This window comes from Anditalea andensis (genome assembly GCF_000714815.1).
Taxonomy (GTDB): domain Bacteria; phylum Bacteroidota; class Bacteroidia; order Cytophagales; family Cyclobacteriaceae; genus Anditalea; species Anditalea andensis.
Genome location: NZ_JMIH01000016.1, coordinates 230,687 through 346,029, shown reverse-complemented (window position 1 = coordinate 346,029; position 115,343 = coordinate 230,687). Strand labels below are relative to the sequence as shown.

At 38.3% G+C, this 115,343-nt stretch carries 101 protein-coding genes, 3 tRNA genes, 1 pseudogene and 1 riboswitch (2 of these 106 running past the window's edge); of the genes and pseudogenes, 40 read left to right on the top strand and 65 right to left on the bottom strand.

Features of this window, described 5'->3' with window-relative positions; all coding sequences use genetic code 11:
* The 6 genes from EL17_RS09885 to EL17_RS09860 form a co-directional block, all read right to left on the bottom strand.
* Positions 1-2,124, bottom strand: partial view of an efflux RND transporter permease subunit gene (locus EL17_RS09885; protein ID WP_035073171.1) — the 5' portion only. It extends 975 nt beyond the left edge of the window; the window shows 2,124 of its 3,099 coding nt (coding positions 1-2,124); it begins with the start codon at positions 2,122-2,124; the stop codon falls past the left edge of the window.
* A 5-nt stretch (positions 2,125-2,129) separates the two neighbouring features.
* Entirely contained in the window at positions 2,130-3,245 is a 1,116-nt protein-coding gene (locus EL17_RS09880; protein WP_035073169.1) for an efflux RND transporter periplasmic adaptor subunit, read from the bottom strand.
* 10 nt (positions 3,246-3,255) lie between these two features.
* The gene (locus EL17_RS09875) at positions 3,256-4,485 is read right to left on the bottom strand and encodes a TolC family protein (RefSeq protein ID WP_051719913.1); all 1,230 of its coding nucleotides are present in this window, start codon (positions 4,483-4,485) and stop codon (positions 3,256-3,258) included.
* A 150-nt stretch (positions 4,486-4,635) separates the two neighbouring features.
* Complete coding sequence (locus EL17_RS09870; protein WP_035073161.1) at positions 4,636-6,006, bottom strand: sensor histidine kinase; 1,371 nt, start codon at positions 6,004-6,006, stop codon at positions 4,636-4,638.
* The gene (locus EL17_RS09865; protein WP_035073158.1) at positions 5,990-6,685 is read right to left on the bottom strand and encodes a response regulator transcription factor; all 696 of its coding nucleotides are present in this window, start codon (positions 6,683-6,685) and stop codon (positions 5,990-5,992) included. Before EL17_RS09865 ends, EL17_RS09870 begins: the two co-directional genes overlap by 17 nt.
* 106 nt (positions 6,686-6,791) lie before the next feature.
* Positions 6,792-7,622 carry a DUF5694 domain-containing protein gene (locus tag EL17_RS09860; protein ID WP_035073155.1) on the bottom strand — a complete coding sequence of 277 codons (831 nt, stop codon included), beginning with the start codon at positions 7,620-7,622 and terminating at the stop codon, positions 6,792-6,794.
* Positions 7,623-7,763: 141 nt separating this feature from the next.
* Between EL17_RS09860 and EL17_RS09855 the strand changes: the two genes are divergently transcribed.
* Positions 7,764-8,804: a sensor histidine kinase gene (locus tag EL17_RS09855; protein WP_035073152.1), complete on the top strand. Its 1,041-nt coding sequence runs from the start codon at positions 7,764-7,766 to the stop codon at positions 8,802-8,804.
* On the top strand, positions 8,801-9,496 hold the full coding sequence (locus tag EL17_RS09850) for a LytR/AlgR family response regulator transcription factor (protein WP_035073149.1): 696 nt from the start codon (positions 8,801-8,803) through the stop codon (positions 9,494-9,496). The genes EL17_RS09855 and EL17_RS09850 overlap by 4 nt, the downstream gene beginning before the upstream one ends.
* Positions 9,497-9,710: 214 nt before the next feature.
* Here EL17_RS09850 and EL17_RS09845 read toward each other — a convergent pair.
* A tRNA-Arg gene (locus EL17_RS09845) sits at positions 9,711-9,784 on the bottom strand.
* Positions 9,785-9,836: 52 nt separating this feature from the next.
* Entirely contained in the window at positions 9,837-11,054 is a 1,218-nt protein-coding gene (gene sucC, locus EL17_RS09840; RefSeq protein WP_035073146.1) for an ADP-forming succinate--CoA ligase subunit beta, read from the bottom strand.
* Between the two features lie 138 nt (positions 11,055-11,192).
* On the opposite strand from sucC, the gene EL17_RS09835 reads away from it, so the two are divergent.
* The 6 genes from EL17_RS09835 (at position 11,193) to EL17_RS09810 (ending at position 16,670) form a co-directional block, all read left to right on the top strand.
* A complete protein-coding gene (locus EL17_RS09835; RefSeq protein WP_035073143.1) occupies positions 11,193-11,849 on the top strand; it encodes an ABC transporter ATP-binding protein in 657 nt (218 codons plus the stop codon).
* 110 nt (positions 11,850-11,959) lie between these two features.
* The gene (locus EL17_RS09830; protein ID WP_035073140.1) at positions 11,960-12,763 is read left to right on the top strand and encodes a DMT family transporter; all 804 of its coding nucleotides are present in this window, start codon (positions 11,960-11,962) and stop codon (positions 12,761-12,763) included.
* An 82-nt stretch (positions 12,764-12,845) separates the two neighbouring features.
* Entirely contained in the window at positions 12,846-14,315 is a 1,470-nt protein-coding gene (locus EL17_RS09825; protein WP_035073138.1) for a nicotinate phosphoribosyltransferase, read from the top strand.
* Complete coding sequence (prs, locus tag EL17_RS09820; protein ID WP_035073135.1) at positions 14,312-15,235, top strand: ribose-phosphate diphosphokinase; 924 nt, start codon at positions 14,312-14,314, stop codon at positions 15,233-15,235. Before EL17_RS09825 ends, prs begins: the two co-directional genes overlap by 4 nt.
* Positions 15,236-15,239: 4 nt before the next feature.
* A complete protein-coding gene (pncA, locus tag EL17_RS09815) occupies positions 15,240-15,860 on the top strand; it encodes a bifunctional nicotinamidase/pyrazinamidase (RefSeq protein WP_035073133.1) in 621 nt (206 codons plus the stop codon).
* Positions 15,861-15,878: 18 nt separating this feature from the next.
* Positions 15,879-16,670 carry a PhzF family phenazine biosynthesis protein gene (locus EL17_RS09810; RefSeq protein ID WP_035073132.1) on the top strand — a complete coding sequence of 264 codons (792 nt, stop codon included), beginning with the start codon at positions 15,879-15,881 and terminating at the stop codon, positions 16,668-16,670.
* Positions 16,671-17,221: 551 nt separating this feature from the next.
* Here EL17_RS09810 and EL17_RS09800 read toward each other — a convergent pair.
* Entirely contained in the window at positions 17,222-18,265 is a 1,044-nt protein-coding gene (locus EL17_RS09800) for a saccharopine dehydrogenase family protein (protein WP_035073128.1), read from the bottom strand.
* Between the two features lie 185 nt (positions 18,266-18,450).
* Here EL17_RS09800 and EL17_RS09795 point away from each other — a divergent pair, with 185 nt between their 5' ends.
* Together EL17_RS09795 and EL17_RS09790 are read left to right on the top strand one after the other, a co-directional pair.
* Positions 18,451-19,014: a LemA family protein gene (locus EL17_RS09795; RefSeq protein ID WP_035073127.1), complete on the top strand. Its 564-nt coding sequence runs from the start codon at positions 18,451-18,453 to the stop codon at positions 19,012-19,014.
* 5 nt (positions 19,015-19,019) lie between these two features.
* Positions 19,020-19,964 (top strand): M48 family metallopeptidase, encoded by a 945-nt coding sequence (locus EL17_RS09790; RefSeq protein ID WP_035073125.1) that lies wholly within the window; start codon positions 19,020-19,022, stop codon positions 19,962-19,964.
* Positions 19,965-20,086: 122 nt separating this feature from the next.
* Here EL17_RS09790 and EL17_RS09785 read toward each other — a convergent pair whose 3' ends face one another.
* Entirely contained in the window at positions 20,087-20,722 is a 636-nt protein-coding gene (locus EL17_RS09785; RefSeq protein WP_035073123.1) for a peroxiredoxin, read from the bottom strand.
* Between the two features lie 181 nt (positions 20,723-20,903).
* Positions 20,904-21,899 carry a type I glyceraldehyde-3-phosphate dehydrogenase gene (gene gap / locus EL17_RS09780; RefSeq protein ID WP_035073121.1) on the bottom strand — a complete coding sequence of 332 codons (996 nt, stop codon included), beginning with the start codon at positions 21,897-21,899 and terminating at the stop codon, positions 20,904-20,906.
* 202 nt (positions 21,900-22,101) lie between these two features.
* On the opposite strand from gap, the gene EL17_RS09775 reads away from it, so the two are divergent.
* Together EL17_RS09775 and EL17_RS09770 are read left to right on the top strand one after the other, a co-directional pair.
* Positions 22,102-22,173: transfer RNA gene (locus EL17_RS09775), tRNA-Glu, on the top strand.
* 27 nt (positions 22,174-22,200) lie between these two features.
* Positions 22,201-22,272: transfer RNA gene (locus EL17_RS09770), tRNA-Glu, on the top strand.
* Between the two features lie 188 nt (positions 22,273-22,460).
* Here EL17_RS09770 and EL17_RS23095 read toward each other — a convergent pair.
* Positions 22,461-23,027, bottom strand: a pseudogene (locus EL17_RS23095) (ISAon1 family transposase); the annotation flags it as partial.
* 598 nt (positions 23,028-23,625) lie between these two features.
* On the opposite strand from EL17_RS23095, the gene EL17_RS24245 reads away from it, so the two are divergent.
* Entirely contained in the window at positions 23,626-25,851 is a 2,226-nt protein-coding gene (locus tag EL17_RS24245; protein ID WP_035073120.1) for a helix-turn-helix domain-containing protein, read from the top strand.
* Positions 25,852-25,995: 144 nt separating this feature from the next.
* Here EL17_RS24245 and EL17_RS09755 read toward each other — a convergent pair whose 3' ends face one another.
* From EL17_RS09755 to pdeM, 12 genes are all read right to left on the bottom strand, one after another.
* Positions 25,996-26,664 carry a TIGR02117 family protein gene (locus EL17_RS09755; protein ID WP_084166169.1) on the bottom strand — a complete coding sequence of 223 codons (669 nt, stop codon included), beginning with the start codon at positions 26,662-26,664 and terminating at the stop codon, positions 25,996-25,998.
* A gap of 105 nt (positions 26,665-26,769) precedes the next feature.
* Complete coding sequence (locus EL17_RS09750; protein ID WP_035073117.1) at positions 26,770-28,236, bottom strand: hypothetical protein; 1,467 nt, start codon at positions 28,234-28,236, stop codon at positions 26,770-26,772.
* Between the two features lie 13 nt (positions 28,237-28,249).
* On the bottom strand, positions 28,250-31,141 hold the full coding sequence (locus EL17_RS09745) for a TonB-dependent receptor (RefSeq protein WP_035073488.1): 2,892 nt from the start codon (positions 31,139-31,141) through the stop codon (positions 28,250-28,252).
* A gap of 268 nt (positions 31,142-31,409) precedes the next feature.
* Positions 31,410-31,754 (bottom strand): gliding motility protein GldC, encoded by a 345-nt coding sequence (gene gldC / locus EL17_RS09740; protein ID WP_035073115.1) that lies wholly within the window; start codon positions 31,752-31,754, stop codon positions 31,410-31,412.
* A 213-nt stretch (positions 31,755-31,967) separates the two neighbouring features.
* A complete protein-coding gene (locus EL17_RS09735) occupies positions 31,968-32,627 on the bottom strand; it encodes a 3-oxoacid CoA-transferase subunit B (RefSeq protein WP_035073113.1) in 660 nt (219 codons plus the stop codon).
* A gap of 19 nt (positions 32,628-32,646) precedes the next feature.
* Positions 32,647-33,342, bottom strand: a complete 696-nt coding sequence (locus tag EL17_RS09730; protein WP_035073110.1) for a CoA transferase subunit A — start codon at positions 33,340-33,342, stop codon at positions 32,647-32,649.
* Positions 33,339-34,292 (bottom strand): bifunctional riboflavin kinase/FAD synthetase, encoded by a 954-nt coding sequence (locus EL17_RS09725; protein WP_035073107.1) that lies wholly within the window; start codon positions 34,290-34,292, stop codon positions 33,339-33,341. The genes EL17_RS09730 and EL17_RS09725 overlap by 4 nt, the downstream gene beginning before the upstream one ends.
* The gene (gene truB / locus EL17_RS09720) at positions 34,279-34,965 is read right to left on the bottom strand and encodes a tRNA pseudouridine(55) synthase TruB (RefSeq protein WP_035073103.1); all 687 of its coding nucleotides are present in this window, start codon (positions 34,963-34,965) and stop codon (positions 34,279-34,281) included. The genes EL17_RS09725 and truB overlap by 14 nt, the downstream gene beginning before the upstream one ends.
* Position 34,966: 1 nt before the next feature.
* Positions 34,967-35,764: an undecaprenyl-diphosphate phosphatase gene (locus EL17_RS09715; protein ID WP_035073100.1), complete on the bottom strand. Its 798-nt coding sequence runs from the start codon at positions 35,762-35,764 to the stop codon at positions 34,967-34,969.
* Positions 35,765-35,977 carry a DUF3098 domain-containing protein gene (locus EL17_RS09710; RefSeq protein WP_035073097.1) on the bottom strand — a complete coding sequence of 71 codons (213 nt, stop codon included), beginning with the start codon at positions 35,975-35,977 and terminating at the stop codon, positions 35,765-35,767.
* Between the two features lies 1 nt (position 35,978).
* The gene (locus EL17_RS09705) at positions 35,979-36,869 is read right to left on the bottom strand and encodes a cell division protein FtsX (RefSeq protein WP_035073094.1); all 891 of its coding nucleotides are present in this window, start codon (positions 36,867-36,869) and stop codon (positions 35,979-35,981) included.
* Positions 36,870-36,927: 58 nt separating this feature from the next.
* The gene (gene pdeM, locus EL17_RS09700; protein WP_240485963.1) at positions 36,928-37,605 is read right to left on the bottom strand and encodes a ligase-associated DNA damage response endonuclease PdeM; all 678 of its coding nucleotides are present in this window, start codon (positions 37,603-37,605) and stop codon (positions 36,928-36,930) included.
* A 310-nt stretch (positions 37,606-37,915) separates the two neighbouring features.
* On the opposite strand from pdeM, the gene EL17_RS09695 reads away from it, so the two are divergent.
* The 4 genes from EL17_RS09695 to EL17_RS09680 all read left to right on the top strand — a co-directional run bounded on the left by EL17_RS09695 (position 37,916) and on the right by EL17_RS09680 (position 41,349).
* Positions 37,916-38,392 carry a DUF6508 domain-containing protein gene (locus EL17_RS09695; protein WP_035073092.1) on the top strand — a complete coding sequence of 159 codons (477 nt, stop codon included), beginning with the start codon at positions 37,916-37,918 and terminating at the stop codon, positions 38,390-38,392.
* 301 nt (positions 38,393-38,693) lie between these two features.
* A complete protein-coding gene (locus EL17_RS09690) occupies positions 38,694-39,836 on the top strand; it encodes a glycosyltransferase 87 family protein (protein ID WP_164675029.1) in 1,143 nt (380 codons plus the stop codon).
* Positions 39,833-40,591: a DUF6503 family protein gene (locus EL17_RS09685; RefSeq protein ID WP_035073086.1), complete on the top strand. Its 759-nt coding sequence runs from the start codon at positions 39,833-39,835 to the stop codon at positions 40,589-40,591. The genes EL17_RS09690 and EL17_RS09685 overlap by 4 nt, the downstream gene beginning before the upstream one ends.
* 338 nt (positions 40,592-40,929) lie before the next feature.
* Positions 40,930-41,349 (top strand): LytR/AlgR family response regulator transcription factor, encoded by a 420-nt coding sequence (locus EL17_RS09680; RefSeq protein ID WP_035073082.1) that lies wholly within the window; start codon positions 40,930-40,932, stop codon positions 41,347-41,349.
* A gap of 1 nt (position 41,350) precedes the next feature.
* Here EL17_RS09680 and EL17_RS09675 read toward each other — a convergent pair whose 3' ends face one another.
* Complete coding sequence (locus EL17_RS09675; RefSeq protein ID WP_035073079.1) at positions 41,351-42,571, bottom strand: S-adenosylmethionine:tRNA ribosyltransferase-isomerase; 1,221 nt, start codon at positions 42,569-42,571, stop codon at positions 41,351-41,353.
* A gap of 285 nt (positions 42,572-42,856) precedes the next feature.
* Here EL17_RS09675 and EL17_RS09670 point away from each other — a divergent pair, with 285 nt between their 5' ends.
* Positions 42,857-43,960 (top strand): o-succinylbenzoate synthase, encoded by a 1,104-nt coding sequence (locus EL17_RS09670; protein ID WP_035073076.1) that lies wholly within the window; start codon positions 42,857-42,859, stop codon positions 43,958-43,960.
* Between the two features lie 57 nt (positions 43,961-44,017).
* Here EL17_RS09670 and EL17_RS09665 read toward each other — a convergent pair whose 3' ends face one another.
* From EL17_RS09665 to EL17_RS09620, 10 genes are all read right to left on the bottom strand, one after another.
* Complete coding sequence (locus EL17_RS09665; protein ID WP_019598506.1) at positions 44,018-44,209, bottom strand: cold-shock protein; 192 nt, start codon at positions 44,207-44,209, stop codon at positions 44,018-44,020.
* A gap of 105 nt (positions 44,210-44,314) precedes the next feature.
* Positions 44,315-45,349 (bottom strand): aspartate--ammonia ligase, encoded by a 1,035-nt coding sequence (asnA, locus tag EL17_RS09660; protein WP_051719910.1) that lies wholly within the window; start codon positions 45,347-45,349, stop codon positions 44,315-44,317.
* Between the two features lie 145 nt (positions 45,350-45,494).
* Entirely contained in the window at positions 45,495-46,628 is a 1,134-nt protein-coding gene (locus tag EL17_RS09655; RefSeq protein ID WP_035073482.1) for a lactonase family protein, read from the bottom strand.
* Between the two features lie 88 nt (positions 46,629-46,716).
* Positions 46,717-47,082 (bottom strand): monovalent cation/H(+) antiporter subunit G, encoded by a 366-nt coding sequence (gene mnhG / locus EL17_RS09650; RefSeq protein ID WP_035073071.1) that lies wholly within the window; start codon positions 47,080-47,082, stop codon positions 46,717-46,719.
* Positions 47,075-47,350: a cation:proton antiporter gene (locus EL17_RS09645; RefSeq protein WP_035073068.1), complete on the bottom strand. Its 276-nt coding sequence runs from the start codon at positions 47,348-47,350 to the stop codon at positions 47,075-47,077. Before EL17_RS09645 ends, mnhG begins: the two co-directional genes overlap by 8 nt.
* Positions 47,347-47,826, bottom strand: a complete 480-nt coding sequence (locus EL17_RS09640) for a Na+/H+ antiporter subunit E (RefSeq protein WP_205623552.1) — start codon at positions 47,824-47,826, stop codon at positions 47,347-47,349. The genes EL17_RS09645 and EL17_RS09640 overlap by 4 nt, the downstream gene beginning before the upstream one ends.
* A complete protein-coding gene (locus EL17_RS09635) occupies positions 47,823-49,349 on the bottom strand; it encodes a proton-conducting transporter transmembrane domain-containing protein (protein WP_035073065.1) in 1,527 nt (508 codons plus the stop codon). The genes EL17_RS09640 and EL17_RS09635 overlap by 4 nt, the downstream gene beginning before the upstream one ends.
* Positions 49,346-49,699, bottom strand: coding sequence for a Na+/H+ antiporter subunit C (locus EL17_RS09630; RefSeq protein WP_035073062.1), 354 nt, complete (start codon positions 49,697-49,699; stop codon positions 49,346-49,348). The genes EL17_RS09635 and EL17_RS09630 overlap by 4 nt, the downstream gene beginning before the upstream one ends.
* 1 nt (position 49,700) lies before the next feature.
* Positions 49,701-50,111 carry a Na+/H+ antiporter subunit B gene (locus tag EL17_RS09625; protein WP_035073059.1) on the bottom strand — a complete coding sequence of 137 codons (411 nt, stop codon included), beginning with the start codon at positions 50,109-50,111 and terminating at the stop codon, positions 49,701-49,703.
* 18 nt (positions 50,112-50,129) lie between these two features.
* Positions 50,130-52,439: a putative monovalent cation/H+ antiporter subunit A gene (locus EL17_RS09620; RefSeq protein WP_035073057.1), complete on the bottom strand. Its 2,310-nt coding sequence runs from the start codon at positions 52,437-52,439 to the stop codon at positions 50,130-50,132.
* A 332-nt stretch (positions 52,440-52,771) separates the two neighbouring features.
* Between EL17_RS09620 and EL17_RS09615 the strand changes: the two genes are divergently transcribed.
* Complete coding sequence (locus tag EL17_RS09615; protein WP_035073054.1) at positions 52,772-55,321, top strand: phosphoenolpyruvate carboxylase; 2,550 nt, start codon at positions 52,772-52,774, stop codon at positions 55,319-55,321.
* Between the two features lie 78 nt (positions 55,322-55,399).
* On the opposite strand, the gene EL17_RS09610 is transcribed toward EL17_RS09615, so the two are convergent.
* Both EL17_RS09610 and EL17_RS09605 read right to left on the bottom strand, forming a co-directional pair.
* Complete coding sequence (locus tag EL17_RS09610) at positions 55,400-55,945, bottom strand: ferritin (RefSeq protein ID WP_035073478.1); 546 nt, start codon at positions 55,943-55,945, stop codon at positions 55,400-55,402.
* Between the two features lie 216 nt (positions 55,946-56,161).
* Positions 56,162-58,027 (bottom strand): CocE/NonD family hydrolase, encoded by a 1,866-nt coding sequence (locus tag EL17_RS09605; protein WP_035073051.1) that lies wholly within the window; start codon positions 58,025-58,027, stop codon positions 56,162-56,164.
* A gap of 219 nt (positions 58,028-58,246) precedes the next feature.
* Here EL17_RS09605 and kdsB point away from each other — a divergent pair, with 219 nt between their 5' ends.
* Positions 58,247-58,978 (top strand): 3-deoxy-manno-octulosonate cytidylyltransferase, encoded by a 732-nt coding sequence (kdsB, locus tag EL17_RS09600; RefSeq protein ID WP_035073048.1) that lies wholly within the window; start codon positions 58,247-58,249, stop codon positions 58,976-58,978.
* Between the two features lie 8 nt (positions 58,979-58,986).
* Here the strand turns inward: kdsB and EL17_RS09595 are convergent, their stop codons facing one another.
* The 3 genes from EL17_RS09595 to EL17_RS09580 all read right to left on the bottom strand — a co-directional run bounded on the left by EL17_RS09595 (position 58,987) and on the right by EL17_RS09580 (position 60,854).
* Entirely contained in the window at positions 58,987-59,322 is a 336-nt protein-coding gene (locus EL17_RS09595; protein ID WP_164675028.1) for a hypothetical protein, read from the bottom strand.
* Between the two features lie 132 nt (positions 59,323-59,454).
* Entirely contained in the window at positions 59,455-59,943 is a 489-nt protein-coding gene (locus EL17_RS09590) for a hypothetical protein (protein ID WP_035073044.1), read from the bottom strand.
* 206 nt (positions 59,944-60,149) lie between these two features.
* Positions 60,150-60,854 carry a 16S rRNA (uracil(1498)-N(3))-methyltransferase gene (locus EL17_RS09580; RefSeq protein ID WP_035073038.1) on the bottom strand — a complete coding sequence of 235 codons (705 nt, stop codon included), beginning with the start codon at positions 60,852-60,854 and terminating at the stop codon, positions 60,150-60,152.
* 287 nt (positions 60,855-61,141) lie between these two features.
* On the opposite strand from EL17_RS09580, the gene EL17_RS09575 reads away from it, so the two are divergent.
* Positions 61,142-62,398 (top strand): S8 family serine peptidase, encoded by a 1,257-nt coding sequence (locus EL17_RS09575; RefSeq protein ID WP_035073476.1) that lies wholly within the window; start codon positions 61,142-61,144, stop codon positions 62,396-62,398.
* A 118-nt stretch (positions 62,399-62,516) separates the two neighbouring features.
* Here EL17_RS09575 and EL17_RS09570 read toward each other — a convergent pair whose 3' ends face one another.
* From EL17_RS09570 to EL17_RS09520, 11 genes are all read right to left on the bottom strand, one after another.
* Positions 62,517-64,253, bottom strand: coding sequence for a DEAD/DEAH box helicase (locus EL17_RS09570; RefSeq protein ID WP_035073035.1), 1,737 nt, complete (start codon positions 64,251-64,253; stop codon positions 62,517-62,519).
* 217 nt (positions 64,254-64,470) lie between these two features.
* On the bottom strand, positions 64,471-64,731 hold the full coding sequence (locus EL17_RS09565; protein WP_035073032.1) for an acyl-CoA-binding protein: 261 nt from the start codon (positions 64,729-64,731) through the stop codon (positions 64,471-64,473).
* Between the two features lie 137 nt (positions 64,732-64,868).
* Positions 64,869-66,158 (bottom strand): citrate synthase, encoded by a 1,290-nt coding sequence (locus EL17_RS09560; protein WP_035073029.1) that lies wholly within the window; start codon positions 66,156-66,158, stop codon positions 64,869-64,871.
* A gap of 285 nt (positions 66,159-66,443) precedes the next feature.
* Positions 66,444-66,863 (bottom strand): BrxA/BrxB family bacilliredoxin, encoded by a 420-nt coding sequence (locus EL17_RS09555; protein WP_035073026.1) that lies wholly within the window; start codon positions 66,861-66,863, stop codon positions 66,444-66,446.
* Between the two features lie 14 nt (positions 66,864-66,877).
* Complete coding sequence (locus EL17_RS09550) at positions 66,878-67,210, bottom strand: DUF59 domain-containing protein (protein ID WP_035073023.1); 333 nt, start codon at positions 67,208-67,210, stop codon at positions 66,878-66,880.
* Positions 67,207-67,641 (bottom strand): SufE family protein, encoded by a 435-nt coding sequence (locus EL17_RS09545; RefSeq protein WP_035073020.1) that lies wholly within the window; start codon positions 67,639-67,641, stop codon positions 67,207-67,209. The genes EL17_RS09550 and EL17_RS09545 overlap by 4 nt, the downstream gene beginning before the upstream one ends.
* Positions 67,638-68,861 (bottom strand): cysteine desulfurase, encoded by a 1,224-nt coding sequence (locus EL17_RS09540; protein ID WP_035073017.1) that lies wholly within the window; start codon positions 68,859-68,861, stop codon positions 67,638-67,640. Before EL17_RS09540 ends, EL17_RS09545 begins: the two co-directional genes overlap by 4 nt.
* Positions 68,862-68,871: 10 nt before the next feature.
* Positions 68,872-70,131: a Fe-S cluster assembly protein SufD gene (gene sufD, locus EL17_RS09535; RefSeq protein WP_035073015.1), complete on the bottom strand. Its 1,260-nt coding sequence runs from the start codon at positions 70,129-70,131 to the stop codon at positions 68,872-68,874.
* Between the two features lie 32 nt (positions 70,132-70,163).
* On the bottom strand, positions 70,164-70,925 hold the full coding sequence (sufC, locus tag EL17_RS09530; RefSeq protein WP_035073013.1) for a Fe-S cluster assembly ATPase SufC: 762 nt from the start codon (positions 70,923-70,925) through the stop codon (positions 70,164-70,166).
* A gap of 25 nt (positions 70,926-70,950) precedes the next feature.
* A complete protein-coding gene (gene sufB, locus EL17_RS09525; protein ID WP_035073011.1) occupies positions 70,951-72,396 on the bottom strand; it encodes a Fe-S cluster assembly protein SufB in 1,446 nt (481 codons plus the stop codon).
* A gap of 247 nt (positions 72,397-72,643) precedes the next feature.
* Positions 72,644-73,111: an Lrp/AsnC ligand binding domain-containing protein gene (locus EL17_RS09520; protein WP_035073008.1), complete on the bottom strand. Its 468-nt coding sequence runs from the start codon at positions 73,109-73,111 to the stop codon at positions 72,644-72,646.
* Between the two features lie 471 nt (positions 73,112-73,582).
* Between EL17_RS09520 and EL17_RS22620 the strand changes: the two genes are divergently transcribed.
* Positions 73,583-74,206 carry a toxin-antitoxin system YwqK family antitoxin gene (locus EL17_RS22620; protein ID WP_051719907.1) on the top strand — a complete coding sequence of 208 codons (624 nt, stop codon included), beginning with the start codon at positions 73,583-73,585 and terminating at the stop codon, positions 74,204-74,206.
* Between the two features lie 179 nt (positions 74,207-74,385).
* Positions 74,386-77,196, top strand: coding sequence for a S9 family peptidase (locus EL17_RS09510; protein ID WP_035073006.1), 2,811 nt, complete (start codon positions 74,386-74,388; stop codon positions 77,194-77,196).
* Positions 77,197-77,254: 58 nt separating this feature from the next.
* On the opposite strand, the gene EL17_RS09505 is transcribed toward EL17_RS09510, so the two are convergent.
* Genes EL17_RS09505 through EL17_RS09490 form a run of 4 tightly spaced genes read right to left on the bottom strand, consistent with a single transcriptional unit; the run spans position 77,255 to position 81,292 of the window.
* The gene (locus tag EL17_RS09505; RefSeq protein ID WP_035073002.1) at positions 77,255-77,644 is read right to left on the bottom strand and encodes a VOC family protein; all 390 of its coding nucleotides are present in this window, start codon (positions 77,642-77,644) and stop codon (positions 77,255-77,257) included.
* Positions 77,645-77,696: 52 nt separating this feature from the next.
* Entirely contained in the window at positions 77,697-78,932 is a 1,236-nt protein-coding gene (locus EL17_RS09500; RefSeq protein ID WP_035072999.1) for a homoserine dehydrogenase, read from the bottom strand.
* A complete protein-coding gene (locus EL17_RS09495) occupies positions 78,922-79,980 on the bottom strand; it encodes a homoserine O-acetyltransferase family protein (protein WP_035072997.1) in 1,059 nt (352 codons plus the stop codon). Before EL17_RS09495 ends, EL17_RS09500 begins: the two co-directional genes overlap by 11 nt.
* Entirely contained in the window at positions 79,949-81,292 is a 1,344-nt protein-coding gene (locus EL17_RS09490) for an O-acetylhomoserine aminocarboxypropyltransferase/cysteine synthase family protein (protein ID WP_035072994.1), read from the bottom strand. The genes EL17_RS09495 and EL17_RS09490 overlap by 32 nt, the downstream gene beginning before the upstream one ends.
* Before the next feature lie 194 nt (positions 81,293-81,486).
* Positions 81,487-81,596: riboswitch (SAM riboswitch) on the bottom strand.
* Positions 81,597-81,685: 89 nt separating this feature from the next.
* On the opposite strand from EL17_RS09490, the gene EL17_RS09485 reads away from it, so the two are divergent.
* Both EL17_RS09485 and EL17_RS09480 read left to right on the top strand, forming a co-directional pair.
* Positions 81,686-82,747, top strand: coding sequence for an acyloxyacyl hydrolase (locus EL17_RS09485; protein WP_240485962.1), 1,062 nt, complete (start codon positions 81,686-81,688; stop codon positions 82,745-82,747).
* 91 nt (positions 82,748-82,838) lie between these two features.
* Positions 82,839-86,048 carry a S41 family peptidase gene (locus EL17_RS09480; RefSeq protein WP_394332160.1) on the top strand — a complete coding sequence of 1,070 codons (3,210 nt, stop codon included), beginning with the start codon at positions 82,839-82,841 and terminating at the stop codon, positions 86,046-86,048.
* A gap of 146 nt (positions 86,049-86,194) precedes the next feature.
* On the opposite strand, the gene EL17_RS09475 is transcribed toward EL17_RS09480, so the two are convergent.
* Positions 86,195-86,848: a Rossmann-fold NAD(P)-binding domain-containing protein gene (locus EL17_RS09475; RefSeq protein WP_035072988.1), complete on the bottom strand. Its 654-nt coding sequence runs from the start codon at positions 86,846-86,848 to the stop codon at positions 86,195-86,197.
* Between the two features lie 436 nt (positions 86,849-87,284).
* Between EL17_RS09475 and EL17_RS09465 the strand changes: the two genes are divergently transcribed.
* Together EL17_RS09465 and EL17_RS09460 are read left to right on the top strand one after the other, a co-directional pair.
* Positions 87,285-89,744: an ABC transporter permease gene (locus EL17_RS09465; RefSeq protein ID WP_035072984.1), complete on the top strand. Its 2,460-nt coding sequence runs from the start codon at positions 87,285-87,287 to the stop codon at positions 89,742-89,744.
* A gap of 269 nt (positions 89,745-90,013) precedes the next feature.
* Entirely contained in the window at positions 90,014-91,048 is a 1,035-nt protein-coding gene (locus tag EL17_RS09460; RefSeq protein WP_035072981.1) for a ferredoxin--NADP reductase, read from the top strand.
* Positions 91,049-91,155: 107 nt separating this feature from the next.
* On the opposite strand, the gene EL17_RS23475 is transcribed toward EL17_RS09460, so the two are convergent.
* Together EL17_RS23475 and EL17_RS09450 are read right to left on the bottom strand one after the other, a co-directional pair.
* The gene (locus EL17_RS23475) at positions 91,156-91,386 is read right to left on the bottom strand and encodes a DUF4334 domain-containing protein (RefSeq protein ID WP_262482680.1); all 231 of its coding nucleotides are present in this window, start codon (positions 91,384-91,386) and stop codon (positions 91,156-91,158) included.
* Between the two features lie 321 nt (positions 91,387-91,707).
* Complete coding sequence (locus tag EL17_RS09450; protein WP_035072979.1) at positions 91,708-92,184, bottom strand: GbsR/MarR family transcriptional regulator; 477 nt, start codon at positions 92,182-92,184, stop codon at positions 91,708-91,710.
* Between the two features lie 230 nt (positions 92,185-92,414).
* Between EL17_RS09450 and EL17_RS09445 the strand changes: the two genes are divergently transcribed.
* The 5 genes from EL17_RS09445 to EL17_RS09425 all read left to right on the top strand — a co-directional run bounded on the left by EL17_RS09445 (position 92,415) and on the right by EL17_RS09425 (position 98,980).
* Entirely contained in the window at positions 92,415-93,788 is a 1,374-nt protein-coding gene (locus tag EL17_RS09445; protein WP_240485961.1) for a TolC family protein, read from the top strand.
* A gap of 47 nt (positions 93,789-93,835) precedes the next feature.
* Entirely contained in the window at positions 93,836-94,882 is a 1,047-nt protein-coding gene (locus EL17_RS09440) for an efflux RND transporter periplasmic adaptor subunit (RefSeq protein ID WP_035072976.1), read from the top strand.
* Positions 94,883-94,977: 95 nt separating this feature from the next.
* Positions 94,978-98,130: an efflux RND transporter permease subunit gene (locus EL17_RS09435; protein ID WP_035072974.1), complete on the top strand. Its 3,153-nt coding sequence runs from the start codon at positions 94,978-94,980 to the stop codon at positions 98,128-98,130.
* Between the two features lie 75 nt (positions 98,131-98,205).
* Positions 98,206-98,463, top strand: a complete 258-nt coding sequence (locus EL17_RS09430) for a hypothetical protein (RefSeq protein WP_035072973.1) — start codon at positions 98,206-98,208, stop codon at positions 98,461-98,463.
* A gap of 76 nt (positions 98,464-98,539) precedes the next feature.
* Positions 98,540-98,980 (top strand): DUF2141 domain-containing protein, encoded by a 441-nt coding sequence (locus EL17_RS09425; RefSeq protein WP_164675025.1) that lies wholly within the window; start codon positions 98,540-98,542, stop codon positions 98,978-98,980.
* Between the two features lie 76 nt (positions 98,981-99,056).
* Here EL17_RS09425 and EL17_RS09420 read toward each other — a convergent pair whose 3' ends face one another.
* Positions 99,057-99,533, bottom strand: coding sequence for a GbsR/MarR family transcriptional regulator (locus tag EL17_RS09420; protein WP_035072969.1), 477 nt, complete (start codon positions 99,531-99,533; stop codon positions 99,057-99,059).
* A gap of 43 nt (positions 99,534-99,576) precedes the next feature.
* Entirely contained in the window at positions 99,577-100,152 is a 576-nt protein-coding gene (locus tag EL17_RS09415; protein WP_164675024.1) for a TetR/AcrR family transcriptional regulator, read from the bottom strand.
* Positions 100,153-100,280: 128 nt separating this feature from the next.
* Here EL17_RS09415 and EL17_RS09410 point away from each other — a divergent pair, with 128 nt between their 5' ends.
* The 6 genes from EL17_RS09410 (at position 100,281) to EL17_RS09385 (ending at position 109,280) form a co-directional block, all read left to right on the top strand.
* Positions 100,281-101,681: a TolC family protein gene (locus EL17_RS09410; RefSeq protein WP_035072965.1), complete on the top strand. Its 1,401-nt coding sequence runs from the start codon at positions 100,281-100,283 to the stop codon at positions 101,679-101,681.
* Positions 101,681-102,724, top strand: coding sequence for an efflux RND transporter periplasmic adaptor subunit (locus EL17_RS09405; RefSeq protein WP_035072963.1), 1,044 nt, complete (start codon positions 101,681-101,683; stop codon positions 102,722-102,724). The genes EL17_RS09410 and EL17_RS09405 overlap by 1 nt, the downstream gene beginning before the upstream one ends.
* Positions 102,725-102,733: 9 nt before the next feature.
* Complete coding sequence (locus tag EL17_RS09400; RefSeq protein ID WP_035072959.1) at positions 102,734-105,844, top strand: efflux RND transporter permease subunit; 3,111 nt, start codon at positions 102,734-102,736, stop codon at positions 105,842-105,844.
* A gap of 131 nt (positions 105,845-105,975) precedes the next feature.
* Positions 105,976-106,275: a PG0541 family transporter-associated protein gene (locus tag EL17_RS09395; protein WP_164675023.1), complete on the top strand. Its 300-nt coding sequence runs from the start codon at positions 105,976-105,978 to the stop codon at positions 106,273-106,275.
* A gap of 694 nt (positions 106,276-106,969) precedes the next feature.
* Entirely contained in the window at positions 106,970-108,061 is a 1,092-nt protein-coding gene (locus EL17_RS09390) for an acyloxyacyl hydrolase (protein WP_035072955.1), read from the top strand.
* Between the two features lie 280 nt (positions 108,062-108,341).
* Positions 108,342-109,280 (top strand): NAD(P)-dependent alcohol dehydrogenase, encoded by a 939-nt coding sequence (locus tag EL17_RS09385; protein WP_035072952.1) that lies wholly within the window; start codon positions 108,342-108,344, stop codon positions 109,278-109,280.
* A 153-nt stretch (positions 109,281-109,433) separates the two neighbouring features.
* Here the strand turns inward: EL17_RS09385 and gloA2 are convergent, their stop codons facing one another.
* On the bottom strand, positions 109,434-109,817 hold the full coding sequence (gene gloA2 / locus EL17_RS09380) for an SMU1112c/YaeR family gloxylase I-like metalloprotein (RefSeq protein ID WP_035072950.1): 384 nt from the start codon (positions 109,815-109,817) through the stop codon (positions 109,434-109,436).
* A gap of 212 nt (positions 109,818-110,029) precedes the next feature.
* On the opposite strand from gloA2, the gene EL17_RS22615 reads away from it, so the two are divergent.
* Entirely contained in the window at positions 110,030-111,964 is a 1,935-nt protein-coding gene (locus EL17_RS22615; protein WP_084166166.1) for a family 43 glycosylhydrolase, read from the top strand.
* A gap of 13 nt (positions 111,965-111,977) precedes the next feature.
* Positions 111,978-112,949, top strand: coding sequence for a glycoside hydrolase family 43 protein (locus tag EL17_RS09370; RefSeq protein WP_035072947.1), 972 nt, complete (start codon positions 111,978-111,980; stop codon positions 112,947-112,949).
* 511 nt (positions 112,950-113,460) lie between these two features.
* On the opposite strand, the gene EL17_RS23875 is transcribed toward EL17_RS09370, so the two are convergent.
* The 4 genes from EL17_RS23875 to EL17_RS09350 form a co-directional block, all read right to left on the bottom strand.
* Positions 113,461-113,577, bottom strand: coding sequence for a type II toxin-antitoxin system PemK/MazF family toxin (locus tag EL17_RS23875; protein ID WP_205623551.1), 117 nt, complete (start codon positions 113,575-113,577; stop codon positions 113,461-113,463).
* Positions 113,578-113,589: 12 nt separating this feature from the next.
* Entirely contained in the window at positions 113,590-113,748 is a 159-nt protein-coding gene (locus EL17_RS23085; RefSeq protein ID WP_240485960.1) for a hypothetical protein, read from the bottom strand.
* Positions 113,749-113,985: 237 nt separating this feature from the next.
* Positions 113,986-114,789 (bottom strand): 3-keto-disaccharide hydrolase, encoded by an 804-nt coding sequence (locus tag EL17_RS09355; protein WP_035072945.1) that lies wholly within the window; start codon positions 114,787-114,789, stop codon positions 113,986-113,988.
* Between the two features lie 45 nt (positions 114,790-114,834).
* Positions 114,835-115,343: the 3' portion of a glycoside hydrolase family 16 protein gene (locus EL17_RS09350; RefSeq protein WP_035072943.1), read on the bottom strand. 355 nt of this gene lie beyond the right edge of the window; 509 of the gene's 864 nt are visible here — the last part of the coding sequence; its start codon lies beyond the right edge, outside the window; the stop codon is at positions 114,835-114,837.

The window sequence follows — 115,343 nt, the reverse complement described above, 5'->3', positions numbered from 1 at the left end:
ATCTTCTATGCCTTTTACATCTTTGATACTGTTCGCTACCTGATCCGCATATTCTTCCAATTTAAAAAGGTCATCACCAAATATTTTTATGACCAAGGAACTCTTCACCCCTGCTACATATTCTTCCACATTATCCTGTATAGGTTGGCTGAACCCAAATACTATACCCGGATAAGTCTGCAAGACTTCCCGCATTTCTTCTATCAGCTGCTCTTTTGTGATCTTTCTTCTCCATTCCTTTTCATGGTGCAGTTGGATATGAAATTCTATATTAAAAAATCCAGTAGGATCTGTTCCATCATTAGGTCTGCCAACCTGATTCAATACAAATTTAACTTCTTCAAACTGTCGCAGTTTGGTTTTCATTTCTATAGCAGTCCGGTTGGACTCTTCCAGGTTTACGCTGTTTGGTAAGGTGGCCCTTACATATATGGCCCCTTCATTTAGTTTGGGTAAGAATTCTGTTCCATGATTAAGAAAACCAATGATGCTAAAAGCCAACAAAATTAAAAAGGAGACCAATGTCAATTTTTTGTACTGGGATGACTTGAGATATAACTTATATATCCCATTTCTCATGCTTCTGGTTATGATGTTGTCTTTATCTATGATATTTTTGGATAGCAAAACCTTACACATTGCCGGGACATAAGTGAGGCTAAGTATAAGTGAACCCAGCAGTGCAAAACCCAATGTATATGCCAGAGGGGTAAACATTTTCCCTTCAACTTTCTGAAAGGAAAAAATGGGTATGAGTGCTACAATTAATATAGTTAACGCAAAGAAAATATAGGTGGCAACACTACCCGCACTTTTTTTGATAATTCCTAATTTGGATATTTTGTTAAACCTATCCATACCCAGTTGATGGGCTTTTTTTTCCAATGCCACAAAAACCGTTTCAGCAATCACTAAAGTGCCTTCCAGCAATAAGCCAAAATCTAATGCTCCCATCGAAATTAAGTTGGCAGGCATACCCATGATCTGTAGCATGCAGATGGCGAAAAGAAAGCTCAATGGAATAACTGATGCCACTATGATCGTCATACGCCAATTATACAAAAACACAAAAACAATAACAGCAACCAATACAATACCTTCCACGAGATTTTTGGTGACTGTATTGACCGTGTTATCCACCAGTTCGGTACGGTCCAGGAATGCTTCTACTTGAACATCTTCTGGTAGTATCCTTTCGTTGAGTTCTGCTATTTTCAGCTTTACATCCTCGATTACCACAGCAGGATTTTGTCCCCTTAGCATTACTACTATACCCTGTACCAGATCATCTTCGTCTTGCAGTCCTACTGTTCCAAATCTAGGTTTAGCAGATATCTGTACTTCTGCCACATGTTTTACTAGAATGGGGGATGTACCCCTTACTTCTATCAATATATTCTCTATGTCCTCAATGTTATCTAAAAGTCCAATGCCTCGTACCACATAAGCCTGTGATCCTCGTTCTATTACATCCCCACCTACGTTTATATTGCTTTTAGAAACTGCCTCATACACCTCTAATGGTGACAGATCGTAGTTGGCTAATTCTGTAGGATTGATTTTAATTTCATAGATCTTTTCTTCCCCTCCAAAACTGACCACATCAGCCACTCCTGGAACAGATACCAGTTCACGTTCTATCACCCAGTCCTGGATGGCAGTAAGTTCTTTGATAGGTCTGCTACTTTTTATTACATATCGGAATATTTCACCCGTAGCACCATAAGGCGGTTCGATTTCTGCATCAGCACCAGAAGGCAGGTCTATTCCCTGTATACGGTTGGCTGCATACTGCTGCGCATAGAAATCATCGACATCATCCTCAAATAATACAGTGACTACTGATAATCCAAACAGAGAAATAGACCTAACACTCGATTTTTTTGGAATAGTATTGACCGCTTTCATAACGGGGAGTGTTACAAATTTTTCCACCTCTTCAGCGCTTCTACCAGGCCATTGGGTAATGATTCTGGCACGGGTATTTGTTACATCTGGAAATGCTTCTATAGGAGTATAGATATAGCTGATAATCCCTGCTACCAATAATGATGTGGTAAGAAAGAAGACAATGTTTGAATTTCGTAATGAAAACCCGACTATACTTTGTATCAATTTGGCCATCGGATTCAGTATTGATAGTTTTTAATTTGTTCAAAAACCAGTAACTGGTTTTTTGAAATCACTTTATCGTCTTCATTCAATCCACTGGATATATAGGCCATTCCATTGTTTTTTAATATAACTTCCACTTCACGCACTTCTATGCTACAGGCGTCGTGATATATTACTACATAATTCCTGTTGTTGTCAAAAACGATTGCCGATATGGGTATGCTTAACGACTCGGTATTTCCCTGTTTTTGTGCTATGACATCTACCAGCATGCCCGGCTTTAATTTTAGCTGAGGGTTTGGTAGCACCACACGTGCTTTTAAAACTTTGGCCTCTGCATCAAGCACTTGAGATATGGCTGATATTTTTCCTTCAAAAAGTTCATCTGGGTAGGAGAGTGTTTTTATACTTATATCCATTTTACTTTTAATGTCCTGTACATTGCTGGCATAAATGTTTACCATTATCCAGACCTCTTCCAGATCAGAGATGACAAATAATGCATCCCCTCCTGCAGCTATCTGGGCTCCTGTTGATATGGATTTTGAAGTAATGATGCCTGAATGTGGCGCTTTAATTTGAAAGATGCCCTTGTCAGGACTAGCACTATATAGACTTAAGTTGGCATTAATTTTTTCCTGTTCTGCTTTTAATATCTCCAGTTCACTTTCAACTTCCATTAATTCCTTTTGAGAGGATATTTCATCATCATACATGGATTGTGCAGATGCTAATCTTTTGTCCGCTACTTTGATTTGGGAAGCTATGGTTTTGGATTGGGCATACAGATCAGAGAGTTCTGTGCTTCTTAGCTCTGCCAATAACTGGCCTTTATCTACATAATCACCTAAAGAAAAATAGGTGTTGGAGATGATACCTCCAGCCAGACTTATGAAAGTAATGACCTTATCGGGATTAGGTTCTACAGATCCTGTCAAGGATATTTCTTCAACTAGGCGCGTCTTTGTCGGTACTATAAAATCAAGATTTGAAAGGAAAGCATCACTTACGCAGTATTTTTCTATCCTATTAGATGCCGTATCGGTGCCAGTATTTTCGCAACTTGATAAAATTAATACAGCTATTAGTATGCAAAATAATTTGGCTAATAATTTTAATTTAAGTGTCATGTTTTTAAGATCAATGAATAGATAGGATGTCTGAACCGATGACATAATTCAGTTCTTCAGCTTTATGGTTTATTTCTTTGCCTGCTTGAAGGATGATGTTCTTGTTCTCCAGATAGGCATCTAAAAAGTCTAGAAATTCTAAGAGGCTGATGTTTCGGTTAATAAAATTCTTATTATAACTTTTCAGTAGATCGTCTAAGGTGGATGCATACCCTGGATCAATGCTTTCATAAAACTGTATGGAAGCTATCAGATTTTGATAGGCAAGAGAGATTTCATTTTGAATTGCTAGATCTTTTTGACTATATAGGATGTTGGACTGTTCAATCCCTGCTTTTGCATACTTTATATTTCCTTTGTTACGGTTGAAGACAGGTAGGTCCATGGCAATGCCAAAGCCTACAAAATTGTACATAAAGTTTCCGCCTCGGTCATAGCCTACTTTTATAGAAAAATCAGGAATCCTTTGGGCTCTTTCATAAGTATGAAGGAGACTGAAAAATCTTTGGTTGTATGCTGCTATTTTTAAATCAGGCCTATTTTCCTTAGATTCATTTACGAGAAATTCCAATGTTACCCCCTTTATCTTCCGAATAACACTTGGGTAATCTTCATCTGAAATAACCAGGTGTATATTTGCTGGCAAACGCATCCATGTTTTTAATTCCATTTGGGATTCGTTTATATCTTTTGTCAGATCATTTATGTTTCTGGCAAACTCTAGTTCAAGTGCCTTTAACCTGATGTATTCACCTTTAGGGACATTTCCTTGATCTACTTGCCTTTGGTATGCTTTGGTAAGTTGCCGTAAAACGGAGATCTCATCTTCATATAGCCGGAGACTGAATTGCAAAAACTGTAAATGGGTAAGGGTATGGCGAAATTCTACTTTAAGAGTTCTTAATAAATCTTCAAAATACGAATGGGATTTATCCAGGTTAACCTGTTCTAAGGCCGCTGATTTTTTTCTTTTTCCTGCTGTAAGGATCAATTGTTCTATAGAAAAACTAAACTGCTGATTCCTTCCAAAGCGTCCTCCATTAAAACCTTGAAGCTCGTCACCAAATACTGATAGCTGATTTTCTGTAGCCCACAGATTTACTTCTTCTACTTCGAATGTAGGGTTTGGCCATAACCTGGCCTGCATTAGAAGTGCTTCTGCTTTTGGGATTTCAAGTTTTTCAGCGAGAAGTATTAAGTTCTCTCTTAAAAAGATGTTTTCGGAGTCTATTCTGCTCAATAAAAGTGTGTCTTGCCCGTGAGTCACAAACGAAACGAACAGTAAAAGACAGGATAAAGGATATTTATAGAACATTGATTGTTTGCACATTATTTAAGTTGTGCAAAAGTCATCTGTTCGACCTTAAAATGACCTTAATGATTATAAAATTTACCTTAAAGGAAAATGAATTTCAAATACATTTAGGCCAGCAGATGGACTATAGTAAATAATCTCCCCATGATGAAGGTGTATTATTTTTTGCGTCAGGACCAAACCTAAGCCAAAGCCGCTGATTCCTATACTGTTGCTCCCCCTGAAGAAATGGTCAAAGAGAAATACCTCTTCTTCTTTTTTTATTTCTTGTCCTTTATTTATGAAAAGAATTTTAAGCTTATCTTTTACACTGCTGTCCATTACAATAATAGCACGCTGATCAGCACTATAAGAAATGCAATTGGCCATAAGGTTTAAAATGCCTTGTTTGACCAACATTTTATTTCCCATCAGTGTGAGACTATTTTCATTGATTACTTCAGCTTCAAACCTAAATTCAAATTGGAATAAGGGATGTAAGACTGTAAGCTCATCTATAATTTCGAAAATAACCTCATCTACACGTACAGGTGCGGTATTTAATCTAAAACCTGATTCAATTTTAGAAATTTCTAACAAAACGTGTATGATATCAGCCAGGGATTTAGCGTTGATTATCTGGTTCTTTATGATTTTGTTTTTTTCGTCAATATCCATACTTGCTTCTGCCCTTTCGAGTTCAGATACAAGAATGGCTATTGGAGTTTTTAATTCATGGGAAATATGCTGAACGGCATGTTTTTGAAAAGAGAAAGCTTCATTGGTCCGGTCTAGTAGTTGATTAAATTTTAGGATGAGATAATTTAATTCAAATGAATTTGTTTTGATACTGATCGCTTCTGTTTTATGGGTATTCAGATCTATTTTATTTAGCTTTTCTGCCAAACTAGTGATCGGTCTGGAAATCTTTCCGGATAAAAAATAAGTGATCAGAATCACAGTTACCGAAATGACGATTGATATTATGATCAATACAGTCTGAAGAAACTGAAGCTTGGTATAGCCAAATTCGTCATAGGCTTTACTGATGGCATAAAAATGGTTTGTCTCATTTTCTATATATACCCCTATGATATCATACCTATCATCTTTAGTTTCTATCCATTGGTTAGTTGGGGAAAGCTGGTTCAGTATATTTTTATAATTTGATATGGGTAGATCATCTATACTCCTGTATATAAGGTTTTTATGTTTGTCAAAAATCAACATTTTTTCATCATAAAAATCGTGAATGGTATGCTTATCCATTATAGCGCTTAGATTTTCACTGAGTTCCTTGTATTCGGCTATCAGACCTATGGTATATTTAATTTTCTCGTTTTGTCGCTGCTGAAATTCTTCCTCTCGATATTCAGCAAAAACCAAATAAACGATCAGAGATGATAGTAATGTTAGTGAGATGACCGTACTGGAAAAATATATCAGGATTTTATTTCTTATCTTCATTATAGTCTAGATAATATCCGTATCCAATTTTGGTTTTAATGGTATTTTTGAGAAATGGTTTATCTATTTTGTTTCTTAAAAAGTTAATGTATACTTCTATGGTATTAGTATTTGCATCAAAAGAACCTCCCCATATTTCTTTTATCAAATCGGATTTTGAGACGATGTCTCCCTGTAGTTCGATTAATTTATGTAGTATCTGATATTCTCGCGGGGTTAAATTAATTTCAATATTTTGTCGGAATACTTTTTTTGAAGCATCATGAAGCGAAATATCATCAAACATTAAATCTGAAGTGTTTTGGTGTGAACCCTTCTGTTTGTTTCTTTTAATGAGCGCATTGACCCTTATTACCAATTCACGCATATAAAAAGGTTTGGTGAGATAATCATCCGCTCCACAATCAAATCCTTGTATTTTATCTTCCAATTCACCAAAAGCAGTCAACATGATCACCGGTGTGTTTGTATCAAATTCCCTGAATGCTTTGCATATTTCAAATCCATTGAGCTTAGGTAAATTAATATCCAATATGATACAATCAAAGGTATCATTTTTTAATGTTCTTAGTGCCAATGAACCGTCATACAATGCCATTACATTAAACTGTTCGGCATTAAGTGCCTCACTGATATTTTTATTTATAGTAAGGTCATCTTCAATGATTAAAATTTTCATCAAGCAAAGGTATGGAGTTAAGTCATTTTTTAAACTATTATAAAGGATGTATAATAGATCAAATATTTAAACCCCTCGGCCTGTTATCATAAAGGCCGGTATCCTTTTACTGCTGTTTTAAATAATCATGAACATTTACCAACTTATACTTTGGGCTACGTTTTATAAATTCGTTAAAAAAGGCAGTATGGCTGGCCCCCATCAGGATAAATACCCTGTCATCCTCATTAAGTTCAATCTGATTTAAGTGCGAATACATCACGAGATTGCGATGGTAATATTTTGCTGCTTCATCAGCTCCTTCAGCATTTCCTTTTGTTGAAGAATAGGTTAGTATATCCGCATTGATATTGATCAAAAAATCAAGGTAGAGGGGGTGGTTAATTATAGCCAGCATTTCTTTTAATGGAATAGGTCCACCCTTTGATGCCCTGTGGTTTTTTTCATTATCCTCCATCATTTTTGAATACCTCACAAAAGTCGTTGAATCTATAGGATTTTCCAGTTGGCGGGTAATCATATAATTATACCCTTCCTTGTGGTCTACACCATAAATTCTTTTGCTATTACTTAACCGTCCCACCTCATAAGCCAGCAGTTCTATTTCATTTGGGTTATCAAATTTCAAGTCAGGGTTATCAAGGTATTCCCAGTACAGCTTCTCAAGCTTCTCTTGATAGGCAGCGGTAGTTTCCACCACGATAACGGTAGGTTTGAATTTAGCCAACATCTTTGCTATTTCATGTACCTGCCGGACATTCTCATCATCATGCTCATCAAATTCTGTGGTACTGGCATCCGGAGTGTACCCCATATGGAAGGTACCGAAATTTAATACAGGTATGGCATCATCAAATTTAGTTTTAAACTGTAAGTCCTGTGCCGAAGTGAAGTGACTGGTCAATACAAATAGTGCTGTTATAAAGATCTTTTGCATAATATTTAATTTAGTTTTTGGAAAAATTAGGTCGCCTAAACAGAACAAGGAAATTATATCGACAAATCTGCTAATTTGGTCGACGTATCCACATTGAGATCCCATGGCGAATACGTTACATTTACAAAAAAAATATCATAGATGTATAAAAAAGCTATAACCATTTCACAAGAAATCGCAGTACACCTGTTTTTTTGGATATTTATGGCTTATCTGAACCTTATAGATATGGATTATTCAAATGGGAACTCTCTTGTTGGGGTAAAGGTCGGACTGTTTCATAAAACACATGCTACTGTATTCATACTGACTTTCTATTTCAATTATTTACTGCTTTCCCCGATTACTTTCCGGTCTTTTACTTGGCAAAAAGCTTTGGCATCTATTCTGGCGCTTTATACCTTCTTTATTTTGTTCCGGTATATTTTGGAGCAAATATTTACTGTGGCACTATTTGGCATAGGAAATTATTATGGTGACTTTTCGATGGCGTATTATGTATTTGACAACCTGTACTATGGGACCTTTCCGATCCTATCCAGTTCTTTTTTATGGAGCATCATATTTATAATAAGACTATTACATGAAAACAAACTGATCATAGAGGAGCAAAAAAATACGGAAATCAAGTTTTTAAAAGCCCAGATTAACCCCCATTTTATATTCAATACATTGAACAATATCTACGCTATGGTTTATTTTAAATCGGAGCATTCGTTGGCAGCAATAGAAAAGTTAGGCCAGATTATGCGCTTTACCACATATGAATTCCAAAATGAAAGCATAAGCCTTGCAGAAGAGATCAACTATATCAAAGCTTATATCGAATTGGAACAACTACGTCATGAAGAGCAATATCCCGTGAATTTTGATGTTCCGAAGAGGTTTAATTCCATAACAATACCTCCTTATATCCTTTCCCCATTAGTAGAAAATGCACTTAAACACGGTCTGGCCTCTTTACATAAACCGATTAAAATCAAACTTGAAATCACCAAAGACACCTTAAATTTTAAAGTTGAAAACAGTATTTCCAGTTCTAAAAAAGATAAATTGGGGGGGATTGGACTGGATAATCTAAAAAAGCGATTGCAGCTATTTTATCCCAATTCACATACATTGACATTATCCCATACAGATAGTTTGTTTATCGCTTATCTTGAAGTACAATTTAAATCATGAAAAAAATCAATTGTATCATACTTGACGATGAACCCCTAGCCGTGGAACTGATGAAGGACTATGTAAGTAAAGTGCCGAATATGAGGCTTCATTATGCTGGAAGTGATGTGTATGAGGTCGTGGAATTGCTTCACCAATTTCCTATTGATTTGGTTTTTATTGATATTCAGATGCCTGAACTTACCGGCATAGAGCTCATGCAGATGTTCAATGCTAACCAACATTTTATTGTCACCTCTGCCTATCAGCAATATGCTCTGGATGCTTTCCAGTTTAATGTGATTGATTTTTTATTAAAACCGGTCACATTTCATCGCTTTTACCAAAGTATGGAAAAATACCGAAGTTGGATGGGAAGATTTAAACTAAAGGATAATGATCATTATTTATTTATAAAGGCTGATCGCAAATTCCATAAGATAGATACAGGTTCTATACTATACATTGAAGGGATCAGAGATTATGTAAAAATACATACCAGCGATGAACAGATCATGTTTTTAGAAAACATGAAGGATATTCTTGATAAGCTTCCTGCCAACCAGTTTTTAAGAATTCACCGGTCATATATTATACCGCTTGATAAGATTAAAATGTGGGAGGGAAACCAAATTAAATTGGAGAATGGAAGATATTTACCTATTGGTGAGACCTATAGGAGTATGGTGAAGTCATGGTTTAATTTAAAATAGTGCATAACTTCTGATTTTATGGAGGTGTTTTTTTATAAGAATGAACAAGGTATATTTAATTTTTAGGTAACTGTATGTAATCGACCAGTTTTGTTAAGATTATAATATACTTAAAAAAAATTGAAAGGGAATGAGGTAATGGTATGGAAATCAAAAGGCTTCTATAAAAAAAGCTCATAAACCGCAAAATCTTTACGTTTTATGAGCTTTTAAGTGTACCCGGAAGGATTCGAACCCTCAACCCTCAGAGCCGAAATCTGATATTCTATCCAGTTGAACTACGGGTACATGCTACAGCCGGTAAGGAAGTACCTAAACCGGCTGCAAATATAAGCATATTTTATCCTTGTGCTAAGACTGCTTGAACTTTTTCTGCAGCTTCTTTTAAGGTAATAGCAGACTGGACTTTTAAGCCAGACTCGTCTATGATTTTTGCTCCTTCTTCTGCATTGGTACCCTGTAGTCTTACGATGATAGGTACATTGATATCACCTATAGATTTGTAAGCCTCTACTACACCGTTTGCTATTCTGTCGCACCTAACGATTCCACCGAATACATTGATAAGTATAGCTTTTACATTTGGATCCTGAAGGATAATTCTGAATCCTGCTTCTACTGTCTGGGCATTTGCTCCTCCTCCTACATCCAGGAAGTTGGCCGGCTCACCGCCTACCAGCTTGATCATGTCCATAGTGGCCATTGCAAGTCCGGCACCATTTACCATACAGCCTACATTACCGTCAAGCTTCACATAGTTTAGACCTGATTTTCCGGCTTCTACTTCCAAAGGATCCTCTTCTTCAAGGTCTCTGAGGTCTGCTAGGTTTTTTTGCCTATATAGTGCACTGTCATCAAGGTTTACCTTGGCATCTACTGCCAATATCTGATCATCAGAGGTTTTCAAAACTGGGTTGATTTCAAACTGTGATGAATCAGTGGCATCATATGCTCTGTAAAGTGCAGTGATGAATTTGACCATTTCTTTGTGAGCATTGCCCTCAAGTCCTAATTTGAAAGCTACTTTTCTAGCCTGGAAACCCTGAAGACCGATTCTTGGGTCGATCCATTCTTTGATGATCTTCTCAGGAGTGGTTTCAGCTACATGCTCGATGTCCACTCCACCTTCGGTAGAAGCCATGATGACATTGCTGCCTGTAGCTCTGTCTAACAATATAGAAAGGTAATACTCCTTAGGCTCAGAATTGCCCGGATAGTATACATCCTGCGCTACTAAAATTTTATTGACTTTCTTACCTTCAGGACCGGTCTGTATCGTCACCAAAGTCCCTCCTAGGATGTTTTTGGCTTTTTCAGGAACGTCTTCCAAACTTTTGGCTAATACCACTCCGTTTGAATCTGTTTCTTTAACTTTACCTTTACCACGTCCGCCTGCATGGATCTGAGCTTTCAGTACATACCAGGAGGTTCCTGTTTCTGCATTTAGTTTTTTTGCCGCTTCTAGTGCACCTTCAGGAGTATCGGCTACGATACCTTCCTGGATTTTGACACCATAACTTTTTAAAACTTCTTTAGCTTGATATTCGTGTATGTTCATCCTAGTGAAATTTTTTCCACGAAGTTAATCTTTCAAGGCGGATAATTCAAGGAATAGGATGCTCTTTTTACCAATTCCCTTACATTTTTAAGTAATTCCGTCAAATAGTTTTAAATTTGGCCTGATCAATATATCGTTATGCTGGAAGCTAGAGGAATACATAAACATTACGGGGATTTACATGTGCTTAAGGGTGTGGATGTTATCATCCATCCAGGCGAGATCGTATCCATAGTAGGAGCTTCAGGTGCAGGAAAGAGTACCTTGCTTCACATTATGGGTACGCTGGATCATGCGGATAAAGGGACCATAGCAGTAGGAGAGAGGGTGATATCCCAAATGAGCGGTGATAAGCTGGCTGAATTCAGAAATGTGGAACTTGGTTTTATATTCCAGTTTCATAATTTGCTGCCTGAATTTACCGCGGAAGAAAATATCATGATCCCTGGCCTTATAGCAGGTAAACCTGAGAAAACTCTCCAAAAACGTGTAAAAGAATTAGCTGTTTTATTGGGAATAGAGGGCAGGCTGGAACATAAGCCTTCCGAACTCTCCGGAGGGGAGCAGCAACGTGTAGCAGTGGCAAGGGCTTTGATCAACAGTCCAAAGATTATTTTTGCCGATGAACCAAGCGGCAATCTGGACTCTGCCAGTGCGCAGTCTCTTCACGAACTTTTCTTCAAACTCCGGGATGAATTTGGTCAGTCATTTGTCATTGTGACCCATAACCAGGAACTTGCCCAGATGGCAGACCGCATGCTTACTATGCAGGATGGAGTCATAGTCAGCAGTTGAGTAATGAACTGTGGCGTTTACTAAATTGGAGGGGGGATTAACTTACTGCCTTAATCATTTAACATTCATTATACCATAATCATCCTTTGGACAAAACCAGTATAAAACACATGCTTTTGGCAGGAGTGTTTTTTTCTATTATGAATGTTTCTGTAAAGTACATTTCACACCTGCCGGCCATTGAGATCATTATGTTTAGGTCAATGTTCAGCTTTGTGGCCAGTTTCCTTATATTAAAGAAAAAGCAAATCCCCCCTTTTGGCAATAATAAAAAATTACTTGTTTTAAGAGGAGCCACCGGTTCGGTAGGATTGATATCATTCTTTTACACTCTTCAGAATATTCCGCTGGCCAGTGCAGTCACCATTCAATATCTATCTCCCATTTTTACCAGTCTACTGGGTATTTTTATTGTGAGAGAAAAATTGAAACCGCTGCAGTTTCTGTATTTTGCCATCGCTTTTGGCGGAGTGCTTTTGATAGAAGGCTTTGATCCCAGGATATCTCCATGGTGGCTTTTTGTAGGTATTATATCGGCATTGTTTTCAGGGCTAGCCTATAATATCATCCGTAAGATTAGTTCAACTGAGCATCCGTTAGTCATCGTTTTTTATTTTCCACTTGTAGCACTTCCGTTGGTGACTGTTGTCAGTATATTTACTTGGGTGCAGCCACAGGGGTGGGATTGGTTAATATTGCTGGGAATCGGTATATTTACGCAACTTGCCCAATATTATATGACAATGGCTTACCAAAATGCCCAATTATCTAAAATTGCGAGCTTAAATTATATAGGGATTATCTATGCATTGGGATTCGGGTTTTTGTTTTTTAATGAAACATATGATTTATTGATATATCTCGGAATGCTAATGGTATTGGCAGGGGTGATTTTGAATTTACGCTCCAAATGAATCGAACAAGACACCAGCGGCACACAGATGGATATTTTTCAGCCATGCGAGATTCCATGTGACCATTAAAAAAAAATATTACATGAAAATAACCAAAGATTTATACCAGGGCTCTTTAGCACTTTTGACAGATTTTTATCAACTGACCATGGCCTATGCTTATTGGAAATCAGGAAAAACTGAGCAGGAAGCAGTATTTAACCTTTTTTTCAGAAAAAACCCTTTTCAGGGCGGTTTTACAATTGCCGCAGGTCTGGATTATGTGATTGACTACTGCCGTAATTTTAAATATGACCAGAATGACCTTGATTATCTACGTAATATGAAAGGGAAATCAGGTGAGCCGATGTTTGAAGATGCTTTTATCAATTATTTGGGGGACATGAAATTTTCCTGTGACATAGATGCAGTGGAAGAAGGCACGGTAGTATTTCCCAATACACCCCTGATCAGGGTAAAGGGACCATTGGTACAATGTCAGCTTTTGGAAACTCCTCTGCTTAACATACTGAACTTTCAGACCTTAATAGCTACCAAAGCTGCGCGGATCACTTTGGCAGCTGGAGGAGAGGATGTCTTAGAATTTGGACTTCGCAGGGCTCAGGGCATAGATGGGGCATTGGCAGCGAGTAGGGCTGCTTATATTGGCGGTTGCTCTTCCACGTCAAATGTAATGGCTGGTAAACTTTTTGGCATACCGGTATCAGGCACCCATGCACACAGCTGGATCATGTCTTTTGATACGGAACTGGAAGCATTCGAAGCTTATGCAGAAGCAATGCCGGATAATTGTGTGTTTTTAGTGGATACATATGATACCTATACAGGACTGCTCAATGCTATAAAAGTCGGCAAAAAACTACAGGAAAGGGGTAAACAGATGGTAGGAGTACGGATTGATTCTGGAGATTTGGCCTATTATAGTAATATGGCCAGGGAAATGCTGGACAGTGCCGGGTTTCATGAAGCCAAAGTAGTAGCTTCCAATGACCTGGATGAATACCTGGTCTTTTCACTTAAAGTACAGGAAGCGTCCATCAATGTTTGGGGCATAGGTACTAAATTAGTCACTGCCTATGATCAGCCTGCACTCGGTGCTGTATATAAACTTGCGGCCATAAAAGATCAGCAGGGTAATTGGGAACCAAAATTAAAAGTATCCCAGCAAACGATAAAAATTAACATTCCTGGTTTCCAAAATGTTAGAAGGTATTATAGAAAGGGTGTGGCCAGTGCGGATATGATTTTTCTGGAGGACCAACAAAACGAAGAAAAGGGACCATTGATCATAGATCCCATAGATCCTACTAAAAGGAAAAAAATAGATATAGGACTGGAGAGTGAGCTATTATTAAAACCGATATTTAGACATGGAGAGAAAGTATATGCTAGACCAGAAATCCATGAAATCAAAAATAGGACAAAAGCCAATTTGGAGCGGTTTGACAAAGCCCATAAGCGATTGGTCAACCCACATATCTATCCTGTAGGGTTAGAAGAATCGCTTTTTAACTTAAAAACCAATTTGGTACTGAAAGCTAAAAATCAATGACAATACATAAAAAAATAGTTTTTGCTATCCGAAGTTATCGGTATCTCCAGGATGAAATCCTCGAACAGAGGGGTTTTGAAAGGGGGCAGTTAGAAGTGAGTACATTTCCTGATGGGGAGAGGTATCAGCGCATACTTTCCAATGTAAGTGGACGGGAAGTGGTACTGATAGGGGGGACCACTTCGGACAGTGATACGTTAGAAATATATGATCTCGCCTATGCTCTGATCAAATATGGAGCAAAGTCAATTTATCTGGTTTTTCCTTATTTTGGTTATTCTACCATGGAGCGCGCCATAAAATCTGGAGAAGTAGTTACTGCTAAAGCAAGGGCGGTGATGCTTTCTTCACTGCCCCGCACGAGTATGGGTAATCATTTTGTTTTTTTTGACCTCCATTCGGAGGGAATCCCATATTATTTTGAAGGACAGGTATTGCTTAGTCATATTTATTGTAAGCCTATCGTAACCAAAGTCGCCAATCAGTTGGCTAGGAACGGATTTGTAATGGCCTGCACGGATGCTGGCAGGGCCAAATGGGTAGAATCATTGGCCAATGATATGGGGGTAAATGCTGCTTTTGTATTTAAGCGGAGAGTAAGCGGGGAGGAAACTGAAGTGACTTCAATAAGCGCTGATGTAGAAAATAGGGATGTGGTCATATATGATGATATGATCCGCACGGGAGGTTCTCTCATCAATGCAGCCAAAGCATATAAAAATGCTGGGGCCAATAAAATTTTTACCATAACAACCCATGGATTATTCAATAATGATGCCCTTGAAAAAATCAGGGATAGCGGAGTGATAGAAAAAGTCATCACTACTAACTCCTATCCCCAGTATAAAGCTGCTGATGACTTTCTTCAGATAGAGAGCATAGCGCCTATGATTATCAATTACCTAAACGCCTTAGATTAAGACTATGAAAGCATTACTGATAGTGGACGTACAGTATGATTTTCTTCCCGGCGGCGCTTTGCCTGTAGAGGAAGGTGACAAAATAATCCCGGTGATCAATGAAATTCAGGAACAGTTTCAGTTTATAGTGGCTACTCAGGACTGGCATCCTCCCAAACATGGAAGTTTTGCTGCCAGTCATGATGGGTATATAGTAGGTGATATGATCCAATTGGGTGGAATAGACCAGATACTTTGGCCAGTACACTGTGTGCAGGATACTAAAGGTGCTGAATTTCACAGCAGTCTCCATACTAAGAAGTGGGCCAGGATCTTTCAGAAAGGCACTGATATCCTAGTGGACAGCTATAGCGGCTTTTATGACAATAATAGAAAAAAAGATACCGGTTTAGCAGCCTATCTGAATAAACATGGTGTAAAAGAAGTATATGTGGTAGGTCTGGCAGCAGATTATTGTGTTAAATTTACTGTCTTGGATGCTTTAAAAGAAGGTTTTCATACCTTCCTGTTCAAAGATGCTACCAGAGCAGTCAATATCAGGCCGGGAGATTTCGAAGCAGCTCTTCAGGAAATGCAGGAGGCAGGAGCTGTCATCGTCGATTCCTCAGTATTATTGAATTTATAATTAATTACGATACATCCTATGCAAATACCTATAGTTCAAATAGATTCCTTTACAGACATACCTTTTTCTGGCAACCCAGCTGCAGTATGTTTTTTGCCGGCACCTATAGGTGAAGAAGGCATGCAGTTGATAGCAGCAGAGATGAACTTGAGCGAAACGGCTTTTATTGAGCAAACGGGGGATAATGTATTTAATCTCAGATGGTTTACTCCTACTACAGAAGTTGACCTCTGTGGTCATGCCACACTTGCTGCAGCTTTTATGCTATATGATGAAGAAATAGTGGACAGAGATACCGTTATAAACTTTGAGACCAAGAGCGGTACACTTACAGTAAGCCACCATGAAGAGGGTATTATCATGGATTTTCCTGTGATAGAGACCACTGATACGACTCATCCAGTATTCAATAATTCCTTTATGGACAAAACGGTAATAGGTGCTGCTAAATTGAATAAAAACTGGATCATAGAACTGGCTTCTTATGAGGACATAGAAAACCTTATTCCAGACTTTTCCAAAATCGCGGAGAACAGTGAAGAAGGTATAATTGTCACTGCTATCGGTAAAGCACCATATGATATATATTCACGCTATTTTGCTCCCAATATAGGTATAATGGAAGATCCTGTCACAGGTTTTGCCCACTGTGCATTAATGGACTATTGGCATAAGAAATCCCAAAAGTCATCCCTCCATGCTTACCAGGCCAGTCAGCGAGAGGGGGAAATGCGTCTGGAACTGAATAGGGATAGGGTGAAAATTTTTGGCAAAGCGATTAAAATTTTTGAAGGGTATATGGAGGTATAGGACCGCATGAAAAAGCCATCTTACTGATCAAAAAGGGATTAGTAACAAGTAGAAAAGCATTAAGATATATACTGGACGGAATAAGGCTCTTAAAACTTTACAGAATGGCCATGGACTTTGGCAAGTTCTAAGTAGTGATCAGAGCCTTTGGCCTGAATTTGAGGGAAAGGTTCGCATATGGTTTCTTATCTTTTATTAAAAACCTTCAGTCATTATGGGAAGCACTTCAAAATAAATTTTGCCAATATGTCTAATAAATAATTGATGAAATTCTGTTCTATATACTGTTCAACCTACGGTTTGATTGCCAATCAGGTGGCATCTGGATCAGGATATCAGTCAATTTCTCTTTCGTCCTCTATAAAATTTCCAAAGGACAATCATAAAAATAGGAAGCAGAACAACTGGCCAGTAAGAAATAAATAAATCCGTCAATTCATTATCAGCAGCAGGGGAGGGAGCGGGCTGCTGCGCTTTGACGAAAAGCGTGCAAAAAAACAAAAAGCCTGCTAATTTTATGTTTCTCATATTTAGGTATTGTGTTATAGTTATTAAATAAATGTCACCCCCTCTACTTCTAAAACAAGGTTGGCACCGAATAGCTTTGCCGGGGTAAAGTAGCCATATTTATCTTTGGTTTCCAAAACTTTGCTAAAAAGAAGTACAGCGAGCTTTGCAGTAAAGGCATAGGATTCCGGACCTTTTAATCTGGCTTCTACCTCACGGTCAGTTTTGTCAGTTACTTTTCCATATACCAATGATACCCCGTTTTTATTCTGGTCAGGTGTAGGTCCAGTTATGTTTTCATCTACATAATCTTTTATTAATCCTTTCACCCATTTATTCTGTAAGATAGGGTTGATCAACTGCTGCGCTTTCAGAAGGTTAAAAGTGGTTTTTGGGATAGCTGTAAATACCTGAATATTTGGGATGCCTGTAGAAGTATAGGCTGTAGATATATCGCCCCATGGTATGGTCATCGTCCAGCTTTTTTTTATGCCAAAATCGATTTCTTTTCCCTGATGACCTATCAGGACTTCTTCTATATGGCCATTTTCTCTTACGGCTCCATTTTTTCCCAGCCCTTCTACCATTGTAGTCAAAGTTCCATGGGATATACCACCTCCCAGATTCATAAATGCAAGTTCTAGATGGGTGGCCTCTGGCAGCTTTGCTTTTAAGTGATTGGCCATACAGTCAGTAGGAACTACATCAAATCCTACGCCTGGCATGATAATAACCTCATTGTCTTTGGCCTGGAGGTCGTATTTTTTAGCCATTTCAAATACATCTAGTTCACCGGTAATATCGAGATAGTGGCACTGAGCTAATAAACAGGCTTCAATCAATGGTTTTGCTGTTTTAGCAAAAGGCCCGGCGCAATTCAGTACAAGTGAAATCCCTTCTAGCTGAGATACTATTTTGGGCACATTTTCCAGTCCGAACACTTTATATTCCAGCTTATAAGCTGTAGCCATCGATATGATTTTGCTTTCGTTTCTTCCTGCCAGCACAGGTTTTATGCCTTGACGTAAAGCTTCTTCCGTTATCAAATTTCCACTGTATCCGTTTGCTCCGTATAATAGAATTCCCATTTTTAAAGAGGTTGTTTCTTAAAAATAACGATTATGAATGAGAATGGGAAAGCAATAAGCCGAAATGTGCCCACATGGTCCAAATATCCTTCCCTTTGGGTATTGGTATTCTATTTGAGGAGAGGTCTGTGAAATTTTGATTATATTGTGAAAGTAAATCTTTAATTATAAACCAAATTAAAAAAATGAGCACAACTTTGATTGTAATTATTGTAGCCATTGTACTGGTTATTTTTGTTGTTTCTTTATATAACAAATTAGTATCTTATAAGAACAACAGAGAAAATGCATTTGCTGATATAGATGTACAGCTAAAGCAGCGCCATGATTTAATTCCCCAGCTGGTCAGCAGTGTGAAGGGGTATATGGAACATGAAGCCGGTGTGCTTACCCGTGTGACCGAGGCCCGAGCCAAAGCTATGGGAGCTTCCAGTATAGATGGAAAGATCCAGGCTGAGCAGGAGCTTACATCTGCACTACAGGGTTTACGCGTACAGGTAGAAGCATATCCGGATTTAAAAGCAAACACCAACTTTTTGCAACTTCAAAATGAGATATCAGATGTGGAAAATAAACTTGCCGCTTCCCGACGGTACTTTAACTCTGCTACCAGAGAATACAATGTGGCTGTAGAAAGTTTTCCTTCCAATATCATAGCTGGCATGTTTGGCTTCCATAGAGAAATGATGTTTGACCTAGGCACTTCAGATAGAGAAAGACTGGATAAGGCCCCTGAAATTAAATTTTAATTTTTATGGCAAGTTACGTTGGGATTCAAACCCAGATCAGTAGAAACAATACCAAATCTATATTTCTTCTTCTAGGCTTTCCTTTGCTCATATTAGGGGCAGTATGGGTGTTCTACTATTTTATAATGGTGGACCAATCTGGCTACAGAGATATCAATGAGATAAACGATGTGTTTTTAAGTACCATTCCCGGGGTACTTATTGCTGTGGGAATTTGGTTTGGTATAGCATATATGTTTCATAATTCCATGATCAATAGGGCAGCTGGTTCCAGGCCACTAAGCAGAAAGGAAAATATGCGTGTCTATAACCTGGTAGAAAACCTGTGCATAAGTAAGGGAATGAAGATGCCGAAGGTTAACATTATAGAAGACCAGGCATTGAATGCCTTTGCCAGTGGTATAAACGAGAAAACCTATACCGTTACACTTACCCGCGGAATAATGGAAAAGTTAAATGACGATGAGCTAGAAGGTGTAATTGCCCATGAACTGATGCATATTAGGAACCGTGATGTGAGGTTGTTGATCATATCAGTAGTCTTTGTTGGTATATTTTCTTTTGTGGCTCAAATATTACTCAGAAGTATGATATATGGAGGAGCAAGAAGAAGGGATAAGAATCAAAATAATGCCATGCTTATCGCAATGGTTATTGCTTTTGTAGCATTTTTGCTTTCCATGCTGTTTAGGTTTGCCATATCCCGCAAAAGGGAATATATGGCAGATAGCGGTGCAGCAGAGATGACCAAAAAACCCCTGGCACTGGCTTCAGCCCTTAGGAAAATATCAGGAAACTATCAGGTAAAGACCGTAAAAAGTGATGATGTTGCAGAGATGTTTATAGAAAACAGGCCTGACCGGTCTTCAGGAATGATGTCTATGATTACAGGTCTTTTTGCTACCCATCCTCCTATAGAAAAAAGAATTAAAATTTTGGAACAGTTTTAAAAAATAAAAGAGGCTGTCTTATAAATCAATTTAATGGCCTGTGATTTGGCAGTATGAAAATTGACTCAGATATCGATCGAAATAAAAAGAGGCTGTCCCCAATTGAGACAGCCTCTTTTTTATTATAGATTTGGCTGAGGTGTAGTCCTCAGATAGGGTTTTATTTCAGTATGGCCTTTTGGGAATTTATCAGGGATCTGCTCATTGGTGATGGCAGGAGCTATCACCACATCATCTCCATGTTTCCAATCTGCCGGAGTGGCTACTGAATAGTTTGCCGTTAGCTGCAAGGAATCCAATACCCTCAACAACTCCTGGAAATTTCTTCCTGTACTGGCTGGATAGGTGATGGTTAATTTTATTTTTTTATCATTGCCTATAATGAAGACAGATCTGACCGTAAATTTCTCATTGGCTTCAGGATGAATCATGTCATACAGCTGTGCTACCTTTTTATCTTCATCAGCTATGATAGGGAAGTTTACTTCTGTATGCTGGGTTTCGTTAATATCTTTGACCCATCCTTTATGGCTTTCGAGCCCATCTACACTCAAAGCTATCACTTTGGTGTTTCTCCTTCCAAATTCTTCTTTAAGTTTTGCTACAGCACCGAGTTCTGTGGTACATACGGGTGTATAATCTGCTGGGTGAGAAAACAAAATTCCCCAGCTATCTCCTAAATATTCATGAAAATTGATTTTACCTTCAGTACTTTCAGCTGTAAAATCCGGTGCGATATCGCCTAATCTTAGTGACATAATTTTCTTTGTTTAAAGTCTATAGATTTTATAGGGAATTAACATATCTTAATAGAAAAAGTTCCATTGATGATACAGAGAATTGCCTAAAAGGATTTTATATATGAAAGCAAACCTTTATATGAGACGGAGATTTAATTACTGTTCCACTTTTCCGCAATACACTATCATTAAGTTGGAACTAATCCTTTAATCTCATGATCATTTCTGCCAATCTGTTGGCATATCCTGATTCATTATCATACCACCCCACTATTTTGACTAATGTACCATTTACGGCAGTTAGTCCAGAATCAAAAATGGTAGAATGGGGATTGCCTATGATATCAATAGATACGATAGGATCTGCGGTATATTCCATGATACCTTTAAGAGGGCCCTCTGATGCATTTTTCATAGCTGCATTGATTTCTTCTATGCTGGCTTCTTTTTGCAATACCACCGTAAGATCTGTAAGCGACCCGTCAGGGATAGGGACCCGCATGGCTACACCATCCAGCTTTCCTTTAAGCTCAGGCAGGACCAGCCCAACTGCTTTTGCAGCTCCGGTAGAGGTGGGGATAATAGAATAAGCTGCTGCTCTGGCTCTCCTGAGATCATTGTGGGGGGCGTCTTTTAGGTTTTGGTCAGCAGTATAGGCATGTACAGTAGTGACATACCCACTTACGATGCCAAAATGATCATGCAGTACCTTGGCCATAGGGGCCAGGCAGTTGGTGGTACATGACGCATTGGACACTATAAGATCATCTTTTTTCAGTATACCTTCATTTACTCCCAATACTATAGTAGGAATATTTCCCTTGGCTGGGGCAGAGATAAGCACTTTTTTAGCTCCAGCTTTTATATGTAAAGCGGCCCCGTTTTCCTCTACAAATTTTCCGGTAGACTCCAGTACCACATCAATATCCAAATTACCCCAGGGAAGGTTATCGGGATCTTTTTCAGAAAAAAACAAAACTTTATTACCATTTACCAACATTCCGCCTTCTATGGCTTCTATGGTACCATTAAATTTCCCATGAACAGAATCATACTTAAGAAGATGAGCTAATGTAGCTGAGTCTGCCAGGTCATTAACGGCCAATACTTCTATATTTTCTTTTTGCATTAAAATCTTAAAAGCCAATCTGCCAATTCGGCCAAAACCGTTAATGGCCACTTTTATCTTTGTCATTATATATTTGGGTGTTTTAAGTTATATTAGCTGGTGCGAAAATACTAAAGAAGAGCCAGATTCACTAAGGAATAAATTTTCCTCCTAGTTTTCAGCGATTTGGCAGTATGTGCCAAATATTTTTTGGCAGGGTTTTGCATTATAGATTTAACCCTCTATATTTGCATCACTATTCAGAAAAAGCAAGGAAAAAACACTGAATGGTCCGTTCGTCTAGGGGTTAGGACGTATCCCTTTCACGGATGAAACACGGGTTCGATTCCCGTACGGACTACAAAAATTTCCTTGTTTTTTCTAAAATGGTCCGTTCGTCTAGGGGTTAGGACGTATCCCTTTCACGGATGAAACACGGGTTCGATTCCCGTACGGACTACGACAAAATGATGTTTATCATCTTTCGGATTGCTAAGTGCATGAAGATTTTGTTTTATGGTTGTTAGTGGTTAAAGTGAGTGAAAAATCCCAATCTTTTAGGTTGGGATTTTCAGTTTTAGCCAGTTTTCTTTTTTGGATATAGGACGGGATCAGGGATCAGTCCGAATTTCTGGGGAGCTTATAAATTTAAGCATAGATATTAGAAAGTCTGAGCAGGAAGAATTCAATGTTAGTCACCCCTCTGAATTGAGCTCTGAAAGCTTTTATTTTAGCATTGAATGATTCTGCTGAAGCGTTTGAACTTCTGTTGTCAAAGAAGTTGAGAATAGAGGTGTAGTGGTTTTGTATAGTTCTAGAAACTGTGTTGAATGATTTGAATCATTTTACTTCATTGTACCACTGAGCCAGTTTAGTGAAAGCGATTCCTTTTATTTTGCTAGTTTGGTAGATTCTAGCTAAAGATCTTGAAAGTTTGTACGCTTTTTCCAGATCTGGGTAACGCTGGAAAAGAATTTCAGCACAGTGGACTTGAGAAACCGTCCATTTGTCCTCTCCTTTAAACAGCAAGTATCTACTTCTAGCCAGCAGTTGTTTTTCTGTATCTCCATTTTCAAGCTTATGGGGGATAAAGGCCTTGTTGCATTCCCTGCTCAGTTCTATTTCTTTGTTTTCCTGCTCAATGGCATTCCATCTATGGGCTATCCGCATTTCCTGGACTGCGTCATAGACCAGTTTTTGGACGTGTAACCGGTGTGTAACCTTTTGCCTTGGTGGTCACGATTGTATATAGTTCTCCCTGAGATAGGGCCGTCTCTTCAGTACTGAGATGCGTCCCCAGGTCTTCAGGAAAAAGAATCCATTTTTTCGCATGCTCCTTCGGCTTTGCCTCAAAACGGAAAATCTTGAATGGTCACTTCGTCATAAAAAACTTTGGAAGTAAGCATCACACCGTATGATAGTCACTATCCTTTAGGCCTGCAGATGATGTAAGCTTAAAAAAGTCAAGCAACGACAGGTCCTATGTAAATAAGTAGAAGCTCATATTTTATTTCTATGCTTTATTGGTTAATCCATTTCCTTAAAATTTCTTTTTGATTAGCGTGTTTATTATTAATAATGGATAATAAGCAAATCAATAAATATTTAGGCCTTTTTAATCATATAAAAATAAAACCAGATTAATTGTACCAGAAATTAATTAATTAAATTACATTATAATCATTGAAGATATCCTTAATCCGGTTTATATTTATATTATTATTTTGATGTTTTTGAAAATTTATTTACCGCCAGAGACTAATTAAGAAGGCGGCATAATTAACGCTTTTTTTAACCTAAATTTTCATGTCTAATGCAACAGCAAGATCCAACAAACCATTATTTTCAATTGGCTGTTCAGTTTGTAAACTATACTGCCAAACATCTTTTTTTAACTGGGAAGGCGGGTACAGGAAAGACTACTTTTCTAAAATATATCCATAGGAACTGCCCAAAAAAATTGGCAATTTTGGCTCCTACTGGTGTAGCTGCTATCAATGCTGGAGGTGTGACCATCCATTCTTTTTTTCAATTGCCCTTTGGTTCCTTTTTACCCGCGCAAAATTTACCACAGGGCACGCAGGTTAATTTCTTTAATAGCCAAAGTCTTTTAAAGCATCTAAAACTTAACAGTTCCAAGCGGTCACTGATGCAGGAGTTGGAACTACTGATCATAGACGAGGTTTCTATGGTGCGGGCCGATTTGCTGGATGCTATGGATACAGTGCTGAGACATGTGAGGAGAAACCATAAACCTTTTGGGGGTATTCAGATGCTTTTTATAGGAGATCTATATCAGCTGCCTCCTGTAGTTAAAGATGAAGAAAACAGGGTTTTACACCAATATTATAGCAGTTCCTTTTTTTTTCACGCAAAAGTACTGCAGGAGGCTCCTCCGGTATATTTAGACCTGAAGAAAATTTACCGACAAAGTGATAAGGACTTCATCAAACTTCTAAACAATCTGCGCAATAATGAGGTGAAGGAGGAGGACATTGCTTTATTAAAAAGGTATTACAAACCTAATTTTATTCCTGAATCGAAAGGCGAATATATCACTTTGACTTCACATAATGCAAAAGCAGCTATCATCAACCAACAGGAATTGAATAAGTTGCCTGGAAAAACGCATTGCTTCAATGCAGAAATAGGTGGAGAAATTAACGAACATGCGCTTCCCGCTGAAAACAAATTAATACTCAAAGAAGGGTCGCAGGTTATGTTTGTCCGAAATGATAAGGATAGACGCTACTATAATGGCAAAACTGCTATTATAACCCGTATCAAAGGTGAAGAGATTTATGTAACTTTTCCAGATGAGAAGGGGGAATTGAAAGTGGAAAAAGAGAGCTGGAGCAATGTACGTTATGCTTATAATCAGGAAAGTGATCAGGTGGAAGAAAATATTAAAGGAACTTTTGTCCAATATCCCTTAAGGCTGGCTTGGGCCATTACGATCCACAAGAGCCAGGGCCTGACTTTTGCCAAAGCGATCGTGGATGCCGGGGATTCCTTTGCTGCCGGACAGGTGTATGTAGCACTCAGTCGGCTTACTTCTTTGGATGGATTAATTTTAAAGTCGCCCATAAATGCATCCTGTATCCGTACAGATCAAGAGGCCAAAGATTTTGCTGAAACAGAACCTGATTCTGATAGCCTGCAAAAAAGTTTAAAGGAAGCCCAAAGACAGTTTATACATGAATCTTTTATTCAGGGATTTAGCTGGCACAAGCTTTTTGAAAGGGTCTATGAATTCAAAGTGGACCTGCCTGATCGGCGAATTCCTCTACAGAGTAATGCTTTGGCTCTGTTAGCTGAACTTTTTGAAAAAGTCGCAGAGCATAAAAAGGTAGCTGATAAATTTTTAGTAAAATTAGAACAGCTATTGATTACTGCAGAAGCGGATGGATATCATATGCTTCATGAGAGGACGGTGGCTGCGACATCCTACTTTATAGATACCATCAATAAATCATTTGCAGAGCCACTTCAGCTACACATAGACTCACTCATAGACCAAAGGAAAAAAGCTAAAAAGCATCTGCAGGAGCTGAAGGCATTACTTACTCTGTTCAATATTAAAATCCTAAAACTTGAACAAATTGTAAAGATCAGTTATGGTTTGAAACAGGGGAATGATGCAGCTAAAATATTGGAAAATATGGCTGCTGACAATATGCGAACATTAATGGAATCAAAAGACCATGCCCCAACCAAAGAGAAACCTAAATCCAAGTTGCCAAAAGGGGAAACTATGCGCATATCGTTAAGGATGTTTAGGGAAGGGAGATCTATCACAGAAATTGCCTCTGAAAGGGGGTTAGCCATTGGTACGATTGAAGGCCATTTATGTTCTTTTCTTTGTACAGGAGAAGTAAGCCTGGAAGAATTGGTCAGTCCAGAGAAGGCGGTTATCATACAGGAAGTTTTAGATAGATCTACTAATGAAATGAAATCTTCTGAAGTCCGTGAAATTCTGGGAGAAACATATACTTTTGGAGAGATCAGAGCTGTAATAAGTAGCAGGCAGAAAGTTTAGCTGCTATAGCCAGATTAAATTTCATTGTTTCCCTATTAATTAAAGCTCCCTTATATGTCTCTGAAAATCCGTACAGACCTTTTTACCAATGAATCTGTCATCGGTTGTTTTATCGGATATCCAAAGCCGGACATCTATGATCTTCTAATCCAAATAATAAAACACCCCCCAGTCCATAGGTGTCCATAGAGAATTTTTGACGCCTATTTTTTTTAATCCGGTATTGGTCCAGTTGTTACAGGTCCAGAACATATGATATTTGCCGTGTGCGGCGTAAAAGTCGTCATAGTCATGATAGCCTCTCTCAGGATATATTTTTGGATGTCCGTCTTCCATTACGAAAGCATCTAGAATATAGTCTACTAAGACCTGGTACATTTCTTCGGATATCATGATACTGCTGACATCTTCTCCGGACGGTGGCCTATATCTTCTATGCTCCACATGCATGGCGGCTTGACTGGGTATAAGCAGCGCTTTCACGAAAGTAGGAAAAGTAAGATCGCTCATGGTGGGGGTATTGAGGTAAAAATTTTTTTCGCCCCAGCCTATGGCCATATAATTGATCATTCCCCTGGTCTGCCGGCTAAGTGGAAGCAGTGCTTCCCAATCATGGATGTGGTTTTTTGAGGGGAGGATCAAATCTGCATGGAGGCCATTGGTCTGAACAAATATTTCTATGTCCGTATCTTCTGATAGTCGAGGTGGATTGATTGGTATCAGCATACCCATACAGGCAGCAATTAAATATAAACCAATAAAGCTAAGAATGAATAGGATAGGGTAGAAGATGATTTTAGAAGCTTTCTTCATCTGGAGTCTTTTAATACGATCAACAGTCTACACTAATTTAAATAAAAAAAGGTTAAAATAAAAGAGGAGCGCTGGCTCCTCTTTTATAATCTTATCATAAGGGTATTACCTTGGTAGGTCGTTTCCTACATAGGCATTGGGATTTACCCTAGGAATATTGGCTCCCCATTTACTATTGATGACCTCGATAAAGAGGTTGGCTACAAATGCATGTGCCCTGGCATTTGGGTGAACACCGTCTAAAGAAAAGCCACCATTTGGGGGGAGTATACTGGCAGTGAGCGTCTGGCCTCCAGCATTGACACTTCCCGTAGCTGCTCTATCCAAAAGGTCTTTTACATCTGCCAATACGAGTCTATCGGCATTAGCCGTTACAGCTGCTGCTATAAATCCATTAAAACTGTTGATTTTGGATTGAATTTCTTGTTGTTCAGAAGGTAATAGAACATATTGGTCTTCTACAGGATAACTGATACCTCTCAATAATTGTGGATTTCCACCAACTGGCTGCCCAAGGGCAGCAGATAGTGTCAGGGTAGCCCTGTCTGCACTGTTACTTTGTCTGATAGAAGGTAATCCCATACCTCCTAGATTGGTAAGTGTTTCATCTTCCATAACAAATCCATTCTGTCCAGCTACAAAGCTGATCGTTCTGAGTGTTCTTTCTTCAGCTGTGATTAGCCCCGCAGCCTGTAGCTGTGTAAGTGCACTGTTGTAGGGAAGGTAACCCAGGTTTGCTTGTTCGGCCTGTGCGGCTGAAAGTGGTAGTGCATTCCAGGGAACAAGGTTAAAGTAAGGAAGTACATTTAAATTTGGAATATTGGCTACTGCTCCTTTAGCCTCTGTATTGGCAGCCAGCATAGTTCCCAAAGCGCCTGCCAACCTTTGCTGGAAATCTGTGTCGGAGGTAAGGATACCTGGATTGGAAGCCCCTCCGGTAGCATACCCGAGTACATCATTATTTCCAAGCCAGAAGGTAAAGAATGTACCGCCGTTAGCCAAAGCCGCAGCTGCATCACCTACCAGTGTAGACACTCCAGGATTGGAAGCCATTCTGGCATAATAGGGGTTGAATGCAGGATTTTGGGGAGCATTTGGACCGCCGGTAGCGGGAATTAAAGCCGTGGCTAACGTTACACCGGGAATCCCAAAATTATTTAAACTGGCTCTTTCCCCAGTAAAGGGTCCTGGTAAATCTCCTGGGCCTATCGGTGCAGGACCTGTGGCCCCAGTGGTAGGATTTATAGTCAATACCAGTCTTCCTAGTGGTGTATTATTGGGACCCATTATATAAAAACCATTTTCGGAATTGATGTGAGGCACGTTGAAATCTCCTCCTCCTACAGTTTTAAATTGCTCAGCCAGTATAACTGCAAATGAATTTTCCTGCCCCCTGTTATATAAGGTGCCATCCATAAAACCAGCGGTCAGGGAATTGCCTATGGATACCATTTTAGTGAAATTGGCTTGCCCGGGAGTGGGTTCCAAGACAGCATCTTCAGGGAATTCATACTGACAGGCAGATAATAAACCAAAAGAAAGTAGATATATATAATTTTTGATGTTCTTCATCTTAATAAATGTTTTAGTTTAACAACTGGTCAAAGGTGATGGATAAATAATAGATAGCACCTATGGTAGGCCCACCAAAGTTTTGGTAATACCTGTTGTTAAAGATATTTGATCCACCGAGTTTAAAGATAGATTTGGCGCTGCTAAGCCTATAACTGACCTGCGCATCTACATTATGGATTTCAGGCACGGGTCCCTGGGCAAAAGTAGATTCCCATCTAAAGGCTGACTGGTATCGGTAGGTAACATTAAAGCCCAGATTCTGATATACTTTACGGTTACCGAATGTTATATTGGTCTTGTGTTCAGGTGTATTGAAATCATTAAGATATTGTGGTCCTATGGTACTGATCAGCCTATTAAAATTGTAATTACCTCCCAGTGTATAATTCCCCGGAAAACTGTAGGTAAGTCCAAGTGCAGCTCCATGGGCACGGATTTCCTGGTCTATGATATTGGTATAGGTTTGAAAGGTATTTTCCTGACCAGGATTCGTATTTGGGGTTAGGAGTGATGGGGCATTTACTGCATTGATGGCACCTTCAGGTGTATTCATTGGAGCACCTGGAAATATAGGGCCCGGAGCCCTTCTTACAGAAGTCTGCGTGATAAAATCATTATAGATATTATAATAATAGGCAAAATCCACCATAAGCCTATTGTCTGCCAATAGTCCTTTGTAACCTACTTCAACTGACTGCACCCGCTCAGGCCGAAGATCCGGTAGGTCTTCCCTGGTAACCTGTCTGAGCAGTCCAGTAGCATCAGGGGACACAGGATTGGCACCCCCACCGACAGCAGCCACATAGTTATTTACAGATTCTATGGTATAGGCATTGTCATATACATTATACTTTTCTCTATAAAAAGGTAAGCCTCCTATAAGCCTGGCAGATACCACATTCAGATCTATATGCTGTGCCTGAGTGGTGGGCATACGGAATCCCGTCTGATAGGAAAGCCTGAAATTACTATTCCCTTCAGTGAATACACCCGAAATCCTCGGACTAAACTGCCCGTCAAAATTTTCATTTTTATCATAACGGATAGATCCTGTAAGCTTCAGCTTATCATCGATCATTCTTTTGGATGCCTGTGCAAAAGCACCATATTCTGCTATAGTGATTTCCCTACCTTCAGTATCTGCGAAGATCGTCCCGTTGGACCTGAGTTCATAAAGCCGGTATTGACCACCTACCTGAAGATCTATAAAATCTATCTCTTCTTTAAAATCATATTGTCCTTCTGCCATGTACATTCTTGACTGGTCATTGAATAGAGAACCTCTTGGGATCACATCACTTCTGATTTCATTCTGTGCGTTCTGAAATTCTGGGGAACCAGGCATGAACCTTCCCTGATCGGCTCTGCTACGCGCAAATTCGTGAGCTGTAGCCTGCTGCTGGGGATTTCCCATCGTCCCGGGTGCGACTTGCTGCTGAGCCAGTGCACCCATATAGTTTAAAGTATATTCTCCAAACCAATCAGAATTGCTTTTCCATCTGTCATTTATCAATACTCCTGTGATATCAGCAATATATGAATCACCTGAATTTTCCCGGGTAGTATATCCTCTGAGAAAGTAGTTACTCCCCCGTAATTCTAATTTGTGCTGGCTGATCTCAAAATTATTAAGAGAGTACCTTTGTGCGCCGGTATATACGGAAGTACCAGCTCCATAATTTAAAGTGTAGGACAGTTCAGCCCTATCGGTAATCCGATAATGCAGGGCGGTATTAAATTTATAGTTTTCAGCGCCATAGTCTACCAGCAATGCTTCATCATAACCCGTTCTGGATACTATTTGGTCTGGAATACTGTTAAGGTATCCACCTAAGCCCAGGGCTTGGGCATTTTGCTGGACAGCGGCTACATTTCTTAGTAACCCTATGTTATTGGCTACCTCGTCACCATACACGTGCACCAGGTTGGCGCCTGGGTTAAAAGGCAAATCTCCCTGGAAGGTTTGGTTAAGGTCTGTTCTATCTGTTCCATGCCAGTCTTGTGCACGCATAAAAGAAGCATTTACCTTAAAAGCAAATCTATTATTGAAAGCATGGGCATATCTCAATGAGCCCTGGTACATAGGCTGGGGGTTTTGTGGTTCCCCCGGTCTTCCGTTGATATGGTTTACACCCTGCTGGTAAAATGCACTGAAACCCTGGTATTCAAAAGGACTTTTACTGTTGACAAGTAATATTCCATTAAATGCATTAGGGCCATAAAGGGCTGATGCCGCACCAGGAATGAATTCCACACTTTCTACATCCAGTTCAGATGGACCATTTAAGTTTCCTATAGGGAAATTTAAAGCTGGTGCTTGAGTATCCATTCCATCTGTCAATTGAACAAATCTGGTATTACCGGTAGAGTTAAATCCCCTGGCATTGATAATCTGAAAATTTATAGAAGAGGTGGTGACATCCACACCTTTAAGGTTGGCTATCCCTTTGTAGTAGTTTTCGGCAGGAGTTTCTCTAATAGCAAGAATGTCCATTTTTTCTATAGTGACCGGCGACTGAAGAATACTTTCCTCTACTCTAGAGGCAGATACGACTACTTCCTGACCTAACATCGTCTGTTCTCTTAAACTGACCTTTATATTGGAAGCATTGGTAGCAGACACCTGTACTTCTTGACTGGCAAATCCCACCATAGAAAACACCAATGTAAGGGGGGGATCCTGGTTTACCCTTAAGGAAAACCTTCCGTTTGTATCAGAGATTGTGCCGATTACCCTACCTTTCACGAGGATATTTACACCTATCAAAGTCTCTCCGGTATCAGCATCGGTTACCGTACCAGATATCGTAGTAGTCTGTGCATAGGCCTCAAAGGGGGGGAAAGCGAAACTGGCAGCCAGTATAAATAGCAGTAACCATAATTTGTTTGTAAAAATTTTCATAAGCATTTTGGGTTGGTTGTATTAAGATTAACTATACGTTAATATTACTGTGCTTAAATATATGAGAAATAATTAATTTAAAAATTTATGCAAATGAATTTTATTTTTTGGACGAACTAAATTTGCTTTTGATAGATTCGAAGCAAAGAAAAAAGTTTAAAAATCAGAGGTAAAAAAATAAGAGCAGAATATCTGCTCTTATGTAAATATTAGAAATTTTTATTCCTATCTATTTAAAAGTCGGTAAACAAAGAAGAAATATAAAGTCCTACTTTTGGGCCCTTGCATTTTCTTCATTTACATGAACCACTAAACGGTCACAAAGGGCTTTCATTTCTTCGGACATATACTCATCTCCTGTACTGTTTAAGATGGTCTGAGCCATACCCCCCAGGATGTCGATGTAAAATTTTTTCATTTCCACAGTAGAAAGATCTTCTGTCCAAAGATCGATTCTCAACGTGCTATGATTCAGATTATCCCAAACGTTTACACTGATAGTTTTGGTACTTTCTAGCCCCTCACTCTCTTTGTCTGTGGCATCCCATTCTATTGATTTAGGAAGGTTCTTTTCGTCCAGTGTTACCTGGAATTTTATCTCAGAAGTTTTCATTTATGATATAGTTTTCTAGGGTCAAACGAAAGTGTCAACATTTATAAGGCTTAAGCTGCCTATTTATTTTATATGTTGATGCTCACATTCTATTTTTTTATTCAATTGAGCAGGCAAAACTAATAAAGAAAATTTGTAGTTCCCGTTTTCATTCATTTTTTACCTATGGAAGTTTTACAGACTTATATTCAAGGTATTAAAAATCATCAAAACCTAATCAAATTGCATCTCTGGAATTTCTCCTTCTATTACCAATCTACCTTCAGTGCGTGATTGAATCTCTTCGACACTTACCCCCGGAGCTCTTTCCAATAATCTGAATCCACCCTCAGGAAGCACTTCCAATACCGCTAGATCTGTTACTATTTTATTGACACATTTTATTCCCGTGATAGGTAAATGACATTTTTTTAGCAATTTGGATTTCCCGTCTCTGCTGCAGTGCTGCATAGCCACAATAATATGGTCCGCGGAAGCGACCAGGTCCATGGCGCCCCCCATACCTTTTACCATTTTTCCGGGTATTTTCCAGTTGGCTATATCCCCGTTTTCTGACACTTCCATGGCTCCCAATATGGTAAGCTGCACATGTCCTCCTCTTATCATACCAAATGATTCAGATGAACTAAATAGGGCAGAGCCTTTAACCATTGAGATGGTCTGTTTACCGGCATTGATGAGATCTGCATCTACATTTTCTTGGGTAGGGAAGGGGCCTATTCCAAGTAAGCCGTTTTCGGACTGGAGTACCACCTCCATATTATCCGGTATATAATTGGCTACCAGAGTAGGGATACCTATCCCTAAATTTATATATTGACCGCTTTTTACTTCTTTGGCTATTCTTTGGGCTATTTGATTTTTATCTAACATAACATCCTGTGTTTAAAAATTAAGATCTAATGGTCTTCTGCTCTATTCTTTTTTCATAGTCTCGGCCCTGAAAAATTCTTTGTACATAGATGCCTGGAGTATGGATGTAATTTGGGTCCAGTTCTCCAGCAGGAACCAGTTCTTCGACTTCAGCTATGGTGATCTTTCCGGCAGCAGCCATCATTGGATTGAAATTCCGGGCCGTACCCTTATAGATAAGATTACCGGCTGTATCTCCTTTCCATGCTTTTACAAATGAAAAATCGGCCTTCAGTGCCCGTTCCATCAGATATAGCTTTCCTTCAAATTCCCTTATTTCTTTTCCTTCTGCTATTTCTGTACCCACGCCAGCAGGTGTAAAAAATGCAGGTATGCCAGCCCCTCCAGCCCTGATACGCTCGGCGAGTGTTCCCTGGGGTATTAGCTCCACTTCCAATTCACCGGATAAAAGCTGCCGCTCAAACTCGGCATTTTCACCCACATAACTGGATATCATTTTTTTTACCATTTTTTTTTGAAGCATTAAACCTATACCGAAATCATCTACACCGGCATTGTTGGAAATACAGGTCAGCCCGTCTATATCTTTTTTTAAAATAGCAGTGATGCAATTTTCGGGGATGCCGGATAATCCAAAGCCTCCCAACATGACTACGGCATTGCTGTATATGTCATGGAGGGCAGCTTCTGCATTTTCTACTGTTTTGTTGATCATAATGTTTTATGTTTTGGGTCGTTGTTTTGGAATATTGATATTGCTTTTAACCTGTCCTTTTTAAGCTGCTGTTTTAATCCATCCAAATTAGCAAACTTTTGTTCCGGGCGTAAATATTCTTTGAAGTAAACCGTGATCCGTTTGTCATAAAGGTCATCAGAAAATTCAAAAAGGTTTACTTCTACAGTTTGGTGTATACCTTTTAAGGTAGGCCTATTGCCTATATTAAGCATACCTTTGAAAAACTGATCATCTACTTTTACTTCTACTGCATAGGCACCATCACAAGGTATTAGCTTATAGTCATTGGGTATATGTATATTGGCGGTAGGAAAGCCTATAGATCTTCCTATCTGTTCCCCTTTGATCACAAGTCCGTTTATTTCGTATGCTCTACCCAAAAATTCATTAGCAGTCTTAATGTCCCCCATTTCCAATGCATTTCTGATCTTGGTACTGGATATGCCTACTTGATCTATATCTTCCCTTGATATTTCCTCCAGTTGAAAGTGATATTTACCTACATTGGCCTTTAAGTATTCAAAACCACCTTCGCGATTTTTACCGAAACGGTGATCATATCCTATAACCAGCATTCGGGTATGAATCTTTTCTATAAGGACCTGCTGGATAAACTGCTCGGATGATAACTGGGAAAATTCTTTGGTAAAAGGAATGGTGACTAAATGATCTAATCCGAATTCCTTAAGCAGTGCTGCTTTTTCCTCAAAGGTGGATAGCAATTTTAAATTGTGCTCGTTTGGATATAATACCAATCGTGGATGCGGCCAAAAAGTAATAAGGACTGTTTCTCCATTGAGGTCATTGGCAGTCTGTTTGATTCTGTTGAGGATTTTTTGATGGCCTAAATGTACACCGTCAAAAGTACCGCTGGTAACTACGGCATTTTTGATGTCGGGCAGATTATTCAGACCTTCATATATCTTCATTCCTATCGGTTTTGATTTTTTCTACTAGTTCTAAAACTTCCTCTGCATCTTCCAACTTAAATTCTCCTATTCTTGTTCGGGTGAGTGCTGACATATAAGCTCCCACATTCAATGATTCTCCTAAGTCTCTGGCAAGACTCCTGATATATGTACCTTTAGAACAGACTATTTTAAAGTCGATTTCAGGGAGTTCAAACCTGGTAATCTTAAATATACTCACTTCTACCGGCCGGGGTTCCATTATCACTGCTATCCCTTTTCTGGCAGATTCATAGACTCTTTTGCCCCCCACTTTGATAGCAGAATGCATGGGAGGTATCTGTAGGATATTCCCGGTAAGAGAGGATACTGCATTTTCTACATCTTCCAGGCTTAGGTGGCTAGGATCAGCTACCTCTATCACTTCTTTTTCAAGATCGAAGGATTCGGTGGTTTTCCCTAAAACAAAAGTACCTATATATTCTTTTTCTTGGCCTTGATAGGTATCTATCCGCTTGGTCTGTTTTCCGGCACAGACAATCAATAAGCCTGTAGCCAGTGGATCTAAAGTTCCGGCATGGCCCACTTTTTTTATTCTTAGAGCATTTCTGACTTTTTTGACTACGTCAAAAGAAGTCCACTCAAGAGGTTTATTGATTAGATAGACTGCTTCAAAAGGTTTTTCCTGAGCCATATTAAATTAAAAATCCTGCTGATATAGCTATTAAACCTACGATAGCGCAGTAGATGGCAAAGTATATCAATTTCCCTTTTTTTACTATTTCAACCATCCACAAACACGCAAATAGACCTGCTATAAAAGCCGCTAAAAAACCAGCACCCAAAGCTACGCCACTGATACCTTCTGCTATAGATGGATCTTTAAAATACTTTAGGGTTTTTAATAATGAGGCTCCTAAGATTGGGATAAGAACCATAAGAAATGAAAACCTGGTAGCCCTTTCTTTTTCTACTCCAAGGATTAAAGCAGTAGCAATAGTAGAGCCTGATCGACTTATACCAGGTAATACCGCTATGGTCTGCGCAATTCCGATAATAAAAGCTTTTCCGAAAGTAATCTTTCCTTCCTTTTTACCTGCATAATAAGAAAGACTGAGTAGTGCTGCAGTTACCAAGAGCATGCTTCCTACAAATATGATCTGCCCTCCAAAGAACTCGTCTATGTAGTCTTCAAAGAAAACCCCAACCAGTCCTATAGGAATCAGTGTAATAAAGACCTTAGCAGCAAATTGGGTACCCTCATTCCATTGGAACTTAAAGAGATCCTGAATGATGACTAGAATATCTCTTCTAAACACTACTATAGTACTAAGAGCTGTTGCGGCATGGACAATAACGGCAAACAACAAATTGTCAGCTGCCTCAATACCTAGAATATAGGTGCCCAATTCTAAATGGCCACTGCTGCTGACTGGCAAAAATTCTGTTAACCCCTGGATGATTCCTAGGATTATGGCTTCTAATAATGACATTTAATTTACTTTTTTGGGGGAATAAAATATAGCGTAAAATTCAAAAATAAATCCGAAAAGCGTAATCAAAGGGCCCAGGGTCAGACCTAAAAACCCAAAACCATGCGGTTCATTATCCAGTCCCATGATGATAAAGCCCAATACAATGATCCCGATGCCGATCAACATCAGCGTGTAATTTTTTCTATTGAAGGGAAACTGATTTTTATCCATATTAATATAATTCGTCAAGTGACATGTTCAAATATTTGTTTACTGCTCTCAAAGTACTGAAAAAGGAAAGGATAGCTCCTATGATGACCAGACCACCAAAAAGTAAATAAAGAAGGTCATAATTTTGAAGCATCGAAAAGCCGTCCACATTTGCCTTAGCATATTCTATAAGGGCAAAGAGTATAGCTGATGCCATTATCCCGGCAAGCGCTCCAAAGAAAAAAGCTTTACCTAAAAAAGGACGCCTGATAAAGCCTCGCGTGGCACCTACCAACTGCATGCTCCTGATCAGAAACCGCTGGGAAAATAAAGCAAGCCTAATGGTATTATTAATCAGCATGATCACTGAAAGTATGAGTATTATGATGAAAGCACCCATGACTATACTGACTTTAATAAGATTTCTATTGATAGATTCTACCAGGTCATTCATATAAGTGACTTCAAACACCCCATTTTGAAGCTGGATTTCTTCTACGATCTCTTCGATCATTTCTGCTGTTTGATAGTCTTCTGCTATTGCCAATGTATAGCTGTCTCTGAGTGGATTGTCATCCAGGAATTTTGTAAAATCTTCACCTGTATCTTTAAGGAATGCCTCTGCAGCCTCATCACGTGATGTAAAAGTCAATCTTAGGCCTTCTTCTTTTTCTAATACATAAGGTTTTGAAGCCAGAAACTCACCTATTTTATTTCTCTCAGCTTCAGATATATTTTTATTTAAAAAGACCTGTAATTCTATGTTTTCTCTTATTATGGAAGTCAAAGTTTTAGCCTGGATGATGATCACGCCAAATAAGCCCACTATAAAAAGGGAAAGAGTGATGCTGAAAAGCACACTAAGAAATTTGAAATCACCGACTCTTTTCTTTTTCTTAAAAGTAGTATTCATTGTTAGGTATAAAGTTCAAAATTAATCATGTATATTGATTAAACCAACCATATTGGATTTAATTGAAAGGAATGACACCATTAGGGCCTATGATGTATATCCTGTCCCCAGGATGGCAGGGCAGGCATACTATTCCTGTAAACTTCCCAAAGCTGGGTAGTATGAGCTGTCTTGATTTATAATGATAACATGGAAGCCTTGTTTTTTGGTTGCCAAAGCTATTGATCGCAAAGCCTGGATGCAGGTGACCGCATAAGTTTATGGTCCCTTCCGGAATGCTATCTATAGGTTCATGGCTGAGTAATAGTGAACCTACCAAAAATGGTTCGGAATAGATCTTTAATACGGAAGATTTATAAATGTTTTTTGGCAGAATATCATGGTTGCCTTTTATCAGTATAAATTTGATGTTGTCATAACCTTGGAGAAAAAGCTCTAGTACTTGCCATTGTTTATTCAAGGCGCTGTGAAATAGGTCTCCCAGGAAATAGAAATGTTTGGGTTGATATAGTTCGATCAAGAATTTAATCACTTCGTAATCTGCCATATGAATGGATTCAGGAATAGATATCCCAGATTTTCTAAAATGGCCAGCTTTACCAAAGTGAGGGTCTGCTATAAATAGGCTTTTAGTGACACTGCACCACACGGCTTTTTCTTTTAACAGGTAAATCCCATTCAAAAATTTTACAGCTCCATCCAGCTGAACGGCTTCTTGTATCTTACTTTCCATCATTCTTATCAACGGGATACTCCAAGTCTAATTTTATTTTTTTTTATAATATTAGTAAAATTAAATGCAATGCCAACGCTAAACTAAAATTATGAAAAAAACCTTGATTTTATACCATTACGCACTCTATACCTATTTTTTAAAAAAATACCGTAATTACGGTATTGACCTGCTTACTAGACAGGGTGTATATTAGCATTTAAGTCTGGGATCAGTTGTGGTACAGCTTTTGGTTATGGGGGATTAAAATACCTGATCGGAGTAAATTAGATATTACTGCCGATATCTATATTTAATAAAATAAAATAGAAAAATGTATTTAAATTTTGACAGCCACCAAATGGGAGAAATTGATTTATCCTTTCACTGGTACGAATTAAAAAAAGAAGAATTCGAAAACGTATTTAGATATATCCCTATCATGGAAGCTCATTTTCAAAAGTCCGAGAGGTTAATGGAATTAGACTGTACAGAAGAAGCGAGCATGCATTTTTTTAACATAGATGATCTAAAATGGGACCTATATAAAGAATTGGCATTTATAGGATTGGTGACTGACAGTTCTTGGCCGGATGCCTCCCATTTAGAAAATATGCTGGAAAACCCCAGCGATTTCCATGAATTAGATTATATGTCATTATGTAAAATGATAGCTATTTCCACTTCAGGTAGCCACTTTTCTGATGGGTATTTTGATAGAAAAATCAAAAACAGGACAGTGCTAAAATTGCTACAGGCACTTTCACGGGCTATAGATAAGCGGGAAAAGGCTAAGCCTATTCCGGAATAATACAGTCTTTAATATTATTTAAATATTAAATAGAAGAATAGGGTGAGCGACCGACATACTGTGAACTTCAGTTGATTGTTTTATCTTTGAGAGATTTAATCCAGGTGCTCTATCCCATTATATGAAATTGAAGATCATTTTACTTTTTATTCCTTATTTAGTTTTCCTTTCGGTGTTTGTATCCATCCCCAGGGTTGAATTTTCACATTCGCTGCTATTATATTCTGTTCTATTTTGTTTATATATTCTACTATTTTTTACTGCCTTAAGGACAGAGCTGTCGATTAAACATATGATGATTATGGGACTGTTGGCGCGGGTTGTTATCATTGGACCCCCCGTACATTCGGATGATTATTATAGGTTCTTTTGGGATGGTCAGCTGATCGTCCACCAAATTAACCCATATAAGTATACCCCTTCCGAACTGATCCAGAATGGGAAGGTTCCGAATATGCTACAACCTTTTTATGCGCATTTAAATTCACAAACATACTATAGTGTATACCCTTTGACTAATCAGCTTTGGTTTGGAACTGCCGCCTGGGTAGCTGGGGGAGATATAATGAAATTTATAATTAGCTTAAGGACCATTTTGATCATATTTGAAATGTGGGGCATTTGGTTGCTATACAGTATCTTATCTTATTTTCAAAAAAATCCAATTCATAGCCTATTATACGTTCTGAATCCGCTGATTTTGATAGAAGTGAGCGGTAACCTTCATTTCGAAGGCATGATGGTTACTTTTATGTTATTGGGTATTTGGACATTAGTTCATAGGCGCTATCATCAAGCCGGTGGCTGGATAGGAGCAGCCATTTCTGTTAAACTGACTCCTTTAATACTTATGCCGTTATTATTTAAATACTTAAGCCAAAAAAACTTACTCAGGTTTATAATAGGGTTAGCTTTGATTTGTATAGTTACATTTATACCAATTATTTTAACTGGGTCATTTGGTAATTTTCACAGTAGCATTCAGCTTTATTATGGTACTTTTGAATTTAATGCTTCATTATATTATATAATTAGAGAGGTAGGTTATTTTATTAAAGGATATAATATGATAGCAGGTATAAGTATTTGGTTATCAGTTATGGTATGCATAGGTATTTGTTATATGGCTACAAAGTTAAACTCGGGTAATTTCCAACAATTGATATCCCTGTCAATAATAGCCTATTTGGTATATTTGATGTTCAGCATGGTAGTACATCCTTGGTACATTATACCACTGATCGGACTGGGAATAATAGGGGGTAAGGTATTTCCATTAATATGGTCTTACCTGATATATTTATCATATTATACTTACAGTACTGTTCCTTACCAAGAAAATTATATGCTGCTGATAATTCAGTACGGCATTCTTGCTGTGATCATCCTATATGAATTTACCCCTCATTTATTGTCTGATAAAAAAGATTTCTTAAAATTATGAAAAAATCCATGTCACCTGCAAAGCAGGTAAAAAATCTCTTTTACGTGTGTATGATTATTCTCATTTCCTCATGTGGAGAAGAGCGGATGGCCCAGAGGATAGTGGACAATGCGATTCAAGCTCATGGAGGCCGTAATTATGAAAACTTGGAATTGGAGTTTGATTTCAGGGAATATCATTATAGGATGAAAAATAATGGAGGGTTATATGCTTATGAACGCGTATTTGAAGATAGCCTGGGGAACAGTATAATAGATAAACTGACAAATAATGGTTTTATAAGGACAGTAAATGGAGATCCAGTGGACCTGACTGAGGAAAGGGAAAATGCTTTTAAGAGCTCTGTTAATTCTGTGTTTTATTTTGCTCTGTTACCTTATAGGCTAAATGATCCTGCAGTCAAAAAAAAGATGGTCGGCAGCTCTTCTATCGGTGGTGTTGATTATCAGGTTATAGAAGTGACTTTTGAGGAAAAAGGAGGAGGAGAGGATTATGAGGACGTATTTTATTTTTGGTTTAGAGAAGATAAATATTATATGGATTATATAGCCTATAGTTATAATACAGATGGAGGAGGGGTGAGATTTAGAGAAAGTAAAAATCCAAGAATTGAGTCCGGTATCCGTTTTCAGGATTACAATAATTATACACCAAATAAAAGTAATACGCCTATTCATGAATTAGAAAGGATGTTTGTAAGGGGGGAGCTTGTATTGCTTTCTGAGATTACAATGGACAATCTAAAAGTGGAATAAGCATTTAATTTCTTTTAAATGATACCAATATGAAGATAACGCCTTGGCAGTTTATCTTATAATGGAAGAAAATATGTCTTTATCTGGGCTTAATATTCTATAGGGTTAACCAATTTATTTTTTCCGGTGAAAAGATGCTATAAGTCCTTTGTTTGGCTTTATATCGTGTATTTATACCATTTTTTTATGTTTAAAGTAATTCTTTAAAACCTTTTTAATTTACATTTGGTTGCGTTATTTGTATAAGATAAGTTATATTGTAGTTTATTTAAAATGTGCCAATTAATGATTTATTCATTCCTTCCCTTTAATGCGTATTTACATCTAAATTAGAGAATATGACGGAGTTATTAAAAAGATATATGAGAGAAGGGAATGGAACTCCTGATAAGCATCATTCAAATAAGCATAATGAATCCTTGCTGATTAAAGATGCTCTGTTTGTTAGAGATAAAGGAAGCTTGGTTAGGGTAAGATTTGTAGATATATTATGGCTTAAAGGCGATGGTAATTATACCACCCTGGTGACACGAAATAAAGTGTACTCGCTTCGTAATATCTTAAAAGAATTTGAATCAGTACTTCCTGAGGAAGATTTTATTAGAATTCATAAATCATATATAGTCAGGGTGGATGAAATCAATACCATTTCACCAAAAGAAGTGACTATAGTCGATGAGAAAGTCCCAGTAGGACGTACTTATTATCAGAAACTGATCAATGGAATCTATAAGTTAGGTTCAGGTGGTTATGAATAAGTTAAGCAATCTTATTGTACCATAGGAGGCTGCTGTCCCCATAACTAAGAAACCTATAACTGCCTGACATCGCCTCATCATAAATTTTTCGCCAGTTACCTTGTGTAAATGCAGCTACCAATAAGATCAGGGTGCTTCCAGGCTGGTGGAAGTTAGTCACCAATCCATTACAGACCTTGAAATCATAGCCAGGCATTATAAATATCTCTGTACTTCCGGTAATTTCATCCAGGTCTCTATCATTCATATGATCTAATATAGCTTTAAAACTTTCCTTTACATTCGGTAGGTTTTTATATTCTCTGTATGGATATAGTTTTGGAATAAAAAATAAATCGTCCTCTCCTTCTATCAATTTGACCCCATACCAGTAAAGGCTTTCCAATGATCTCATTGAAGTAGTCCCCACAGCTAGGATATTTTTTTTTGCTTCGAGGATATTTTGGATATTGGTCCGGGTCGCGATTACCTGCTCACTGTGCATGGGATGTTGGTCGACCGACTCTTCTTTGATAGGCTGAAAAGTCCCTGCGCTTACATGCAAAGTAAGATAGTCGAGTAATATGCCTTTATCAGATATATCAGTAAGGGTTTGTGGAGTAAAGTGCAGACCAGCAGTAGGTGCAGCTACTGCTCCTTGTTTTTTTGAGTATACCGTCTGGTACCTGGGTTTGTCCTCAGCTACAGCCGCTCGATTTAAGTAGGGTGGCAATGGAACTTCCCCACAAGCCTCTATGACATGGCAAAATGCCATACTGCCACTCCATGTAAAGGAAACCAGTCTACTATCCCTGTTTACTAATGTAGCTTCTATACTTACTACATTCCCATCAAGCACAAGTTCACCTTTTAAGGTTTCACCTTCCTTCCATCTTTTTAAGTTACCTATCATCGTTTCCCATATTACCGGACCTCTGGACAGCATTACCACATTGATTTCTGTGGTGGGTTCTACTGGTTTAAGAAGGAAAATTTCAATTTTGGCTCCTGTGGGCTTAATGAAAAATATCCTCGCAGGTATGACCTTAGTATTATTAAACACCACCAAACTGTCTGATGGGATCAAATCCGGAAGCTCCTTAAACCTTACATGACTGATCTTGCCGTCCTCAAAATGAAGCAGTTTGGATTCATCTCTTTTAGCTAAAGGAAATTTAGCCACTCTTTCATCAGGTAAGATATATTGATAGTCGGATAATTTTATCTTAGATACTTCCGGCATGGATAGGTTTTAATTTAGTAATTTAAGGGGCAAATATAAACATAAAAAAAGTAATGGCCTTAGGAAAGGATATTAGGACGCTTAGCATTTCAGGCAATATATTACTCAAAGTTTATAAAGGGGGGTTTAAATAATGATTTATGTTTTCCTATGTACCTCCGGATGAACCATTGTCTTTAGCATGGATTGTTAATTATCATCACATCTTATATGGTGATCTAGCAAGGCATATAAAATTATATTCTATCACCGACTGAAAATATTATTTTGAAGATACAAAAAAAAATGAGCACATCATTTCGCGCTACCTTTGATTATTCTCCTCTGGACTTAACATTTAAATTTGATGCAGGAACCTCCAGAGGTATTTTAAAAGCAAAGACCTCTTATATTATCAAGGTCAATTCCAGTGCTTTTCCAACCAAAACAGGTTTTGGGGAAGCTGGGCCTCTGCCAAAGTTAAGTATAGATGATATTCCTGATTTTGAAACAGTTCTGGAAAATTATATAACAACTTTGGAACAAATTGAGATTCCAGGGGAGGAGCATGAATTACTGCTGTTTTTAGAATCTGTGATCCAAAATGAGCATCCAAGCATAAGATTTGCTTTTGAAACGGCTTTACTGGATCTTATTAATGGAGGAAAGAGGCAGATCTTTGATTCTCAACCTTTGTCTGCTCTTCCTGTAATACCCATTAATGGCCTCATTTGGATGGGAGATCGGAAATTTATGCTTTCCCAAATAGATAAAAAATTGCAGGAAGGATATACCTGTGTTAAGATGAAAATAGGCGCAATTGATTTTAATACTGAATGTGAATTGCTGGGATATATCAGGAAAAATTTTTCAAGTAAAGAAATTTCCCTTCGGGTAGATGCCAATGGTGCATTTAATGTAAGCCAAGCAATGAAAAAACTGGAAGCATTGAGCAAATATGACATCCATAGTATAGAGCAGCCCATCAAACAAGGGAATTGGGAAGCGATGGCTGATTTATGTGCCCGTTCTCCAGTCTCCATAGCCCTTGACGAAGAGCTTATAGGTATAAATGATTACGAGGAAAAAGCCCGTCTACTCCATTTTATCAATCCGTCTTATATTATCTTGAAGCCGACTCTTTTGGGGGGTATAAAGAAAACGCTTGATTGGATAACAATAGCTGAAAAGCAAAACATAGCATGGTGGATGACTTCTGCTTTGGAATCCAACATAGGTTTAAATGTTATTTATCAGCTAACCTCCAGATTAAAACCTTCATTGCCTCAGGGTTTAGGTACAGGCCAATTATATGAGAAAAATATTGATTCCCCTTTGAGAGTGCATAAAGGAAACATCCATTATGATCAGGGAGTGTATTGGGAAGATATAGGAGGGTACTTTAAATAAAAAAGCTGCCTGGTTAATACCAAGGCAGCTTTTAATTTTTTACTTGTTAATGTATTATTAAGCTAACTTTACATTTACAGCGTTTAGTCCTTTTCTTCCTTCTTTAAGGTCGAAAGTTACGTCGTCGTCTTCTCTGATTTCGTCTACTAGTCCGGAGATGTGTACAAAATATTCTTTTGATGACTCATCGTCTACGATAAAACCGAATCCTTTAGATTCGTTAAAAAATTTTACTTTTCCTGTGTTCATAATATTGTATTGTATTTTTTATTTATCCAAAGGTAAGTAAAATAGATTTAATAATAGCAAGATATTAAAATAAATTTTTCTGGATCTTATAGTATTATATTCGTACTACATCAAATTGATACCCAAATCCTTACAGGAATGTATAATTTCTTCTGGCCAAATACCTGCCTGAACTTCACCAATGTGGGTTTTCTTCAACAAAAACATACAAACACGTGATTGGCCGATTCCACCACCAATACTTTCGGGGAGCTTTCCTTCCAATAAATTTTTATGAAAAAATAATTTTTTTCTTTGTTCAGTATAGGATATTTTCATCTGGTGAGCCAGTGAAGCTGCATCCACCCTGACGCCCATAGAAGATATCTCAAAAGATTGGTTCAATACTGGATTCCATAGTAGTATATCGCCATTTATACCAAAATACCCCTCTTCAGTGGATGAGCTCCAGTCATCATAATCCGATGCTCTGCTATCGTGAGCTTCGCCATTACTTAGTTTAGCTCCTATGCCTATTAAGAATACGGCTCCATATCGCTCTGCCACTTTTTGTTCTCTTTCTTTTGGGGTGAGGTCAGGGTATTGAGCCAATAGATCTTCTGTTTGTATAAAAGTTATTGCTTCGGGAAGAACAGGGTGAAGTGCTTTGAATGTATCATGAATCATCATTTCAGTTTCTTTCAAAGCTGCATACACCCGGGTGACCGTATCTTTAAGAAAGGTGAGATTTCTATGAGATGGCAATATGTGTTTTTCCCAATCCCACTGGTCCACATATAGTGAGTGAATAGGGGTGTAGTCTTCATCAGGTCTCAGGGCTCTCATATCTGTAATGATGCCCTTACCGGCAGGGATATCCAGTTCTTTAAGTTGCCATCTTTTCCATTTGGCAAGGGAATGTATTACCACAGCTTTTTTATCCTGTTGGTTTTTGATTGGAAAATTTACAGGTCGTTCTATCCCATTCAGATCATCATTAATTCCCGTGCCATCCATGATCGCTAAGGGAGAGCTTATTTTGGATAAATCAAGTTTATTGCCCAAAATTTTTGGAAAGTGGTATTTAATGAATTCTAAAGCACTTTCAGTTTCTAATCGATCAAGTATACTTTTATACGTAAGGTGAGGAGCAGTATGCATTATTGAATTTTGATTAAAAGATATTTTTCAATAGAAAAATAATAATATACAATCAATATTTCAACAAAAAGCATAAAATATTAAGGTTTACAATTAAAAATAAAAAAAAGCGAAGCTAAAAGCTTCGCGTAAAAAAAGAAAGGATTTAATCTATAAAATGAAGGTATACTGGTTTATGGATATTTATTTCTTGGTCTGTCTTTTCTAGTTTCCCTGAGCTTTGGTCTCTTTTAAATAAAACCAAGTTATTCGATCCTTGGTTGGCTGCGATCAGGTATTCTTCATCTGGGGTCAGTACAAAATTTCTTGGTGTTTTACCTCCAGATGATATTCTCTGTAAAGGCTTAAGTGTACCGGTTGGTTCATCTCTTTGGAAGACAGTGATTTCATTGGCATCACCTCTGTTAGAAGCGTATATGTATTTAAAATCTTTGGTTATCCTGATCTCTGCACCTCCATGTTCGCCTTTAAAATCATTATCGGCCATAGGATAGGTAGCTACATGTTCATAAGTATTATCCTCCATTTTGTAAAAACCAACTTCACCTTTCATTTCATGAACGAGGTAGAGATGGTCTCCATTCTCATTGAATATGAGATGACGTGGACCAGATCCAGGTTTGACTTTGAGATTTGGGATAGTGGAAGGCATTAAAGGTGCATTTTCCTTTGGATCAAAATCATAAATATTGACTTGATCTATCCCTAAATCAGCTACAAAAAGCTGGTTCTTAGCAGGGTGAAATACTACGGAATGTACATGGGGGCCTTCTTGCCTATCTTTGTTTACACTGCTTCCGGTATGTGCTATTGTCTGGATGGCAGAGATAAGTTTTCCATCGGCATTTATGGGTATTATGGAAAGATTGCCGCCACCATAATTCCCAACTAAGAGGAATTTTTCATTGGGATCCAACGAGAGGTAACAGGGACCATCTCCTTCGGATTTGACAGAATTGATTTTGGAAATTTTATTAGCTTCTTTATCTATACTGAAGGAGGTCACCTCACCACCTCTGGCACCTTCACTTTCCTGAACGGCAAATGCAAAGGTACCTGCTTTATTTGCAATCACATAAGAAGGGTTTTTGATATTTCCATGCACAGATGCGATTTCAAAGGGTTCTTTATCCGGTTTAAATGAAACAAGATTCACACCCTGTGATTCTTTTTCAGTATAAGTTCCTACTAAAAAAGTCTTTGTATCTGTTTGTTGTGAACTGGCAGCATTGGTCATAAAAGCTAAGATTAATCCTAAACAAAATTTTAAATATATCATATCTGTCATGGTTTAGTCTAATTTTATGCCAAATTAAGAAAGTTAATTACTTAGATAGCTGAATGTGTGAGTACGGGTGGATATGGTGTTATTTTTTTTCGTCTTCACTGGCTAATTTGTGTGTCTTTGGATGGTATTTGCCTTTAAGATCATCATGTTCTGAATTTTTCCACATTTTCACCCCAGTGAAATAGGATGCTCTACCCAACATATGCGCCCCTACAGGTGCTGTCAATAGCATGAACAAAATAATGGCCATAACTCTGGATGTGATGGACAAATCATTAAAATAATAAGCCGCTGCCGCAAGAATCAGACCTATACCCAGGGTAGCTGCTTTTGTCGTTACAGATATCCTTAAATAAAGGTCAGGCATCCTGACCACACCTATTGCAGCCAGAAGGATAAAAAGCGCTCCTAGGGAACTGAGTATGATTATGATGATTTCAGTCATTTCTTTCTCTTTTTTCTAAATAATAGGAAAATGCTACGGTACCCAAGAATGCTATCAATGCCAATATCATCGCTATATCCAAAAAGGTAGGCTGATTGGTATGGATGCTATATACAGCTATGATACCAATACCGGTGGTAATGATAAGATCCAAGGCCACTACACGGTCCGAAAGGGTAGGCCCTTTAATAAATCTCACAAATATGATCAATATAGACACAGACAATATAGGCAAAATGATATAATATAAATAGTCGTATAGGCTCATCTTAATATTTCTAGAAGTCTCTTTTCAAATCCATTTTTTATGCTGTGGATAAATTCATCCTTATCGCGAACATACATTGCATGTACATATAGCACTTTTTTATCATCTGATACATCAAGGCTAAGGGTACCTGGAGTTAGTGTAATCAAATTAGCCAATAAGGTGATTTCAAGATCAGTCTGTGCATGTAAAGGAATTTTTATAATACCAGGTTTCATGTAATATCTTGGAGTGATCACATCATAGGCCACCTGTATGTTTGCTTTCACGAGTTCGTATAAAAAAAAGAATACAAAACTCACCAACTTTGGTCCCCTTTTAAAATATTGATCTTCTCTTCTGTTGGTGGTAATGATCCACATCAATGCATAGCTTAGCATAAAACCAAAGATGAAGTATTCTAATGTAAAGGTCCCTGTAAGGGCTACCCATATAAAAGATAATAATAAATTGCTCAGGAATTTGGTCTTTATCATATTACTTCAGCATTTAATGGTCCCAGCACTGCTTCTATATAGGGAGTTGTGTCTATCAGTTGACTACCTATCAATCTACTGATGCTGATGATATGCTCTGCACCAAAACCTATATATAAAGATACCATACTTAGTAAAACAATTGGAACTATCATGGCGACTCTTTTGATGGGTTTCAGTTCCCAGAAATATTTTACATTAATCTTCATAGGCAGTGCATCACCATCTTTCCATACCACTTCCGCCCACAGTTTAGCCATGGTGACCAAGGTCAAAAAGCTTCCAAACACTAAAACAAATACCAATAGATAATTTTCTGTGATAAAACCGGATTCTATCCAAAATACTTTGGCCCAAAAACCTGATAGGGGAGGTATACCCACCAATGAAAATATAGGAACTGCCATCAAAAGGGATAGTTTGGGGTAGGTTTTATAGAAACCGCCCAGATTTCTCATACTATAGGTTCCTTTGAGTTTAAAGATTACTCCAGTGACCATAAATAAATTTGTCTTCACTATGATATCATGGATCAGATAAAATATAGTTCCTACCAGTGCTGCCTCAGTATACATTCCCAGTCCCGCTATCATATATCCTATGTGTCCCACTATAAGGTAACTGAATATCTTTCTGATGTTATTTTGAACCAAAGCCCCCAAGCATCCGGTAAGGATGGTCATAATAGCCACCCAGGTGATGACATCAGTCATAAAATCATCTGGAATAAAAATCAAAGTGAACACCCTAAGCAGGGCGTATACGCCTACTTTAGTCAGTAGCCCACCAAATATGGCGGATATGGCGGGAGGGGGCGTGTGATAAGAGGCAGGAAGCCAGAAATGTAATGGAAAAACTGCCGATTTGATTCCAAAACCCACAAAGAAGAGTATAGCCGTGACATTTACCAATCCTCTGTTTTCTATGTTGGCCACCCTGATAGACAGATCGGCCATATTAAGGCTGCCTGTAAGACCATAAAGTATAGCGATGGCAGTTAGGAATACCACAGAGGCCAGCAAGTTCATGGTTACATATTTGATAGACCCTTCAAGTTGGGCCTTCTCCCCTCCGAGTGTGATCAGTACAAATGAAGAAATGATTATGATTTCAAACCATACATATAAGTTGAAAATATCACCTGCCAAAAACGCTCCATTCAATCCCATAAGAAGGAAATGGAATATAGGGAAATAGCCAAATTTGATTCGGGCATTTCGGACGCTTCCTGTAGAAAAAATAGAAACTGCCAGTCCGGAAATAGACGTCAGCAAAATCATTAGCGTACTTAAAGGGTCAGCTACAAATGTAATCCCGAATGGAGCCTCCCATCCACCAGCTTGGGTGACGTGGATACCTTGTAATAAAACTATTGTAATGAGCCAAATAGATATGCCCAAAGTGATAAGACTACATATGATACTGATAAGCTTTTGGCTGTTCTTTTTGGTCCAAAAGAACATCAGCAGTATTGCAGTGAATAACTGAAAAATTACTGGTAATATGATATAAGGGTTGCTCATAAATCTTCGTCTGTTGCATTCATTTCATCAAGGTCATCTGTCTTGACCACCTTATAGGCGCGCTTAATCAGAATAATAGCAAATGACTGTAGTCCAAAACTGATTACAATGGCTGTCAATATTAAAGCTTGCGGAACAGGGTCGGCATATATACCGGATAGGATACTTTCAGAAGCGTCGATGATAGGAGGTTTACCCTTTACGATCCTCCCCAGAAGGAATATCAGCATATTGGCCCCGTTTCCCAGTAATATCAATCCTATAATCAGTTTTAAAAGACTTCTTCTCAGCATCATGTAGATACCTGCGGCATATAATAGTCCTATGATTACTACAAGTAATAATTCCATATTATATAGTTTCAGAAATGGTAAATATGATGGTCAATACAACACCTATCACTACCAGAAAAACTCCTATGTCAAATATTAAAGCTGTTCCTATCATGCCTATAACAGGTATGGGATTATGATACCAAAGACCAGTCATAAAAGGACTGCCGACGAGTAAAGGAGCCAGACCTGAACATAAGGCTATGGATAAACCTATTGGCATCAAAAAACCAGGATGGAATTTAATTATTCCACGGGTTCGTTCTATACCATTGGCAAATGAATGTAGGACAAAGGCAATGGCGGCGATAAGCCCACCCACAAATCCACCTCCGGGTAAATAATGGCCTCTCAAGAGTATAAAAATTGCAAATAGGAGTAGAAGTGGGAGAAGATAGCTGGAAGCTGTCTTGAATATGATGGTCTTCATGATTTTATATTCAGGTTTCTATTCTTTTTCTATACTTTTTAATCTCAGTTTTAACAGACTGAAAACACCAATAGCTGCTATAGCGAGAACTATAATTTCTACCATGGTATCAGACCCTCTAAAATCTACCAAGATGACATTTACCACGTTTTTACCCTTAGCCAGTTTATATGCGGTTTCAGCATAATAAGCAGATATTTCTCTTTCTAATGGTTCATTGAGAACTTCTAGTGTCAACAGGCTAATCAATCCCCCGAAAATCAAAGCAAGCAATCCGTCCCTTACCCGAGAACCTGTATCCGAAAGTTTCAAATACTTAGGCAGGTTATACAACACCAGTACGAATAAAATTACCGTAAGCGTATCAATCGAAAATTGGGTCATCGCAAGATCCGGGGCAGAATAAAATAAGAACACCAGGCAAATACAATATCCAATCACCCCCATGGAAGCTACAGCTACTAATCTGGATTTAGTAAACACCGTGTAGACTATAGATACTGCCATAATGCCCAATACTATAACTTCATAGATGGTGATTTCAGAAAGTGTTGCCACATTTAGATAGAGATCTATTCCCTGGAAAATTTTATAGCCTAACAGAAATGACAAGAATACGAGTATGGTGATCACATAATATCTTAAATACCCATTTTGAATCACACTGGTATAACCTTGTGATATGCCGTGAAATAAGCCGGTAATCTTGCCGGTTATACTCAGCGGTGATATAGGTTCAAACCGTGTCGCTTTGGTCAAAAGCCCTTCGGAAGGATTTAAAATAAAATAAAGCCCCACTCCTCCTCCTATGGTAATGCTACTGAGCAATAACACAGTGCTCCAACCATGCCATAACTGTAGGTGAAAGAAATCAGAAGATGTATTGAGCATAGCAGCTACTACTGGCTTGATCAACGAATCATCTACCAGTAGAGGTAAAATGCCAAAGAGGATGCCTAAACTCGCCAATATTAGCGGTGGAACATATAGAAGTGGACTGGGTAGATGAACGTTTTCATAGGTCACCGGTAATTTTCCAAGAAAAGGTTTAAAACCTGCCAAAAACCCTGCAAATAATAAACAGATATTTGTAATCACTGCTGCACCGGTAAGCAGGTAGGCCCAGTCACCTATATGCAGGGTAGCTTCATAGATCAGATCTTTACCTACAAATCCAAAAGATGGAGGTATGCCGGCATTGGATAGGGCTGCCAGACCAGCAGCTATGCCTACCGGCAGCATTACCTTATTCAAACCTGACAGCTTACTGACATCTCTGGTTCCGGTCTCATGATCTATGATGCCCGTTACCAAGAAGAGAGTGGCTTTATATAAAGCATGTACCAATATAAATACTGCTGCAGCTAAAAGTGCATCATCCGTACCCAACCCAATCAGGAATACCAGGATACCCAGTGCAGATATGGTACTATAAGCCAAAATCCCTTTTAAATCCAATCTAAAGATAGCATGAATGCCAGCATAAACCATCGTGATACATCCTACTATGATTAAGGTACTGTTCCAGTATTCGTGTGCTCCGAGGACTGGAGTAAACCTGGCTAATAGATAGATGCCGGCTTTTACCATCGTAGCAGAATGAAGATAGGTGGATACAGGAGTAGGTGCTTTCATTGCTCCTGGAAGCCAGAAGTGAAATGGAAATTGGGCAGATTTGGTAAATGCTCCTATAAATACTAAAACCAATATCGAAACAAATAGTGGATGAGATTGAATAAGGTCTGTCGCATTCATCAATTCTAAGATGCTATAAGAGCCGCCTACATATCCCAGTACCACCATACCTGCTAAAAGAAACAAACCCCCAAATCCAGTGACGCCCAATGCCAATAAAGATGATTTGCGTGACGCTTCACTATCATTGTTAAACCCAATCAAAAAGAAAGAGCTGATACTGGTAAGTTCCCAAAAAATAAATAGTGTAATGATATTGTCAGATAACACTAATCCCAACATAGAAGACATAAACATGGCCAGGTAACCATAGAACCTATCCAGATATGGGTGCCCTTTCAAATATGCAGCGGTGTATATAAAAACCAATGAGCCTATACCCGTAATCAATAGCGTAAAAAGAAGACTCAGCCCATCTAGATGAAAGTTAAAATCAACCCCTATACTTGGTACCCAATTATAAGAAAATAGTAGATTTTTATCATCGGAAATGTCCGGCTGAAAAGACAAAAAATATATAAACAAAGATAAAGGAAGTAGGGAGAATAATATCGCCCATTTTTCTTTGAGGTATTTTCCGATAAGTGGAAGGGATGCCGCTAAAATAAATCCTGAAAGTACAGATAATAACATAAAGCGATTTTTAATATGTAAAGAAGGGTAATATGATTACAGTTTCCTATTATCATTGATGGGAGATAACCGTCAAAATTTCCCTTCCTGAAGCGTCAAAGTCACAAAGTAAACTGCAAAATACAAATTTAAATTGATAAGCTTATAGGCAGATTTGATGATCGGGAGGTGGAATGCTTTATGTGAAAATATAATATGCTGGAAATTAATCATATAAACAATAATCTATAAGCCTTAATATTTTATTTAAGGGGAGTTTTCATAAAATGTTTATGATTCTGGGCATTTTTTGATAAATTCACCAAACACAAACCTATTTATCCTATTTAATTATGTCTAACAATTATGATATCGAAGTAGGGAAGAGATACACAATTTATAATAGTCTTTTCCTTGATTTGCCATTCGATGATATTTATCGGACAGGTACGCTGTTGCCTATTCTCCAGGCTGCCTGTGAAAGTGGCTATCAGCAACAGAAAACACCTACCCAGATTTTAAAACAATTCTTTTCAGATATGTTGCCCAAAGTTTCCGTAAAGGAGCACCACGAACTTTTATTTCAAATGGTGCAATATATTGAGAGACAAGTGGTTTTGTTTGACTCTATCGAAGATGCTGCCTTCGAAAAAATCAATGAAACCAAGAGTAAAGGTAGCATTAACGCATTGATCAATAGGGCTGAAAATGATAACAAAAAAGCAGCACTAATTGAAAAATTGAAAACTTTTGCTGTCAGGATCACTTTGACTGCCCATCCTACACAGTTCTATCCCGGCAATGTGCTGGGCATAATGACTGATTTGGAAAAGGGGATAAGGACAAATGATTTAGCAAGTATCAATCTGATACTTCAGCAGCTGGGCAAGACAGCTTTTATCAAAAAACAAAAGCCTACTCCTATAGACGAAGCTTCCAGCTTGATCTGGTATCTTGAAAATGTATTTTATTATAGTATCCCTGATATACTTTACAGAATTCTTAAGCGCTTGGATCTCGATATACATGCTTGGGAAAATACATCCTTACTTCAGATCGGCTTTTGGCCAGGTGGGGATAGAGATGGAAATCCCTTTGTCACGCATGAAACGACCATGGCAGTAGCGGATAAACTGCAGCGCTGGATTTTGAAATGCTATTATCGGGATATAAGAAAGTTGAGAAGAAGACTTACCTTTAAACGGGTGGAACCCATTATCATGAAGGCAGAAAATGGTATTTACCAGACTTTATTTACCAATGAACAGGTATTTACCAATAAGGAGTCTTTACTTGAAATTCTGTATGAAGCCAGAGAGTTAATCATAAAGCACCATGATGGTTTATTTCTGGAATTACTGGATCAGTTTATACTCAAAGTAAAAATCTTTGGCTTCCACTTTGCCACTATGGATATCAGGCAGGATAGCCGTAAACATGATAATCTTTGGGAAGGTATTTTTGAATCGCAGAAAGGGGCAGCTTTTGTAGAAAATTTTAAACAACTCGATGAAGATCAAAAGCTAGAAGCGGTTTTTGCTACCACTGAGTTGCCGGAGAGTTATTCAGATGAATTTCATACTGAGATGATTCAATCCTTTAAAAGCATCAATTATATACAGGAGAATAACGGTGTAGCAGGTTGCCATAGATATATTATTTCTAATTGCCAGTCAGTTCTACACTTTATGGAGGTATTCCAATTGGCTAATCTTACTCTTAAAAATAAAGATGTATTGAAATTGGATATTGTGCCACTGTTTGAAACGGTAGATGACTTGGCCAACGCTCCTGGTATCATGAGAAGGATATATAATAATCCTACTTACATGGACCATTTAAAGGCTCGTGATAAAAAGCAGTCCATCATGTTAGGTTTTTCTGATGGTACTAAAGACGGAGGATATATTAAAGCCAACTGGGGTATATTCAGGGCAAAAGAAGAGCTCACCAAACTTTCCAGGGAATTTGGTATATCTGTGATTTTCTTTGATGGAAGGGGAGGACCGCCTGCCAGAGGAGGAGGAAATATGCATAATTTCTATGCATCCTTAGGCCCTGATGTGGAAAATGAAGAGATCCAAGTCACTATACAGGGGCAGACTATCAGTGCCAACTATGGTAAGGAAATGACTTGTACTTATAATATGGAACAGCTGTTAAGTGCAGGTCTGGAGAATCATTTATACCCTACAGTAGAGAAGACTTTAAATGCTGAACAGAGAGCGCTAATAGATGAAATGGCATCATTGAGTTATGAGGCGTATAAAAGCTTTAAAAAACATCCCCAATTTGTATCTTATCTAGAACATGTTACCCCATTGAAGTATTTTGGTGAGGCTAATATAGGTTCTCGACCCGTGAAAAGGAATAAAGACGAAGCTATGTCTTTTGAGGATCTTAGAGCCATACCATTTGTAGGAGCATGGGCCCAAATGAAGCAAAACATACCCGGTTTTTATGGCATAGGCTCTGCGGCGATGAAGATGGATCAGGCAGGAAAACTGGACCAAATAAAAAATCTGTACAAAAACTCTTTGTTCTTTAGAACATTATTGGGCAATAGCATGCAGTCCCTGGCCAAATCAAATTATGCCCCTACCCGCTACCTGTCAGAAGATGAAACTTATGGCAGTCTTTGGGACAATATGTTTGAGGAATATCAAAAATCCATCAATTTTCTTTTGAAAATAGGTGGCATGGACGAATTGTTAGAAGATAACCCTGTCAGCAAAAGTTCTATTAAGATCCGGGAGAAAATAGTTTTGCCTCTGATCACTATTCAGCAATATGCTATTCAGCAACTCATGGGACAACATTCGGAAGAAGAAGTACTTACCCTGCAAAGATTAATATTGAGGTCTATGTTTGGTATTATCAATGCCGCCAGGAATGCAGCTTGATTTTATAATTTTAGATACATAAAACAAAAAATCCCCAGGATTATTCTCCTGGGGATTTTTTTGTTAGTATAGAATTTATCAGTTCGATATTCCGTTCACATTTGCATGGAGCTTGCCTAATTCCTGATCAATGGTCCATAGACCAACTCCTGCTTCTCCGATAATATCAAATAGCTCCAGGGCCCTTCTGGCCAAGGTCTCTTCTTCCCGCTGCTCTGTGACATACCACTGCATAAAGCTGAAGGTGGCAAAATCTTTTACAGAAAAGCAATGATCCACTATTATATTAATAGATTTGGTTACCTGGATTTCATGTTCCAAAATCAGTTCAAATACTTCCCTAAGGGAATTGAAATGATGTGGAATTTCACTGATAGCAGGCTGTATGGCATGGCCTCCCGCCTCATTAATATAGTGAAAAATTTTCAGCATATGCTGTCTTTCTTCTTCAGCATGGGTATAAAGGTGCTGGGCTGCATGCTGGTAACCCATCATGTCACACCAGGAAGCCATGGATAGATAGTATGCTGAAGATTTTCCTTCCATTTCTATCTGTTTATTAAGTTCTTTTTCAGTATCATGAAGAAGTGACCGCTTTAGCGTTACTATTTCTTTATTTTTCATCTCTTCTATTTTTTTATCATTTGATCCAAACATAGTCTATAATTTTCTGTGTAATTATTCAACCAAATATATAGCAATAAGTTCCCAATAGGAAGTCAAAAGAGATATTTAGAATTGGTATAATTAAATATATGTAAAATTTTATTTGGTAATTTTAATTTATACTTAATTTAAATAACATGCTGTTCTAATTATAAATCACATCTGTGTAGGCTGTTAAGGGATTATCTGCAACTGTATGATAGATGGATTATCCTCTGAAAGGTAAACTTTATGGGTGGCCTTTACGAAGTCTTCATCCTCTGCTTTAAAAATATTATCTACCCATTTCTGTGGATTTCTGTCAATTAATGGAAACCAGGTGCTTTGGATCTGAACCTGAATTTTATGGCCCTTTTTGAAAGTGTGGAGTACATCTTGCAGCTGAAAATTCACGGGTGTTATTTCATCAGATACAAATGGTTTAGGGTCGGAAAAGCTTTCTCTATACCTGCCTCTAATGACGTCAGACCTTACTTTTAGGTGGTAATTTCCCATTTCCATACCATCCTGGACATATTGGTGATTGGCTACCTGGGAAGGAAAAACATCTATAACTTTCACCACCCAGTCTGCATCTGATTCAGAAGTGGATACATGTAGTTTGGCAAAAATCTCACCAGCTACAGTTAAGTCTTCCTCTAACACCTCAGACTCAAAAACCAATACATCAGGTCTTCTGGCAGCAAAGCGTTGGTCATCGGCCATATATTTACGCGGTGTAAAGTTCAGCTTAATATCCTGACTGTACGGAACAGGCTTTTCCGGATCAGACACAAAACTAGCCGGCTCTCCGTGTTCATCTGGAGAAGTGCCTAACTTTTGCTTACCTTTTAGGTAATATTCAACAGTTTCAGCTTCTAAGGGCGGCCAGTTTTCATACTTTTTCCATTCATTGGTACCTGTATTAAACATGTATGCTTCAGGTAATCCTGTTTTGCCATCACCTATACCTTTTAAGAAATGGTGGAAAAATGTGGCTTCTACATTTTTTTGATACCAGGTAGAAATAGAATCCCCGAAATACATATTGGATACGGTCTGATGACCTCTCTCCCTAGCCCAGTCCCCGTGTGACCAAGGCCCCATGACCAATGTATTGTAAGCATTAGGGTTGTTCTTTTCTATTGTCTTGTATATGGTCAGCGGGCCATACAGGTCTTCCGCATCATACCAGCCACCTACTACCATTACCGCTGGTTTTACTTCATTTAAATGAGGTATTATACTCCTTTTTTGCCAGAATTCATTATAATCTGGATTTTCCTTTAGCTGAGTCCAGAAGAAATTGTCTTCTTTGTAGTATTCATCTGCGTTTTTTAACGAACCCATATTCATAAAAAACTGGTACCCGTCTCTGGTCCCTGGGTCCACCATTTTATACCAAGGTTTCTCTGTAGGACCCTCTGTCTGATATCCAAATACTGTGGTCGCTAACCAGTAGCTTAAAAAATAGGCGCCATTATGGTGAAAATCATCAAAATAAAAGTCACCTATAGGTGCCTGCGGTGACACCGCCTTTAATGCGGGATGTGCAAAAGGAAGGGAAGCTGCTGAATAAAAACCAGGATAACTGATGCCCCACTGGCCAAATCTTCCATTATGGTTACTGTTGTTTTTTATTAGCCATTCTATGGTATCATAAGTATCTGTGCTTTCATCTATTTCTTTTGAATTATGGGTTCGTATAGGAACTATGGGACGCATATTATCATACTCACCCTCGGACATGTACCTTCCTCTTACATCTTGATAGATAAACATATACCCCTCTTTCATCATTGTTTCAGATGGGCCTACCAAAGTTTTAAAATTTTCTTCTCCATATGGCCCGGCACTATAGGGCGTTCTTTGCATGATCACCGGATGCTTTGTACCATTGTCTTTAGGGGTATAGATAACGGTATGGAGCTTCACACCATCTCTCATCGGTATCTGAACCTCCTGTTTGACATAATGGGTTTTGACATAATTATCTTGTGCTATGTTCGCATGGCATATGCCGATGATCATCAGTAAGAAAATCAAAAATTTATTTAACATGGGGTATTGATTTATAGTTGAACGATCCAATATATTAAATTTTTATAGTAATCCATTTGATTATTATATAGAGAAATGGGATAAAATGGCTAAAAGATCTATGTAGGAAGGAGTTTTGATCCTTCCATGATGGATTAAGCAGTATGATAGCCATATAAATATTGGCGTTATAGATAGATTGAAAAGGTATTTTCCATAATTATTCACTAAAATTGTCCCATGAAAGTTATAGCCCTTATTCCTGCGCGGTACGCTGCCAGCCGCTTTCCCGCAAAATTAATGTCAGATCTTTGCGGTAAACCTGTAATAGTGAGAACTTACCTGAGTACACTGGCCACAGGGGTATTTGATAAAGTAATGGTGGTGACTGACCATCGAGACATAGCAGACCAGATCACCGCGATAGGAGGGGATGTGTATTTTAGTCATTTTCCACATGAAAGCGGATCTGACCGTATCGCAGAAGCTGCAAGGAATATGGAAGGAGACATATTTGTAAATGTACAGGGGGATGAACCTTTTCAGGATACCCGTTCGTTGGCAGATTTAGTAGCTGCATTCAAAAGCCCTGAAGTAAAGGTGGCCTCCCTTATGTCCTGTTTTACTCCAGTGGATGGATCAGTTAATTCCAATATTGTAAAGGTAGTAGTAGATAAAAATGATTATGCTTTATATTTTAGTCGGTCCGAAATTCCGTTTTTTCGAAATACTGCCGTTACTAGAAAAGCTTATAGGCACATCGGAGTATATGCCTATAGAAAAGAAACTCTATTGACTTTTACGCAAATGGATAAGACCTATTTGGAAGAAGCTGAGATGCTGGAACAACTTAGGCTATTAGAAAATGGTATACGGATAAAAATGGTGGAAACGCAACATGAAGCTATAGCTATCGATACACCTGAAGACCTTCAAAAGGCCATCCATTATTTTCAGAAATTAAATGAGTAATAGTATAGCTAGGATTTAGTCAATATGTTTTTGGCATACCATCCTGCGCTATGATATCCTCCGATATACATAAGCAGATAAAGGGGCACTAGATATACCATAACATAGTTTCCCTGTCCTATTAAAAAGAAGCAGGTAAAAGTCGCAATGAGTAAAAGAGGAATAGTTACTTGTTTCACATATTTAAAAATAACGCTACCTGCTAAGAACAATAATACAGGGAATATAATCTTTATAAAGAGCTCTTCATTCCCATTGATCATGCTGTTTTCAAATTTAGGGGAAATTTTCAATGAAAATGAAAGAATGAATGCCCAAATGCTTAAAAATAGTGATATTTTCATATTATAGAATTTATGGATTAATACCAGTTAACTTTCAATTCCCATCAGTTTTTGTTTTTATACCTTTCAAATAAGGTATTATTAACGAGACGGAAGTTCATCAGTATATGTCCTGAAAAATTAAAAATAGATTTAAAAACGTACAGGAGAAGTTCTAAATTCAGGTTCTCTGATTACTATAAATGATTCCCCTTCTCTGGCATGACATGCATTGCACGCAGTAGTAAGGGATCTGAAGCCTTCTAAAAATGCTACTTTTTCTTCTTTTACGATCAATTCCTCCATCTCAGAAACGGTATGCTGTAAAAAGTCCTGTGCACTCTCAGCTCTAGCTGGCCTTCTTTTTAATCCATCCTCGAGTACTTCAACCAGATGTTCCAATTGATGGTCTGCATAGTCCCAATTCTCATCCTGTCCGGCCCAATACAGCTCACTATACCTATAGGCTACCTCTATCATGGTTCGGCTGAAGCCACCCAATTGGCTAGCTACTTCTTCAAATTTCTCTTCCTCTGTCCCGGTAAGCCATCCATCGCTTCCAGATGGGTAGGTTTTACTTTGATTATTACAGGCGATTAAAGTACTTCCGGCTAAAAGTAGAAATAAAAATGTATTTTTCATTTGTTTATAATTTGTTTTTCAAAGTCATAATATGTCCCATACCGGCGGTCGGGCTGGAATCTTACAATGAATGGATAAAATTATCCCACTGTTTGATGTTTTCCACTGGTGTGACCCATCTGTTTATATTTTTTTTCCCATGGTCAGATGGTACCTCGCATGCTTTATAATGATCGCAGTGTGTGAATTATACTTCATGCCCGATTTCATATATTTATTAGGTTCAGAGAATGGACTGCTACGATGCCAGCTGTCTCTGTTCTTAACCTGCTTGGTCCAAGGGAACATGGTTTAAATCCGTTTGATAAGGCTAATGTAATTTCTTCAGCACTAAAATCACCCTCTGGCCCAATCAAAATAAGATAATTACTTTTTTTATTGGCCATTTCTATAAGATGATGAGGCAGATTTTCATCTACATAGGCAATGAATTTTTCGGTATTGGCTATATTTGGGGCTGAAACAAGAGATTCAAAATTGTTTTCCTGGTCAATGATGGTTTTATAGTATTTCAGACTTTGTTTCAAAGCGGAAATCGCCTTTTTTTCTAAACGCTCTGATTTTAAATAATTCCTTTCTGAATGAGCGGTTTTGATCAGCGTGATTCTATCTACTCCGATTTCTACTGCTTTTTCTACCATCCATTCCATCCTGTCTGCATTTTTGGTAGGAGCTATGGCCAGATGGATATGAAAAGGATTTTTGATCTGAAGTTTTTTATCTAAAACACTAATGATGGTTTTTTTCATGGTCAACTCCTCAATCCTACATTCATATAAGTATCCTTCTCCGTCTGTAAAAAGAATTTCATCTCCTGCTGATTTACGTAACACTTTGATCAAGTGATGATTTTCTTCTTTCTCCAATAAAAAGCTTTTATCTAAAATTGGGCTGTGGTAAAAAAGATGCATATAAAAGAAATGTCAATTTAATAGCTAGGATTAAAGGCGCTAATTTACTTAATTAAAACTTAACCTGGCATCCTATTTAAATTTTCCTTTTTTATTTTATCGTAGTAAATGTGATGTATTCAATTTTTAGTTATATAAACAATAATTTAATTGGTTTTAAATACTCATTAATATCATTTAATGAATTCTATAGATAAAATCAATTCTGATATTTAAATTCTATTTGGTAAATAGGATATATGTTTATAATGGATATAAACAAAATTAAATTTCTAAAATCAATCTATATGAAAAAATTACTACATCTACAAAAAAATGCAATTTGTCTGATTATGCTATTATCAGTTTTTATTTATTCCTGTGAAAATGAAGATATTAAATCATTTGATACAGATAATGCAGAAAAATCATCAGAAAACATTATTCCTGGTCAATATGTGGTTGTCCTTAAAGATCAGTCGGTGAAAACCTTGCAGAATTATGGCCAAAGATTAACCTCAGACAGAGCTGCCCGTATTAAAAGCTATGAAGAGCTTCAGGCTGCTTTAAGAACTGAAATTACCCATTCTTATAACCTGAAAACAGAACAGGTAGGAGATGTTTATTCATCGGCCATAGTTGGTTTCTCCGCCCGTCTGGATGAGGATGAGTTGGGTAGATTACAGCAAGATGACCGGGTTGATTTTATCGAACCTGATTTTATGATGGAATTATTTGACTATAAAGGTTTTAATCCTATCGTTAATTTCATCTTATTGCAAGCCTCTTCTTCCGGGCAAAGTACACCCTGGGGTATATCAGAAATAGGCGGAGCTGTAAATGCCGTTAATATAAACAGATGGGCATTTGTAATCGATAGTGGGATACAGTTGAACCATCCTGATTTAAATGTCAATACCCAATATGCAAGGTCGTTTGTTTCGGGGTACAGTTCTGCTACAGACCAAAATGGACATGGCACTCATGTGGCAGGAACCATAGCAGCCATAAATAATTCTATAGGAGTAGTGGGTGTGGCAGCTGGTGCCACAGTAGTTCCAGTTCGTGTCTTTGGACCTACTGGTGGATCAGCTAATTCTGTCATCATAGCGGGAATAGATTATACAGCACAGGTCGCAGTGGCCAATGATGTGGCCAATATGAGCTTTGGTGGACCGGCATCTGTAGCAACGGACAATGCGGTAAGAAACCTGGCTTCTAAAGGTGTTTACTGTGCTATAGCTGCGGGTAATGAGGCTCAAAACGCCAATAACGTATCTCCAGCAAGGGTTACCGGCACCAGATTATATACTGTTTCTGCCTATGATATCAATGGTTCTTTTGCAAATTTCTCAAATTTTGGAAACCCTCCCATCGTAATTTCAGCACCTGGGGTGAACATCAATTCAACATGGATTGGAAGTGGCTATAGGGCTATAAGCGGAACTTCTATGGCTACGCCTCATGTAGCAGGCATTCTTTTAGCAAATAATGGCACTTTAAGATGGTCCGGAACTGTATCAAATGATCCTGACGGTACTGCTGATAGAAAAGCTAGAAGATAATAATATAACATCCTATATAAAAACTTAGCTATAAAACTATAGGGTTATCAAAGATTAGAACGAAAAAAAAAGCGCTGCCGGTAGGTAGCGCTTTTTTTAAATCCATATAATTTATAACTTATCCTTTAGAAAGCTCGATGTTTACAGCTTTTCCTTTAATGGTATTGGTATTCATAACATCTATTACGTGAGCTGCGTCCTTGGAAGGCACATCTACGAATGAGAAGTTATCAAAGATATCAATTCCGCCTATACTTCTTCCTGGTACACCAGTTTCGCCAGCAATGGCCCCTACGATATCATTTGGTCTGATCCTGTCCTTTTTACCCAAATTTAGGAATAAGCGGGCCATGTTTGGCTCTCTTTTGCCTTTTTCTCTGGAAGAACTCCCAAACTTACCTCGTTCTCTTCCACCATCACGTCCGCCTCTTTCAAATCGTCCGCCTCTGTCGCCACGGTCATTTCTTTCTCCTCTTCTAGCTCCGCTATCCCGGCCGCCTCTGTCACCACCTCTGCCAAGCTCAAGTTCAAAGCTTTGTTCAGATATGGCCTCTAGTGAGTTGCCCAATTGCATTTTCATAAGTGCAAGGGTGATTTGCTCTAGAGTAAGACCTTCAGTCAATAATTGACCGATTGTTTCTTCATATATTTGAGTATCTCCTTCAGCAGAAAGCTGTCTGTAGATATCCTTTGTAAATTGTTCTTTTTTAAGTTCTACCAGATCAGAAGCTGATGGGGGAGCCATTTTGGTAATAGAAGTTTTGATAAATTTCTCAAGGTCTTTGACCCTGAACATATCTTTTCTACCAGTAATAAAACTTATCGCCTTACCTGATTTTCCAGCTCTACCAGTCCTACCGATTCTGTGAACGTAGTTCTCTTCGTCCAATGGTAGATCATAGTTGAATACCACTTCTACATTGTCCACATCGATTCCTCTAGCAGCTACGTCAGTGGCTACAAGTACTTTACAATGCCCTTTACGGAACTTGTTCATTACTTTGGTTCTCTGTGCCTGTGAAAGGTCACCGTGTAGTGCTTCAGCTTGAATTCCTCTTGAGATTAAGCTTTCAGTGACTTCATCTGTGGATCTCTTGGTATTACAGAACACTACTGCTAGGTTGATCTGATGAAGGTTGATTAACCTGTGCATCAGTTCTATTTTCATAGAAGGCTTTACTTCATAGTATTCCTGAGAGATATTTTCTACTGTCAGCTCTTTTCTAAGAACCCTTACTATTTCCGGATTGGTCTGGAATTTTTTGGTAAGGTCCATGATAGGCTTTGGCATGGTAGCTGAAAAGAATACCGTCTGTCTATCTTCAGGCATAGAGCTTAATATAGTCTCTATATCATCCCTAAAGCCCATATCCAGCATCTCATCCGCTTCATCCAATACGATGATGCTAACATGGTCTAAATTCAATGTACGGCGCTGCATGTGATCCATGATACGTCCGGGAGTTCCTACTACAATTTGAACACCTTTTTTCAGCGATCTGATTTGTCTATCTATGGCTTCACCGCCATAAATGCAGGTACTGCTAATGCCTCTTTTGTATTTAGAAAGTTTTACGATTTCACCTTCTACCTGTACCGCCAATTCGCGGGTAGGGCATAGGATCAATGCCTGAGGTTTGTTTAATGATGGATCTACCTGATCGATTATTGGGATACCGAAAGATGCTGTTTTACCGGTACCGGTCTGTGCCTGTCCAATGACATCTTTTCCTTCCAATAAGAATGGTATTGATTGTTGTTGAATGGTAGAAGGTTGGGTATAGCCCATCTCTTCCACTGCCTTTAGAATTTCTTCAGAAATTCCAAGGTCTGAGAATAATAATTCTTTTTCCATGATGTTTTCCTTACTTCTCTATGCCCCGACTTCCATGAAGTATCCCATACACAGCGACAGTAAGGAAATCCACGGCTTAGAAAAATGTAATAATTTATTTCGGATGCAAAGGTAAGATAATTTATTTTGAATCCAAAGGTTTGATTAATAATATTAGAATATTTCTTTAAATTAATGATGATTTTGTGTATTTAATTTTGTTAAAGAAATGTTTAAATCATATATATTGAGTTGATAGCTTTCTGACCAAAGCTATATATCCCTGTTCAGCTTCAGATTTGGATGTACCTTTCAGTTTGGCCCATGCATTATATTTGGCTGCAGCCTTAAAATCAAAACCGCCGGGTCTTTCTTCATTATTATCGCCTTCGGTAGCTTGTTTATAATATGCGTATAAAGATAGCAACTCTTCATTTGAAGGTTTGGAGGTAAATTTTTTTGTTGTGGCTACTGCTTCTTCTAAATTATTGATACTCATAGGGTAAACTGATTAGGGTGTTCTGGGTTTCCTTTTTTATATGTATTAAAGTTTATTTATACTATTTTGGTTCCGTTTGGTCAAAAAAAAGCCACCTTACATCATGCAAGGTGGCATATTTACTATTTAAAAAGATCTTATCTTTTGTTCATAGATACGTAATCCCTTTCATTTGCTCCCGTATATACCTGACGAGGTCTTCCTATAGGTTCATTGTTTTCTCTCATTTCTTTCCACTGAGCTATCCAGCCAGGAAGTCTGCCTAGAGCAAACATCACCGTAAACATATCAGTAGGTATTCCTAAAGCCCTGTATATGATACCAGAATAAAAGTCAACATTTGGATATAGTTTTCTCTCTACGAAGTAGCTATCGTTAAGAGCAGCTTCTTCCAGTTCTTTAGCTATAGCCAGGATAGGATCGTTTTCCAATCCCAACTTTTCCAGTACGTCATCAGCAGCTTTTTTAATGATCTTCGCTCTTGGATCAAAGTTTTTATATACCCTGTGTCCAAAGCCCATCAGCCGGAATGGATCATTCTTATCTTTAGCTTTTGCCAGATATTTTTTGGAGTCACCTCCGTCAGCCTTGATTGCCTCTAGCATTTCTATTACTGACTGGTTAGCTCCCCCGTGCAACGGTCCCCATAGGGCATTGATTCCTGCTGATATCGAGGCAAATAAACTGGCTTGAGATGATCCTACTATTCTTACGGTAGAAGTCGAACAGTTTTGTTCGTGATCAGCATGAAGAATCAGTAATTGGTCCAAAGCTTTGGCTACTACAGGATCCACTTCATAATTCTCCGCTGGAAGGGCAAACATCATCTTTAGGAAATTGGAACAATAATCTAGACTATTATCTGGATAATTGGCAGGATGGCCCATTTCATTCTTATAAGCCCATGCAGCGAATGTCGGCATCTTGGCCAGGAGTCTGACAATACTTAAATTAACCTCTTCTGCTGATCTGTTAGGATCTAAAGAATCCGGATAAAATGCGGTCAATGAACATATCATAGAAGACAGCACGCCCATGGGGTGGGCATTGGAAGGAAAACCATCCAATATTTTTTTGATGTCTTCATGAACCAGTGTATGTGTGGTGACATCTCTGCTGAACTTTTCAAATTCACTTTGAGTAGGTAATTCACCATAAATAAGTAGATAAGACACCTCTAAAAACGTAGATTTTTCTGCGAGGTCCTCTATCCGGTAACCTCTATATCTTAGGATGCCCTCTTCTCCATCAAGAAAAGTAATGGCACTTTTGGTAGAGCCTGTGTTTTTAAAGCCGGGGTCTATGGTAATAAGTCCGGATTCGCCTCTTAACTTAGAAATATCTATCGCTTTTTCATTTTCAGTACCTTCTATGACAGGTAATGTATATTCATTTCCATCGAAGGATAACTTAGCATTTTCAGACATAAAATATGAATTTATCTATTTAAATAAAATTATTACTATTTTGTTTCAATTCAGCCTTTAAGTTAGTAAAAACAGACATTATTTACACCATAAATCATTTTCACTGCCTTAATTTATGAATAATATCTCTATACGCTTTGATTGAAAAAAGCCAAACAGTATGCGTATTGCTTCCCTAATTGGAATATAATAGGTAACATTTATAATACATATATGTTATAGCAAAATATAATTTTGTAAGTTTTTTTAAAAAATGTAAAAAAATAGCCCTTAATGGGCTATTTTTTAATCACAGAAATGTTCAAACACTTCTACTAAATGGTCACCAATAATCTGTGCATTTCTACCTTCTATATGGTGACGTTCTAAGAAATGTACAAGCTCACCATCTTTGAATAGTGCCATAGCTGGTGATGATGGAGGGTAGGGCAGTGAATATTCTCTTACTTTATTGACTGCATCTTTATCATTACCAGCAAAAACAGTAGCCAAAACTTGTGGCTTTTTGCTCGACTTATCCAAAGCTGTCCTCACTCCAGGTCGGGCTGCACCAGCAGCACACCCGCAAACGGAATTTATTACTATAAGGGTAGTGCCCTTATGACTTTTTAAATGATTATCTACTTCTTCAGCGGTTCTGAATTCCTGAAAACCTGCATCGGTTAATTCAGCACGCATAGGTGCTACTAATTCCTCTGGATACATAATTTTATTATTTTTTATAAAAAACCTAATTCTAGTTTTGCTGCTTCGGACATCATGTCCTGAGCATAAGGTGGATCAAATGTCAATTCTACTTCCACATTGTTGATACCCTGGATTTTCTGTATTCTGCCTTTCACTTCTGAAGGTATAAATTCGGCAGAAGGGCAGTTTGGTGATGTTAGTGTCATCAGTACATAAACATTGTTTACCGGATAAACACTGATTTCATAGATTAAACCCAGTTCATAAACATCTACTGGGATTTCGGGATCATATACCGTTTTGATGGCCTCTACTACTTTTTCCTTTAGTTCAGGTATATCTATCTGGGTGTTTGTTTCTGTCATAAAGCTTTTGACTTGGTTTGATAAGCTAATGCATAACGCTTCATTTGTTTGATCATTGCTGCCAGCCCGTTGGATCTCTGGGAACCGATGATGTTACCCATTCCTATTTTATCTATGAAATAAAGGTCAGAATTGATTATATCATCCGGTTTTTTGCCTGAATATACCCGTATGAGCAAGCTGATAAGACCTTTGGTAATATCGGTATTGCTATCGGCAAGAAAGATCACCGTGTCGTTTTCATAAGCGGTAGTCAGCCATACCTTTGACTGACAGCCTTTGATAATATTATCTTCGGTTCTTTCGTTTTCAGGATAGGCTACCAGTTTTTCACCTAGTTCCATTATATAATAGATGGTAGATTCTTTATCATCCCCAAGGATCTCAAACTCTTCGATTATTTCATTTTGAATTGTATTGATATCGCTCATTTATTTTTGAGTTTGGCTATTTTGCGTATACTATCATATAGCCTGTCTATTTCCTCCATTGTGTTGTAAACAGAAAAAGAAGCTCGAACAGTTCCCTCAATATTTAATCTGTTCATAAGTGGCTGGGTACAGTGATGTCCTGTCCTCACCGCAATGCCTGCTGCATCCAGCATCATGCCTACATCAAAGGGATGCATACCATTGATAAGAAAGGAAAGCACACTTACTTTTTCTTTGGCTGTACCGATTGGGATAAATCCTTTGATTGTAGATAATTTATCGGTCGCGTATTCAAGAAGTGTATCTTCATGCATTAAAATATTCTCCTTTCCCAATTCATTTACAAATGTAAGGGCTTTGTCAAAAGCAATGACGTCTGCGATATTAGGAGTACCGGCTTCAAATTTGAAAGGGATATCATTAAAGGTGGTTTTTTCAAAAGTGACTTCCTTGATCATTTCTCCTCCTCCCTGAAATGGAGGTATGGCTTCTAATAATTCCCGTTTCCCATATAATACACCCATTCCGGTAGGTCCATATATTTTATGTGCTGAAAAAGCAAAAAAATCACAGTTCAGCTCCTGTACATCCACCTTAAAATGAGAAGATGATTGGGCACCGTCCAATAGAACTTTTGCCCCGGCCTTATGAGCGCTTTCGATGATTGCTTTAACAGGATTTATAGTACCTAATGCATTAGAGACATGTACTACTGATACCAGTTTAGTCTTTTCGGTGAGTAACTTTTCAAATGCTTCGAATATAATTTCGCCCTCATCATTTATAGGAATCACTTTTAAGACCGCTCCTTTTTCTTCACAAAGCAGTTGCCATGGTACAATATTGGAATGATGCTCCAAGGTAGAAATGATGATTTCATCACCTTTACCGATAAATTTCCTGCCAAAGGTAGCCGCCACAAGATTGATGCTTTCAGTTGTGCCCTTTGTGAAAATAATTTCTTCCGTTTCTAAAGCATTTACAAAAGCTTTGATGCTGGTTCTAGTATTTTCATAATACCGGGTAGCCCTGTCAGCCAGGGTATGGGCACCCCGGTGAATATTAGAATTATCCAGTTCATAATAGTTCACCAGTGCGTCTATTACTTGCTTTGGCTTTTGGGTAGTAGCAGCATTGTCCAAATAGACCAATGGTTTACCATTGACCTCCTGATGGAGAATGGGAAACAACTCCCGTATATGCTGGATATCTAATCTCATGGAATAGAATTTAGAAATTGGTACCTAATGTTTCGTGGATAAGGTCAATACAATAATCTTTAAATGCATCCACTTTAATATGATCGATCACATCTCCGGCAAATGCAAAAAGGAGAAGTGCACGCGCCTGCTCTTTGCCAATGCCTCTGGCTTGAAGATAAAACATCGCCTCTTCATCCAACTGCCCTGTCGTACATCCATGAGAACATTTGACATCATCTGCCCAGATTTCAAGCTGAGGTTTGGTGTTGACGGTGGCGTCTTCTGAAAGCAATATATTGTTGTTTTGCTGAAAAGCATTAGTCTTTTGTGCATCCTGACGAACAAATATTTTACCGTTAAAAACACCCCTGGAACTGTCTCCTAATATACCTTTATATAGTTCATTGGAATCACAGTGCGGTTGGGTATGATCCACATTAGTATGGTTGTCTACATGAGTTTTGCCATTGAGTATATATAGGCCATACATATTTCCTACACATCCAGATCCATTCAGATTAAGTGTGACATTGTTTCTGATCATATTTCCCTGAAGGGAAAGGACAAAGGAGGTGAAAGTAGCATCTTTTGACACGTCGGCATGAAAGCTATTTACTTCGATGGCCTGCTTACTTTGGTTTTGTATCCGATAATAATGTAAATGGGAATTTGATCCCACTTTTACTTCAATAGATCCATTGAGGAAATAAGGGTTTTTATCAAGGCTTATAGTTTTTTCCAAAAATATGGCCTCAGCATTTTCTGCGCCCTCAATCCAGATCTTGGGAGAAATAATTTGTCCTGCAGTGGACTGTATGAAATTCAAAACCATTACTGGTTTGTCAAGTACTGTGTTTCGTGGGATATGAATAGATATGCCTTTTAGATAGCTAAGCCTATTGAGTGCCATAAAGCTATCGTTAGTGATATCATCGGTATGAAAAGGTGCTGTTGTACTATCAGCGATTTCTGTAATGGCAAATCCTGATACGGGTAATGTAGAATGTTTCAGGTCTAATATACCGTTGTTTAATACCAGTATATAAGCTTCTAAACCATCGATTGCCGCTCCACTGATGTCCTGATCAGAAAGCAGGGCAGGGGAGGCTTGGTGGAAATCCGTGATATCAGATGCTATTTTTTTAGTAATAGCCGTATATTTATATTCTTCGTTTTTAGTAGATGGAAGACCTTGATCCTTCAATAGGTTCAAGGCTTTATCATCTTTTATGCTAGGTAGGGCCGCAAGGAAGTTTTCGGATATATTATCCTTTAAAATAGTTGTCATTTTAGAGATTCTATAGGTTGATAAAATAAAGCTTAAACGGTAGTGCCGTCTACTTCTTCTTTAATCCAATCATATCCTTTCTCCTCCAGTTCCAATGCTAAATCTTTTGTCCCTGATTTGACTATTCTGCCTTTATAAAGTACATGTACATAATCTGGCACTATATAATCCAATAACCTTTGGTAATGGGTAACCACTATAGTGGCGTTATCTTTAGATTTCAGATGATTGACCCCATTGGAGACTACCCGTAGAGCATCGATATCAAGGCCAGAATCCGTTTCATCTAGAATAGAAAGCGTAGGTTCTAACATGGCCATCTGGAATATTTCATTTCTCTTTTTCTCCCCGCCTGAAAACCCTTCATTCAATGACCTACTTAATAGTTTTTGATCTATTTCAACCAGCTTCATTTTTTCTTTCATTAAAGAAAGGAATTTTACTGCATCTAATGGATCTTGTCCACGGTAAGACCTGACTTGATTGATGGCCGTACGTAGAAAATTGGTCGAGCTTACACCTGGGATTTCTACGGGATATTGAAATGCTAAAAAAACACCCTCTCTAGCCCTATCTTCAGGGCTGAGTTCAAGAAGATCCTTACCCTGAAAAATAACTTCGCCTTGAGTCACTTCATATTCCTCTCTGCCGGCCAGTACTGATGCTAGAGTTGATTTACCAGAACCATTAGGTCCCATGATGGCATGTACTTCACCAGCTTTGATTTCTAAGTTTATCCCATTAAGGATAGGGCTTCCTTCTATTGAGGCGTGTAAATTTTTTATAGATAACATAACGGTAATTTCGATTATTTAAATTTTATCCTACGCTTCCTTCCAGAGTCAGCGCAAGTAGCTTCTGGGCTTCTACAGCAAATTCCATTGGTAATTGGTTCAATACTTCCTTCGCATATCCGTTCACGATAAGGGCTACAGCATCTTCAGTGGCTATGCCTCTTTGGTTACAATAAAATAGCTGATCTTCACCAATTTTAGAAGTAGTCGCTTCGTGTTCTACTTTAGCTGTAGAATTGTGGATATCAATATAAGGAAAAGTATGCGCCCCGCACAAAGACCCCATCAGCAAGGAATCACATTGAGAGAAGTTACGTGCGTTGGTTGCCCGCTTCATCACCTGAACCTGACCTCTATATGAATTCTGGGAATGGCCGGCCGATATACCTTTGGATACGATCCTTGATTTGGTATTTTTGCCTATATGGATCATTTTTGTACCGGTGTCCGCTTGCTGGTAATTATTGGTCACGGCTACGGAGTAAAATTCACCGATGGAATTATCACCTTTAAGTATGCAGCTGGGGTACTTCCATGTTACGGCTGATCCGGTCTCTACCTGAGTCCAAGAGATCTTAGAATTATCACCTGCACAAATACCTCTTTTGGTTACAAAGTTATAAATACCCCCTTTACCGTTTTTGTCTCCTGGATACCAGTTTTGTACCGTAGAATATTTTACTTCAGCATCCTTGGCGGCATATATTTCTACTACTGCGGCATGAAGTTGGTTTTCATCACGCTGAGGTGCTGTACAGCCTTCCAGATAGGAACAATAGGACCCTTCGTCCGCTATAATTAGTGTTCTTTCGAACTGGCCAGTGTTTGCGGCATTTATCCTAAAATAGGTAGAGAGCTCCATAGGGCATCGTACGCCTTTCGGGATATAGCAGAAGGAACCATCCGAAAAAACAGCAGAATTAAGGGCAGCGTAATAATTATCCGTCATAGGTACTACTGATCCCAAGTATTCTTTTACGAGTTCTGGATGATTGTGCACAGCTTCGCTGAAAGAGCAGAATACTATGCCCAATTTACCTAGCGTTTCTTTGAAAGTAGTACCCACCGAAACAGAATCAAGGACAGCATCTACTGCAATTCCCTGTAACTTCTTCTGTTCATTAAGGGAAATTCCTAACCTTTCATAAATCTGTAATAGTTCAGGATCTACTTCATCTAGATTTTGGGGTTTCTTTTGCTGTTTGGGAGCAGAATAATATCTAAGCGACTGAAGATCTATATGTGGATAGTGAACATTTGCCCATACAGGCTCTGCCATGCTTTCCCAATGTTTAAATGCTTTTAAACGCCAGTCCAAAAGCCACTGAGGTTCTTCTTTTTTGCTTGATATCCACTTTATAATTTCTTCGTTCAGTCCTATTGGAGCCTCATCTGCTTCATAATTGACTGACCAGCCATGTTCGTATTCCTTCGAAGTAAATTCTTCTAAAATTTGGTTGTCTTTGCTCATAAAATCGAGTTATTTAGACTAATTACATTTTGTACTGTAAAGATACAACATTAATCTAAATTTTTATGTTCGCTTATGTCCAATAATAGCAAATCTACCTATATGTTGATATCTTATGTTTTTGATTAACAGGTTTTTATATTTATTTAAGTTTTTATATATAGTTAATTTATATATAATATTAATATAATTTTAACTAGTAATTATACAATAAAATATTTACTTAGATTTAATCTAAATAGTAAAATTATTTCTCAAATAATTGTATGGGTCTGTTTATGCTTTCTTCTAAAACTATGAGCGTTTCCGTTCTGTCTATGCCATCTACACGCTGTATCGTATTTAATACATCTCTCAAATGATTGGTATCTTTACAAATTATTTTGGCAAAAATACTATAGTTTCCTGTAGTATAATAAGCATTGATAACCTCAGGTACCTGTTTTAAACGTTCTATAACTGTATCATAAAGGGAACTCTTTTCTAAATATATACCCAAGAATGCGGATATATCATAACCGAGTTTAGAAAAATCAATGTTTAAGGTAGCGCTCTTGACTATGCCCATATCTTCTAACTTCCTCATTCTGACATGGACAGTTCCTGAAGATACAAATACTTTTTTTGCGATTTCAGTATAGGGTGTTTTGGCATCTTCATTAAGTAATGAGATGATTTTTAGATCTACATTATCAATGTCTAAAATTTTTTCCATAATTAAAGTTGGTTATTGGATTTAATCTAATAAAGAAGGGTTAAAATTATGAAAATGTCAAAATATATTGGTTATTTTTTATACTCTATATTTTTTAGGATTTGCTGATTATTCTGACAATAATTGTTTACATAGATTTTTATATGGGTATAAAATTAAATAATCAAATTAAACATTGAATTTTTCAAAAAATAGTGTAAGATTTGTAAATGATTGGAGAATTAAATCTTTTAATCTCTAAAGTTATATTTGGGTTTATATTCTGAAAAAGTCCTGCTCATGGCAGGACTTTTTTTTTATTTATGGTTTATTGAATATTTTTATGTTTAAATACCTGATAGTTAATATTATATCGTTCTTCTAAAAAATAAATTTATTATTTACATACTTTTTTTTGATTTTTATATCTAAAATTTTGCTTTATAAACCATCTATTTCGTATGTTTGTATTGTCATTATTATATACGTTATATGAAAGGATTGTTTTTTATCGCGGTTTCTATTTTTATCAGTCATGCTACCTTGGGTCAAGGTCATCTTTCTAATACACTGGGCTTATCTGCAGACATGCTCTTAGCTTCAAAAAACAGGTCAATAGCTGACATCGTAACAGATGAATTTACCAGTTATTCTTATTATGAAACAGGTGAGCTAAAATCAGTAAAACCTATATCGGATGGTAAATTAGAAGGGGAGTTGCTTTCATTTTACCGTGATGGTTCTTTACGCAGGAGAGAGTTTTTTGAAAATGGTGAATCTATAGGCGGGATCTGTTTTGATATTGAAGGGAATGTATCCACTTATGAACCTTTTATGACCTATGCCCAATTACGCGGTAACTTAGAAGTCACTGCTTTTGTAGATATGCACCATGATTTTATTTTTAGGACTAAAAAAAGTTTGGATATTAATGAGTTAAAGGTAGTTTTAAAAATCAATCAGAAAGGCAAAATGGTAGGTTATGAATTTTTAACAAAAGTAGATAATGGCACCCGGGAGCGGTTATCTTATGTATTGAGACAGATGACAGATTGGTATCCAGCCATAGAGGAAGGGGTACAGGTTCCTATGGAATACGAGTTGACGATCAGATAAATACAAATAAAATCTTAAAACATTTTTTTAAAAGGGTTTGCTTCGTGGAGCTGACCTTTTTTGTTTTTACCCCAGATTATTAATCCGTAGGTTCTTGAATATTACCATTGATCAAAATAAGGTGTGAACTTTAATGCCTATATATTAATTTCCAAGCTAGAAAAAACTAGCGATAACATATGTATAGAGTAAAGTTTATTTTGGCTTTTTGGATGTTGTTGATGTCCTTAAGTCTTTTTGCCCAGGAAAAAAGATCCCTCACTCATCAGGACTATGATGGATGGGAGTCCGTTTCATCAGAAAAGCTATCCAAGAATGGTGATTGGGTGGGTTATGAAACTTATCCCCAGGAAGGGGACGGTAGAGTGGATTTTGTTTCCCCTTCTACTGGAAATAATAGGTTTCAGGTTAATAGGGCAAAGAATTTTGTCTTTTCAAATGAAAGCAATTATGCTGTAGGTCTGATCAAACCTGAAATTGATAAAATCAGAAACCTGAAACTGAAAGATACTAAAAAAGAAGAATTACCAAAGGATTCTGTTTTTATCCTTAATCTAGGTGAGGGCAAGATAGAAAAACTAGCCAACATAAAATCGTATAAGACTCCAAAAAATGAAGGAAACTGGCTGGCTGTTCATTTTGAAAAGGATAACGCTAAGGTAGATATAAAAAAAGATAGTGCTGAAAAGGTCGAAAAGCCTAAAAAGACTGCGGGTACTAGATTGTTGGTCAGGAGTTTTGATGGTTCTAAAAGCTGGGAATTTAATAGAGTAAAAGACTTTGGTTTTTCTGATAGCGGTGGATACCTTTTTTATGTAAACGCCCATGAAGACACTCTGAAAAATGAAGGCATTTATGTGTTGAATCTTAAAACAGGCGTATCTAATAAAGTAGACGAAGGATTGAATGACTACAATAAACTGACTTTTTCTGAAAACGAAAAATGGCTGACTTATATGGCAACCGAGGATAGCCTCAAGGCCAAAAAACCATATTATGATTTGTTTTTGTACAACATTTCCAAAAACAGTACACAGAAAATTGCAGCTAAAAATTCAACTGGGGTGCTAGATGGTGGGATGATCAGTAAAAATGCAAATCTTAGATTTTCAAAAGATGCATCAAGACTATTTTTTGGTACTGCTCCGGATTACGTCGCCTATGCTTATGAAGATGATACCACCATTCTAAAGGAAGAAAGGGTATCCTTAGATATATGGGGATGGCAGGATGCTGATATCCAGCCTATGCAGATGAAACAAAAAGATCGGGAGCAAAAAAAGTCCCTCCTAGCAGCCTATAACATCAACAATGGGACGATCATACAGCTGGGTGATCGGGATTTAGAGAATATTGTACTTGACGAAAAAGCTAAGCATAAAATAGCATTGGGGATTGATGATAAACCTTATAAAAGGAACTACAGCTGGGATATACAGATAGGCAGAGATGTATATCTAGTAAATATAGAGAATGGAGAAAGGGAGCTTATCCAAAGAGGGATGAAGGGGTATCCTGCACTTTCGCCTGAAGGTAAATATGTTTACTGGTATAGCAATAGCGACAGTACCTGGATGGCTTATGACGTAAAATCTAAAGAGAAGAAAAACTTGCTTGCAGGTTTGGATGTGAATTTTTACGACGAAATCCATGACAGCCCTTCCATGCCCTCCAGCTATGGTAATGCAGGATGGATGAAAGGGGACGACGCTTTCTTGGTTTATGATAAATATGATATCTGGAAGGTGGATCCTACAGGGAAAAACAAGCCTCAGAATATAACAAAAGGCCAGGGAAGAGCTGCCCAGGTTACTTTCAGAAGAGAAAGTGTAGAGGAGGATGAAGAATTCATAGATCCCAAATCTACATTAATATTATCTGCCTTTCATGAACTTAGTAAGAAAAACGGTTTTTTCATTGGAGATATTAACGGTAAAAATGATCCTAAAGAAATGGTTTTTACCGATCACAGATATTATGGATTAAAGAAAGCAAAAGGTTCAAATAATCTGACCGTCAGAAGATCCACGTATCAGGATAATCCTGAAATCTACGCTACAGATATGCATTTTAGTAATCTAAAGCAACTATCCTCTACCAATGCCCATCAGGCAGATATAAAATGGGGTAGTGTAGAACTGGTAGATTACCTAACCAATGATGGTACACCTATGCAGGGATTGCTTTATAAACCTGAGGATTTTGACGATCAGAAAAAATACCCGATGATGGTTTATTTTTATGAGCGAAATTCAGACGGATTACATAATTACCGTGCTCCGGCCCCAAGTGCGTCTACGATCAATATCCCATATTTCGTCAGTAATGACTATGTGGTATTCGTCCCGGATATCAAATACGATCTTGGTCTCCCTGGACCCAGTGCTTACAATAGTATCATGCCTGGCGTCCATGCTGTACTGGATAAGGGCTTTGTAGACAGAGAAAATATGGCCATTCAGGGACAAAGCTGGGGCGGCTACCAGGTAGCTTACCTGATCACCCAGACCAATATGTTTAAAGCTGCCGGCGCAGGTGCTCCTGTAGTCAATATGACATCGGCCTATGGGGGCATCAGATGGGGTACCGGTATGAGCCGGATGTTCCAATATGAGCAGACCCAATCTAGGATAGGGGGTACACTTTGGGATAAACCAAGCCACTATATAGAAAATTCTCCTCTATTCTTTGCTGATAGGGTTCAAACGCCTGTTCTTATCATGCACAACGATGCTGATGGAGCAGTGCCTTGGTATCAGGGAATCGAAATGTTTATGTCGCTAAAAAGACTGAATTCTCCAGCTTGGCTTCTTGTTTATAATGATGAAGACCACAATCTTGTACATCGAAAAAACAGAAAAGATTTATCGGTGAGGCTTTCTCAATTCTTTGATCATTACCTAAAAGGGGCTCCTGCACCGCTATGGATGACAGAGGGGCTTCCTGCTATAGAAAAAGGAAGAACACTGAAATATGAACTTTCAGAATGAATTATAGATTATCTTAAAATAGAGAAGGTAGATACGGTTATATTCCAGTCTTCCTTCTCTATTCCCAAATGCCATCTTGTATGATTTCTAAGACATGTCCAAAAGGATCCTCAAAGTAGAAGCTTTCTCTATCATCTTTCCATTGCTGTACGTGTATAATCTCTATACCTTTTATTTTAAATAGATTTTTCACCTCTGTATAATCACTCTTTTTCACCTCAAAAGCTATATGCTGTTTTCCAGTAGCAAAATGGGGAGGCAGATTTTGCTCATGTTTGGTTTCTTCAGGATTAAAACAAAGGAGTACTGAACTGCCACAGCGAAAGAAGATATGTCTATTGTCCACTTTGGATATGACCGGCATTCTCATAAATCCATGATAAAAAGCTTCAGCTTTATGCAGATCATTAATATAAAGACATGTTTCTTTTATTTGGGTAAATTTCATCAGCGCTGTATATGGTGTGAAACATATAAAACCGCTAGAAAAGGATAAGGTTTCACTCGCTAATCAATAGGTGTTCTTTATATTTTAGTTTTATCAATGCTTTTTTTACAGTCTCAGCGGTTACCGAGCTTCCAATGTTAATGATCGAAATAGCATCACCTATAAATGCAGATTTATTGGCTAAAAAGAATTCAGTGGTGATATCTCCAACAAACCAGGCTGCATCAGCAGTATGGATTATTTCAGCTTCATTTATTCCATATCTTTTCAGCTTATCACCATGGGTTGTTTTCATGGTTACAGTCAGGATGGTAGAAATGGGCCTAAGCTCCGTTTCTTTGGGAATATTTTCTGCATACTGGTATTTGAATCCAGCGATCATTTTAACAAGATCAGAGTAAACAGCTGAACCGGTAGGCAAACTGCCAGCTCCCTTACCTTTAAAAAATTGCTCACCTAGGTTCTTAGATTTTATCTTGACACAATTGTATTCCCATTCGATAGCTGATATGGCATCAGAAGAATCCACAAATGTCGGGAATATGTAGGCCGTTACCCCTTCAGCTGTTTTTGTTGCAGATGCGATTAATTTTATAGTCAGGCCTAATGTCCTGGCCAAATCAATTTCTTCTGAGCCTATAGCTTCGATGCCATAAAATGGAATGGAAGCTTCGGGATGGTATTCATTAAAGGCATGTGTTATGAGGATGGTAAGTTTACTGGCTACATCGCTACCATTAATATCAAATGAAGGGTCCGCTTCTGCAAATCCCTCTTTCTGTGCCAAAGCCAAAGCGTCATGTAGGGATAAATTATGGCGGAAAATTTGACTTAAAATATAATTGGACGATCCGTTCAGTATCCCTTTTATTTCTAAAATTTCATCTCCGTAGTATTGCGTCTGGAGATTGCATATAACAGGTATACTTGCTGCTACTGCGGCTTCGTATAATATACTTCCACCATATTGCTTTTGCAGAGCGATCAGTTCTGGTAGATTTGCAGCTATTACTTTTTTATTGGCAGTTATTACTCTTTTGCCCCTTTCCAAGAAAGCCCTAATAAATTTATAAGCTGCATCTGAATCTGAAATCAATTCAATTCCTATTTCTGCTTCGTCTATTAACTTTTCCGCATTAAATATAAAAGGAAGGTTCTGCGGCCGTGATTTATTTTGTTCTTTGATAACAATCTGATAAGGCAGTAAATCATTATCATGGGATTCTGCTATGGTATGGTAGCCTTGTCCTACTACCCCAAATCCCATCAGTCCTATCTTATGATTCATTATTGCTCAGGTAAAAAGATTTTAAAATGTATTTTAGTTGTTCGTATTCTATCAAAAATGCGTCATGTCCATAGGGAGATTTGATTTCTGCATATACACCTTTTGTGCTGAAATTACTGATGAGTTGCGATTCTTCTTTTCGGAACAGCTCGTCAGTATCTATACCTATGGCAAGGACTTTAGCGCTGATCTCTCCCAATGCTTTTTCCAGACCTCCTCTTCCTCTGCCCAGATCATGGCTATCCATGGCTTTGGTAAGCACCCAGTAAGATAATGCATTAAATCGTTGGGATAGTTTTTCCCCTTGGTACCGGAGGTAGCTGCTGACTTTGAAGTTATCCAGTTTTTCTTCCTGTTCTTTCTGTGTCTCAATAAAGGCCTGTGGATGTCTGTAAGTCAACATGCCTATCGCCCTAGCGGTCTTGATGCCATCCTTTCCTGCTTCCGGATGGTGTTCTCCCCAGGTACAGTCGGCACTGATGGCCATACGCTGGGCTTCATTAAAGCCAATGATCCATGGCGTGCTCTTGGCATTGGAGGCTATAATGATACTGTTTTTCAGTTTGTTTCCTAATGTATACGACCATTCCAAAGCCACTTGTCCTCCGAGAGATCCTCCTATCAGAGTATGGATCTGCTTTACATCCAGGTGCTGACGCAGAAGTTCGAGAGCCTTGGCCTGGTCACGAGTAGTAAGGGTAGGGAAATCATAATAATATGGTTCCTGAGTTTCAGGGTTTGTACTTAATGGATTGGATGATCCATAACATGAACCCAGGAGATTGGAACTGATAATCCGATAATCGTTGGGGTCATAAAACTTATCTTCACCTACTAGTCCACTCCACCACTCAGTTACGTAGGCGTTTCCAGTGAGTGCATGGTTGATCCATATCACCGGGAGGGATGTATTATGTATATCGCCATATATAGTGAAGGCAATGTCAAATCCGGAAAGTTCTTCTCCGGATTCTAAATTTAAATTACTATCAAAATGGAAAATCTCACTGGTCATTTCAATTCTCTGATATGGAGAGGTTAGATTCATTACTGCTGGTAAGTTTTGTAAATGCATGGGATAGGTCAGCCTTGATATCATCGATATGTTCTATTCCCAAAGAAATTCTGAGCAGGGTAGGAGTGACCCCCGCCGCCGACTGTTCTATGTCACTGAGCTGCTGGTGGGTAGTGGCTGATGGCTGGATGATCAGCGTTTTAGCATCCCCTACATTGGCGAGATGGGAAATAAGTTTAAGTTCATTTATAAAAATAGAAGCATCTTCTTTTTCACCTTTGAGTTCGAAGGTAAGAACTCCACCATAGCCCCTTTTTAGATATTTTTTGGCCAAGGCATGATAAGGAGAGGACGTAAGTCCGGGATAGTTTACTTTCTGCACTTGGGGATGTTGTTCAAGCCATTTGGCGATTTCAAGTGCATTGTCTACCGTTCTCTGTACCCGAAGCGAAAGTGTTTCCAATCCCTGAAGTAATAAAAAGGAATTAAAAGGGCTAATGGCTGGGCCGAAATCCCTTAAGCCTTCCACTCGGGCCCTTATAGCAAAAGCTATGTTGGGTAGTCCCAATGCATTACCATCACCAAATGCTTCCCAAAAATTAAGTCCATGATAGCCTTCAGACGGTTCTGAAAACTGTGGAAACTTTCCATTTCCCCAGTTGAAATTACCTCCGTCTATAATAACACCTCCAATAGAGGTGCCATGCCCACCTATCCATTTGGTAGCTGAAGATGTGACTATATTAGCACCATGAGCCAATGGCTGAAAAAGGTAACCTCCTGCACCAAAAGTGTTATCCACTATAAGAGGTATATCAAACTTTTGGGCGAGGCTTGCTATGGCTTCAAAATCAGGTATATTGAATTCGGGATTCCCTATGGTTTCCAGATAAATGGCTTTTGTTTTTTCATCTATTAGTTTCTCATAATATTCCACATGGTTACCTTTGGCAAATCTGGCTTCTATTCCGAGTCTTTTAAATGAGACTTTGAACTGATTATGTGTACCGCCGTAAAGGAATGATGTGGTCACAAAGTTATCTCCTGCCTGCAATATATTATTTAATGCTAGAAACTGAGCTGCCTGGCCTGATGCTGTGGCTACAGCAGCTACGCCCCCTTCAAGAGCGGCGAGTCGCTTTTCAAATACATCTGTAGTCGGATTCATTATCCTGGTATAGATGTTTCCAAACTCTTTCAGGCCAAATAAATTGGCCCCATGTTCGGCTGAATTGAACACATAGGAAGTAGTCTGATAAATGGGCACCGCTCTGGAGTTGGTAGTGGGATCTGGTTCCTGGCCTGCATGCAACTGCAGCGTGTCGAAATGATAGTTCTGTGACATGGGTATATGGTTAAAAGGTTAATAAATTGTTTGGGATTGATATCGTATGTTAACTAAAACAAACAATGTGTTCTTCGAATAGACGGATTATCTATAGGAACAACAGTAGGTAGGCCTAATCAGGTAAAATGATAAATAGGCTGATGGGTAATAAGAATTTAATAAAGGGTGGTTTTTATATAGCATCGGTTAAGAATTTATATTTCCCATAGAGGATATTCTCTATAGGCAGGAATTGGCACCTTGGATCTTCCAGGTTGCCAGAGGGTCTTAGAGCCTGTCTCTAACCTCTTCTTTATAAACCTTAGCACTTAAAAAGTGAAAGGATAGAACAAATTAACAATAAGCTGGCTGAAAATACAATAGATGGGTAAAAAAATTGTTAAAAATTACATGGGAAATATTTATCAATTTATCCTGATACTATCTCTGATGCTATATACGTCATTAGAGACTATTGGACAGACCTACGATAGATTCGGACTGGAAGGACAGTATGGATTCATCATACCGCATGCTTTGGACCTTCGTAATATATCTACCAGTAACCCATATGGTGTACAATTGAGCTATTCTAGACTCAATACTTCTAAAGAAAGCTGGAAGGTATGCAATTGCTTTTATTATCTGGGACTACAGGTGGCCATTCACGATTTTGGTAATGCTGACATTCTGGGGCAATCCAACTCGCTGAGCGGCTTTTTTGAACCTATATTGGGTACTGGAAAATCATGGGAGTTTTCCTTAAAAAGCGGCATAGGGTTTACCTATCTTACCAGGGTATATGATGCAGAAACCAATCCGGAGAACCTCTTTTTTAGTAGCCCCTTAAGTTTTTTGATTTTTCTTCAACCCAGTTTCAATTATCGGATTTCAGAGCAGCTGGATGTAAACCTTTCATTTGTCTATAACCATATCTCCAACGGGGGACAGCGACAGCCAAACCGTGGGATCAATTATCCAATGGTAGGTCTCGGAGTTTCCTATGTAGTAGAAAGAACGACTTTACCTGAATACGAAACTGATCATACCCTTAAAAAATGGGCACCATATCTGGATGTTTTTGGGACCAATAGAAAGACTGGAGTAGGAGATGAAAGAAAGTATCTATGGGGTACAAGTGCAGGGGCATATTACCGTTTTTTTCCTATAAGTGGATTGGGAGGAGGATTGGAAATGTATCATGATCAGTCACTCAGCGGTGAAACGGTGAATTTTAAAAACGGCTTTATAGCTGCCCCATATGCCTCCCATCATTTTATTTTTGGAAGGTTTATGTTCAGTCAGCGGTTTGCTTATTACCTGCAAAATCCTGACGATTATGCAGATCATGCATTCTATCAAAGATATATTTTACAATACGGTATTTGGCAAAATTTACAATTAGGAATAGGACTCAAGGTACACGGACATGTAGCCGAAAACATTGACCTAAGGCTGGGTTATACATTCTAAAAGTTCCATTCATAAAAATAAAAAAGTTGTATTGATGCTTTTCATTACTTTTATAGCCTAAATAAAGTAGTTTATGAAAATCTTAAAAGTCATGTTGTTTCTTGGCATCTTGTCAGGAATTTTGTTTAATGCGTATGGGCAGTCATCCACTAATTGGTTAAGGTATCCCGCAATATCTCCAGATGGTAGCACCATAGCATTTACTTATAAAGGAGATTTATATACCATACCTTCAGAAGGGGGTAAGGCTATTCAGTTGACATTTCACGAGGCACATGATTTTATGCCCGTGTGGAGTAGGGACGGGCAGCGTATAGCCTTTGCTTCCGATAGATATGGGAATTTTGATATCTTCATTATGGATAGTGAAGGAGGAGAAGCGAGTAGGCTTACTTATCATTCCAACGATGAATTTCCATATTCATTTACCCCTCAAGATGAGGCTGTCGTCTTTGGTGGCCTGCGTCAGGATCTGAATGCCCATAGGCAGTATCCCACAGCATCCCAGCCTGAACTATATAAAGTACCTGTCAAGGGCGGTAGAGTAGATCAAATATGGACTTTACCTGCAGAATATGTTCAGCTAAGCGCTTCTGGTGATAAAATAATCTACCATGATAAAAAAGGTGGGGAAAATGAATGGAGAAAACACCATACTTCCGCTATAACACGGGATATATGGATATATGATACAAAGACGAAGCAACATAAGATGCTTACCGATTTTGCAGGTGAAGACCGCAATCCTGTTTTTGCTAATGGAGAAAAGGATATATACTTTTTAAGTGAAGCAAGTGGGACCTACAATGTGCATAAACTACCACTGAATGGTAATGCCAAACCACAACAGCTAACTGATTTCACTACCCATCCTGTGAGGTTTCTCAGCATTGCAAATAATGGGGTAATGAGTTTCAGCTATGATGGAGAACTATACACATATAAGGAAGGAAACAAGCCCAAAAAACTGGAGGTCCAGATCAAAACCCAAACTATAGACAATAAAGACAAATACCTATCCATCAACGGAGGAGTTCGTGAAATGTCTGTTTCCCCTGATGGCAAAGAAATAGTCATCATTTCTAGAGGTGAGGTTTTTGTCACTTCTGTAGATGGTGCCATGACAAAAAGGGTTACCAATACTCCAGAGCAGGAAAGGTTTGTTAATTTTGCCCCAGATGGTAAATCTATCATTTATTCCAGTGAGCGAAATGGTAAATGGCAGATCCTTCAGGTAAAGAAGACTAGAAAAGAAGAGCCTTTTTTCTTTGCTTCCACTTTATTGGAAGAGACTGTACTGGTAGGAAATGAACACGATAATTACCTCCCAGAACTGTCACCTGATGGGACAAAGTTAGCGTATATCGAAGATAGGCGTACACTAAAAGTACTGGATTTGGAAACCAAAAAGACGGTGACACTTCTTACCCCGGGAGAGCTCTTTCATATGCAGGATGGTGACCAGTACTATACCTGGAGCCCCGATAGCAATTGGCTCCTGGCCACCTATAGGCCCACCATGGCAAACGGTGAGGTGGTACTCCTGGATGCTACTGGAAATAGAGAAATGATCAACCTAACCGAGAGCGGTTATGGAGATTCCAATCCTAAATGGGTAAATGGGGGCAAGCAGATGATCTGGTTTAGCAATAGAGATGGGATGAAGAGTTTCGCTACTAGCGGCGGATCCCAAAATGATGTGTTTACCATGTTTTTTACCCAGGAAGGATGGGATAAGTTTCAATTAAGTAAGGAGGATTATGACTTGCTGAAAGCAATAGAAAAAGCAGCAAAGGAAGATGAATCCGAAAAAAAGAAAGATGCTAAAAAAGAAGATAAAAAAGTAGTAGAGGTACAAATAGATTGGGATGACCTGAAAGATAGAAAGGCTAAACTGACTATTCATTCTTCGGCATTAGGAGATGCGCTTTTATCTCAAGACGGTGAAAAGCTTTACTACCTGGCCAGGTTTGAAAAAGACATGAACCTATGGAGTACCAATCTTAGGACGAAAGAAACAAAGATGGAATTATCCCTTGATGCCAGTTATGGAAGGTTATATTGGGATAAAGAAATGAAGCACCTCTTTTTATTGAGTAATGGTGGCATATCCAAGATCAATACGGAAAACAACAAAAAAGAAAGTGTAAAAATTAACGGGGAAATGATCTTTGACAGGGTTGCAGAAAGAAACTATATGTTTGACCACGTCTGGGCACGGACCAAAGGTATGTTTTATACCCCTGATATGCATGGCGTAGATTGGGATAAAATGAAGGAAGAATACGTCAAATATCTTCCTCATATAGGCAACAGCTATGAATTTGCTGAATTACTATCTGAAATGATAGGTGAACTGAATGTATCCCATGCAGGAGCCAGGTACAGCAGGTCTATAGATCAGGCAGATGCCACTGCAAGCTTAGGTATATTTATGGATTATAAGCATCAGGGAAATGGCATTCTTATAGAAGAAGTGCTTAAAGGAGGACCTTTAGATAAGGCTGGGTTCAATATCAAACCAGGTATGGTAGTAGAGAAAATAGATGGTGAAACTCTCCGGCAGGATAGGGATTTTGCCCAATACCTGAACAGAAAAGAAGATAAATTTACCCTATTGGAAATATTTGATCCGATAAAAGGTGAACGGTCACAACTCACCGTAAAGCCTATTAGTCTTGGAGAGGAAAATAGACTGCTTTACAAAAGATGGGTAAAACGAAATCAGGCAGAGGTGGATAGTTTAAGTGGGGGAAAACTAGGGTATGTGCATATCCCTGGTATGAGCGATGGACCATATAGGACTACTTATGAGGAAATGATGGGTAAATACCATGATCGGGAAGGGGTGATAGTAGACACCCGATTCAATGGGGGAGGAGACCTGGTAGCTGATTTAGCTATGTTCTTTACCGGAGATAAATTCCTGACTTACGCTACTGAAGATCGTGAAGTGGGATATGAACCAACCTTCCGATGGACCAAACCCACCCTAGCGATGTTCAATGAAGCCAACTATAGTGATGGACACTGTTTTGCATGTGGCTATGCTGACTTAAAAATAGGTAAAACCGTAGGGATGCCAGTACCAGGGACCTGTTCATTTGCAGGATGGGAAGCACTGCCTGATGGCACAAGGTGGGGAGCTGTACCGATAAGTGCTAAAAATAAAGCTGGTGAATGGCTGGAAAACAATGAGACAAAACCAGATATACAGGTTAAAAACATGCCGGGAATTATAGATCAAGGTAGAGATCAACAGCTTGAAAGAGCAATAGAAGAATTAATGAAGAATATTTGATTCCTCAAAATATAAATATCTATTGGATTTACCATCAAAAACACGAAGCTGTCTTCTTATTTTTGATGGTTTTTTTTGTTGCTATTATATCTGAAAAAAGCTAGAACCCTTACCTTATGCATTGATAGCATTTGTGGCAATATGCTTTATTCACCAGCCAGATGAAAAACTTCCCCCAGCGTATAGGTCACTATATGCTTATCAAAAGAAAGAGATGCATTGATCATTGCTTTAGCTACCGTCTGCCCATCTATGGGACGATAGCTCCTGAACAGTCCTATAGTATTGAATGCTTTAAGCACCACATAAGCTCCATGTTCTCCTGCCCTTTTTTCATCTCTGTCTCCATGCAGTAATCCAGGCTGGATAAAATGCATACTTTCAAAATTTAGTTTTTTTACATCTCTTTCCAGTGTCCCTTTCATCCGTGTGTAAAATATGACAGATTCAGCTTTAGCGCCTGGAGCAGAGACGAGAACATATATAGGCACTTTGTTTGTAGCAGCAGCCTCCGCAAATAAGTACTGATAGTAATAATCCACTTTATATTGGGCACTAGGGTTCCCCGCTTTTTTCATAGTGGTGCCAAGAGCAGAAAATAACACATCCCCTTTCACCAGATGTCTCCACTCATCAGGAGCATCAAAATCAATGAGCTCTTCCTGCAGTTTTTCATTTTTTATACCCAGAGACCTTCTGCCGAATACCAAGACTTTACTATACCGGATGTCATCCAGTAGCAATTTTACCAATTCATTGCCCACTAATCCTGTTCCGCCTATTACTATTGCTGTTTTCATATAAATTCAATGTTAGTATTTTTATACCTATTTATAAAAGTACTTCCAATTAGAAATTGTTATAAAGTTTTAGATAGCTTGAGGGTTATCCATGTATTATATTGAATAGGTATGGGACCCTACACTTCGATGGATCTGCAGACAGGAAATTCAAAAAACAGCTATTTTAATAGAACTCCTCCCGACTTAATATTTATAGGCAATAGACTTTTTGGATATTGGTTTCATAAAATTCAAGCAGGGATAGGACAACTGTTTCCTAAAAGAATGTTCTGGTTATATTTTTGGTTTTTGTTCATGAGCGGACAAAAATGTGCGCGCAATACCGTTGTGTCTCCACCATATTAGCTTAATTTAGACATAATGAGAAAAATACAATGGCATAGATATCGTACAGGAATATTTAATTCAAATTAATTCTTTCACTCATTTTTGAATGAATATGTGGTATAATTATATAAAAATAGCCTTTCGTAATATTGTTAAAACTAAACTTTTTTCCTCCATAAATATTCTCGGACTAACCTTAGGTATGGTTAGTTTTTTTCTGATCATTCTATATGTAGACTTTGAATTGAGTTATGATAAATTTCATGCAAACGCTGACAATATTTACAGGGTAACTCATGATAGGATTGTTGACGGAGTACTTCAATATCAAAAAGCTCAGAACTTTATTCCTACAGGTGAATCTATGGCCAATGATTTTCCGGAAGTATTGGATTACACCACACTTTTTCATATCAGTGGTCAATCCGATATTATAATGGAGCACGAAACGGAAACAGGTGAAAGGACCAGATTTTCCGAAACAGAAGTTTACCATGTAAAAGGAAATATTTTTAATTTGTTTTCCCTCTCCATTATTGACGGACAAAAAGATATCCGGAAACTGGAGCCAAATACCGTGATGATTTCTCAGTCTATGGCTGATAAATATTTTAAGAGTGAATCTCCTATTGGTAAAAATCTTAGTCACAATTACGCGGATAATTATATAGTGGTAGGTGTATTTGAAGACATACCTGAAAACTCCCACATTCATTTTGATTTTTTGTTTGCCTGGCAGTCTATATCAAATGATGGAAATGCAGAAGATATGAATAACTGGAGATGGGATGGGTTCTATACCTATCTATTATTAGATAATCAAGTAGATATAAATGCTCTGGAATCAAAAATTCCCGCCTTTATCGATAAGTATATGGGAGATATAAATGAAAACGTCAGATCTGTGTTTCATTTGCAACCTATGACTTCTATCCATTTAGAATCAGATCTTTTGGCTGAATCTAAGGCAAACGGTAATAAAAGAACAGTATATACAATGCTAATACTTGCTATTCTTATATTAACCATCGCTTGGATAAATTATGTGAATCTATCTACATCAAAAGCGATGGATAGGGCAAAGGAGATCGGAGTTAGAAAAATTGTAGGGTCCGGTAAAGAAGGTATTATTTCTCAATTTCTGATAGAATCTTTATTGATCAATATTATGGCATTAATTATTGCAGGGGGATTAATACTTATTTGTTTACCATATTTTTCGAAATTTACCGGTATCACGTTGGCTCATAGTCTATTATTAAGATTTGAATTTTGGTCTTCTACCCTTTTAATAATTTTAGTAGGGAGTCTCGCGGCAGGTATTTATCCTGCATTTGTAATTTCATCCTTTCAACCGGTCAAAGCATTAAAGGGTAGATATCATAGCATATCAAGAAGTAACACATTTTGGAACCTTAGAAACGGATTGGTAATTTTTCAGTTTTCAGTTTCGGTAGCTTTAATAGCAGTATCATTACTAGTTTTCAAACAGCTTTCTTTCCTTCAATCACAGCGGCTGGGTATATGTATCGACAATACCTTAGTGGTCAATACCCATGCTACGTTTGGTCCGGTAGGTGCTGATTCGGTCTTTTTGAGAAACTTAAATGTTTTGAAGGATAATTTGGCCAGCCAGAGCAATATTAAGGCAATAACTGCTTCCTATGATATACCAGGAAAGGAACATCTTAGTCAAATGCCAAATTTCCGGCATGCAAAAAATCCCGACGAAAATATATCAGTTTATTTGACTAGAATAGATTACGATTTTCTATCGGCCTTTGAAATCGATCTGGTTACAGGCAGAGGATTTAAAGATGGTATAGATGACCAATCCAGTATCATTGTTAATATAGAAGCACTGGAAGCTTTAGGATTTGATGACCCTGATTCAGCCATTGGTCAGGAAATTATTTGGGGAAAGCAAAATAAAGCTGAAATAATTGGAGTAGTTGATTTCCGTTCCACATCTTTCAAACAAAAAAATTATCCAATTGTCTACACCTCATCAGTTTTCCCGTATAAATATCTATCCATACAGTTTGATGGATTAAGAGGAGATAATTTAAGTGATAATTTAGCATTAGTAAAGTCAAACTGGGAGGCTGTATTTGCCGATAAACCATTTGAATTCTTTTTTTTAGATGATGTATTCAATGCCCAATACCAGAGTGAGCAGATATTTGGCAGGTTATTGACCATGTTCACTTTTTTAGCCATAATCATTGCCTGCTTGGGACTTTATGCTATCTCTAACCTTATAGTGGTTCAAAGAACAAAAGAAGTGGGAGTGAGAAAGGTACTGGGAGCATCTACAGGAAGTCTACTGTTTTTACTTTCTAAAAATTTTATATGGCTAATATTTATATCAGGGATGGTGGCTTTTCCATTGATTCATTTGTCTGTTAAGGAATGGCTGATAAATTTTCCCTATAAGACTGATGTAAGTTGGTGGATTTACCTGGTGCCTCTCGGGATTATTTTGATTGTATCAATGGCTACAACAGGAATTCAGATTTTAAAAGCCACATTAATCAATCCGGTTAAGCTTATAAAATATGAATAGGATGGAACATATAAATTAAAACATGCTTCTGGTAATATTCCACCTTATATGGGTTAATCAACTGTAAGTATGAATTGACACCAAAATTTATCGTCCATGATTTTGATTCTTATTGTGTATGGTACAACTTTATTTTCTCTTATTCATCCTACATCCATATCACATGAATATTAAAAAACTTCAATTGTCACTACACTAAACATAATAGATTAAACCAAAAATAATTTGCTCTGGTTATCTTAGCAGTATAAACTATATCCAACTGAATTTTGTCTCTATACACCGAACTAATTGTCAGCGAAATCCTACCCAAGGAAAACGGCATAAAAGTTTTTGTTTTAAATCATACCGGTAACCTGAAATATAGGGCCGGCCAATACCTCACTTTAGTACGAAGAATGCCAAACGGCGAAGTAAGAAGGTCCTATTCTATTTTTTCTTCACCTGAATTAGGTGAACCCCTCAGTATAGCCGTCAAAAGACTCGATAACGGTATTTTTTCTAGATACCTAATGGATGAAATTCATGAAGGAGATATACTATTAAGTACCGGTACAGGAGGGGTGTTTACCTTGCCTGATGATATTTCACATTATAAGCAAATTTTCTTATTTGCAGCTGGCACCGGCATCACGCCTATATTTTCACTGATTAAATCCCTATTATACCGGAATCCTGGTGTTAAGGTAATCTTGGTATATAGTAACCGTAGTGTACAGTCATCCCTTTTTCTTAAAGAATTACAGGACTTGGAGGATAAATTTCCTGATAAGTTTATATTGGAATTACTTTATAGCAATTCTCAAAACCTTTATCGGGCAAGGCTTCATCAAGATTTGCTGAAGGAATTGGTAAAAAAACATACCGTGGGTTCTTTGGACCTTTCCCTGTGTTTTATATGTGGCCCGGTAAACTATATGAGGATGTGCACCTATAATATGGTCCAGCTCGGGGTGCCTCTACACCAGATCCGAAAAGAGATATTTGTCATGCCTCCCTCGCTGCCTAAAAGTGATCCACCGGATACTTCTCCTTATAATGTTACCATAAAGTTTAAGGAATCAAAGCAGACATTTAAAGTTCAGTATCCGGACCCTATCCATAAAACCGCACGTATTCAAGGTATGGATCTACCTTACAGCTGTGAAACTGGCCGGTGCGGCAACTGTATAGCCTTATGTACTAAAGGGGAAGTATATATGTCGTATAATGAAGTGCTTACAGATAGGGATGTAAAACAAGGATTGGTCTTGACATGTGTGGGATATCCCGTAGGTGGAGATGTGGAACTTGAGATCAAATAAGCTTACCAAGTATGGGAAGATACAACTATCTGCAGCAAAAACATAAATTCAGATTTACCTGAATGTAGTTCAATACTGTTGAAGACTGTTTAACTTCTGCTTCAAACTTATATATCCATAGAATAATGATCTATTTTTCCAAAGAATAAATAGGGAGTTGATCCCCCTTTAAGGTCCAAAAGTCTTAATGCTCGAATATCATCTATCTTACGGAAATTGTTCCAAATTACTTTACCAGCATATATCATAGTGGCAGAGAATTTACCTATATGTTCTATCATCCACCACCTGGCTTTGGGGTGTAGTTTGTAATAATGATTTGGAAAATCACATAATATATTTTTAGCCCCTAGTTTTGCATATTTTAAAACTATAAGGAAATCAATCCGGGATTTACAGCATACAGGCTTTTTACCGTTCTATGTATAAAATAGGAGGGATGTACATTTTCTTTATTTATATAACACTTGCCATACCAAGAGATAATAGGCATTTCTTGCTTTGACAGGTAGGACATTCTTGGCTGGTCCACCATCCCATCATAAATGACTGATCGACTAGATCCAGCCGACCGTGAATTTGGAGTGCGCTTGAAGCGTTTAGGTTTTCTGATGTAATTTTGGCAAGTGTAGTCAATATTAAAGTTTATTATAATTAATTTAACACCTATCCTCTTCGTTTACAGTTGCCCAATATTTTTCTATTAAATAGGGGATTTCACTTTGAAGAAACTGTAGAAACCGCTTCATTTTTTTCAGATCATTGACAAACTGGGGGGAATCCTCTCCCTTGATTTCTATGATGGCACTGATGAGCCTTTCAAATTCCAATATACCTTCAATCTGATCCTGAAAGTCTGCACTCCAGGTATGGGTACTAATTTTAAAATATCTTTTCCGCTCTCCGGGTTTGGTGAGAAACTCTATTTTCTTTTGGCTTAAAAGAATATTTATCCCATAGCTCACTGCGCTTTTGCTCATTTTTAAGTGTTCTATGATGTCATCGAAAGTGGCTTCCGCACCGGGCACTACCATCAAAAATCCCATTATTCTTCCCAAAGCAGGTTGCAAACCTCTTTTATCAAAGAAAACACCTATATTTTCTATCAGAATTTTTTGCTGATCATTTAGTATCATTTGGTTATTCTTTTAAGGGTTTATAAAGAATTTATTATTATTTATTGGCAAGATAACATTCGAAGACTGTAAGAAAAAATCTTTTGCAAAATTAGTTCTTTTTTGACTGAACTAATTAAATTTATTCTCGTTATTTGCATTATTATTTAGAAATTGAATGCCGGCTACCCCGGCAAAATTTTTATTTATATGGTTTTGTAATAATTGAACTAAAAGAAATAATTAAAACTATGAAACTTAAAATTATCTTGTATGGCGCTATGTTTCTTTTCGGAATGGGGCATTTATATGCACAAAATCCAAACCGACCGGATAGTGATAGGGTAATGGATCTCGATAAAGTGGTTCAGACAGCACTAGCCAATAACATTTCCATCAAGCAGAAATTTCTGGACGAAAAATCTGCCCAACATCAGAGAAAGGAAATAGTGGGAAGTGGATTGCCTCAGCTTAGGGGCTATGGAAATTATAATAATTTCATAGACATCTTTCCTCAGGCCATACCAGGTGGCCTATTTGATCCCACACAGGATCCAAATACGATCAGCGTATTAAATTTTGGCGTTCCGCAAAGCATCAAAGCCGGACTGGAAGTGACCCAACTCATATACAGTCACTCTTATATAGTGGGACTTAAAGCTGCTAAAACCTCGCAGGAATATTATTACCTGCTCAGCAGGCAGAATGAGGAAGATGTTATTTATGATGTGGTCCTTAATTTTTACAATGTAAAAGCAGCGGAGTTACAGGCTGACAACCTCAGATCCAATCTGGAGAGATTAAATAGGTTAAACGCCATCGTCAAGTCCCAGGTGGAAAATGACCTCGCCCGCAAAGTAGACCTCAATAGAATCAAAGTGAACATGACCACTTTGGAGACCCAGCTGGACAATATTGAAATTGGTATAGAGCAGGGTTTAAATTATTTAAAGTTACTGATGGGGGTACCTATGGATACTCCATTGGTATTGGAAGCCATTGATTTTGACATGGATCATGCTTCTGAAAATATAGACCATAACTATACAGATATCTATGGAAGGGCAGATTTTAAAGTACTTGATAAAGTGACAGAGCTCCAGAATCTGGATATCCGAAATATCAGATCAGGATACGTTCCCACCCTGGCGGCATTCTTTGATCTTAACTACAATGCTTTTTCTACAGAATTTGATTTTCTGAACAGAAGCCACAACTGGTACAGAGGTGCGCTATTTGGATTACAACTGAATGTGCCGATTTTCGATGGTTTCCAGCGCAAACATAAAATCTCCCAGGCTAAAATAAGCGCTGATAAACTGTCTATGGACCGCCAAAATTTAAATGAGGCGGCGATGGCAGAATACCTTACCGCCACCAAAAAACTGGAAAATTCCTTCAGGGGCCTTAATGCCCAAAAAGAAAACCTGAAGCTTTCCGAAGAGGTAATGTACCAATCAGAACAGCTCTATAAAGAAGGGCTAGCACCTCTGACCGATCTATTGGATGCTGAACTTGCCTTAAGGGAAGCCAGATCCTCCTTTTATAATCAGACAGTGAATGTAAAAACTGCACAGGCAGATCTTTTAAAATCTACAGGCAGAATCAAGGAAATAAGTAAATAACAAATCTCATCCAATATTAAATGGCAACTGCCAAAGTTTAAGATAATATGAAAAAGTTAATCGCTCCAATTATTATAGCTGTAATAGCCATCTGGATAGGCATATCCCTGGTTTCAAATAAAAAAGAAATGACTGCACAGGCAGCATCTGCCATGGAGGTCAGCAGGCATATTCCAGTGCAGACCCAAACGGTCACACAGGAGTCTTATGCGCTCTCTTTTGTTTCCAACGGGATCTTTCAGGCGGATAAAGAACTGAGTATACAGTCAGAAGCCAGCGGCAAAGTGATAAAAGTTTTTAAGAAAAAAGGTCAGTTTGTAACTGCCGGTGAACCTATAGTGAAGCTGGATGATGAAATGTTACAGGCAGAGCTATCTATTTCCGAAATCAAACTGAAACAGGCAGAAAAGGACCTAGCCAGGTACCATAACCTGTCAGAAACAGAAGCCATCACTTCAAAGCAACTGGAAGAATCCCAGAATGCTCTCGAGATGATCAAAGCTGAACTGAAGACCATCAGGAAAAGACTGTCCAATACTTTGATCACGGCACCTATTTCAGGCTACATCAATGAGGATTACGTGGAAATAGGAACACTGATAAATCCCGGTATGCCGGTAGCAGACCTTGTAAGTACCGATCCAATGAAACTATCTATCAAAGTATCAGAGGCTGAGATCGTCCAGATAGGACTGGGAGATAAAGTAGGGATCACTGTAGGAGCACTTCCTGATGAAAAGATGGAAGGCAAAGTCACCTTTACTTCCTCCAAAGCAGATGCATCCCTTCATTACATAGTGGAAATCGACATTCAAAATGCCCATAAATCCATTAGACCGGGCATGTTCGGATCTGCTGAATTCTCTTATCAGATGCCGGAAATCATACAGATCCCCAGACAGGCGTTGATAGGAGGACTTAGGGATCCAGAAGTTTACCTATTCCAAAATGGTAAAGCAAACAAAAGAAAAATCACAGCAAGGAGTATGGGACAAGACAAAATTGCGGTAATGGATGGTTTAAATATAGGTGATAAAATCATCACTTCGGGTCTGATCAACTTAAGAGAGGGTGTGGAAGTAATTGAACTTTAATCATTATAAAATCTAGTATGAGAAAAACCTCGCATAGAGGGATCATTATTGTAGATATGAGATTCCATCTAACCATTAAAAAGTTATTATAACAGATGCAAATTACAAAAATATCAATCAAAAGGCCTACTCTCGTGGTGGTGCTGTTTACCATACTGACATTGCTGGGCTTGTTTTCATATTTCAGCATGTCTTATGAATTGCTTCCCAAGTTTTCAGTAAACGTCGTCACCGTATCGACCCTATACCCCGGGGCAGCACCTTCGGAGGTGGAGAATTCCCTTACCCGAAAGCTGGAAGATGCTTTATCGTCCTTGGAAGGAATAGATGCCATGAAATCCACCTCCCTGGAAAGTTTTTCTATCATCACCATTGAATTAAAAGATGGTGCTGATGTGGACATGATCATGCAGGATGCGCAGCGTAAGCTGAATGCCATAGAAGGAGACCTTCCTGATGATGCTGATCCGCCTTCCTTGGGTAAGTTTAGTTTGGATGACATGCCTATCATCCAGATGGGAGCTACTTCCTCCCTGGAGCCGGGAGCATTTTTTGATCTGATAGACCAAAAACTGCAACCTGCCATTGCCCAGATAGAAGGAGTGGCGCAAGTAAATATTTTAGGCGGTAAAGAAAGAGAAATTAAGATCAATCTAGACAGGAGCAAAATGGAATCTTATGGAGTATCGCCCATACAGGTAACGCGGGCTGTGGGTGGCGCCAATCTAGATTTTCCCACAGGAAAAATAAAAAATGCAGATAATCAGCTCCTCATAAGGCTGGCCGGTAAGTTCAATGCTGTAGAGGATATAGGAGAAGTAGTAGTAGCCAAGATAGGTGGTGTAGCGGTAAAAGTTAAAGATGTAGCACAGGTGCAGGATGACTTTAAAGATGAAGAAGCCGTCACACGTATCAATAATAAATCTGCCATAGGGATCAGTATCCAAAAGCAGTCAGATGCCAATGCGGTAGACGTTTCAAAAAAAGTGGAAGAACTTCTTCATCAGCTTGAGACTAATTACGCTGAGGCAGGTGTAGGCTTTGATATCTCCCAGGATAGTTCGGAATTTACACTTGAAGCGGCTAATGATGTGATCAAAGATCTACTGATAGCAGTAGCCCTGGTAGCGGTGATCATGTTGCTATTCCTGCACAGTATCAGAAATGCCGTCATTGTCATGATAGCAGTTCCGCTTTCGATTATTGCCACTTTTACGATTATGTTTTTGGCTGGGTTTACGCTGAATCTGATGAGTCTGCTGGCGCTTTCGCTGGTGGTAGGTATTCTTGTGGATGATGCGATAGTAGTCATCGAGAATATCTATAGGCACCTGGAAATGGGTAAATCGGCGGCTCAGGCTTCATATGATGGTATTAGGGAAATAGGCGGAACGGTAGTGTCTATTACCTTGGTGATAGTAGTGGTGTTTGTGCCACTGTCGCTCACTGGAGGACTTATCTCCGGTATCTTGTCACAATTTAGTATCACAGTGGCAGTGGCCACGCTGATGAGTCTTTTGGTTGCCTTCACTTTAATACCGCTATTGACTTCCAGATTTTCAAAATTGGAACACCTAGATAGAAACGGTGTCTTCGGTAAACTGGTATACGGTTTTGAATCCATGCTAAATAGCTTTGTGGTCTGGCTACAGGGTATATTGGCCTGGTCGTTCAGAAACAAAGCCATCACTTTAGGCTTAGCCATCGCTTTGTTTTTCTCTTCTTTTTTATTGGTCAGTCAGGGATTCATTGGAACAGAATTTTTCAGCCAAGGTGATAAGGGGGAATTTATTTTAAGGATAGAAATGCCTAAGGAAACCACACTGGAAACTACCAATGAAAAGGTATTGGACGTAGAAAGGTATTTATCAGATTTCCCGGAAGTAGAAGGATTGTTTACTACAGTAGGCAAAACCACCGGAATGGGTGCAGCCCAATCTACCCCATATGCAGCTGAAATATTTGTAACGATGGTACCGGCAAAAGCGAGAAATATAACTTCTCCGGAATTTTCCAGAAAGGTCGAAATCTTCATGGAAGAAAATGTAATTGGTGCCGAATTCACAGCGGTCCCTGTAAGTATCACCGGTACGGCCAATGAAGCCCCTATACAGATAGTGGTATCGGGGCCGGATCTGGAATTATTGACCAGTGTATCTAACCGGATAGCGGGAGAAATGGCTACTATACCGGGCACCAGAAAAATCAAATCTTCTATAGAAGAAGGAAACCCTGAAGTAAAAGTAGATGTAGACAGGGCTAAGATGAATGAACTGGGACTGGGTATAGATGCCGTAGGTGGAGCCCTTCAGGTAGCCTTTAGCGGAAATACAGATTCAAAGTTCAGAGATGGGGAGTATGAATATGATATCAATGTTCTTTTAGCCGAGACAGATAGAACATCTATATCCGATATCGAAAACATAAGCTTTATCAATGATAGGGGCCAGGTGATTATATTAAAACAGTTTGCTACGGTATCTGCATCAGAGGGTCCGAGTCAGCTGGAAAGAAGAAACAGGATCAATTCGGTTACGATACAGTCTCAGGTGGCAGGAAGGCCTACCGGTACAGTGGGAGAGGAGATTAAAACCATGATAGCCAATATGGATATCCCCAATGAAGTTGCGATCAGCTATGACGGAGATATGAAAATGCAGGAGGAAGGATTCGGAAGCCTGGGGCTAGCCCTCCTTGCTTCTATTCTATTGATCTATTTTATCATGGTGGCACTGTATGACAGTTATGTGTATCCTTTGGTGGTGATGTTTTCTTTACCGCTGGCCGTGATCGGTTCGCTCCTTGCGTTAGCTTTGACATCTTCCTCTTTGAGTATATTCAGTATTTTGGGACTTATTATGCTCATGGGACTGGTAGCCAAAAATGCTATATTGCTTGTAGACTTTACGAACCAGCTTAAAGCAGCCGGAATGGAAGTAAAAGCTGCCTTGATGAAGTCGGTAGAAATCAGGTTTAGGCCTATTTTGATGACTACTTTGGCGATGGTCATCGGTATGCTACCGATAGCACTGGCTTCCGGTGCCGGTGCGGAGTGGAAAAATGGTTTGGCTTGGGCCATTATAGGTGGATTGATATCCTCCATGTTTCTGACCATGATCGTAGTTCCTGTCATCTATTATGTCTTTGACAGAATGCTTGCAAAGTTTAATATGGACAAAAAAGAAGAAATAGTGCTGGTAGACAGTGAATTATTAGCATCAGAATCTGAGGTAGCGGCTTTAGTATAATATGATATCTGCCTTTCTTATGTTTCCCGAAAGGCAGATATTTTCTACTTACTTAAATTTAAATTTCCGAAAATCATGAATGTTATAAGTACATACAAACGGATCATCACTGTATTTCAACAATATGGTATCAAAACCACCGGTATTAAAAAATTTGCTACCTTCTATAACGATCTCAAAATGGATCCGGTATTCGTTATGGGTTTGATATTTGAGTTAGAATTAGTGGCAAAGCGTGAGTTGGTGGATGACCAGATAGCTATGGTAGATTCCCCGGCACAACTGGTGACGCTTCTGATAAATGCAAGATCAGAAAACAATATGCTGCTTTAGATATTTATTATTAAAAATAAATATGTGTCTTTATCAAATTGTTTTTGGTAGACCGTTAAAGTTTAATATTGGATTTATGATGTGTAAAAGATTAAGAATGCTTATTTGGCCGCTGTGCTTGCTTTTATTTGTATCAGCTCATCCTGTAGATCAGGGGATATTTATCATCCAGATCCAAGGTCTTAGGAATGCGGATGGTGTAGCCACTGTAGCGCTGTATGAAAAAGATAACCATCTCAGCGAAGATGATGTAAAAGCTACTTTTAAAAGTACTATTAAAAATAATAGTGCTGTCATTATGACAAAGCCATTAGATTATGGAAATTACTCTGTGGTGGTGCTTCACGATGAAAACAATAACGGGAAGATGGACTATAATATAGTGAGGATGCCAAAAGAAGGGGTAGGGTTTTCCAACAATCCTAAAATTGGGTTAAGTAAACCGAGTTTTGAGGCTACCAAAGTGACGTTAGGGGAAAAAGAAAAGAAGATAACTATAAAAATGATTTATTTTTGATACAGATGAATACGATCTAATTTTTATTCCTGGACTGACTATCATAAATAAACGAATGATATGACCGTAGGAGGATTTACTTCCTATGGTCATTTTTTTGCTGTTCCAGATATTTGTCGATCAATATTGGAATTTCTTTTTGAAGAAATGTCATAAAATCACGGATATTTTCCAGATGCCGGTTAAAATCAGGGTTTTGATCGTTTCTGATGGCCAGTACTTTATCCAAAATTTCACTGAACTGAAGACCACTGTTGATGCCTTTTTTAAGTTCTTTTTCCCAGTTTGATCTCTTTAACCTGAAATACCTTTTTCTTTCACCCGGCTTTGTAGTATATTCTATTTTATTTTGGGTTTGTAATAGGGTAAGTGCACTACTCACAGCACTTTTGCTTAATGACAGGTTTTCTACTATTTCATCAAATGTAGCTTCTGCCAGATCCGCCACCATCAGTAAACCCAATATTCTTCCCAGAGCAGGTTGCAGTCCGTTTTGCTCCTGAAATACACCTATGATTTCAATAATTTCTCTTTGTTTGTCCGTTAATTGCATGTAATGATGTTTGATTCTGACGTATATTAGGTCTGGGGAATGGTTAAGAAAAGCACCTGATGATTTGCCTTTTCCATAATTTGGCCTTCCCGGTAGAAGAAATTTCCCAAAAGTTAGTATAATAATAATCCATTTGCACTGACAGCATTTTTTCCAACACCAGTGTTTCTTCTACTGAAAATAGGGTAGAGGCTTTATGTTTTTCCGTTATCAGATCGTGGTAAGTCTTTTCTATCCATTGATTAAATACAGATATTTCCTTTTTGCTTTCCCAACTCTGCTTCAAAAAATTTTGAATGGTCTTGTATGGGAATTTTTCCAAAAGATGAAAATATTCTTCGAAAAAACAATTTAATTTTTCTTGATAAGTTGTATTGGCCAGTTTATTATTGATATTATTTTTTTCTTTTTCACAAATGTAGACCATAAGGGAATATAATAAGTTTCCTTTATTCTTAAATAAGAAATAAAGTTTAGGCTTTCCGATTCCGCAATGCCTTGCAAGTACCCCTAAATCCAAATCATAGGAATTCTGTTGCATTATCAAAAGCTCTGCTTTTGCTAGGATTTCTTCTTTAGTCATCGTTTGGTAGTCCCATCTGTAATACAAATATAACATTAAAATCTATTTTGTTCATAAAACACAGAACAAACTTGTATATGTAAAAATATCACTTTAGTTTTGCATCATCATTCCCATCTTCATATGGTTGAGTAACAGTAAATACCTTTAAGCTTATCATACTTATGAATTCAGAACAGTATGTAAAAGACAAAAAATCATTAATCTTTTTGCTTTTAAACTTCTCCCTTTTCGTCAATATAAATATAGTCCATGCGCAGCAGGGCCCGGTATTAAACCTGAACTTAGATGACCTTTTGCATAGCGGTCTGGAAGGGAATGCTGAAATAGTCCAAGCTTATCTGGAAGTGGAGCGAGCAGTCGCTGAACAAAAGGCCATAGCGGGTGGATTTTACCCACAGATAGATGTGTCTGGGCAATATGATCGTAACATCAAAAGACCAGTATTCTTTTTTCCGGCAGATGGTGCCTTACCAGGGGCGGATCCTCAGCCTGGAGGCAATGTAATAGAAGTAGGCTTTGATAATGCTTTTCAGGCATCGGCGGCGGCCAATATGCCCATATATAACAAGGAGCTAATCGAAAGCAACCGGCTGGCCAAAACTTCTATCAAACTTTCTCAGACTAATTTAGAAGTCAATAAAAATGAACTGGGCAGCAGGATCAGAAAATCATTTTTTGAAGTATTATTGGCCCAAGAGTCTTTGAGGGTCCTGGAACTGAGCCTAGCCAATGCTGAGCAGAATCTGGCCAATGTTCAACGGCAATTTGAAAGAGAAATTGTGGCGGAATATGACGTTATCAGGGCAGAGGTACAGGTGGCCAATGTTTTGCCTGACATTATTCAGGCTGAAAATGATCTGCAGGAGTCTTTAAGTAACCTAAAGCTTCTGGCCAATATCCCTGAGGAAATCAATATAGCCCTGGAAGGATTACTAGAGGAAATGTATCAACAAAATCTTATTATACCTAATCTAGGAAATTACGATTTATCCAATAATCCTGTACTCCGGCAGCTTACTTATCAGGAAGATATCCAAGAGCACCAGATCAGCTTAAATCAAGCTGCTTTTATGCCACGGCTAAACACATTTGCCAATTATGCCGTACTGTCACAGGCTAATGATTTTAATTTTTCGGATTATTTCTGGGTAAATACATCAGCAGTGGGATTGCAGCTGAATATACCCGTTTTCCAAGGATTTACCAGGAATAGACGAATGGACCAGGCCAGAATTGATCTTAAACAGGCCCAGGTCCAAAAGGATTATACCCTACGAAGTCTCAATCTACAAAGTCAAAATGCCCTAAACAGAATGGAAAGGGCCTACAAATCTATAGAAGCACAGGAAAAAAACATACTTCAAGCAGAAAGAGCCTTTCAAATCGCACAGGTTAGCTATTCCACCGGCCGAGGCACCCTTATAGAAATAAATGATGCCGAACTTGCCCTGACACAGGCCAAACTCAATACACTTCGTGTAAAGTGGGAATATTTAAATGCCATGACCGATCTGCAGGAATTATCGGGAGAAACTGCTATAAATTTTAATCCTTCATACTAATGCTGATATTTAAAAGAAAATCAATATATCTGAATTTAGCCATTTTAGTGGGTTTATATGGGTGTGGTTCCCCTGAATCTACAGAACAGGTATCAGAGGATGCAGGTATATCTGTCAATACAGCCTGGGCCATAAACCAGGAACTTCCTCAGGAAATTACCTACTCGGGAAGTTTAGAAGCATGGGAAATCGCATTTATCTCTGGACAGACCGGCACCAGAATCGACAGAATTCATGCAGATGAAGGGGATAATGTCCGGGAAGGAGCACTTTTAGCACTGATGAACGCTACCCAGTTTCATCAGGCCCAGCTACAGGTGGATCTTTCGAGAAGAGAACTGGATCGACTGGATACACTTGTGCAGATCGGCTCTGTTTCCGGGCAGCAATTTGACCAGATGCAGACTGAACTGGAGAATGCTATGCGAAATTTGGATAATGTATTGGAAAATACGGAGCTGAGAGCACCTTTCAGTGGCGTCATTACCCGCAGATACTTTAGCCGCGGCGAGATATTCAGTCCAGGGGCAGACCGTCCGGCTATACTAACTTTGATGCAGATCAATCCGATCAAACTCACCGTTCAGGTAGCTGAGCAATACTATAGAACGGTACAGGAAGGTATGGAAGCAGTAGTAAATGTATCAGTTTTTCCGGAAAAAGCATTTATAGGCAAAATATTCAGAAAAATACCTCAAATAGATACTGGAGCAAGGACTTTTCAGGTGGAGATACAAATAGAAAATGCAGACCAAGAACTTAAACCTGGAATGTTCAGCAGGGCTACAATCGGTATGGGTGAATCTACGGGTGTTTTCATCCCATCTTTGGCTGTCTTATCTCAGCCAGGTACCAATGAGCGGTATATATTCACCATCGATGATCAAAATATAGCCAGAAGAACAAATGTTACCACTGGACCAAGGTTTCAGGACTTAATTAAAATAGAAGACGGGCTTGAACCGGGTACTGCTTATGTAACAGAAGGTATGCAAAAATTAGTTGACGGAAATACTGTCCGCATCATTTCTTCCCAGAATTAATATCCTAAAATGAATCTATTCAAAACGGCAGTATTCAGACCAGTGATGACCATGATGATATTTGTGGCTATCATGGTATTTGGAATATATTCCACCCTTAATTTACCTATAGATCTATTTCCGGAAATAGACCCCCCTGTCATCACGGTGATGACCAGCTATACAGGGGCCAGTGCATTGGAAGTAGAGCAAAATGTTACCAGACACTTGGAAGACCAGTTCAGTACCATAAATGATCTGGAGGATATCAGCTCTACCTCGGTGGAGAATTTCTCTATTGTAACTTTAGAGTTTGACTGGGGGTCGAATCTCGACGAGGCTTCCAATAATATAAGGGATGCCCTGTCCCGGGTAAGGGATATTTTACCGGAGGATGTGGATGAACCTATGATATACAGGTTTAGTTCTGCCAGCTTCCCAGTTATAACCCTGGCGGCTACAGCCGACGAAAGCTATCCAGGGCTAAGGAAAATCCTCGATAATGAGATAGTTACCCCTCTGAATAGGGTGCCGGGAGTAGGTACTGTAAATATACAGGGCGGGCCTACTAGGGAGATACAGATCAATCTTGATCCAATGAAAATGAGGAGTTATGCATTAGATATTAATGATATCTCCAGTGCATTAAGAAATGAAAACGTAATCATTCCGGCCGGCAATATTAGCATAGGAAAAGAACAGTATAACATTAGGATAGATACTGAGTTCCGGTCGATAGAGGACATCGGAAGGGTAGTGGTAAAAAACACAGAGCAAGGGGGGATAGTCTATCTGACGGATATAGCTTCAGTGGATGACGCTGTAGACGAGGACATGCGCATTGAAATGGTGAACGGGCAAAATGCCATTACCCTTACTGTGCAAAAACAGAACCGCGCCAATACAGTAGAAGTGGCCAGATCTGTTTTGACCATACTTCCGGAACTGAAGAGAAACCTACCAGCAGATGTCCACATAGAAACAGTGGTCGATACCTCTGAATTTATTGAAAATTCTATTTCAAACCTTTCCAGTGTACTGCTTTATGCCATTATCTTTGTGGTATTGGTTGTTTGGATATTTTTAAGACGGTGGAGAGCTACTTTTATCGTGGCTTTGACCATTCCTGTATCTCTTATAGCAGCTTTTATTTATCTGGCGCTCACCGGTAATACTCTTAACCTGATCTCTCTTTCTTCTCTTTCCATAGCATTGGGGATGGTGGTGGATGATGCGATAGTGGTATTGGAAAATATCTCTACCTATATAGAAAAAGGTACCAAACCCCGTGAAGCAGCCCTTTATGGTACAGGAGAAGTAGGGGTAGCCGTAATGGCCACTACACTCACCGTGGTAGCGGTATTTTTTCCATTGACCCTTTTGACAGGTATGACAGGAATCTGGTTTGGACAGCTGGGAATGATAGTGGTAGTCACCGTGGTGGTGTCCACATTTGCGGCGCTTACACTTGTTCCCATGCTATCTTCTAAATTACTGAAGCTGGAAACTGCCGGTATATCGCGCAAAAAAACAAATTTTGGAAGAAAGCTGGACAATGGGATAGAGAACATACTAACCAAACTGGATCTAAAATATAAGTCTATTCTTAACTGGGCATTGATAAGAAAAAAATGGGTAGTCATAGTTTCATTTGTACTTTTTATCGGTTCGTTCTTTCTGATACCCTTAGTGGGAACTGAGTTTATGCCAGAGGCTGACAATGGACGTATCGCCATCACTGCAGAACTTCCGACGGGCAGAAACTCACCAAGTGCTGTATCGACTATGCGCAAAATCGAAGAAATATTTGAAGAGGAAGTTCCGGAACTGAGGATCATATCTTCCGGTATCGGAACTTCTACTGGAGGTATGAGCATGGGAGGCGGCAGTTCTGATCCAAATGTCATTGACATCACTGCTACTTTGGTCAAGGTGGATGAGCGGTCCAGGTCTGTATTTGAAATAGCAGAAGTTATCAGAACCAGGCTGCACGATATTCCAGAAATCATCACCTATTCTGTAGGTACTCAAGGGGGAATGGCTGGACAGGGGCCCCCGGTAGTGATCGATGTCATCGGTAATGACTTACAGGTTACGGAAGCCCTGGCCATGCAGATCAGAGACGGGCTGGCCTTGATAGATGGGGTAAGAAATGCAGATTTAGGATTAGGTGATGCCCAGCCTGCGTTGCAGATAGATTTTGATAGAGAAAAAATGGCCATGCTGGGATTGAACCCCGGAGTAGTGGGTCAGAATGTAAGAAGCAAAATTGCCGGTCTGACTGCTACGGAATTTAAGGAAGAAGGAGAGGAGTTTGACATTATCATCCGATATGACAGAAGTTTCAGGGAATCTCTGGAGGATTTAAATAATGTGGAGATTCTTTCTCCTGCAGGTAATTATATACAACTGGGATCATTTGCGGATATCCGGGAGATCATGGTGCCACCGACAATAGAACGTAAAGACCGGGAAAGAAATGTCCAGGTGACTGCTGATCTGTTAGGCACACCCTTAAATGTGGTTTTTGATGAAATCTCCGATTATATCGATAATGATATGGATATCCCTTCAAATGTGGAAATAGCCTTTGGAGGAGATATAGAACAGCAACAGGAAGCATTCGGAGATCTTTTTCTGCTCTTGGGGCTTAGTATCATCTTGGTATATATAGTCATGGCTGCCCAATTCGAATCTTTAAAGGATCCTTTTATCATCATGTTTTCTCTTCCTTTTGCCTTTACGGGGGTAATTATAGCATTGGTGCTGACCAATACAAAACTTAGTGTTATTGCCTTTATAGGAGCCATTATTCTGGTAGGTATAGTAGTAAAAAATGCTATAGTACTGGTAGATTATATACAGCTTTTAAGAGGTCGTGGAGAATCATTATTCGATGCTATCGTAAATGCGGGGGCTTCCAGACTGAGACCAGTATTGATGACTACTTTGACTACCATATTGGCCATGTTTCCGTTGGCATTCAGTACTGGAGAGGGGTCCGAAACCTGGCAGCCTATGGCCATAGCAGTTCTTGGAGGATTGATATTCTCTACAGTAGTGACTTTGGTTTTGGTTCCTGTAGTTTATGCTATATTCCATAGAAAGAAGGTTAAGAAAATCAGCCTATTGGAAGGTTAGTCCTCCCATTCATAATGTTAAAAACAAGTGTTGAAATCTAGCGCGATAGAAATATTAACTATTTGGTTAACCCGATCCTTAACCGGGAATGCATCCTTGGTTCCATACCGCCCTTAAAAATTCATAAAATAATGATGAAAGCAATAATGATCATATTCAATCAGGCTTTTTCAGAAGAAGTTCTGAATGTATTAGAAGAATTGGAAATCCGGGGGTTTACCAAATTCAATGATTTACAGGGTAGAGGAACAGATAAAGGAGAGCCAAAAATGGGAACCCATACATGGCCTGCCCTAAATAATGCAGTCTTATGTTTTATCCCTGCTGATAAAGCAGATGATCTATTATCAAATTTAAAAGAACTGAATGCTTCTGGGGTGGATCAGGGACTAAAAGCATTTACATGGGATGCCGCAATAGCAGATTTCTAAAAAATAAATGATGACCTATACGCAGTATAGAATCGTTATTGAGGTGTTTAGATCCTTTGGAATCCATACAACTGGAAAATTTAAACATAAAAATTTCTTAAACGAAATTAATGTTTCTCATTGGTATATACAAGCACTGATATTTGAAATGGAATTACGCCTCGGTATATATTTGGAAGATGAAATAAATTCACCCTATTGCTGCCCTTATGCAATAGTATCCTGTTTAAGTAATACTGTAAAGCTAAATAATAAATAAACCCCAGGGACATTTACGGTGCGTAGGGTAGTGATAGACAGGAAGTTACTGAGATATAGAATATTTTATTTGAAGTTCTTGACGGTTGATGAAAAAAGTTCTCGGGCCATTAGATGGTAAATAGTGTTTGATTTACTTTTGAAAGGGCTCGGGACTTTTGTTTGATGAATAGATTTATATCCTTGTCCATCATGTAATCAGTTGTAGTCATTTTCAGACAAAACGATAGTATTTCAGGATTTTACCACATATGTATTTCCGGTGTAGGGAGCCTAAACCTTGCCCAATATAGCTTACTTACATCAAAAAGGCATAGAGCTGATTTTAACTCCACGGTAAAAGCATGTATGAAATTAAACCCTATAAAGCATGTATGAAATTAAACCCTATTTATAAAATAGCGGTTCTAATAACAAAACTAGAATAATTACAACAATGAAATTTACTTTTAAGCTTATCATAACACTGTTTCTTATTATCCCTATTTTCCCTTCCTATAGTCAGAGCTATCTCCAATTCCAAAGTTCAAGAGGACAGCTCTTTGGCTATTCAGAGGATATGGCAGAGGTAAAAGGTGATCGCACTTTTTTTAAATTAGATTATGCTACTGTACTGAAGACTAAGCAATACCATAGGGCCATGAACTATCCATTGACAGGAGTAAGTCTGACCTATATGGACCATGGAAATCTGGCAACCGGAAGGTCAATTGCATTAAGTGGTTTTATGCAACCAAGTTTGGTGGGTGGAGGACGGCATGATCTTTCTGGAAGGGTATCGGTAGGATTGGCCTATGTCGAAAATCCGTATGATCCCATAGACAATCCGGAGCAGCAGGCTATTGGCACCAATTTAAATTTCTTTGTAGAAGGACAGCTCATTTATACTTATGACCTTTCATCCAGATTTGATGTGCAGTTTATTAGCGGAATTACCCATATCAGTAATGGCGCTAGAAGATTGCCCAATACCGGGTTTAACATATTGTCATTGGGGCTAGGAGTGCGTTATCAATTATCAGAACAGAGTGCCAGTATTCTGCCAGCCTTTAATAGCCCTGAAGTGGATTATGAACTTAAAAAATTTTCCCACTATGCCTTTTTGAGAGGGGGAGTCAAAAGTGTTAGGAACCTGGATTATAACGTTTTTCCGGCATTTGGAATGAATTATACTTTGGCCTATCGATATAATCTACTAGGTTCATTTAGCGGAGGATTGGATGTAGATTATAATGAAGGATATGTAAGAGATCGAATGGCTATGAATGCCCAGAATGACGGATACATTCCTTTTTTTAGCTGGCGATGGGGAGTTGCTTTTGGACATGAACTTCATATGAATAAAGTAAGCCTGGTCACACAATATGCCTTTTATCTTCGTAAGCCTCATCCTACTCATCATATGGCTTATCAGCGATATGGATTAAAATATCAGGTTGGAGAGAAAACATCAGTATCGCTCACATTAAGGGCACATGGTGGAAGAGCTGATTATATGGAATGGACATTGGGAAGACAGTTATGGTAACGTTTTAGGCAGAAGTTATCCTCACTTATTAATTAATAATCAAATCATATTTGTGTATATGATTATTGTAGCCATATCTTCGGTTCTATCTTATATATATATATATTCTGTTTAACCGATGTTTAGGTTAAGTTACATAATATTGCCTTATAGCTACGTATTTATGTCTACTTTAAAATATACTCAGCCGTAGCGATTTATTGAAGAAGGTTGAGTATAGGTATAGTTATTGGGTGACGATTAACATTCAATTTTAAAAGATTTTAAAAGAAACATAATCATGAAAGCAGCTGTTATCGAAAAATATGGAGGTCCTGAAGTTTTTAAAATTAAAGAAGTACCTGTTCCCGACCTCAAAGATGGTGAAGTCCTTATAAGAAATAAAGCTTCATCTGTCAATCCAATTGATATTCATGTAAGGGAAGGAAGGACAAAAATTGTTACCGGTTTATTTGGTGACCATATTATAGGAAGTGATTTTAGCGGTACAGTTTTGGCGTCCAAAAACAATAAATACAATCAAGGTGATGAAGTGTTTGGCTTTTTGAATGCTGCTCTGGGTGGTGCCTATTCCGAGCAGATCATCGCAAAGGATATCAATCTTTGTCATAAGCCGGCAAATATTAATTTCACCGAAGCAGCTTCACTGCCTCTTGTGGGTTGTACCGTTTGGCAGGGTTTAATTGGTTTAGGGAAATTAAAAAATAGAGATAAAATCTTAGTGATGGGGTGTACGGGTGGTGTCGGAGCAGTAGCTGTGCAGATAGCAAGGAGCTTTGACTGTACAGTATATGGTACCTGTAGTGGAGATCACGTGGATTTTGCTAAGAATATAGGCTGTACAGAAGTCTGGGCTTATGACAAAGAAGAAATTCCTGAAAACCATAAGTTTAATTTGATCTTTGATGCAAGTGGTAAACATACCATATCTGATTTTATAGCCCAGCTGGAAGGTGAAGGCATGTTTATATCTACTAAAGGGGGGGCAGAAAATTTTGCAGGAGCTGCCAAGGCATTAAAAGATGTAGCCATTCACCGGCAAATGAAAATAGTGGTAGTGAAGCCTGATCGGCATGATTTATATAAAATCAAACAGACCGTGGAGGATGGGTGGCTTAAACCTTATATTGCTGAAATATTTCAGTTAGAAAATATCTCTGAGGCACATTCAAAAGCTCAGAAAGGTGGGTTTACGGGTAAGGTCGTCATCGAAATTTAAATAAACTACAGTTAAATTTGGAGAGAATAAACACATCGGTTCGTATAGTTGACGAATCGATGTATTTTGATTGCCTGTGAGTATAGTGGTTTCCAAAGATTACCTGATTTTATAATTTATAGGAAATGATATATTGTGTTTCAAATATTATAATTAACCTTCGTATAATTCTAATGGTAATCCGTCCGGATCGCTGAAAAAAGTAAACCGTTTTCCTGTAATATTATCTATTCTGATAGGTTCGCATACCACTTGGTGGTTTTTTAGATGATCAATAGACTGCTCTAAATTGCTTACTGCAAAAGCCAGATGTCTTAATCCACTGGCTTCTGGTCTGGAAATTCTTTTAGGAGGGTTTGGGAATGAAAAAAGCTCAATGCAGTATGTTTTATTTATAGCTAAATCTAACTTATATGAATCCCTTTCTAATCTATAGGTTTCATTTATAATAGTCAAACCCAGAACTTCAACATAAAATTTTTTAGAAATATCATAATCGGAACAAATAATAGCGATATGGTGTATATTTTGAATCATGGATAACTTTTTTTTTATCTATTTTATGTAAATATCGCCCTTTAAGGTAGAGCCGAATATAGCGGTATAAATTCCAAATAATAAATTTAATCCTCATAAATGCTGCTGGGTAATTATATATATTTAAATTAGTGTAAAATTGACACTTTATTTATATTTGTACGTATAGAATTGTGAAATGAATTATTTGTAGTTCTCATTTAAATAGTAACATGGTCAAACCATATTTCAAAACCCCCGTCTATTACGCGTTAGCGATTATCTGTCTATCATTGTTATGTCCCCAATATGCAGAATGTAACATTAAACCCAACTCTTTTTTTACTGCATTTATAAACCCTGATACAGCCAGATCCGAAGGTGGAAAACTGTTGGTCTATGTGGGTGAAGGGGACTCAGAACGTACTAAAGCTTTGCATTTAGCCTATAATAGCAATGGAAATTTTACACCGTTAAATAATGGTAAAGCTATCTTATATCCATTGATCGGATCACGTAAAATGGGTGCTCCCCATTTGTTCAATAAGGATACAGGCTTCGGTCTCATCACATCAGACAACCAAAATGGTCATGGGGTATTTATATATGATTCGGAGGATTTAATTGATTTTAAAAATGAAAGATTAGTAATTCTATCAGATAGTATCAAAGTAAAAAACCCTATCTGTGAGTTTGATAGTAAATTAAGATCATATAGAATATCCTGGAGCGGATCGGATGGCAAATTTTACGAATCAATGACCCAGGATCTGAAAACGATATCCCAAACAAGAGAAATAGGATCTTATAGCAGATCTTTAGCGAATATTGATACTCCTAGAGGTGCTGTGCAGGGAAGTATACTTAATTTAGATGGAGAGGCTTTTAAGAGAATTTTAAGAAAATATGGCACTATAGTCCATACAGGATTTGCTCCTATAGAAGAAATCTCCGTAGCAAAAGGTAAAAGATTTTCAGTAGATCTTCCTGAAATGGTCACTGCTCAATATAGCGATGGATCTACAAAAAAACATCCAGTACGGTGGAGTGAAAAGGAGCTGCGTCAATTGAACACCTCAAAAAGGGGTACTTATGAAATTACTGGAACTGTCAAGCTCCATCAGTTTGAAAATCCTTTTATAGAGCAGCGGGCAGATCCACATGTGGTGAAGGGAAGTGATGGTTATTATTACTTTACTGCTTCTTATCCTATGATAGGAAGTGATGATCCTACTGGATATGATAGGGTTATCCTCAGAAAAGCAGAGAGAATAGAAGATCTGGCTAATGCGGAAGAGATCACTATCTGGCATGTAGATAAATCAGCTATCAGTGAGCGCTGGGTATGGGCCCCCGAAATTCATGAAATAAACGGCACTTGGTATGTACTGTTTACTACCAGCAGACCCGAGTGGGGCGTATGGGGTATTCGTCCTATCATAATAGCCTGTAATAAAGGAGACAGAGATCCCATGAAAGCGGAAAACTGGGAGACCGAAGGGCACTACAGTGAGGCAGTAGAGGGAGATGAAATGGCTTTTAAGCACTTCTCACTGGATATGACCTATTTTGAAAGTAACGGGACCCACTATGTGTCCTGGGCCGAAAAGCCAATGCTGTCAAACATTATGATCGCTTCTATTGATCCTGATCAGCCCTGGAAGTTGACATCAAAAGCCACTTTGTTATCAGTTCCCCAGTACGGGTGGGAGAGAAAAGACAATACATGGGTCAATGAAGGATCTGCTGTCATTAAAAATGGCGGTAAAGTATTTCTGGCATTTTCCGCTTCCACCGTAGATGAGGCATATAGCATAGGTATCCTGCATGCAGATGCAGACGCTGACTTACTGGATGTAGATAGTTGGGCAAAAATCCCCTATCCGTTACTTAGTTCAGACGATCTTGACGGGCAGGTAGGACCGGGGCATAATTCATTTACAATAGATGAGATGGATCAACCATTGATAGTTTATCACTCCAGAACTGAAGGGGAAGTGAGTGGTCCCGGAGATAAAGGTGATGGGGGACTGTTTGATCCGGGAAGACATGCACGTATCCGGCCAGTACATTTTGACAAAGACGGTATTCCAGTGCTGAATATGAAGAAAGAACAGTTATTGGATCCATCCATGGAGAAGGTAACTATAAAAATAACCATAAAATAAACCCATTGAAAATATGAAATTTAAGATTTTAACCTTTGCGCTGTCGGTAGGCATTTTAGTGGGAGCATCTGCACAGGAAGAACAAGTACAGTATAAAACCGAAGGAAATCCCCTTTTCAGCCATAAATACACCGCTGATCCGGCTGCAATAGTCCATGATGATGTTTTTTATTTATATGCAGGGCAGGATGCCGGAGATGGGAAAGGATACCATATTCCGAATTGGGTAGTATTTTCTACAGAAGATATGAAAACATGGACTGAGTATCCTATACCTTTAAAAGCGGAAGATTTTAAATGGTCTACCGGGCCCAGTGCCTGGGCCTCTGAAGTAGTGGAGCGAGATGGTAAGTTTTATTGGTATACTTCGACTGAACATGCTACCATTCCCGGCAAAGCCATGGGGGTAGCAGTCTCAGATAGCCCTACTGGACCATTTGTAGATGCCAGGGGAACTGCTTTGGTTACCAATGATATGACTACTGAATGGGCTTCCCACTCTTGGGACGATATAGATCCCACCGTTTTTATAGATGATGACGGACAGGCGTATATATATTGGGGAAATCTACAATGCTATTATGCCAAACTGAAAGACAATATGATTGAACTGGATGGAGAAATCATGCCTGTAGATTTACCTGACTTTGAAGAGGCTCCATATATCCATAAAAGAGGCGAATGGTATTATTTATCCTATGCTTCGATGTTTCCTGAAAGGACCGCTTACGCCATGAGCAAAAGTATTAAAGGACCATGGGAATACAAAGGTATACTTAATGAAGTAGCTGGGAATTCTAATACCAATCATCAATCAATCGTAGAATTTAAAGGAAACTGGTATTTTGTTTATCACAATGGTGCCTTACCAAGAAATGGTGGCAGTTATCTTCGTTCGGTCTGTATCGATTATCTTTATTACAATGAAGACGGTACCATGAAGCGTGTGCAGATGACTACAGAGGGAGTGGACCGGATTGAATAGACTTCGAAGAAATGCGGTAAGAAGTAATAAGTGAGAAGCGATGAAGATTTGAGTACGAGGAAAGAAGTACGATGGTAGGAGAGGGTCATAGTTATAAGTTTTTCTACCTGTCTTATTCTTTCCTCATATTATTTATGATAAATCGTAAGAATTATACGGTCACTTGGTTATTAGATAAATGTAATTATGATGTAGAAATCCTATTAAATCCCTAATCATAGTAGGCAACATCTTCACATAAATTTTAAATTCTTCAATTAAACATATTGAAGAATAAATCCATCATCTACGCCATTTATAGATTAGTAATATCTCCTAATTTAACTAGAGTGATTTGCAATTGTTGGTTGGAGATATTTCCGGATTTTTCTATCAGGCATTCTTTTGAGATTGTACGTATAGGCAATACCATCAATTCAGAAGTTTGTTTTAAGTTATTGGTAGGATGGGGCTTCAATTTGCGGTTTTATCCTGAATTTTTTTATTTTAGTAGTCAGAGGTACTGTGATGACTATTTAAAATGTTTATTGAGTAAATTTCCGCTGATGATGACTACAGGACGTAGCTCTTCTTGTTCTGAGCCTATAGTAGGATTGAGGTTAGCATACCAGGTTTCACCCTGTTTCATTATCTATTTGTTTCAAGTAGCAACCATACCTTCTTCTGCGATACTGATCATATCTTCATCATTCTCCGAATGACTGTAGGATTTTGTGTAAGCAGCTCTTTTCAGGTGATTCAAGTATAATCTTAAAGCTTTCTCAATCAACTTGTTTTTTGGAATCTCCAGTTCTGGCATATTAGTCAAGTTAATCTAATAGATCTGGGCCAACGAGCTAGTGAAGGTGGCCATATTCTTTTGATTCGATCATATACAAATAAGGATTATATTATAAATCATTAATATATTGCGTATTTTTTAGTTCAAAAGGACTACTATTTCATATTTTCATGATTCAAACGGAAGATTATAATGCATAACATGCTATATAAAGGTGTTATGATATATTGTTTTATATCCATTTTACCAAGGTTATCATAGCTTTCTGATCCTAATATCTTTGAACAAAACCCCTTGTCCTTCCCCTTGTAATGAAATATATCCGGTCTTTAGCGGTTGGCCATCCTGCTTTATTTTAGGATCATAATTGTTCACCACCCCTGAACTTCCGATTCTCGGCTGGGTATATTGAAGGACCGTGTCTCCATTGATCAAATGGATGATCAGAGAGTCTCCGTAGACGATGAGATCAGCTTTTACCCATTCATCCCAATGGAAGGTGTCCGCGCTGGAATCTATACAGTGCCTTTCATCTAACTGTCCTTGAAACACCACTTCTGTACCAGGGGTGCATACAGCTCCGGTGGGTCTTTTTTTACCTGTTTCAGCTTCCGCCAGCATTTGGAATTCCACGGATATAGGCCAGTCTTGGTCTTTTTTTATAGTATAGGGATCCTGAGAATGAAACATCACCCCACTGTTTCGGTAAGTATAGGAAGGAGCATCTTCCATCCATTGGTCGGTAAATTTATATTCCCATGTGAGGTGAAAGGAGGAATAGGTTTTTTCATAAAAAAGATGGCCATATCGATTTTCAAATTTATCATAGCCATCATAATTTACCTCTAGCATACCGTCAGTTACCCGAAATGTCTCCGCATAATTTTCACCTGTTTCATGTCTATGGATCTTAGGAGTCCAACCTTCCAGATCTTTGCCATTAAAAATTGTGGTCCATTCATCAAATGATTCTTCCACAGACGATGTTTTGCTGGTGTTTTCATTACAGCTGATCAGTAAAAGCAAAAGGGGAATAATAGAGACTTTATAAAAATTCATGTGGAATTTAATTTTAAATTAACCGTGACAAAGTTTATCTGTAATTTATTCAATTTTTTGAAAAACCCTTACATAATCTACCTCATATCTTTTGGGAAACGGGGTATTGGAGGGGTCGCCTCCATTTGATCCTATGGCCAGATTCAATAAAAGGTAATGTGGCTGATGAAAAGGATTAAAACCATCAGGATTAATGGTTTTGCTAAGGTCTATTTCGTTCAGCAGCTCATCGTCCAGGTATAACCTGATATAATCTTCCGTCCAATCCATCTTCCAGATATGGAATTTCTCTGGCCATCGGGGATCCTGCTTTACAAAATGGTCTATGGAAATTTTCATTTCATCCCAGGCGACCTTATTAGGACTTGCCCAGGCGGCATTGGCTAGGATAGTACCTTCACCGTTTACACGATAGTATTCCATGATATCTATTTCGCCATTTGCCGGCCAGCCTTTACTTTCGCCCAAAGTCCATATGGCGGGCCACATGCCCAGAGCAGTATCAATTTTAGCTTTTATTTCGAAGATTCCATAGCGGAAAAGTTTTTTACCAC

Excerpts from the sequence above, each read along its gene's own strand:
- EL17_RS09870 (WP_035073161.1), bottom strand. The coding sequence starts at position 6,006 with ATGAAGATAAGAAATAAAATCCTGATATATTTTTCCAGTACGGTCATC.
- EL17_RS09850 (WP_035073149.1), top strand. The coding sequence starts at position 8,801 with ATGAAAAAAATCAATTGTATCATACTTGACGATGAACCCCTAGCCGTG.
- EL17_RS09725 (WP_035073107.1), bottom strand. The coding sequence starts at position 34,292 with ATGAAGATATATGAAGGTCTGAATAATCTGCCCGACATCAAAAATGCC.
- EL17_RS09550 (WP_035073023.1), bottom strand. The coding sequence starts at position 67,210 with ATGACAGAAACAAACACCCAGATAGATATACCTGAACTAAAGGAAAAA.
- EL17_RS09390 (WP_035072955.1), top strand. The coding sequence starts at position 106,970 with ATGAAATTTACTTTTAAGCTTATCATAACACTGTTTCTTATTATCCCT.
- asnA (WP_051719910.1), bottom strand. The coding sequence starts at position 45,349 with ATGCATACTGCTCCTCACCTTACGTATAAAAGTATACTTGATCGATTA.
- EL17_RS09690 (WP_164675029.1), top strand. The coding sequence starts at position 38,694 with ATGGGACTGTTGGCGCGGGTTGTTATCATTGGACCCCCCGTACATTCG.
- EL17_RS09795 (WP_035073127.1), top strand. The coding sequence starts at position 18,451 with ATGAGCACAACTTTGATTGTAATTATTGTAGCCATTGTACTGGTTATT.
- EL17_RS09790 (WP_035073125.1), top strand. The coding sequence starts at position 19,020 with ATGGCAAGTTACGTTGGGATTCAAACCCAGATCAGTAGAAACAATACC.
- EL17_RS09645 (WP_035073068.1), bottom strand. The coding sequence starts at position 47,350 with ATGAGCCTATACGACTATTTATATTATATCATTTTGCCTATATTGTCT.
- EL17_RS22620 (WP_051719907.1), top strand. The coding sequence starts at position 73,583 with ATGAAAGGATTGTTTTTTATCGCGGTTTCTATTTTTATCAGTCATGCT.
- EL17_RS09830 (WP_035073140.1), top strand. The coding sequence starts at position 11,960 with ATGCTTTTGGCAGGAGTGTTTTTTTCTATTATGAATGTTTCTGTAAAG.
- EL17_RS09490 (WP_035072994.1), bottom strand. The coding sequence starts at position 81,292 with ATGTCACAGAACTATCATTTCGACACGCTGCAGTTGCATGCAGGCCAG.
- EL17_RS09860 (WP_035073155.1), bottom strand. The coding sequence starts at position 7,622 with ATGCAAAAGATCTTTATAACAGCACTATTTGTATTGACCAGTCACTTC.
- EL17_RS09465 (WP_035072984.1), top strand. The coding sequence starts at position 87,285 with ATGAATATGTGGTATAATTATATAAAAATAGCCTTTCGTAATATTGTT.
- EL17_RS09735 (WP_035073113.1), bottom strand. The coding sequence starts at position 32,627 with ATGTTAGATAAAAATCAAATAGCCCAAAGAATAGCCAAAGAAGTAAAA.
- EL17_RS09865 (WP_035073158.1), bottom strand. The coding sequence starts at position 6,685 with ATGAAAATTTTAATCATTGAAGATGACCTTACTATAAATAAAAATATC.
- EL17_RS09445 (WP_240485961.1), top strand. The coding sequence starts at position 92,415 with ATGAAACTTAAAATTATCTTGTATGGCGCTATGTTTCTTTTCGGAATG.
- EL17_RS09355 (WP_035072945.1), bottom strand. The coding sequence starts at position 114,789 with ATGAATTTTTATAAAGTCTCTATTATTCCCCTTTTGCTTTTACTGATC.
- sufB (WP_035073011.1), bottom strand. The coding sequence starts at position 72,396 with ATGAGCAAAGACAACCAAATTTTAGAAGAATTTACTTCGAAGGAATAC.
- EL17_RS09750 (WP_035073117.1), bottom strand. The coding sequence starts at position 28,236 with ATGAAGAACATCAAAAATTATATATATCTACTTTCTTTTGGTTTATTA.
- gap (WP_035073121.1), bottom strand. The coding sequence starts at position 21,899 with ATGACAAAGATAAAAGTGGCCATTAACGGTTTTGGCCGAATTGGCAGA.
- EL17_RS09580 (WP_035073038.1), bottom strand. The coding sequence starts at position 60,854 with ATGCATCTTTTTTACCACAGCCCAATTTTAGATAAAAGCTTTTTATTG.
- gloA2 (WP_035072950.1), bottom strand. The coding sequence starts at position 109,817 with ATGATTCAAAATATACACCATATCGCTATTATTTGTTCCGATTATGAT.
- pncA (WP_035073133.1), top strand. The coding sequence starts at position 15,240 with ATGAAAGCATTACTGATAGTGGACGTACAGTATGATTTTCTTCCCGGC.
- prs (WP_035073135.1), top strand. The coding sequence starts at position 14,312 with ATGACAATACATAAAAAAATAGTTTTTGCTATCCGAAGTTATCGGTAT.
- EL17_RS09825 (WP_035073138.1), top strand. The coding sequence starts at position 12,846 with ATGAAAATAACCAAAGATTTATACCAGGGCTCTTTAGCACTTTTGACA.
- EL17_RS09590 (WP_035073044.1), bottom strand. The coding sequence starts at position 59,943 with ATGAAAAATACATTTTTATTTCTACTTTTAGCCGGAAGTACTTTAATC.
- mnhG (WP_035073071.1), bottom strand. The coding sequence starts at position 47,082 with ATGACTGAAATCATCATAATCATACTCAGTTCCCTAGGAGCGCTTTTT.
- EL17_RS09370 (WP_035072947.1), top strand. The coding sequence starts at position 111,978 with ATGAAATTTAAGATTTTAACCTTTGCGCTGTCGGTAGGCATTTTAGTG.
- EL17_RS09425 (WP_164675025.1), top strand. The coding sequence starts at position 98,540 with ATGATGTGTAAAAGATTAAGAATGCTTATTTGGCCGCTGTGCTTGCTT.
- EL17_RS09505 (WP_035073002.1), bottom strand. The coding sequence starts at position 77,644 with ATGAAATTTACCCAAATAAAAGAAACATGTCTTTATATTAATGATCTG.
- EL17_RS09415 (WP_164675024.1), bottom strand. The coding sequence starts at position 100,152 with ATGTTATATTTGTATTACAGATGGGACTACCAAACGATGACTAAAGAA.
- pdeM (WP_240485963.1), bottom strand. The coding sequence starts at position 37,605 with ATGATGGAAAGTAAGATACAAGAAGCCGTTCAGCTGGATGGAGCTGTA.
- sufC (WP_035073013.1), bottom strand. The coding sequence starts at position 70,925 with ATGTTATCTATAAAAAATTTACACGCCTCAATAGAAGGAAGCCCTATC.
- EL17_RS09435 (WP_035072974.1), top strand. The coding sequence starts at position 94,978 with ATGCAAATTACAAAAATATCAATCAAAAGGCCTACTCTCGTGGTGGTG.
- EL17_RS09715 (WP_035073100.1), bottom strand. The coding sequence starts at position 35,764 with ATGTCATTATTAGAAGCCATAATCCTAGGAATCATCCAGGGGTTAACA.
- EL17_RS09730 (WP_035073110.1), bottom strand. The coding sequence starts at position 33,342 with ATGATCAACAAAACAGTAGAAAATGCAGAAGCTGCCCTCCATGACATA.
- EL17_RS09655 (WP_035073482.1), bottom strand. The coding sequence starts at position 46,628 with ATGATATATTTAAAATTTTGTTTAGGATTAATCTTAGCTTTTATGACC.
- EL17_RS09575 (WP_035073476.1), top strand. The coding sequence starts at position 61,142 with ATGAAAAAATTACTACATCTACAAAAAAATGCAATTTGTCTGATTATG.
- EL17_RS09620 (WP_035073057.1), bottom strand. The coding sequence starts at position 52,439 with ATGTTATTATCTGTACTTTCAGGATTTATTTTAGCGGCATCCCTTCCA.
- EL17_RS09785 (WP_035073123.1), bottom strand. The coding sequence starts at position 20,722 with ATGTCACTAAGATTAGGCGATATCGCACCGGATTTTACAGCTGAAAGT.
- EL17_RS09480 (WP_394332160.1), top strand. The coding sequence starts at position 82,839 with ATGTTGTTTCTTGGCATCTTGTCAGGAATTTTGTTTAATGCGTATGGG.
- EL17_RS09835 (WP_035073143.1), top strand. The coding sequence starts at position 11,193 with ATGCTGGAAGCTAGAGGAATACATAAACATTACGGGGATTTACATGTG.
- EL17_RS09500 (WP_035072999.1), bottom strand. The coding sequence starts at position 78,932 with ATGAATCATAAGATAGGACTGATGGGATTTGGGGTAGTAGGACAAGGC.
- EL17_RS09610 (WP_035073478.1), bottom strand. The coding sequence starts at position 55,945 with ATGAAAAATAAAGAAATAGTAACGCTAAAGCGGTCACTTCTTCATGAT.
- EL17_RS09680 (WP_035073082.1), top strand. The coding sequence starts at position 40,930 with ATGACGGAGTTATTAAAAAGATATATGAGAGAAGGGAATGGAACTCCT.
- EL17_RS09410 (WP_035072965.1), top strand. The coding sequence starts at position 100,281 with ATGAATTCAGAACAGTATGTAAAAGACAAAAAATCATTAATCTTTTTG.
- EL17_RS09665 (WP_019598506.1), bottom strand. The coding sequence starts at position 44,209 with ATGAACACAGGAAAAGTAAAATTTTTTAACGAATCTAAAGGATTCGGT.
- EL17_RS09405 (WP_035072963.1), top strand. The coding sequence starts at position 101,681 with ATGCTGATATTTAAAAGAAAATCAATATATCTGAATTTAGCCATTTTA.
- sufD (WP_035073015.1), bottom strand. The coding sequence starts at position 70,131 with ATGACAACTATTTTAAAGGATAATATATCCGAAAACTTCCTTGCGGCC.
- gldC (WP_035073115.1), bottom strand. The coding sequence starts at position 31,754 with ATGAAAACTTCTGAGATAAAATTCCAGGTAACACTGGACGAAAAGAAC.
- EL17_RS23875 (WP_205623551.1), bottom strand. The coding sequence starts at position 113,577 with ATGAAACAGGGTGAAACCTGGTATGCTAACCTCAATCCTACTATAGGC.
- EL17_RS09745 (WP_035073488.1), bottom strand. The coding sequence starts at position 31,141 with ATGAAAATTTTTACAAACAAATTATGGTTACTGCTATTTATACTGGCT.
- EL17_RS09675 (WP_035073079.1), bottom strand. The coding sequence starts at position 42,571 with ATGCCGGAAGTATCTAAGATAAAATTATCCGACTATCAATATATCTTA.
- EL17_RS09475 (WP_035072988.1), bottom strand. The coding sequence starts at position 86,848 with ATGAAAACAGCAATAGTAATAGGCGGAACAGGATTAGTGGGCAATGAA.
- EL17_RS09855 (WP_035073152.1), top strand. The coding sequence starts at position 7,764 with ATGTATAAAAAAGCTATAACCATTTCACAAGAAATCGCAGTACACCTG.
- EL17_RS09510 (WP_035073006.1), top strand. The coding sequence starts at position 74,386 with ATGTATAGAGTAAAGTTTATTTTGGCTTTTTGGATGTTGTTGATGTCC.
- EL17_RS09545 (WP_035073020.1), bottom strand. The coding sequence starts at position 67,641 with ATGAGCGATATCAATACAATTCAAAATGAAATAATCGAAGAGTTTGAG.
- EL17_RS22615 (WP_084166166.1), top strand. The coding sequence starts at position 110,030 with ATGGTCAAACCATATTTCAAAACCCCCGTCTATTACGCGTTAGCGATT.
- truB (WP_035073103.1), bottom strand. The coding sequence starts at position 34,965 with ATGGCTCAGGAAAAACCTTTTGAAGCAGTCTATCTAATCAATAAACCT.
- EL17_RS09705 (WP_035073094.1), bottom strand. The coding sequence starts at position 36,869 with ATGAATACTACTTTTAAGAAAAAGAAAAGAGTCGGTGATTTCAAATTT.
- EL17_RS09565 (WP_035073032.1), bottom strand. The coding sequence starts at position 64,731 with ATGAGTATCAATAATTTAGAAGAAGCAGTAGCCACAACAAAAAAATTT.
- EL17_RS09755 (WP_084166169.1), bottom strand. The coding sequence starts at position 26,664 with ATGAAGAAAGCTTCTAAAATCATCTTCTACCCTATCCTATTCATTCTT.
- EL17_RS24245 (WP_035073120.1), top strand. The coding sequence starts at position 23,626 with ATGCAACAGCAAGATCCAACAAACCATTATTTTCAATTGGCTGTTCAG.
- EL17_RS09555 (WP_035073026.1), bottom strand. The coding sequence starts at position 66,863 with ATGTATCCAGAGGAATTAGTAGCACCTATGCGTGCTGAATTAACCGAT.
- EL17_RS09880 (WP_035073169.1), bottom strand. The coding sequence starts at position 3,245 with ATGACACTTAAATTAAAATTATTAGCCAAATTATTTTGCATACTAATA.
- EL17_RS09570 (WP_035073035.1), bottom strand. The coding sequence starts at position 64,253 with ATGGAAAAAGAATTATTATTCTCAGACCTTGGAATTTCTGAAGAAATT.
- EL17_RS09560 (WP_035073029.1), bottom strand. The coding sequence starts at position 66,158 with ATGTCTGAAAATGCTAAGTTATCCTTCGATGGAAATGAATATACATTA.
- EL17_RS09625 (WP_035073059.1), bottom strand. The coding sequence starts at position 50,111 with ATGAAGACCATCATATTCAAGACAGCTTCCAGCTATCTTCTCCCACTT.
- EL17_RS09605 (WP_035073051.1), bottom strand. The coding sequence starts at position 58,027 with ATGTTAAATAAATTTTTGATTTTCTTACTGATGATCATCGGCATATGC.
- kdsB (WP_035073048.1), top strand. The coding sequence starts at position 58,247 with ATGAAAGTTATAGCCCTTATTCCTGCGCGGTACGCTGCCAGCCGCTTT.
- EL17_RS09710 (WP_035073097.1), bottom strand. The coding sequence starts at position 35,977 with ATGGATAAAAATCAGTTTCCCTTCAATAGAAAAAATTACACGCTGATG.
- EL17_RS09810 (WP_035073132.1), top strand. The coding sequence starts at position 15,879 with ATGCAAATACCTATAGTTCAAATAGATTCCTTTACAGACATACCTTTT.
- EL17_RS09450 (WP_035072979.1), bottom strand. The coding sequence starts at position 92,184 with ATGATACTAAATGATCAGCAAAAAATTCTGATAGAAAATATAGGTGTT.
- EL17_RS09385 (WP_035072952.1), top strand. The coding sequence starts at position 108,342 with ATGAAAGCAGCTGTTATCGAAAAATATGGAGGTCCTGAAGTTTTTAAA.
- EL17_RS09440 (WP_035072976.1), top strand. The coding sequence starts at position 93,836 with ATGAAAAAGTTAATCGCTCCAATTATTATAGCTGTAATAGCCATCTGG.
- EL17_RS09635 (WP_035073065.1), bottom strand. The coding sequence starts at position 49,349 with ATGAGCAACCCTTATATCATATTACCAGTAATTTTTCAGTTATTCACT.
- EL17_RS09400 (WP_035072959.1), top strand. The coding sequence starts at position 102,734 with ATGAATCTATTCAAAACGGCAGTATTCAGACCAGTGATGACCATGATG.
- EL17_RS09485 (WP_240485962.1), top strand. The coding sequence starts at position 81,686 with ATGGGAAATATTTATCAATTTATCCTGATACTATCTCTGATGCTATAT.
- EL17_RS09630 (WP_035073062.1), bottom strand. The coding sequence starts at position 49,699 with ATGGAATTATTACTTGTAGTAATCATAGGACTATTATATGCCGCAGGT.
- EL17_RS09695 (WP_035073092.1), top strand. The coding sequence starts at position 37,916 with ATGTATTTAAATTTTGACAGCCACCAAATGGGAGAAATTGATTTATCC.
- sucC (WP_035073146.1), bottom strand. The coding sequence starts at position 11,054 with ATGAACATACACGAATATCAAGCTAAAGAAGTTTTAAAAAGTTATGGT.
- EL17_RS09540 (WP_035073017.1), bottom strand. The coding sequence starts at position 68,861 with ATGAGATTAGATATCCAGCATATACGGGAGTTGTTTCCCATTCTCCAT.
- EL17_RS09595 (WP_164675028.1), bottom strand. The coding sequence starts at position 59,322 with ATGAAAATATCACTATTTTTAAGCATTTGGGCATTCATTCTTTCATTT.
- EL17_RS09615 (WP_035073054.1), top strand. The coding sequence starts at position 52,772 with ATGTCTAACAATTATGATATCGAAGTAGGGAAGAGATACACAATTTAT.
- EL17_RS09640 (WP_205623552.1), bottom strand. The coding sequence starts at position 47,826 with ATGATAAAGACCAAATTCCTGAGCAATTTATTATTATCTTTTATATGG.
- EL17_RS09670 (WP_035073076.1), top strand. The coding sequence starts at position 42,857 with ATGAGCACATCATTTCGCGCTACCTTTGATTATTCTCCTCTGGACTTA.
- EL17_RS09495 (WP_035072997.1), bottom strand. The coding sequence starts at position 79,980 with ATGAATCTAACCTCTCCATATCAGAGAATTGAAATGACCAGTGAGATT.
- EL17_RS23085 (WP_240485960.1), bottom strand. The coding sequence starts at position 113,748 with ATGCCAGAACTGGAGATTCCAAAAAACAAGTTGATTGAGAAAGCTTTA.
- EL17_RS09395 (WP_164675023.1), top strand. The coding sequence starts at position 105,976 with ATGATGAAAGCAATAATGATCATATTCAATCAGGCTTTTTCAGAAGAA.
- EL17_RS09430 (WP_035072973.1), top strand. The coding sequence starts at position 98,206 with ATGAATGTTATAAGTACATACAAACGGATCATCACTGTATTTCAACAA.
- EL17_RS09520 (WP_035073008.1), bottom strand. The coding sequence starts at position 73,111 with ATGGAAAAAATTTTAGACATTGATAATGTAGATCTAAAAATCATCTCA.
- EL17_RS09685 (WP_035073086.1), top strand. The coding sequence starts at position 39,833 with ATGAAAAAATCCATGTCACCTGCAAAGCAGGTAAAAAATCTCTTTTAC.
- EL17_RS09800 (WP_035073128.1), bottom strand. The coding sequence starts at position 18,265 with ATGGGAATTCTATTATACGGAGCAAACGGATACAGTGGAAATTTGATA.
- EL17_RS09420 (WP_035072969.1), bottom strand. The coding sequence starts at position 99,533 with ATGCAATTAACGGACAAACAAAGAGAAATTATTGAAATCATAGGTGTA.